This window comes from Streptomyces sp. NPDC000075 (assembly GCF_040301925.1).
Taxonomy (GTDB): Bacteria; Actinomycetota; Actinomycetes; order Streptomycetales; family Streptomycetaceae; genus Streptomyces; species Streptomyces polychromogenes.
On the sequence record NZ_JBEPFL010000018.1, the window covers coordinates 1 to 113,636 of the forward strand.

The following is a 113,636-nucleotide window of genomic DNA, read 5'->3' on the forward strand; positions in this document are numbered from 1 at the left end:
GGTGCGGCGCCCGGGCGCCGCACCACCCCTCCCCGCTCTCCCGCCGCACCCCTGGAGAAGACCGCCCATGCGATGCCGCGCGACCGTCCTCCGCACCCTCCTCCTCGGCCTGTGCGGACTGCTGCTGCTCCCCGCCCGCCTGTCCGCGGCCGCGGACAACGGCACCTGGGGGGTGTTCCCGACCCCGCCGGCCGGTGCGGCGATGACCGACCGGGCGTACTTCTTCCACCAGGGGCCGGCCGGAGCCGCCGTCACCGACAGCGTGACGATCCTGAACTCCTCCGGCCGGGAGCTGACCTTCCGGGTCTTCGCCACCGACGCGATGAACACACCCTCGGGCGGTGCCTTCGCCCTGCTGCCCGCCGAGACGAAGCCCCGGGACGTGGGGGCCTGGATCGCGCTGGGGCCGGAGGCCGCGGGCACCGTCACCGTCCCGCCCAAGGGCCGCAAGGACATCCCGTTCACCGTCCGCGTCCCCCAGGACGCCTCCCCCGGCGACCACGTGGGCGGGATCGTCGCGCAGAACACGGAGATCGAGGGGATCCAGCGGGAGGGCAAGGTCCAGGTCGGCGTGAAGCGCCAGGTGGGCGCCCGGCTGTACCTGAGGGTGCCGGGGCCGCTGACCCCGGCCGTGAGCGTGGAGGACGTACGGGTCAGCCGGGGCGCCCCGCTGCTGCCCTGGACCAAGGACGCCCACGCCACCATCACCTACACCCTGGTCAACCGGGGCAACGCGGTGCTCGAGCCGAAGGTGGCGGTGTCGGCGCGGGGCCTGTTCGGGCGCCGGGTGCTGGACCTGCCCGCCCGCGCCCCCCGGCAGGCGCTGCTGCCCGGCCAGCGGATCGTACTGACCGAACCGTGGCCGGATTCGCCCCAGTTGGACCGGGTGAACGTCAAGGTGACGGTGAGCGCCCCGGCCTATCCCGACGTCGGCTCCGAGGCGGGCACGGCCTTCCTCGCCGTCCCCTGGCCCGCGCTGGGCGCGCTCCTGCTGCTGGTGGGGGCGGGTGTCGCCGTCCTCGTGGCGCTGCGGCGCCGACGGGTGGCCCGGCACGAAGCGGAACCCGTACCGGACTTGGCGCGGGCCCGCTGACCGGCGAGGGTGTCCCCGGGGGGTGACGGCATTCGGCCATCACCGCGACGGGGAGGCATGACCGATGGAAGAACAGCGCCGCGAGCCGGAGCCCGCCCTCGCGGGGGTGGGCCTGCTGACCCGTGTCGAGCGCGCCCTGAGCAGCGGGACGGCCGCCTACCTGCCCGGGGACGGCTGGATACGGCTGACCCTCCCGATCGAGGACGGCGGCCCGGCGCCGCTGACGGTGGACGTCCTCGCGGACGCGGCGCGGCCCCCGCACGGGATCGCGTACCTGCTGCCCGGCGGCGGCCTGAACTTCACGGCCGCCTTCCACACGGAGCACCGGGGCTTCGCCCCCGGCGGCGGGAGCCTGGCCGGACACCTGCTCCACCGGGGCCTGCTGGTCGTCGGGGTCACCCCGCGCGAGGACGCCGCCACGGGCGCCGACGCCCTGCCCGCCGACCTGGGGCTCGCCGCCCACCGCCGGGACCTGGCCGGGGTGGTGGCCGCGCTGGACTCCGTCCTGGGCCTGCCCTACACGTACGCCGGCCACTCCGCCGGCGGCGCCCTGGCCCTCGACGCGGCCTCCCACGACCCCTCCGAGCGGCTGCGCCGGGTGCTCGTCCTGGACACCACCGGCCCGTACACCGGGGAGGCGGCGCTGCGGGCGGCCGAGCTGCGGGAGGTGTACGAGGAGCAGCTCGCGCGGGGTGTCCACGCCGCCGACCCGGGCCTCGCGGCGCTGGTGGCCCGCGCGGTGTCCGACCCCTCGGGCCCCTCCGCCGTGCCCTGGCCCCCGGACCCGGAGCGGCGCTTCACCCACGCCGGGCTGGCGCACTTCGCGCTGGTCCGCACCGCAGACCTGCCCGGCCCGGCGAACCGGATCTACCGCGAGGGGCATGCCGCGGGCGGCTACGCCTTCGGCGCGACCCCGGCGGAGGACCGTTTCTCCCTCACCCACACCACCCTGGAGACCTGGCACGCGGCGACCTCCGCGCTGGGCAGCGGGCTGGTGCCGACGGCCCTGATGCGCGATCTCGCGGCGGTCTGGGCGGGCGACGGGAAGACGTACCGGATCGGCTGGGAGCGGATCCGCGCGGAGGTGGTCTGGATCAACACCGAGCTGGGCCGGGGCGACGAACCGCACGGCGCGGAGCTGATCCGGGCGGCGGGCAACGACCGCGTCCGCTTCGGCGTCGTCCCCGGCTACGGCCACGGGGACGCCCTCTGGTCGGCGACGGCGGCGGCGGACGTCTGGTCCCGCCTCTGACCGCGCACGGCGGGAACCCCCGGCCGGTGAGGGTGGGCCGGGGGTTCCCGCCGCTCGGGGAAAGACGGCGTCAGTGGTTGCGGGGGAAGCCGAGGTCGACGCCCGCGTGGTCCTCGGACGGGTCGGGCCAGCGGGTGGTGACGACCTTGCCGCGCGTGTAGAAGTGGACGCCGTCGTTGCCGTAGATGTGGTGGTCGCCGAAGAGCGAGTCCTTCCAGCCGCCGAAGGAGTGGTAGCCCACCGGGACCGGGATCGGCACGTTGACGCCGACCATGCCGGCCTGGATCTCCAGCTGGAAGCGGCGGGCCGCGCCGCCGTCCCGGGTGAAGATGGCGGTGCCGTTGCCGAACGGCGAGGCGTTGATGAGGGCCACGCCCTCCTCGTAGGTCTCGGCGCGCAGCACGCACAGCACGGGGCCGAAGATCTCGTCGCGGTAGGCGTCGGAGTCGGTCTTGACGTGGTCCAGGAGGGACAGGCCGATCCAGTGGCCGTTCTCGTGGCCCTCGACCGTGTAGCCGGTGCCGTCGAGGACGACCTCCGCGCCCTGGTCGGCGGCGCCCTTGACGTACGAGGCGACCTTGTCGCGGTGGGCGGCGGTGATCAGCGGGCCCATCTCGGACGCCGGGTCGTTGCCGGGGCCGATCTTGATCTTCTCGGCGCGCTCGCGGATCTTCTCCACGAGGGCGTCGCCGATGGCGCCGACGGCCACGACCGCCGAGATGGCCATGCAGCGCTCGCCGGCCGAGCCGTAGGCGGCGGAGACGGCCGCGTCGGCGGCGGCGTCGAGGTCGGCGTCCGGCAGCACCAGCATGTGGTTCTTGGCGCCGCCCAGGGCCTGGACGCGCTTGCCGTTGGCGGAGGCGGTGGTGTGGATGTGGCGGGCGATCGGCGTGGAGCCGACGAAGGAGACGGCGGCGACGTCCGGGTGGGAGAGCAGGGCGTCGACGGCGACCTTGTCACCGTGGACGACGTTCAGCACGCCCGCCGGGAGACCGGCCTCGGTGGCCAGTTCGGCCAGCTTGTTGGCGGCCGACGGGTCCTTCTCGCTCGGCTTGAGGATGAAGGTGTTGCCGCAGGCGACGGCCAGCGGGAACATCCACATCGGCACCATCGCCGGGAAGTTGAACGGGGTGATGCCCGCGACCACGCCGAGCGGCTGGCGGATGGCGGCCACGTCCACGCGGTTCGACACGGACGTGGACAGCTCGCCCTTGAGCTGCGTGGTGATCCCGCAGGCCAGCTCGACGATCTCCAGGCCGCGCGCGACCTCGCCCAGCGCGTCCGAGTGCACCTTGCCGTGCTCGGCGGTGATCAGCTCGGCGATCGCGTCGCGGTTGGCGTCCAGCAGGGCGCGGTAGGCGAACAGCACCTTGGTGCGGGCGGCCAGCGAGGACTGGCCCCAGGACAGGAAGGCCTCCTTGGCGACCTGCACGGCGGCGTCGACCTCGGCGGCGGAGGCCAGGGCGACCTGCGTGGTGACCTCGCCGGTGGCCGGGTCGGTCACCGGGCCGTAGTTGCCCGACGCGCCCTCGACGGTCTTGCCACCGATCCAGTGGTTGACGGTCTTCATGCTTGCTCCTTCACAGATGGCGACGTCGCTGCGCGGCTTGCCGGTCGTACTCTTCGCGGGCCCGGGCCGCCGACGCACGGGTCGCGGTCTCGGCCACGGGAACATCCCACCACGCCTGTGCCGGGGGTGGGCCCGACACAGTGTCGGGTGTTCGGGTCTGTGCGTAGACACATGTGGGACGGTCGGACCCGCGCGCCTCGGCCAGGGCTTTTCGCAGGTCACCGATGGTGCGGGTGCGGATCACGGCCATGCCGAGGGAGGCGGCGTTGGCCGCGAGGTCCACCGGAAGGGGGTCCCCGGTGTATCCGCCGTCCGGCCCCCGGAACCGGTACGCCGTGCCGAAGCCCTCGCCGCCGACCGCGCCGGAGAGCCCGCCGATGGAGGCGTAGCCGTGGTTGTCGAGGACGACCACCTTGAGCGGGACGCCCTCCTGGACGGCGGTGACCAGCTCCGTCGGGTTCATCAGGTACGAGCCGTCGCCGACGAGCGCCCACACCGGCCGGCCGGGCGCCGCCAGGGCCACGCCGAGGGCGCCCGGGATCTCGTATCCCATGCAGGAGTACCCGTACTCGACGTGGTACTGGTCCGGGGAGCGGGTCCGCCAGAGGCGGTGCAGGTCGCCCGGGAGCGAGCCGGCGGCGTTGACGATCACGTCGGTGTCGTCGACGAGGGCGTCCAGGGCGCCGAGCACCTGGGCCTGGGTGGGGACGGCGTCCTCGTCGGAGGCGTGGAAGGCCTGGTCGACCAGGGCCTCCCAGTAGGCCTTCGCGCGCCGGTACGTCCGTTCGTACGCAGGGTCCACGCGGTGGCCCGCCAGCTCCTCGCGCAGGGCGTCCAGGCCCTCGCGGGCGTCCGCGACCAGCGGGAGGGCGGCCTGTTTGTGGGCGTCGTACGGGTCGAGGTTGAGGCCGAGGAACCGCACGCCCGGGTCCTGGAAGAGGGTCGAGGAGGCGGTGGTGAAGTCCGTCAGCCGGGTCCCGGCCGCGATGACCAGGTCGGCGGCGCGGGCCAGGTCGTCGGCGGTGGCGGTGCCGGTGTGCCCGACGGCGCCCACCTCGGCCGGGTGGTCGTGGCGCAGGGCGCCCTTGCCGGCCTGGGTGGCGGCGACGGGGATCCCGGTGGCCCCGGCGAAGGCCCTCAGCGCCTCCTCGGCCCCGCTGTGGCGGATGCCGCCGCCGACGATCATCAGGGGCCGGCGGGCCTCCCGTACGGCGTCGGCGGCGGCCCGCAGCCCGGCGGTGTCGGGGCGGGGGCGGCGCACGCGCCACACCCGCTCCGCGAAGAACTCCTCGGGCCAGTCGTACGCCTCGGCCTGCACGTCCTGCGGCAGCGCGAGGGTGACGGCGCCGGTCTGGACGGGGTCGGTGAGCACCCGCATCGCCTGGAGGGCCGCCGGAACCAGGGCCTCGGGCCGGGTGATCCGGTCGAAGTACCGGGAGACGGGCCGCAGGGTGTCGTTGACGGAGACGTCGCCCGCGTAGGGGACCTCCAGCTGCTGGAGCACCGGGTCGGCGGGCCGGGTCGCGAAGGTGTCGCCGGGCAGCAGGAGCACGGGGATCCGGTTGACGGTGGCGAGGGCGGCCCCGGTGACGAGGTTGGTGGCGCCGGGCCCGATGGAGGTGGTCACGGCGTGCGCCGACAGCCGCCCGCGCTGGCGGGCGTACCCGACGGCGGCGTGCACCATGGCCTGTTCGTTGCGTCCCTGGAGGAAGGGCATGGCCCCGGGACCGCTCTCCAGCAGGGCCTGCCCGATCCCGGCGACGTTGCCGTGCCCGAAGATCCCCCAAGTGGCGGCGATCAGCCGCTGCCGGCGGCCGTCGCGTTCGGTGTACTGGCGGCTCAGGAACCGTACGAGCGCCTGGGCGGTGGTCAGCCGGACGCTGTGCGGGGCGGTCACGGGGTCTCCTCCACGGGACGGGGGGCGGGGGGTGCGGGCCGGTTCAGCGGGAGCCTGGGATCGACTTCCTGCCCCGCCCACGTCCGGCGAATCCACGCGTGGTCGGGATGGTCGCGGATCAGCCACTCCCGCGTCGCGTCCGGGCCGGCCATCACGTTCAGGTAGTACATGTCGTGGCCGGGCGCCGCGATGGAGGGGCCGTGCCAGCCGTCGGGGATGAGGACGACGTCACCCGTGCGGACCTCGGCGAGCACGTCGGTCTTCCCGGCGGGCGAGGGCGTCACGCGCTGGTAGCCGACGCCGGGGATGCCGTCGTGCGGGGCGATCTCGTAGAAGTAGATCTCCTCCAGGCGTGATTCCTCGCCCGGGTGGTGCTCGTCGTGCTTGTGGGGCGGGTACGAGGACCAGTTCCCGCCGGGGGTGAGCACCTCGACGGCGATGAGCCGGTCGCAGTCGAAGGCGTCGGCGGCGGCGAAGTTGTGCACCTGGCGCGAGCACGGACCCGCGCCGCGGAGCTCGACGGGTACGGCGTCGGCGGGGCCGTAGCGCGGTGCGAGGCGGCGCTCGCACCGCGCCCCGACGAGCGCGAACCGGCCGCCTCCGGCGCTGGTCACGTGGGCGTGGGCGTCCCGGGGCAGGTACGCGAAGTCGCTCGGCCCGTCGAACACCGAGCCCCGTCCGCTCAGCCGGAACGTCCCCGCGGGCTCCGCGCAGCGGACCTCGCAGGCGCCGGTCAGCGGGAGGACGATCCACTCCGCCTCCCCGCACGCGTGCGCGAACCCCTCGCCCGGCGCCAGCTCCAGGACCACCAGCCGGGTGTACTCCATCCCCGTCTCAGACAGCACCGGCACCGCCCAGCACCTCCTCCACCTCGTGCGCGAACGGCATCGCCGTCGAACAGGCCAGCCGCGAGGCCACGATCGCCCCCGCCGCGTTCGCGTACCGCAGCACCCGCTCCAGTTCCCAGCCCGCCAGCAGCCCGTGGCACAGGGCCCCGCCGAACGCGTCGCCGGCGCCGAGCCCGTTGACCACCGTCACCGGCACCGGCGCCACCTCCACCGCCGTCCCGCCGCGGTGGACGGCCAGCACCCCCTCCGGGCCCCGTTTGACCACCGCCAGCTCCACCCCGGCCGCGAGCAGCGCCCGTGCGGCCGCGTACGGCTCGCTCTCGCCGGTGGCGACCTCGCACTCCTCGGTGTTGCCGACGGCCACCGTCGCCAGCGCGAGCGCCCGCGCGTACCAGGGCCGCGGCGGGCCGTCGTCCCACAGCGTCGGCCTCCAGTCGAGGTCGAAGACGGTGGTGCCGGACTTCGAGCGGGCCTCCAGCGCGGCCAGCGTCGCGGCTCGGCTCGGCTCGGCGCTGAGTCCCGTACCGGTCATCCAGAAGACGCGGGCCGCCCGCACCGCCTCCCGGTCGATCTCGTCCGGCTCGATCTCCAGGTCGGGGGCCTTCGGGAGCCGGTAGAAGTAGAGCGGAAAGCGGTCCGGCGGGAAGACCTCGCAGAAGGTGATGGGCGTCGGGTAGCGCGCCACCTCGCCCACCCACCGGGGGTCGACCCCGAACTCCCGCAGCTCGTCGCGCAGATACGCCCCGAAGGGGTCCGCGCCGGTGCGGCTGATCACGGCCGTGCGCCGCCCGAGCCGGGCGGCGGCCACGGCGACGTTCGCCGGGGAGCCGCCGAGGAACTTGCCGAAGGTGTCCGCCTCCGCGAGCGGTACCCCGGTCTTCAGCGGGTAGAGATCCACCCCGATCCGCCCCATCGTGATGAGGTCGTACGCGGTGCCGTCCCCGGCCCCGCTCCCTGCGCCCCCCGTGGTCACGCCGGGTGCTCCTGCCTCTCCCACTCGTCCTCCCTCTCCCCTCGGAACTCGCACCCTAAGGTGGCCGTCATGACCTCCTCCCCGCCCGCGTTGACCCGTATCCGCGTCGGTTCGGCTCCGGACTCCTGGGGTGTCTGGTTCCCGCGGGATCCGCTCCAGGTCCCCTGGGACCGGTTCCTCGACGAGGTGGCCGACGCCGGGTACGAGTGGATCGAGCTCGGTCCCTACGGCTACCTGCCCACCGACGCGGCCCGGCTCGCCGACGAGACCGCGAAGCGGGGCCTGCGGGTGTCCGCCGGCACCGTCTTCACCGGACTCCATCACGGACCCGCCGTCTGGGAGGAGACCTGGGCGCACGTGTCGCGGATCGCCGCGCTCACCCGGGACACGGGGGCGGAGCACCTGGTGGTCATCCCCTCGTTCTGGCGCGACGACAAGACGGGCGGAATGCTGGAGGACCCGGTCCTCACTCCCGCTCAGTGGCGTGAACTGACCACCCAGACCGAGCGCCTGGGCCGGGAGGTCCGGGAGCGGTACGGGCTGCGGATCGTGGTCCACCCGCACGCGGACACCCACGTCGACACCCCGGAGAACGTGGCCCGGTTCCTGGACGCCACCGACCCGGAGCTGGTGTCGCTGTGCCTGGACACCGGGCACTACGCGTACTGCGGCGGGGACAGCGTCGAGGCGATCGAGACGTTCGGCGAGCGGATCGGCTACCTGCACCTCAAGCAGGTGGACCCGCGGATCCTCGCCGAAGTGGTGGCGGACGGGATCCCGTTCGGGCCGGCCGTGGGGCGCGGGGTGATGTGCGAGCCGCCGTCGGGGGTGCCCGCGCTGGAGCCCGTACTGGCGGCGGCGCAGCGGCTCGGGGTGGAGCTGTTCGCGATCGTGGAGCAGGACATGTACCCGTGCCCGCCGGACCGTCCCCTGCCCATCGCCCGGCGCACCCGCGCCTACCTGCGCTCCTGTGGCGCCCGCTGATCCGGAGGAAGACACGCATGAACACGCTCGGCATCGCCGTCATCGGCACCGGGAAGATGGGCGCCGACCACGTCCGGCGGATCGGCGACACGGTCGGCGGGGCGCGGGTGGTGGCCGTCGCCGATCCGGACGGGGACCGGGTCAAGGCGGTCGCGGCGCGGCTGGAGGGCGCGGCCGCGTTCACGGATCCGGCGGCGGCGATAGCGGCTCCGGGGGTGGACGCCGTGCTGATCGCCTCGCCGGGGCCCGCCCACGAGGAAGCGATTCTGCACGCCCTGGAGCGGGAGTTGCCGGTGCTCTGCGAGAAGCCGCTGACCCCGGACCCGGAGGGGGCCCTGCGGGTGCTGGAGGCGGAGCGGCGGGTGGGTCGGCGGCTGGTGCAGGTGGGGTTCATGCGGCGGTTCGACGCCGAGTACGAGCGGCTCAAGGAGCTGCTGGACGGGGGCGGTATCGGCCGGCCCCTCTTCCTGCACTGCCGCCACCGCAACGCCTCCTCGCCGTCCTTCTTCACCAGCGACATGCTGATCAGCGATTCGGTGGTGCACGAGGTGGACGCGGCCCGCTGGCTGCTGGGCCAGGAGGTCACGGCCGTGACGGTGTTCTCGCCGGCGCCGTCCTCGGCCGCGCCCGAGGGGCTGCGCGACCCGCGCCTGGTGCTGCTGGAGACCTCGGGCGGGGCCCTCGTGGACGTGGAGATCTTCGTCAACTGCGGGTTCGGCTACCAGGTGCGGTGCGAGGCGGTCGGGGAGTCGGGCAGCGCCTCCATCGGGGACGGGCACGCGATGGTGGTCCAGTCGGGCGGCCGGTGGGGCGGGGAGATCACCCAGGACTTCACCACCCGGTTCGCCGACGCCTACGACCGCCAGGTGCGGCGCTGGGTGGCGGCGGCCGCACGGGGGCGGGTGGACGGCCCCGATGCCTGGGACGGGTACGCGGCCGCCGCCGTCTCGGAGGCGGGGCTGGCGGCGGCGCGCAGCGGCGTGCGGACCGAGGTGCGGCTGGTGGAGCGGCCGGAGCTCTACCGCTGAGCCACCGCCGGCGTCCCGGGTGCAACGCGTGACTCCTGTGCCGCGCGCGTCACGGGAGTCGCGCCCGTGTCACGCATGTCCGCATCACGCGGGTTTTCCGTCACAGGCGGTCCACAGCCGCTCCCCGGCCCTCACCCGACGTCGTTCTCCGGGCACAAAGCGAGTGATCGTCAGTGTCCGCGCGCCGGCTCCCCCGACGGCCTCCCGGCCGGCCCCGGGGCGTGGACGAGGAGGTGTCGTGGATGAGCGACCGGCAGCTGTGGTCGTACAAGGAGATCGCCGCCCACATCCGGGTCCAGCCGGACACGGTGCGCTCCTACCGCAAGCACGGACTGCTCCCGGCCCCCGACCACGTGGAGGGCGGCAAGCCCTACTGGTACGCGGACACCATCCGCACCTGGGTGGCCCGCCGCCCCGGCAACCGCGGACGGCGTGAGGAGTGACCCCGGCGGCGACCGGCGGCGCCGGGGCGGGTCCCGTACCCGCCCCCGCCGCCCCTCACCAGGATTCCGACGCCCCCGCGCGTTCGGCCGCCGCGCTCCCCCGCGCGGCGCCGGCCCGGCCGCGCAGCCGCAGCGCGAGCAGCGGGAAGACCAGCACCGACACCATCCCGGCCCCCACCAGCGCCGCCGCCTCCCCCGGCTCGACCTGGCCGTCCTGCACCCCGAGGGTGGTGATCGCCACCACCAGCGGCAGCGCGGTCGAGCCGAACAGCACCAGCGCCGAGCGGTCCCGTCCGCCCAGGTCGCGCGGGGCCAGCAGCCGGATCGGGAGCCCGCGCACCAGCAGGAACAGCAGCAGGAAGACGGGCAGCAGGAGCAGCGGCCGGCCGCCGTCGAGCAGGGCCTTCAGATCGAACTGGACCCCGGTGACCACGTAGAACAGCGGGACGAGGAAGCCGAAGCCCATCGCCTCCACCTTCGCGAGCACCTCCTCACCGCTCTCGGGCGAGGCCCCGTCGAGCACCAGCCGGGTGAGCAGCCCGGCGGCGAAGGCGCCGAGGAGGATGTCGAGCCCGAGCGCCTGGGCCAGCCCCAGCATCGCCACGAGCATCAGCGCGACCAGCCGTACCGCGAACTGGGCGCTGCTGTGCAGGGTCTTGGCGACGACCTTCGCGAACCAGGGCGGCCTGGGCCGCAGCGCCCAGAAGACCGCCGCCGCCGTGAGCACCGCGAAGGCGGCCAGCAGGGCCGCCGAGCGGCCGGGCGCCCGGCCGCTGAGCAGCAGGGCCATGGCGATGACCGGCCCGAACTCGCCGACCGAGCCCACGGCCATGGTCACGGTCCCGAAGCGGCTCCCGAGGTCGCCCGCGTCGCGCAGCATCGGCAGGATCGCGCCGAGGGCGGTGCTGGTGAGCGCGGTGCCGACGTAGACGCCCTTGCCGAAGCCGCCGCCGTGGGCGAGGAGGGTGCCGACGGCCAGCCCGAGCGCGAGCGAGGCCAGCCAGGCCGCCACGGCACGGTTGAGGGTGTCCCCCTTGACCTGGTCGAACCGGATCTCGTAGCCGGCCAGGAAGATCAGCATCGCCAGGCCCAGCTGGCTCAGCGTGTCGATCACCTCGCCGGTGTTCGCCCAGCCGAGTACGTCCGGGCCGATGAGGACGCCGAGCAGGATCTCGAAGATCACCAGCGGGACGGGGAGAAAGCGCGCCACACCGTAGGCCAGCAGCGGTGCGAGCACGGCGGCGGCCATGATGAGAATGAGCGTCACCGAATGCCCCATGTGCGCCATTTACATACGGTCGGCCGATCTTGTCCACCGGAGGAGCGGTAGACGGCCACCGGTGGCCGGCCGGATGACGAGTCAATACCCCCTAGGGGTATAGTCTCTGATAGAGAGAGACACCCCCTGATAGGAGAACGACATGACCGCCGTGACGGAAACCGTGTACAAGGTCACCGGAATGACCTGCGGGCACTGCGAGGGCGCCGTGACCGCCGAGCTGACCGCCCTGCCGGGCGTCACCTCCGTCAAGGCCGTCGCCTCCACCGGCGAGGTCACCGTGGTGTCCGCCACCCCGCTCGCCGAGGACGACGTCCGCGCCGCCGTGGACGAGGCCGGCTACGAGCTCGCCGGCCAGGTCTGAGCCCGCCCCCTTCCTTCCGCAGTACCCCGCCGGGCCGTACCCGCCAGCCCCCGACTGGACCGTGCGGCCCGGCCCTTCCCCCGGAGCGGGACATGAGCAGCAGCACAGTGCACGAGGGGCCCATAACCGAGGTCGAGCTGACCATCGGAGGAATGACCTGCGCCTCCTGCGCGGCCCGCATCGAGAAGAAGCTGAACCGGATGGACGGGGTCAGCGCCACGGTCAACTACGCCACCGAGAAGGCCCGCGTCTCCTACGGGGACGGCGTCGGGGTGGCCGACCTGATCGCCACCGTGGTCAGGACCGGATACACGGCCGAGGAGCCCCCGCCGCCGGAGCCCGCGCCCGGGCCCGCCGACGGACCGGACCCCCGCCCCGGGGCGGAGGCCGACCCCGCGCTCGCCGCGCTCCGGCAGCGGCTGCTGGTCTCCGCCGCCCTGGCCCTGCCCGTCGTCCTGCTCTCGATGGTGCCCACCCTCCAGTTCGACAACTGGCAGTGGCTCTGCCTGACCCTCGCGTCCCCGGTCGCGGTCTGGGGCGCCCTCCCCTTCCACCGGGCCGCCTGGACCAACGCCCGGCACGGCGCCGCGACCATGGACACCCTGGTCTCGGTGGGCACGCTGGCCGCCTACGTCTGGTCCCTGTGGGCCCTGTTCTTCGGTCATGCGGGCATGACCGGCATGCGGCACGGCTTCGACCTGACCGTCACCCGCGCCGACGGCTCCTCCGCCCTCTACCTGGAGGTCGCGGCGGGGGTCGTCACCTTCATCCTGCTCGGCCGCTACCTGGAGGCCCGCTCCAAGCGGACGGCGGGCGCGGCCCTGCGGGCCCTGCTGGAGCTGGGCGCCAAGGACGTGACCGTCCTGCGGGGCGGCCGGGAGGTCCGGATCCCCGTGGGCGCCCTCGCGGCGGGCGACCGGTTCGTCGTCCGGCCCGGGGAGAAGATCGCCACCGACGGCAGGGTCGTCGAGGGCTCCTCCGCCGTGGACGCCTCGATGCTGACCGGCGAGTCCGTCCCCGTCGAGGTCACGGTCGGCGACCCGGTCACCGGCGCCACGGTCAACGCCTCCGGCCGGCTCGTCGTGGAGGCCACCCGGATCGGGGCCGACACCCAGCTGGCCCGGATGGCCAAGATGGTCGAGGAGGCGCAGAACGGCAAGGCCGAGGTGCAGCGGCTCGCCGACCGGATCTCCGGCGTCTTCGTCCCCGTCGTCCTGCTGCTCGCGCTCGGCACCTGGGTCACCTGGCTGCTGATCACCGACGACGCCACCGCCGCCTTCACCGCCGCCGTGGCCGTCCTGATCATCGCCTGCCCCTGCGCGCTGGGCCTGGCCACCCCGACCGCCCTCATGGTCGGCACCGGGCGGGGCGCCCAGCTGGGCATCCTGATCAAGGGGCCGGAGGTACTGGAGTCCACCCGCGCGGTGGACACCGTCGTCCTGGACAAGACCGGGACGGTGACCACCGGCCGGATGGCCCTGTCCGGGGTGTACCCCGCCGACGGCGTCGACGAGAAGGAACTGCTGCGGCTCGCCGGGGCCCTGGAGCACGCCTCCGAGCACCCCATCGCCCGGGCCGTCGCCGCCGGGGCCGCCGAGGCGACGGCGGCGGAGGGCGGGCTGCCGGTCCCCGAGTCCTTCCAGGCACCGCAGTCCTTCGAGAACCTCGCGGGGCTGGGTGTGCGGGGCGTGGTCGAGGGCCGCTCCGTCCTCGTGGGGCGCGAACGGCTGCTGGCCGAGCGGGGGATCACCCTGCCGGACGGCCTCGCCGGGGTCCGGGAAGCGGCCGAGGCCGCCGGGAGCACGGCGGTGCTGGTCGCCTGGGACGGCGAGGCCCGCGGCCTGCTGACCGTGGCCGACGCCGTGAAACCCACCAGCGCCGAAGCCGTGGCCCGGCTGCGGGCCCTCGGCCTGACCCCGGTCCTGCTGACCGGCGACAACCGGGCGGTGGCCGAGACGGTGGCCCGCGAGGTGGGCATCGACGAGGTGATCGCCGAGGTGCTGCCGCAGGACAAGGCCGAGGTGGTCAAGCGGCTCCAGGCCCGGGGCCGTACGGTCGCCATGGTGGGCGACGGTGTCAACGACGCGGCCGCCCTGGCCCAGGCCGACCTGGGCCTGGCCATGGGCACCGGCACCGACGCCGCCATCGAGGCCGGCGACCTGACCCTCGTACGCGGAGACCTGCGGGCGGCGGCCGACGCCATCCGGCTCTCGCGCCGGACCCTGGCCACCATCAAGGGCAACCTGTTCTGGGCCTTCGGCTACAACGTGGCGGCGCTGCCGCTGGCGGCGGCGGGCCTGCTCAACCCGATGATCGCGGGGGCCGCGATGGCCTTCTCGTCGGTCTTCGTGGTGACCAACAGCCTGCGGCTGCGCTCGTTCCGGTAGGGACCCTCCCCGTGGCCTCCACAGATCCTTCACTGGAGACGCAGATCACAGTGATGCCAACGTAACCATCCGGGGTCGTCCCGGGTCTAATGGGGCGATGCCAGAAACATCTTGGGGGATGTTTCACGGAGGTCTTGGGGGACGTCCGCGGCATTCGCCGGCCGGGACGCGTGCCCTCGGGAAGCTTTGAGCGGCCCTCCCGACCCGAACGGGTCCCGGCACACACCGACACCCCGGCGCGGGTCCCGTGGGGGGAATCCGCCGCCGGGGAAAGGAAAGCGCCCCGACCGTCGACCCGTGGGGGGATCGACGGCGGGGCGCTTTTCGCGTCTCCGGGCCCTTGGGGCTCAGGTTCAGCGGGCCTCGACCGGGACGAAGTCGCGCAGGACCTCGCCGGTGTAGATCTGGCGCGGGCGGCCGATGCGGGAGCCGGGCTCCTTGATCATCTCGTGCCACTGGGCGATCCAGCCGGGCAGGCGGCCGAGCGCGAACAGCACGGTGAACATCTCGGTCGGGAAGCCCATGGCCCGGTAGATCAGACCGGTGTAGAAGTCCACGTTCGGGTAGAGGTTGCGCGAGACGAAGTACTCGTCGGCGAGCGCGTGCTCCTCCAGCTTGAGCGCGATGTCCAGCAGCTCGTCGCTCTTGCCGAGCGCCGAGAGGACGTCGTGCGCCGCCGCCTTGATGATCTTCGCCCGGGGGTCGAAGCTCTTGTAGACGCGGTGCCCGAAGCCCATCAGGCGGACGCCGTCCTCCTTGTTCTTCACCTTGCGGATGAAGGCGTCGACGTCGCCGCCGTCCTTCTTGATGCCCTCGAGCATCTCCAGGACGGACTGGTTGGCGCCACCGTGCAGCGGGCCCCACAGGGCCGAGATGCCGGCGGAGATCGAGGCGAACATGTTCGCCTGCGAGGAGCCGACGAGGCGCACGGTGGAGGTCGAGCAGTTCTGCTCGTGGTCCGCGTGCAGGATCAGCAGCTTGTCGAGCGCGGAGACCACGACCGGGTCGAGCTCGTACTCCTGGGCCGGCACGGAGAAGGTCATGCGCAGGAAGTTCTCGACGTAACCGAGGTCGTTACGCGGGTAGACCACCGGGTGGCCGACCGACTTCTTGTACGCGTAGGCCGCGATCGTCGGGAGCTTGGCCAGCAGGCGGATCGTCGAGAGGTTGCGCTGCTTCTCGTCGAACGGGTTGTGGCTGTCCTGGTAGAAGGTGGACAGCGCGCTGACGACCGACGACAGCATGGCCATCGGGTGGGCGTCGCGCGGGAAGCCGTCGTAGAACCGCTTGACGTCCTCGTGCAGCAGGGTGTGCTGGGTGATCTCGTTGCGGAACGACGCGAGCTGGTCGACGGTCGGCAGCTCACCGTTGATCAGGAGGTAGGCGACCTCGATGAAGGTCGAGCGCTCCGCCAGCTGCTCGATCGGGTAGCCGCGGTAGCGCAGGATGCCCTGCTCACCGTCGAGGTAGGTAATCGCGGACTTGTAGGCGGCGGTGTTGCCGTAGCCGCTGTCCAGAGTGACGAGCCCGGTCTGGGCCCTCAGCTTCGCGATGTCGAAGCCCTGGTCACCGACGGTGCTCTCGATCACCGGGTAGGTGTATTCGCCGTCCGCGTACCGGAGTACTACAGAGTTGTCGCTCACGTCATCCCTCACCGACGTAGTGCCTCTTCTTCGAGGTGCCCTGACTGCCTCTACCTTCCCCCATTTGGCGCAGGAGAGTGCACTCGGGGTCGGCCTTTGGTCTTTTTGACGGCACTGAGTGCCGTCAACCTGCACATCCTGCCCTGCCCGCGGGGCTTGTGGGAACCCAAATGATCGATCATCTAGGTGATGTTTCCCACCGGTATACGTCCGGCGAGCCTGGCGGCGACCGCCGTGAACCTCCTGCCTGCGGAAACCGTCCGCACGGCCTGGCCGAGGGCCTTGCGCGACCCGACGAGCACGACCAGTTTCTTCGCCCTGGTCACAGCGGTGTAGAGCAGGTTCCGCTGGAGCATCATCCAAGCGCCGGTCGTGACCGGGATCACGACCGCCGGATATTCACTCCCCTGGGAGCGATGGATGGTGACGGCGTAGGCGTGGGCCAGCTCGTCCAGCTCCGCGAACTCGTACCCCACCTCCTCGTCCTCCTCCGTACGGACCGTCAAGCGCTGCTCGTCCACGTCGATAGCGGTCACCACGCCGACGGTGCCGTTGAAGACGCCATTGGCGCCTTTCTCATAGTTGTTCCTGATCTGGGTGACTTTGTCACCTACTCTGAAGACCCTGCCGCCGAACCGCTTCTCGGGCAGGTCCGGCCTGGCAGGGGTGATGGCCTGCTGGAGGAGCCCGTTGAGGTGGCCCGCGCCGGCCGGTCCCCGGTGCATGGGCGCCAGCACCTGGACGTCGCGGCGCGGGTCGAGCCCGAATCTGGCGGGGATCCGGCGGGCCGCGACATCCACCGCGAGGACGCCGGCCGCCTCGGTGTCCTCCTCCGGGAAGAGGAAGAAGTCCGGCAGGCCGTCGGTGATCGGCGGCGCCCCGGTGTTGATGCGGTGGGCGTTGGTGACCACGCCCGACTGCTGGGCCTGCCGGAAGATCCGGGTGAGCCGGACGGCGGGCACCGGCCCGCCCTCGGCGAGCAGGTCGCGCAGCACCTCGCCCGCGCCGACCGAGGGCAGCTGGTCCACATCGCCGACCAGCAGCAGGTGCGCTCCCGGGGCCACGGCCTTGACCAGCTTGTTGGCGAGCAGCAGGTCCAGCATGGAGGCCTCGTCGACCACGACCAGGTCGGCGTCCAGCGGCCGGTCCCGGTCGTAGGCGGCGTCCCCGCCCGGTTTGAGCTCCAGCAGCCGGTGCACGGTGGAGGCCTCGGCGCCGGTGAGCTCGGACAGCCGCTTCGCCGCCCGGCCGGTGGGGGCGGCCAGCACCACCTTGGCCTTCTTGGCCCGGGCCAGCTCCACGATGGAGCGGACGGTGAAGGACTTCCCGCAGCCCGGCCCGCCGGTGAGGACGGCGACCCGGCGGGTCAGCGCCAGCCGGACCGCGTCCCGCTGCTCGGGGGCGAGCGCGGCCCCGGTGCGCGCCGCCAGCCAGCCGAGGGCCTTCTCCCAGTCCACGTCCCGGAAGCCGGGCATCCGGTCCTCCTCGGCGTTCAGCAGCCGGCGGACCTGGCCCACCAGCGACAGTTCGGCCCGGTGGAAGGGGACGAGGTAGACGGCGGTGAGGGGGTCGGGGCCGCCCTGGGGGTCGGGCACGGACTCCCGTACGACTCCCTCCGGATCGGCGGCGAGCTCGGCCAGGCAGTCGATGACCAGCCCGGTGTCCACCTGGAGCAGCTTGACCCCGTCGGCGATGAGCCGCTCCTGCGGGAGGAAGCAGTGCCCCTGGTCGGCGGACTGGGACAGGGCGTACTGGAGCCCGGCCTTGACCCGCTCGGGGCTGTCGTGCGGGATGCCGACGGCCTGGGCGATGCGGTCGGCGGTGAGGAAGCCGATGCCCCAGACGTCGGCGGCGAGCCGGTAGGGCTGGTTGCGCACCACCGAGATGGAGGCGTCCCCGTACTTCTTGTAGATGCGGACGGCGATGGAGGTGGAGACCCCGACGCCCTGGAGGAAGACCATGACCTCCTTGATGGCCTTCTGCTCCTCCCAGGCGGCGCCGATCAGCTTCGTCCGCTTGGGCCCCAGGCCCGGTACCTCGATCAGCCGCTTCGGCTCGTCCTCGATGACGTCGAGGGTGTCGAGGCCGAAGTGCTCCACGATCCGGTCGGCGATCCTCGGGCCGATGCCCTTGATCAGGCCGGAGCCCAGGTAGCGCCGGATGCCCTGGATGGTGGCGGGCAGGACCGTCGAGTAGTTCTCGACGCTGAACTGTCTGCCGTACTGCGGGTGGGAGCCCCAGCGGCCCTCCATCCGCAGGGACTCGCCGGGCTGCGCGCCGAGCAGCGAGCCGACGACGGTCAGCAGATCGCCGGACCCCCGGCCCGTGTCGACCCGGGCGACCGTGTAGCCGCTCTCCTCGTTGGCGTAGGTGATGCGCTCCAGCACCCCCTCGACCACCGCAAGTTGCACCGCCCCGTTGTTCGCCATGGCACGACGCTACCGTCCCCCGCCGACAGCCCGCCGGGCCTGTGGACAACCGCCCGCGGGGCGGGCTGTGGAGAAACGAAAGGGGGTCCGGCCTCACGGCCGGACCCCCTCACGGTTACCCCTCCCTCGCCGGACTTCCCGATCCCCCCGGATCCCCTCCCGGAAGTCCCGACGCACCATACGACCCGCGACCGGTCCGGAGGGTTGCATGCGGAATCACAGCTTTACCTTTCCATTACCGACGGTGGCCCGGAGGTCGCTCTGAGATGCCGATAAATCCGGGCACACGTAGCGTTCCAGGCATGAGCGAATCTTCCTTCCAGGACGACGTGATGCAGGAGCTCGGCGACGACAAGCTCCAGGAGATCGCCGGTCTGATCGGCACCGACGCCGACGGGGCCCGCGAGACCGTCGCGCACACGGTCGGCGCGATGACCGGCGGCCTCCAGGAGAAGGCCGAGGGCGGCGACGACGAGGTCCGCCAGGCCTTCGCCGAGGTGGCGCAGCCGCCCCTCCAGGGCGTGGCCACCCTCGGCGGCGGCCTCGGCGGGCTGCTCGGCGGCGGGATGATGGCCGGGGTGCTCGCCAAGGTGAGCACCCCGGTGGCCAACGCGGTGTCGAAGAAGACGGGCATCCCCGCCCCGACCGTCTCCCGGGTCATCGAGATGCTGATCCCGGTCGTGCTGGCCGTCCTCGCCAAGCGCGCCGCCGCGAACAAGGGCGCACCCGCTGCCGGGGCACCCACGGAGGGCGCCGGAGGCCTCGGCGACCTGCTGGGCTCGATCCTCGGCGGCGGCAAGAAGTAACGGCAGCCCGGCCCACGACAGGCCCTAGGGACGGGCCGCCCCCACCGCACCGGGACCGGCGGCCGCCCCCGCGGCGGCCGCCGCGCCCCGCCGGCCGCCCGCCGGGGCCAGCGAGGTCAGGCCCACCCCGCCCACCAGCAGCACCGCCGCCAGCCAGCGCGGCCCCGAGACCGGCTCCCCGAGCGCCAGCGCGGCCGAGGACATCCCGAACACCGGCACCAGCAGCGAGAACGGCGCCACGGCGGAGGCCGGGTAGCGGCGCAGCAGGTAGCCCCAGGCGCCGAAGCCGAACACCGTCGACACCCAGGCGACGTAGCCGATGACGGCCACCCCGGACCAGTCCAGGGCGCGCAGCGCGGCCAGGTCCCGTGCGGGGCCCTCCACCAGCAGCGACAGGGCGGACAGCGGGACCACCGGCACCGTGCACACCCACACCATGAAGTTCAGCGCGTCGGGCGGGGCGGCCTTGCGGGTGAGCACGTTGGACACGCCCCAGCAGGCGGCGGCCGCCACGACCAGGGTGAACCCGGTCGCCGGACCGGACAGGCCCGTCTCCACGGCCGCGACGGCGATCCCGGCGAGCGCCACGGCCATGCCCAGCAGCCGCACCGGCCCGGGCCGCTCCCGCAGCACGGCGGCGGCCAGCACGGCGGTGAACACCGCCTGGATCTGGAGCACCAGCGAGGACAGCCCGGCCGGCATCCCGGCGGCCATCCCCGTGAACAGCAGCCCGAACTTGGCGATGCCCAGGGCCACCCCCACCCCGACGATCCACTTCCAGGCGACCTTGGGCCGCCCCACGAAGAACACGGCGGGCAGTGCGGCGACGAGGAAGCGCAGCGCCGACAGCAGCAGCGGCGGGAAGTGGCCGAGCCCGATCTGGATGACGACGAAGTTGAACCCCCAGACGGCGGCGACGAGTACGGCGAGAGCGGTGTGTACGGGACGCATGCTCCGAGCATCGGCCGCCCGACCATGTAGCACCAGCGCGTATGTCTTCCGGGATGGATGAAGCAGCCCTTACGATTCCCGCCCCGCACCCCTACGATGGCCGGATGCTCGACCTGCCCCGGCTGCGCGCCCTGCACGCCGTCTCCGTCCACGGCTCGGTGGCCGCCGCGGCCGCCGCCCTCGGCTACACCCCCTCCGCCGTCTCGCAGCAGATCGGCAAGCTGGAGCGGGAGACCCGCACCACCCTGCTGGAGCGGCGCGGGCGCGGCGTCGCCCTCACCGAGGAGGCCCGCCACCTGGCCGAGACCGCCCGGGAGTTGCTGGCCATCGTGGAGCGGGCCGAGACCACCCTGGAGGAGCGGCGCGGGCTGCCCGGCGGACGGCTGACGGTGGCCGCCTTCGCCTCGGCGGCGCGCGGGCTGCTGCCGGGGGTCCTGGCCGACCTGGCCGCCCGCCATCCGGCGCTCGACGTACGCCTCACGGAGGTGGACCCCCACCTCTCGGTGGACCTGGTGGCCCGGGGCGTCACCGACCTCGCGGTGGCCCACGACTGGGACATCGCCCCGCTGCCCGCCCCCGAGGGCGTGGAGCAGGCGCTGATCGGGGACGACCGCTGCGACCTGGTGGTCCCGGCCGGACACCCCTTCACCGCCCGGCGCCTCGTCCGCCGGGCGGACCTCGGCGGCCAGCGCTGGGTGTGCCAGCCGCCGGGGCGGGTCTGCCACGACTGGCTGATGCGGACCCTGCGCACGGCCGGGTTCGAGCCGGACGTCGCGCACATGGCCGAGGAGAACCACACCATCATCGCCCTGGTCGCGGCCGGGCTCGGGATCGCGGTGGTGCCCCGGCTGGGCACCGGCCCGCTGCCGCCCGGCGCGGTGGCCGTCCCCCTGGATCCGGTCCCCGTACGCCGGTTGTACGCCCTGTGGCGGACGGGCGCGTCCCGCCGCCCGGCGATCACCGAGACCGTCCGCACCCTCCGGGAGCACTGGCCGGCCGTGGCGGGCCTGCTTCCGGGGGACGGGCCGAGTGTCCCGGGGACGCGGGGCGCGGAGCGGGAGTAGGGTCCCGGGGGTGCCGTACCACGCCTCCCGCCGGGCCCTGCTCGCCGCCGCGGCCATGGCCGCCGCCACGGCCGCCGGCGCCGCCGCCTCCGCCACGGGCTCCCACCGCACTCCCGACGACCCCCGCTCCCCCGGGGGCCCGCCGGCCCGCCGCCCGGACCGGGCCGGGCTGCGCGCTCTGGTGGCGTCGATGGAACTGCCCGAGCTGGTGGGGCAGCTGTTCGTGTCGCGGGCGTACGGGCATTCGGCGACCGACCCCGACCCGGCCGACGCGGAGCTGAACCTGGCCCAGTTCGGCGTGCGCACCGCCGCCGAACTGGTGGCCCGCTACCACCTGGGCGGGATCGTCTACTTCGCCTGGGCGCACAACACCCGCTCCCCGCGCCAGATCGCCGCCCTCTCCAACGGTCTCCAGCGGGCCGCTGCCGCCGCCGGCTCCGGGATCCCGCTGCTGCTCTCCGTCGACCAGGAGCACGGGGCCGTCGCCCGGATCGGCCGCCCCGCGACCCTGCTGCCCGGGGCGATGGCGCTCGGCGCGGGCGGCTCCGCCGCCGACGCCCGCCGGGCGGCCCGGGTGGCGGGGGCCGAACTGGCCGCCCTCGGCATCCGGCAGGACTACGCGCCGGTGGCCGACGTCAACGTGAACCCGGCCAACCCGGTGATCGGCGTGCGCTCCTTCGGCTCCGACCCGGACGCGGTGGCGGAGCTGGCGGCCGCCCAGGTGCACGGCTACCAGGGGGCGGGGGTGGCGGCGACGGCGAAGCACTTCCCGGGGCACGGGGACACCGAGACCGACAGCCACGTCGGGCTCCCGGTGATGCGGCACAGCCGCGCGCAGTGGGAGGAGCTGGACGAGCCGCCGTTCCGGGCGGCGGTCGAGGCGGGCGCGGACGTGGTGATGACGGCGCACATCGTCTTCCCCGCGCTCGATCCCTCGGGGGACCCGGCGACCCTCTCGCGGCCGATCGTGACGGGCATCCTGCGCGAACGCCTCGGCTTCCGGGGGGTGGTGGTGACCGACGCCCTCGACATGGCCGGGGTCCGCCAGAAGTACGGGGACGAGCGGGTGCCGGTACTGGCCCTCAAGGCGGGCTGCGACCAGTTGCTGAACGCGCCCGACCTGGGGCTGGCGTACCGCGCCGTGCTGGCGGCCGTCGGTTCGGGCGAGCTCACCCGGGAGCGGATCGAGGAGTCGGTGCTGCGGATCCTGGAGGTCAAGGCCCGCCGGGGCCTGTTCGAGGACCCGTACGCCGACGAGGAGCGGGTGGACGCGCTGGTGGGCACCGCGGAGCACCTGGCGGCGGCCGACGCGGTCGCGGCCGGGACGACCACCCTGCTGGCCAACCCGGCCGGGCTGCTGCCCCTGGACGCGTCGGCGGGGCCCCGGCTGCTGGTGACGGGGGCGGATCCGGCCTCCCCCACGGGTACGACGGGACCCCCGACGGCGGTCCTGGCGCGGGAGCTGACGGCCCTGGGCTGCCGGGCGCGGGCCCTGCCCCCGGAGCGGGCGGTGGCGGCCGCGCCGGGCAACGCGGCGGTGCTGGTGTGCACGTACAACGTCCCGGAGGGGGAGAGCCCGCAGCGCACGCTGGTGGCGGACCTGGTCGCGACGGGCGTCCCGGTGGTGCTGGTGGCGATCCGCAATCCGTACGACCCGGCCCGGCTGCCCCGGTGCGCGGCCGAGCTGGCCACGTACACCTGGACGGACGTGGAACTGCGGGCTGCGGCCCGGGTGCTGACGGGGGCGGAGCGGCCGTCCGGCCGTCTTCCGGTCCCGGTCCCGGGCCGCTACCCGCTGGGCCACGGGCTGGAGTACTGACGCACTCCGGCCCGTGGCCCGGCGGGGGTCGCCGGACGGTCCCTAGGGCCGCAGGGAGTCGTGGCGCAGGTCGGTCCGGTCGAGCTCCGGGTCCGGGGCGGCGAGCGGGGCGGCCTGCGGGGCGGTCTTCTGCGTGGCGAACACGTTCGCGGCGGGGGCCACTCCGGCCCACTGCAGGATCCGTGCGGTGGCCAGGGCCTTCTCGCCGTCCTGGAGCTTGGCGACGTTGGCCCCGTGGTTGGCGCCGGGCGCGATCATCACGTAGCTGTCCGTCGCCCCGTACCCGATGTGGAAGGGCTCGGCGCCCCACGGGTCGTTCTGCCCGTACACGAACAGCATCTGGTGGGCGTTGTTCTTCACCCAGTTGTCCACGTCCGCCATGACCCCCGGCTGGAAGGTCATGGGGATGTCGCGCGGGACGAAGTCGCGCGGCGGCTGGTAGCCGTAGCGGCTCAGGTCCTTCAGCCAGGGCTGCTTGATGTCGGGCGAGCCGAGCTGGGTGCCGGCCTGGTAGTAGTACGGCGTGAACGTCTCCAGGCCCTGGTCGGTGTAGGCCGAGAAGCCGGAGACGGTGTCGACGCTGTCCCAGATCTGCTGGTCGGTCGCGGTCCTGGCGTCCGGGATCGCGGCGCAGTCGGAGAGCAGGCTGTACTGCCAGAAGGCCCAGGTGTAGTCGAGGACGACGGCTTCGAAGGCCTTGTCCAGGCTGCCGACGGTGTTGAAGGTCCAGCCGCCCGCGGCGGCGGCCTCCTTGTACTTGGCCTCCAGCGGCTCGCGGCGGACGAGGGCCTCGCGCTGGACGGCGGCCAGCTTGTCGCGGCACTCCTTGGTGCCGACCTTGGACAGGAACCGGTCGTAGGCCGAGTCCTCCTTGTTGACGACGTCGTTGGGCGCGACGTAGGCGACGACGCCGTCCATGTCGCGGGGGTAGAAGCGCTCGAAGTACGTCGCCGTCATCCCGCCCTTGCTGCCGCCGGTGGCGAGCCAGTTCTTGGTGTAGATCTTCTTCAGGGCGGTGAAGATCCGGTGCTGGTCGCTGGCGGCCTGCCAGATGTCGAGCTTCGACCAGTCCGCCGGGTCGGGGCGGGACGGGTTGAAGAATCGATACTCCATGGACACCTGGTTGCCGTCGACTATGGTCGTCGGCTCGGCGCGGCGCGGGTTGGTGTTCACGTTGTAGCCGGAGGTGTAGAACACGGTCGGCCGGGACTCGTCCTTGTGCAGCAGGGTGATGCGCTGCTTGAAGGTGCCCTTCGACGGCTGCCGGTGGTCGATCGGCTGCTCGTAGTTCAGCACGAAGAACCGGTAGCCGGGGTAGGGCTTCTCCTCGATCAGGCTCATGCCCGGGATGGCGAGGATCCGGTCCTTGATGTCCGCGGTGGTGCCCTGCCCGGCGGTGGTCGGCGCGGCGGCGGCCGGCTCCGCGGCGGTGGCCGCCTGAGCCGTCAGACCGGTCGCACCGAGGGCGCCGATGAGCGCCGTGAGCGGCAGCAGCCGGCCAAGCGTCTTGCGCATGCACTCTCCCCATTCAGTCCACTGGTGGTCGCCGTGAACCTAGCGGGGCCAACAGGGCCGTGAACAGTACCGGTTGGGCCGCTGCGTCAGCACAGGATCCAGCCGGACTCCACGGATCCGGCCGCCACACTCCCCCTTACATACACACATCGGTTGATCGCACCGACGATGACGGGGCCCGCGTAACGGGTGAATTGCCCCGCATCGCCCACGGGGACCCCGCCGCGCGGCTGGACGCTCACCGACAGGTGGCGGCGCTCCCCCGGGCTCAGGGCCACGTTCACCGCGCAGACCTGGGTGCGGCTCTTGTACACGCGCACCTCGGCGCCCGGCAGCGGCAGCGTCCTGACCAGCTCGCCCGGACAGCCTCCGGTCGCGGCCGCCGCCCGGGGCGCCGCCGCGAACACCCCGCCCACGGCCAGCCAGAGCGCCGCCCCGAACACCCCGAGGGACACGCCCCGCCGCCGCGCCTTCCACCCCTGAGACACCCTGGCCCCCCGATCCGTCGTACGTGAGAGGTACTGACGTACTGACGTACGTACGACGCGCCGGACCCCCGGAAGGTTGCACTACTCTAGGCGACCGACCGCATGCTCAACGTAGCCATGAAAGGCGTCCTCCCATGACGACCGACCTGCTCGACCGGAAGCTGGAGCGCGCGTTCGCGCACCTGGACGCGGACGACAACGGCGTGATCGACGAGAAGGACATGATCGCGCTCGGCTCCCGGCTGCTGACGGCGCTGGCCGAGCCCGCCGACTCCCCCAAGGCGGCGGAGGTGTTCCGCGGGCTCACCGACTTCTGGGTGGACCTCTTCAACGAGCTGGGCGTGGGCCAGGACCAGAAGCTGACGCCCGGCCAGTACCGGGACGGGATGACCCGCCTCTACAAGGACGGCGGCCCGGCCTACGAGAAGTCCTTCCGGCCGATGATGAAGGCGATCCTCACGGTCGTCGACACCAACGGGGACGGGCACATCAGTCCCGAGGAGTTCCACAAGGCGCAGCTGGCCTTCGACACCAAGCTGGAGCCGGCCGACGCGGACGTCCTGTTCGAGCGGATCGACAAGAACCACGACGGGTACCTCTCGGTGGACGAGCTCCTCGACGCGGTACGCGAGTACTACACCGGTGACGACGAGGACGCCCCGGGCAACCTGCTCTTCGGCGAGCTCTGATACCCGGGGCGTACTCCTGAGGGGCTCCGCTACGCGGCCGCGGCCGGCTCGTCCTCGCCGATGAAGGTCCGCCACAGCACGGCGTAGCGGCCGCCCCTGGCGAGCAGCTCGGCGTGGCTGCCGTCCTCGACGACCCGGCCGCGCTCCATGACCACCACCCGGTCCGCGCGGGCGGCGGTGGTCAGCCGGTGGGCCACCACCAGGGTGGTGCGCTTGCCCGCGAGCCGGTCGGTGGCCAGGTTGACCTGCGCCTCGGTGGCCAGGTCCAGGGCGGCGGTGGCCTCGTCGAGGAGCAGGACGTCCGGGTCGACGAGCTCGGCGCGGGCCAGTGCGATCAGCTGGCGCTGGCCCGCGGAGAGGTTGCGGCCGCGCTCGGTGACGGTGTGGAGGTAGCCGCCGTCGAGGGTGGCGATCATGTCGTGCGCGCCGACCGCGCGGGCGGCCGCCTCCACCTCGGCGTCGGACGCCCCCGGCCGTCCGTAGGCGATGGCGTCGCGGACCGTCCCCGGGAAGAGGTACGACTCCTGGGGGACGACCCCCAGCCGGTGGCGGTACGCCGTCAGGTCCAGCTCCCGCAGGTCGGTGCCGTCGGCTGTGACCCGGCCCGAGGTCGGGTCGTAGAACCGGGCCACCATCTTGACCAGCGTGGACTTCCCGGCGCCGGTCTCGCCGACGAAGGCGACGGTCTGCCCGGCGGGTATCCGCAGGCTGATGCCGCCCAGCGCCTCGCCCTTCTCGCCGCGCTCCTCGGCGGTGGCGTACGCGAAGCGCACGTCCTCGAAGGCGATCTCGCCGCGCAGGGCGGGGACCTCGCGGGGAGCGGCCGGGGGCGGGGTGGTGGTGGGCTCGCGGAGCAGGTCCTGGATGCGGCCGAGGGAGACGGTGGCCTGCTGGTAGCCGTCGAAGACCTGGGAGAGCTGCTGGACCGGGGCGAAGAACAGGTCGATGTAGAGCAGGTACGCCACCAGTGCGCCGGTGGTGAGGGTGGCCGCCTCGACCCGGCCCGCGCCGACGATCAGCACGGCCGCCGCCGCGCCCGAGGACAGCAGCTGGACGAACGGGAAGTAGACCGATATCAGCCACTGGCCGCGCACCCGGGCCTGCCGGTAGGAGTCGCTGCGCTCGGCGAAGCGGTCGGCCCCGGAGTGCTGGCGGCGGAAGGCCTGCACCAGGCGCAGCCCGGCGACGGACTCCTGGAGGTCGGCGTTGACCAGGCCGACCCGGTCGCGGGCGAGCTCGTAGGCGGCGACCGACTTGCGGCGGAAGACGACCGTGGCCAGGACCAGGACGGGCAGGGTGGCGAAGACGATCAGGGCGAGTTCGACGTCGAGGACGAGCAGGGCGACCAGGATGCCGAAGAAGGTGAGGACGGAGACGACGGCCGTGACCAGCCCGGTCTGCAGGAAGCTGGACAGGGAGTCCACGTCGGTGGTCATCCGGGTCATGATCTTGCCGGTGAGCTCGCGCTCGTAGTAGTCCAGGCCGAGGCGCTGGAGCTGGGCGAAGATTTTGACGCGCAGGGCGTAGAGCACGCGCTCGCCGGTGCGGCCGGTCATCCGGGTCTCGGCGAACTGGGCGGCCCACTGGGCGAGCACGAGGGCCAGGGCGAGGCCGGCGGCGGCCCACACCGCTCCCAGGGCGGCCTTCTCGACGCCCTGGTCGATGCCGTGCCGGATCAGCACGGGCAGGAGCAGGCCGGCGCCCGCGTCGAGGGCGACGAGGCCGAGGCTGACGGCGAGCGGGGCCCAGAAGCCGTGCAGCAGGCGGCGCAGGCCGTAGCCGTCCTCGGGGGCGGCGGCCCGGTCCTCGTCGACCCGGGGCCGGTCGTCGACGGGCGGGAGGGCGGCGACCTGGGCGAGCAGTTCGGGGGTGGCGCCCGGCAGGCCGGGACCGGTGTCCCCCTCGTCCCGGCGCCGCCACAGTTCGGGGGTGACCCCGTCGGCCACCCGCCGCTTGGCGTTGACCGGCTCGGAGTCGATCTCGGCCTCCAGCTCGATGTCCCGTTCGAGGTCGCGCCGGAGGTCGCGTTCGAACTCGGTCATGGAGGGGGCTTCGGGGGTGCGCGGGGAGCCGGCGCCGAGGGCGTCGGGGTCGGTCAGCAGGCGGCGGTAGAGGGCGGAGCGGCGCTCCAGTTCCTCGTGCGTGCCGAGGTCGGCGAGCCGGCCGCCGTCGAGCACGGCGATCCGGTCGGCGAGGGCGAGGGTGGAGCGGCGGTGGGCGATCAGCAGGGTGGTGCGGCCGGCCATCACGGCGCGCAGCGCCTCGTGGATCTCGTGCTCGACGCGGGCGTCGACGGCGGAGGTGGCGTCGTCGAGGAGGAGGAGCCGGGGGTCGGTGAGGAGGGCGCGGGCGAGCGCGATGCGCTGGCGCTGGCCGCCGGAGAGGGTCAGGCCCTGTTCGCCGACCTTGGTGTCGTAGCCGGCGGGGAGGGCCAGGATGAACGATTCCGCCTGGGCCGCGCCCGCGGCCGCGCGTATCTCCTCGTCGGTGGCGTCCGGGCGGCCGTAGGCGATGTTGGCCCGGATGGTGTCGGAGAAGAGGAAGGAGTCCTCGGGGACCAGGCCGATGGCGGCGCGCAGGGAGTCGTAGGTCAGCTCGCGCACGTCGTGGCCGCCGACGCGGACGGTGCCGTGGTCGGCGTCGTAGAAGCGGGGCAGCAGCAGCGAGACGGTGGACTTGCCGGAGCCGGAGGCCCCGACGACGGCGACGGTCTCGCCCTCGGCGAGGGCGAGGGAGAAGCCGTCGAGGACGGGCCGCTCGGGGTCGTAGCCGAAGCGGACGTCCTCGAACTCGACGGTGGCGGGGGCGTCGGCGGGCAGCTCCCGCGTCCCCTCACGGATCACCGGTTCGGTGTCGATGAGCTCGAAGACCCGCTCCACGCCGGCCCGGGCCTGCTGGCCGACGGTCAGCACCATCGCGAGCATGCGGACGGGGCCGACCAGCTGGGCGAGGTAGGTGGAGAAGGCGACGAAGGTGCCGAGGGTGATGTGCCCCCGGGTGGCCAGCCAGCCGCCGAGGGCCAGCATGGCGACCTGGCCGAGCGCGGGGACGGCCTGGAGGGCGGGGGTGTAGCGGGAGTTCAGCCGGATGGCGCGCATCCGCCCGCCGAAGAGCCGGCGGCCGGCCGCGCGGAGCTTGTCGGTCTCCTGGCCCTCCTGGCCGAACCCCTTGACGACGCGGACGCCGGTGACGGCACCGTCGACGACGGTGGCGACGGCGGCGGCCTGGCCCTGGGCGTACCAGGTGGCGGGGAAGAGCTTCTTGCGGCTGCGCTTGGCGATGAACCAGAGGGCGGGGGCCATCAGCAGCGCGACGACGGTCAGCAGCGGCGACAGCCAGACCATGACGGCCAGGGATATCCCGAAGAGCAGGAAGTTGCCGATGGTCATGGGCAGCATGAAGAGCAGGCCCTGGATCAGCTGGAGGTCGCTGGTGGCCCGCCCGACGACCTGCCCGGTCGACAGCTCGTCCTGCCGCCGCCCGTCGAGGCGGGCGATGGTGGCGTACATGTCGGTGCGCAGGTCGTGCTGCACGTCGAGGGCGAGGCGGCCGCCGTAGTAGCGGCGGACGTAGGTGAAAACGTAGACGAGCAGGGCGGCGCCTATGAGCAGTCCCGCCCAGGGGCCCATCTCCCGGGTCCCGTCCCCGATGACGTCGTCGATGATGACGCGGGTGACGAGCGGGACGAGCGCCATGACGGCCATGCCGGCCAGTGAGGAGCCGAGCGCGAGCAGCACGTTGAGCCTGTACCGCCAGGTGTAGGCGGCCAGCCGCCTGCCCCAGCCCTGTTTCTCCCCTGCCGCCGTCACGTGGGTGCCTCCCCGTAGGTCCTGTCCTGCCGAGACCCCCAACGCTCCGACCGGCGGATTTCATCCCGCCGCAACATTTCGAACATGCGCGTACGGCGCCTCCGGCGCACGCCGGGAGCACCCGGACGGGCTACCCCAGGTGGGTCGGGGCGAACATCTTCAGGGTGGCCGGGAGGACCAGGACCGAGGGGCCCGGGGTGGCGAGGGACTCGGCGAGGTCGGCCCGGAGGGTGGCCGGGGTGGTCGTGGCCGCCGGGATGCCGAAGGAGGCGGCCAGGGCGGCGAAGTCGGGGCGGGTGAGTTCCGTGCCGGCCGTGCGGCCGTCGAAGGCGTCCGTCATGTACTCGCGCAGGATGCCGTAGCCGCCGTCGTCCACGATCAGCCAGGTGACGTCGAGGTCGTACTGCTTCGCGGTGGCCAGTTCGGCGACGGAGTACATCGCGCCGCCGTCGCCGGAGACGGCCAGGACCGGGGTGCCCGGCTCGGCGAGCGCGGCTCCCAGGGCGGCCGGGAAGGCGTAGCCGAGGCCGCCGGCGCCCTGGGCCGAGTGCATGGTGTTCGGGTGCTTGGCGTCGAAGGCGGACCAGGCCCAGTAGGCCAGGATCGTCATGTCCCAGAAGGACGGGGAGCGGGCCGGGAGGGCGGACCTGATCGAGGTCAGGAGCTCCTGTTCCAGGGTGAGGTCCTGGGCGGCCAGGCGGGCGGCGACATCGGAGAGGACCGCGCGGACCCGGGCGGGGGCGTCCTCGTCCTCGCGGGGCTCGACCGTCTCCAGGAGGGCCTGGAGGGCCAGGCGGGCGTCCGCGTGGATGCCGAGCGCCGGGTGGTTGGACTCCAGCTTGCCGAGGTCGGCCTCGATCTGGACGACCCTGCCCGTGGGGAAGAACGTGTGGTAGTTGGAGCTGAGTTCCCCCAGGCCCGAGCCCACGACGAGGAGGACGTCGGCGTCCTCCAGGAAGTCGGTCATGTGGCGGTCCTCCAGCCAGGACTGGAGGGAGAGCGGGTGGGTCCAGGGGAAGGCGCCCTTGCCGCCGAAGGTGGTGACCACGGGGGCGTTCAGCCGCTCGGCGAGCTGCCTGAGCTTGCCGGCGGCGTCCGCGCGGACGACGCCGCCGCCCGCGATGATCACGGGGCGGGCCGCCCGGGACAGCCAGTGCGCCGCCAGCGCGGTCAGCTCGGGGCGCGGGGCCAGCTCGTGCGGGCTCGCGTCCATGCCCGTGACCTGCGGGATCACCGTCTCCGCGCGGAGCACGTCCTCGGGGATCTCCACCCAGACGGGCCCGTGCGGGGCGGTGAGCGCCGACTCCCAGGCCTCGGCGACGACCGAGGGGATCTGGGAGGGGGTGCGGGCGATGTGTACGGACTTCACCACGTCGCGGAAGGACGCCGACTGCTCGCGCAGCTCGTGCAGGTGCCCGCGCCGTCCCCCGCCCAGGCCCGCGGAGGGGACCTGGGAGGAGATGGCGAGGACGGGGGCCGAGGCGGCCGCCGCCTCGGCGAGGGCCGGCAGGGACATGAGCGCCCCGGGGCCCGTGGACAGCAGGAGCGGGACCGCCTCGCCCGTGAGGCGGCCGTACGCGTCGGCGGCGAAGGCCGCGTTGTTCTCCGTACGCAGGCCGACCAGGCGCAGGTCGGAGCGGCCGACGGCGTCGAAGAGGGCCAGCGCGTGCTGCCCCGGCAGACCGAAGACGGTCGTCGCGCCGAGGCCGCGCAGCGTCTCCACGACCAGGTCCCCGCCCGTGCGGCCCGGCGGCGGCGCCAGGGCGGCCGCCGTCTGCGCCTCGGTGGGACGGAGAACCAGGTCGTGGTCGTGCGTCACGTGCTTGCGTGCCCTTCGTGCCGTCGCGCCGCCGTGCCCCGCCTCACCTCGCCGGGTGTTACTTCGCCTTCGAGGCGGCGATCTGGCGGCTCATGATCGTGGTGAGCTCGTACGCGGTGTGCGAGGCCGCGACCGAGGTGATCTCGGCGTGATCGTACGCCGGGGCGACCTCGACCACGTCGGCGGAAACGAGGTTGCAGGACGACAGACCGCGGATGATCTCCAGCAGCTCGCGGGAGGTCATGCCGCCCGCCTCCGGGGTGCCGGTGCCGGGCGCGTGGGCCGGGTCCAGGACGTCGATGTCGATGGAGATGTACAGCGGGCGGTCGCCGATGCGCTGGCGCAGCTGGTCGGCGATCTCGTCGGCGCCGCGGCGGTAGACGTCCGCCGAGGTCACGATGCCGAAGCCCATCTTGGCGTCGTCGTCGAGGTCCTGCTTGCCGTAGAGCGGGCCGCGGGTACCGACGTGGGAGAGGGCCTCGGTGTCGAGGATGCCCTCCTCGACGGCGCGGCGGAACGGCGTGCCGTGGGTGTACTCGGCGCCGAAGTAGGTGTCCCAGGTGTCCAGGTGGGCGTCGAAGTGCAGCAGGGCGACCGGGCCGTGCTTCTTGGCGACCGAGCGCAGCAGGGGCAGGGCGATGGTGTGGTCGCCGCCGAGGGTCATCAGACGGGAGCCGCCCGCGAGGAGCTCGTCGGCGGCGGCCTCGACCGTCTCGACGGCCTCGTTGATGTTGAAGGGGTTCACGGCGATGTCACCGGCGTCGGCGACCTGCGCGAGCGCGAACGGGGAGGCGTCCTGCGCCGGGTTGTACGGGCGCAGCAGGCGGGAGGCCTCGCGGATGGCGTTGCCGCCGAAACGGGCGCCGGGGCGGTAGGAGACACCGGAGTCGAAGGGCACACCGACGACGGCGACGTCGGCGGAGCCGACCTCGTCCAGGCGGGGCAGGCGGGCGAAGGTCGCCGGACCCGCGTAGCGCGGGATGCGGGAGGAGTCGACGGGGCCGCGCGGCGTCTGCTCGGTGCTCATGGGGGGTGCCCTTCTGGTGGTCCTGCTAGTGCGGTCCTTCGAGCGTAAGGGGGCGGGGAGGGGGCGCGAAGTGTACGTTTCATCCACCGACCCGTTTCGATGTGTACGGAGTATCCATGGCCGTCGAGGCCCCTCCCACCGCGCCGGTCGCCCTCGCGGCCCTGCTCGCCGACCGCGAACTGGGGCTGCGCCGGCTGGCGGGCCCCGCCGAGGCGGAGGTGCACGGGGTCCACGCCTCCGAGATGCCCGACCCGTCGCCGTACCTGCTGGGCGGGGAGCTGCTGCTGACGGCGGGGTCCGGGCTGACGGGGGCGACCGCCGGGGACCCCGGGGCGCCGGGCCGGGGGCCGGGGCAGGCGGCTTCGGATGCGGCTTCGGCTTCGGCTTCGGCGGCCCGTGCGTACGTGGCGCGGCTGGTGCGGGCCGGGGCGGCCGGGCTCGGGTTCGGTGTGACCCCGGTGCACGAGACGGTGCCGCCCGGCCTGGCGGAGGCCTGCGCGGAGTACGGGCTGCCGCTGGTGGAGGTCCCGCCGGGCACCCCGTTCACGGCGGTCGCCCGCGCGGTGTGGCGGCTGATGGCGGAGGCCCGCACCCGTGAGCTCCGCCGCGTCACCGAAGCCCAGCAGTCCCTGGCGTCGGCCGCCGCCCGCCCGGACCCGGTCCCGGCGGTCCTGTCCCGCCTGGCGACGGCCCTGGGCGGCTGGGCGGCCCTGTGGGGCCCGGGGGGCGGGACGGGCCCGGCGGCCGGTACCGGGCCGGGCGCCGGGGTGGGCGCTGCCGGGGGCGTCTCGGGTCCCGGGTTCCGCCCGGTCGGGGTCACCGCCGGGGTGCGGCCCGGGGAGGAGGTGCGGGTGGCGCTGGCCGCGCTGGCCCTGCGGGTGGCCCCCGGGAGCGCCGCGACCGCCACCGACGCCCTGGGCGGCACCCATCTGGCCGCCTACGCCGTCGGCGGCGGTCAGGTGCTGGCCCTGGCCACGCCCGGGCGGGCCCCCGGCGACCACACGATCGCCTCGGTCGCGGCCGTCCTGCTGACCCTGCTCACCGCGAGCCGCCCGGCCGGCGCGGAGGCGGCCGCGCTGACCCGCCTCCTGCTGGACGGCGACCCCTCCGCCGCCCTGCCCCCGGGCCCCTGGTACGCCGTCCGCGCCCGGGGCGGCGGCGACCCGCACGCCCTGGCGGCGGCACTGGGCACCGTACTGCTGGACCCGCGCGGGGACGGCGTACGCCTCCTCACCGACCGGGAACCCGCCCCGCAGCCGGGGTGGCGGCTCGGGGTCAGCGCCCCGGCCGCGCCGGCGGAGCTGCGCACGGCCGACGCCCAGGCCCGCCGGGCCCTGGCCCGCGCCGAGGCCTCCCGCACCCCTCTGGCCCGCCACGCGGACCCCGGCGTCACGGGCCTGGTCGGCGAGGCGGAGGCCCGCGCCCACGCCGAAGCCCTCCTCGCCCCCCTCTCCCCCGCCCTCCGCGAGACCCTGCGCGCCTGGCTCGCCCACCACGGCGGCTGGGACCGCACCGCGGCGGCCCTGGGCCTCCACCGGAACACGGTCCGCCAGCGGATCACCCGCTGCGCGGCCCTGCTGGACGACGCCGACCTGGACGACCCGGACACCCGCATGGAGCTGTGGTTCGCCCTGCGGTGGTGCGGCCCGGCCCCGGACGGGACGTCGGGGCCCCCCGCCTGACGCCCCTCACGCGGCCGGTCTCAGCGTGCACCGCCCGTCCTCGCAGGCCCGCTCCAGCCGCCCCCGGGAGAGGGTCTGCGCCAGGCCGACCGCCCAGCACATCGGGCAGCCGCGCAGCGCGAGCAGCCCGGCCGGCAGCAGGGCCAGGCTCACCGGCCAGGCGTACGGCAGGAGGACGACGGCCAGGGCGATCGAGCCGAATCCGAGCGCGCCGCGCACCAGGTGCCGGGGCAGGGAGGCGCTCGCGAAGTCGGAGCGGGAACTGGGGCTGGGGCGGGGGCGGGGGCTGGGGGCGGTCCTCGTCGCGGTCATCGTCCGTTCCTTCCGGGGGCCGGTTCGGGTGGGGTGAGCAGGGTGGCGCGGACCGCCGCGCGGGCCCGGTGGAGGCGGGACTTCATCGCCGCCGTGCTGAGGCCCAGGGCGTCGGCGACCATCGGGCCGCTGTGCCCCTGGACGTCCCGCATGATCAGCACCCGCCGCTGGTCGGGCGGCAGGGCCGCGACCGCCGCCGCCACCCTGCCCGCCTCCAGCCGGCGCAGCGCCTCCTCCTCGGCCGAGTCCACGGCGGTGTCGGGGGCCGTGGGCCGGTCCCGGTCGCGGACGACGGCCCGGGCGCGCCGCAGGCACTCGTTGCGGACGATGCGGAACATCCACGAGGCCAGGGCGCCGGAGGCGCGCAGCATGCCGATCTTGCGGTAGAGGATGATCAGGGCCTCCTGCGCCGCGTCCTCGGCGTCCTCCGGGGTCGCGCACAGCGAGCGGGCGAAGCGCCGTACGTTCGGGTGCGAGCCCGAGACCAGCGCCGTGATCGAGTCGAGGTCACCGCGCTGGGCTTCGGCGATCAGGCGCTCGCCGGGCCAGTCAGCCACGTGCGCGCCCGCGCTTCAGGACGAACACGCACGTGCAGAGCAGCACGGCGCCCGCGGCGATGGCGATTCCGATGATCATGGCGACCTCCAGGTCCCGTTCCGTACCCGCGTCCCTCGCGGTACGGGGATAAGAGGCGCGGGGCCCCGGAAAGGATTCAGCACCGGTCGGCCGCGTCTGGACAGGATGGACAACCCGCCGGTAACTTAGGTATGAGCAAGCGCTTAGACATAAGCGGCGGACCGCCGCGACGAAGGGAGCCGGCCGTGCGCCGTACGGTGTTCAACGAGGACCACGAGGCGTTCCGCGAGACCCTCCGCGCCTTCATCGAGGCCGAGGTCGTCCCCGTCTACGACGAGTGGTTCCAGGCCGGCCAGGCGCCGCGCGACTTCTACTACAAGCTCGGCGAGCTCGGCATCTTCGGCATCAACGTCCCCGAGGAGTTCGGCGGCGCGGGCCTGGACACGCACAAGTTCGAGGCCGTCCTCTACGAGGAGACCTCCCGCGCGGGCGTCAACTTCGGCGGTTCCGGCGTGCACGTGCTGCTCGCCCTGCCCTACATCAAGATGCTCGCCACCGACGAGCAGAAGAAGCGCTACCTCCCGAAGTTCGTCTCCGGCGAGGAGATGTGGGCCCTCGCGATGACCGAGCCGGGCACCGGTTCCGACGTCGCGGGCATGAAGACCACCGCCAAGCTCTCCGAGGACGGCACGCACTACGTCCTCAACGGCTCCAAGACCTTCATCACCGGTGGCGTCCACGCCGACCGCGTGATCGTCTGCGCCCGCACCTCCGCCCCGGGCGAGCAGGACCGCCGCTTCGGCATCTCCCTCTTCGCCGTGGACACCAAGTCCGAGGGCTACTCCATCGGCCGCAAGCTGGACAAGCTCGGCCTGCGCACCTCCGACACCGCCGAGCTGGCGTTCGTCGACGTGAAGGTGCCGGTCGAGGACCTGCTCGGCGAGGAGAACAAGGGCTTCTACTACCTCGGCGCCAACCTGCCGTCCGAGCGCTGGGGCATCGCCTTCGGCGCGTACGCGCAGGCCAAGGCCGCCGTCCGGTTCGCGCAGCAGTACGTGACCGACCGCACCGTCTTCGGCAAGCCGGTCGCGCACTTCCAGAACACCAAGTTCGAACTGGCCTCCTGCCAGGCCGAGGTGGACGCGGCCGAGGCCGTCGCCGACCGCGCCCTGGAGGCCCTGGACGCCGGGGAGCTGACGGCGGCCGAGGCCGCGTCCGCGAAGCTGTTCTGCACCGAGGTCGCGCACCGCGTCATCGACAAGTGCCTCCAGCTGCACGGCGGCTACGGCTACATGAACGAGTACCCGATCGCCCGCCTGTACGCCGACAACCGCGTCAACCGCATCTACGGCGGCACCAGCGAGGTCATGAAGTCGATCATCGCCAAGTCGATGGGCCTGTAAGTCCCGTTGAACGACGCGCTCTCCGGTCTCCTCGATCTGCTCGACCTGGAGCAGATCGAGGAGAACATCTTCCGCGGGACCAGCCGGCCGTCGCTGATCCCGCGCGTCTTCGGCGGACAGGTCGCGGCCCAGGCGCTGGTCGCGGCCGGCCGCACCGTGCCCGGGGACCGTACGGCGCACTCGTTGCACTCGTACTTCCTGCGCACGGGTGACCCGGGCGCGCCCATCGTCTACACCGTCGACCGGATCCGCGACGGGCGCTCCTTCACCACGCGCCGGGTCGTCGCCGTGCAGCACGGACAGCCGGTCTTCCACCTGTCGGCGTCCTTCCAGGTGTACGAGGAGGGGCTCGACCACCAGATCCCGATGCCCGGCGCACCCGACCCGGAGACCCTGCCGACGGCCGCCGAGGCGCTGCCCGCCTACCGGGACCTGTTCCGGGACCCGGGCACGGTGGAGCGGCTGCTGGAGGCGCGCGGCGCGGTGGACCTGCGGTACGCGACGACGCCGCCGTGGGGGTCGATCGGCGAGCCGGTGGAGCCGCGCTCGCAGGTGTGGTTCCGTACGGCCGGCAAGCTGGACAGCGCCGACCCGCTGCTGCACACGTGCCTGGCGACGTACGTCTCCGACATGACCCTGCTGGACTCGGTGCTGCTCGCGCACGGGCGCGGCGGCTGGGCGGTCGGCGACGTGGTGGGGGCCTCGCTGGACCACGCGATGTGGTTCCACCGGCCGCTGCGGGCGGACGAGTGGCTCCTGTACGACCAGGACTCGCCGACCTCGCACGGCGGGCGGGGCCTGGGCCAGGCCCGGATCTGGACCCGGGACGGCCGGCTGGCCGTCACCGTGATCCAGGAGGGCGTGGTCCGCGTACCGCGCGCCTGAACCGCCGCTTCCCGAAGGCCCCCCGGACCGCGTCCGGGGGGTCTTCGGCGTTGCCTACTCCTTCGGGCGGGCCTTGAGCTTCGCCCAGACCGCCTCCAGCGCGGCGATGTCCCCGTCGTCCAGCAGGTCGTCGAAGACCTCGGCCAGGGCCTCGCGGCGGGTGGCGTCGGCCTCGGCGTAGAGGCGGCGGCCGGCCTCGGTGAGGGCGATGCGCACCGAGCGGGCGTCGGTCGGGGAGGGTATCCGCTCGATCAGCCCGCGGGCCTGGAGCGAGTCGGCGACGCGCGAGACCTGGCTGCGGCTGAGCAGGGTTCTGGCACCCAGCTCCGAGGGGGCGACCGGCTCCTGCTGCACGCTCAGCCACAGCATCACCTCGAACCACGACAACGGCAGGTCGTGGCGGCGTGTGAGGGCCTGGTCGACCCGGGCCGTCAGGGTGGTCCCGGCCCAGACCAGGCCGTAGAAGGCGTGGTCACGGGGGGTGAGACCGTCCAGGTTGAGGTTCGTGTGCGCCATGGGGGAAGGATACCGGGTTGCGTGCACACGCACACATCATTAATGTGTGTGTGCACGCACAAACCTAGGGAGCCTCCCATGAGTACCACCCCCGCCAAGACCGTCCTCATCACCGGCACCTCCTCCGGCATCGGACTCGCCGCCGCGGTGGCGGCGGCCCGGGCCGGCTGGCACACCGTCGCCACCATGCGCGACACCACCCGCTCCGACGCCCTGGTCAAGGCCGCCGCCGAGGCGGGCGTCGAAGGCCTCGTCCAGGTCAAGCGGCTGGACGTGACCGACGCGGACTCCGTCGCCGCCTGCGTGGCCGAGGTCGTCGCCGAACACGGCCGCCTCGACGCCGTCGTGAACAACGCGGGCGCCGGCTTCGTCGGCACCGTCGAGCAGCACGGCATGGAGCAGGTGCGCTCCGTGATGGAGGTCAACTTCTTCGGCGTCGTAGAGCTCACCCGGGCCGCCCTCCCCCACCTGCGCGCCTCGGGCGGCCGGGTCATCACCGTGACGAGCGTCGGCGGCGTGGTCGGCCAGCCCTTCAACGAGTCCTACTGCGCGGCCAAGTTCGCCGTCGAGGGCTTCATGGAGTCCCTCGCACCGGTCGCCGCGGCCGCGGGCGTCCAGGTCTGCGTCGTCGAACCGGGCGCCGTCTCCAGCGAGTTCGTCAACAACGTCGGGCTCGACATCCCGGCCCTGCTCGCCCAGGCCGGCCCGTACGCCCCCCAGCTCCAGGGCTACATCGACCACGCCATGCGGTCCTTCGGCAGCGACACCGCGCAGACCCCGGAGCAGGCGGCGGCCCCGGTGGTCGGGGCGCTGACCGCCGAGAGGATGCCGTTCCGGATCCAGACCTCCGACTGGGCGCGCACCTTCGTGGGCATGAAGCTCGCCGACCTGGACGGCTCGGCCGTCCAGACGGAGATGAGCTCCTGGCTCGGCTAGGGCTACCGCAGGCCCGCCGCGGTGAGGAGGTAGGCGACCATCGGGTCGTAGAAGCGCGGGTCGCGGACGTGGTCGTCGAGGGGGACCGCCACCTGGAGGGTGCCCTCCGCCTCCGCCAGGAAGAGCGCCGGGTCGTTGCAGTCGGCGTAGCCCACCGCGTCCAGCCCCCGCTGCGCCGCGCACCCCGCCCAGCCGTGGTCGGCGACGACCAGGTCCGGCTGGGGGCGGCCGTCGTTGGCGAGGGCGTCGAGGATGGCGGCCATCGGGTTCGGCGAGTGGGTGTGCCACAGCGTCGCGCCCCGCTCCAGGACCGCCACGTCGGCGAACTGCCACACCGAGCCCTCGTCGGCGACGAGGCCCGCCGGAATGCGGACGATCTCGCAGCCCGCCGCGCGCAGCGCGTCCGCCGTGGCCCGGTGGACGTCCAGGAGCCCGCCCGGGTGCCCGGTGGCGAACAGTACGCTCTGCCGGTCCAGGGCGGCCTTACGCAGGCGGGCCGCCATCCGGTCGAGTCCCGCGACCGTCAGCTCCGGGTCGATGGTGTCCTGTCCGGCGCGGTGCGCCGGGTCGTCGACGACGCCGACGCGCTCCGCCATCACCGCCAGGACGTCCTGCTCGTCCGCCCAGCGGTCGCCCAGCTCCAGGCCGAGCCAGTAGTGCCGGTCGCCGTTGGCGAGCTTGCGGTAGTGGGAGAGGTTGTTCTCGCGCGGGGTCGCGACCTGTCCGGCGATGCGGGTGCGCACCAGGTGGTCGACGAGCTGCGCCCGGCTGGGGGCGGCAGGGGTCTGTATGGGCTCTGTCGGCTTCGGCATGCGGCCCATTCTGCCGCCGCCCGGCCGGATCCGTACGCTCCGCCAAGCCGCCCTCAAGCCCTGGCCCCGGCCTTCGTCCCGGCCCTCACCCCGGCTTTCGTCCCGGCTTCCGTCCCGGCCCTTCCCCCGTTTCACCCCGACAGCGCCCCGAAGGCCCCGTGCGCGAGCCCGCGCAGCAGCGACTCCGTCGCCTCGCGGCTCAGCGCGCCCAGGTGCGGGGTGGAGTTCAGCAGGCCGAACACCGCGTGCACGGCGACCCGCACCTCGGCCTCCCCGACGACCGGGTGCAGTTCCCGTACGACGGCCACCCACAGCTCGACGTACTGGCGCTGGAGCTGCCGTACGAGCTTGCGGTCCTCGTCCCGCAGCCGGTCGAGCTCCCGGTCGTGCAGGGTGATCAGCGCCCGGTCGTCCAGCGCGAAGTCGATGTGGCCCTCGACCAGGGAGGCCAGCAGCGCCCGCGGGTCGCCCGCGGCCTCCTCGACGCGGCGCCGGCCCCCGGTCAGCAGGCGCTCGCTGATCCCGACGAGCAGTTCGGCGAGCATCGCGTCCTTGCCGGCGAAGTGCCGGTAGAGGCCCGGTCCGCTGATGCCGACCGCGGCCCCTATCTCGTCCACGCCCACGCCGTGGAAGCCGCGCTCCGCGAAAAGACGAGCGGCCTCTCGGAGGATCTGCTCGCGGCGGGTCGGGGTGGCAGCTCTGGTGCTCATGGGAATCCATTCTAGACAGGGCGGTTAGCGCTCGTTAACCTGTGACCCATACGCGTTAACGGTCATTAACACAGCAGGTACCGAGCAAGGGAGCTCGACCGATGCAGCAGGCACCAGTGCTGACGAGCGCCGCGGACCCGGCGTCCGAGGCCTGGCGGACCAATGAGGCCGCCCACCGCGAGCTCGCCGAGGGCCTGCGCGCCCGGCTGGACGCGGCCCGCCTCGGCGGCGGGGAGAAGGCCCGCGCCCGGCACACCGCGCGCGGCAAGCTCCTGCCCCGCGACCGCGTCGACACCCTCCTCGACCCCGGTTCGCCCTTCCTGGAGCTGGCCCCGCTGGCCGCCGAGGGGATGTACGGCGGCGCGGCCCCGGCCGCCGGCGTGATCGCGGGCATCGGCCGGGTCAGCGGCCGCGAGTGCGTGATCGTCGCCAACGACGCCACCGTCAAGGGCGGCACGTACTACCCGATGACGGTCAAGAAGCACCTGCGGGCGCAGGAGGTGGCGCTGGAGAACCGGCTCCCCTGCCTGTACCTGGTCGACTCCGGCGGCGCCTTCCTGCCCATGCAGGACGAGGTCTTCCCCGACCGGGAGCACTTCGGCCGGATCTTCTACAACCAGGCCCGCATGTCCGGCGCCGGCATCCCGCAGATCGCGGCCGTCCTCGGCTCCTGCACGGCGGGCGGGGCGTACGTCCCGGCGATGAGCGACGAGGCCGTCATCGTGCGCGGCCAGGGCACGATCTTCCTCGGCGGCCCGCCGCTGGTGAAGGCCGCCACCGGTGAGGTGGTCACGGCCGAGGAGCTCGGCGGCGGCGAGGTGCACTCGCGCACCTCCGGCGTGACCGACCACCTCGCGGAGGACGACGCGCACGCGCTGCGGATCGTACGGAACATCGTGGCGACCCTGCCCGAGCGCGGGGCCCTGCCCTGGTCGGTCGAGCCGGCCGAGGAGCCGAAGGTGGACCCGTACGGGCTCTACGGCGCGGTCCCCGTCGACTCCCGCACCCCCTACGACGCCCGCGAGGTCATCGCCCGGGTCGTGGACGGCTCCCGCTTCCAGGAGTTCAAGGCGGAGTTCGGGCAGACCCTGGTCACCGGCTTCGCCCGGATCCACGGCCACCCGGTCGGCATCATCGCCAACAACGGCATCCTCTTCTCCGAGTCCGCGCAGAAGGGCGCCCACTTCATCGAGCTGTGCGACCAGCGCGGCATCCCGCTCCTCTTCCTCCAGAACATCTCCGGCTTCATGGTCGGACGGGACTACGAGGCGGGCGGCATCGCCAAGCACGGCGCGAAGATGGTCACCGCCGTGGCCTGCGCCCGGGTCCCGAAGCTGACGGTCGTGGTCGGCGGCTCGTACGGCGCGGGCAACTACTCGATGTGCGGCCGGGCGTACTCGCCGCGCTTCCTGTGGATGTGGCCCAACGCCAAGATCTCCGTCATGGGCGGCGAGCAGGCCGCCTCCGTCCTGGCCACGGTCAAGCGCGACCAGATCGAGGGCGCGGGCCAGGAGTGGCCCGCCGAGGACGAGGAGGCCTTCAAGGCCCCGGTCCGCGCGCAGTACGAGGAACAGGGCAACGCCTACTACGCCACCGCGCGCCTGTGGGACGACGGGGTCATCGACCCCCTGGAGACCCGGCAGGTGCTGGGGCTGGCCCTGACCGCGTGCGCGAACGCCCCGCTCGGCGAGCGCGGCTACGGCATCTTCCGCATGTGACCCGTGACTTGTGACCTGTGACTTGGCTTGTGACGTGAGGACCTCACAGATGTTCAGCACTGTTCTGGTGGCGAACCGGGGCGAGATCGCCGTACGGGTCATCCGCACCCTGCGGGAGCTCGGGATCCGGTCCGTGGCCGTCTTCAGCGACGCCGACGCGGACGCCCGCCACGTACGGGAGGCCGACACGGCCGTCCGGATCGGCCCGGCGGCGGCCGCCGAGAGCTACCTGTCGGTCGAGAAGCTGCTCGACGCCGCCCGGCGCACGGGGGCCGAGGCGGTCCACCCCGGCTACGGCTTCCTCGCGGAGAACGCGGCCTTCGCGCAGGCCTGCGCGGAGGCGGGGCTGGCCTTCATCGGGCCGCCCGCCTCGGCGATCTCCCTGATGGGCGACAAGATCCGGGCCAAGGAGACCGTGAAGGCCGCCGGGGTGCCGGTGGTGCCCGGGTCCTCCGGGAGCGGGCTGTCGGACGCCGAACTGGTCGAGGCCGCCGAGAAGATCGGCATGCCGGTACTGCTGAAGCCCTCGGCGGGCGGCGGCGGCAAGGGCATGCGGCTGGTCCGGGACGCGGGCCTGCTCACGGAGGAGATCGCGGCGGCCCGCCGCGAGGCACGCTCCTCCTTCGGTGACGACACCCTGCTGGTGGAGCGCTGGGTGGACCGGCCGCGGCACATCGAGATCCAGGTGCTGGCCGACGCCCACGGCAACGTGGTGCACCTCGGCGAGCGCGAGTGCTCGCTCCAGCGCCGCCACCAGAAGGTCATCGAGGAGGCCCCGTCGGTCCTGCTGACGCCGGAGATCCGGGCCGCGATGGGCGCGGCGGCGGTGGAGGCGGCGCGCTCCTGCGGGTACGTCGGCGCGGGCACGGTGGAGTTCATCGTGCCGGGCGGGGACCCGTCCTCGTACTACTTCATGGAGATGAACACCCGTCTCCAGGTGGAGCACCCCGTCACGGAGCTGGTCACCGGGCTCGACCTGGTGGAGCAGCAGCTGCGGGTGGCGGCCGGGGCGGAGCTGGGCTTCGGGCAGGACGACGTCCGGCTCACCGGGCACGCGATCGAGGCCCGGGTCTGCGCGGAGGACCCGGCGCGCGGGTTCCTGCCGTCCGGCGGCACGGTGCTGGCCCTGTCCGAGCCCTCGGGTGGTGCGGTGCGGACGGACTCCGGGCTGGTGGCCGGGGTGGACACGGGGTCCACGTACGACCCGATGCTGTCGAAGGTGATCGTCCACGGCCCGGACCGGGCGACGGCCCTGCGGATGCTGCGGGGGGCCCTCGCGGACACGGTGATCCTGGGCGTCCAGACGAACGCCGGCTTCCTGCGGAGGCTGCTGGCCCACCCGGACGTGGTGTCCGGCAACCTGGACACGGGGCTGGTGGAGCGGGACCTGTCCGGCCTGCTGCCCGAGGGCGTCCCGCCGGAGGTCTACGCGGCGGCCGCGCTGCTGGCCCAGGCGTCCCCGGCGGGGCCGGACCGTACCGGCGCGTGGGCGGACCCCTTCTCCGCCGCCGACGGCTGGCGCCTGGGCGGCACCCCCGCCTGGACGGTCCACCACTTCCGCCTCCCGGGCCAGGACCCGGTCACGGTCCGCACCCGGACGCGGGGCACGCAGCAGGAGATCCTCCTGGACGAGGCGAACGCGGCCTCACCGGCCCGCGGCCGGATCATCAGCCTCGCCCACGACACCGTGACCCTCGAACTGGACGGCGTCACGCACCGGTTCAGCCACGCCACCTCCCCGGAGGGGACCTGGCTCGGGCGTGACGCCGACTCCTGGCACGTCCAGCACCACGACCCCGTCACCGCAGCCCTCAGTGGCAGCGGAAGGGCGGGGGCCGACACCCTCGCCGCCCCCATGCCCGGCACCGTCACCGTCGTCAAGGTGGCCGTCGGGGACACGGTGACGGCCGGGCAGAGCCTGCTGGTCGTCGAGGCGATGAAGATGGAGCACGTCATCTCCGCCCCGCACGCCGGCACCGTCACCGAGCTCGACGTCACCCCGGGCACCACCGTGGCCATGGACCAGGTCCTGGCCGTGGTCACCCCGGACGAGACCGAGGAGGAGACCGCGTGAACGGGCTGCCCATGACCGTCCCGGCACCCGCCGGGCTCCCGCCCCGGGTGCGGATCCACGAGGTCGGCGCCCGGGACGGGCTCCAGAACGAGAAGACGGCCGTCCCGACCGAGGTGAAGGCCGAGTTCGTCCACCGCCTGGCCGCCGCCGGCCTGACCACGATCGAGGCCACCAGCTTCGTCCACCCCAAGTGGGTGCCCCAGCTGGCGGACGCCGAGCAGCTCTTCCCGCTGCTCTCCGACGTCCCGGCGGACCTCCCCGTCCTGGTGCCCAACGAGCGCGGCCTCGACCGCGCGCTCGCCCTCGGCGCCACCCGCATCGCGGTGTTCGGCTCGGCCACCGAGACCTTCGCCGCGCGCAACCTGAACCGTACGGTCGCCGAGTCCCTGGCCATGTTCGAGCCCGTCGTGGCCCGCGCCAAGGAGGCGGGGGCGCACGTGCGCGGGTATCTGTCGATGTGCTTCGGCGACCCCTGGGAGGGCGCGGTCCCCGTCCACCAGGTGGTCCGCGTCGCCAAGGACCTGCTGGACCTGGGCTGTGACGAGCTGAGCCTCGGCGACACGATCGGCGTCGCCACCCCCGGCCACGTCCAGGCGCTGCTCGGCGAGCTGAACGCGGCCGGGGTGGGCACCGACCGGATCGGCGTGCACTTCCACGACACCTACGGCCAGGCCCTGTCCAACACCCTCGCCGCGCTCCAGCACGGCGTGACCACGGTCGACGCCTCCGCCGGCGGCCTCGGCGGCTGCCCGTACGCGAAGAGCGCCACCGGCAACCTGGCCACCGAGGACCTGGTGTGGATGCTCGACGGCCTCGGCATCGAGACCGGGGTCGACCTGGCCGCCCTCACCGCCACGAGCGTGTGGATGGCCGAACGGCTGGGCCGTCCCAGCCCCTCCCGTACCGTCCGCGCCCTCTCCCACAAGGAGTAACGAAGCCATGCCCCTCGACCACCGGCTCACCCCCGAGCACGAGGAACTCCGCCGTACCGTCGAGGCGTTCGCGCACGACGTGGTGGCGCCCAAGATCGGCGACCTGTACGAGCGCCACGAGTTCCCGTACGAGATCGTCCGCGAGATGGGCCGCATGGGCCTGTTCGGCCTGCCCTTCCCGGAGGAGTACGGCGGCATGGGCGGCGACTACCTCGCGCTCGGCATCGCCCTGGAGGAGCTGGCCCGCGTCGACTCCTCGGTGGCCATCACCCTAGAGGCGGGCGTCTCGCTGGGCGCCATGCCCCTCTACCTCTTCGGCACCGAGGAGCAGAAGCGGGAGTGGCTGCCGAAGCTGTGCGCGGGCGAGGTGCTCGGCGCGTTCGGCCTGACCGAGCCCGGCGCCGGCAGCGACGCGGGCGGCACCCGTACGACGGCCGTCCGGGACGGCGACGAGTGGGTGATCAACGGCTCCAAGTGCTTCATCACCAACTCCGGTACGGACATCACCGGTCTGGTCACGGTCACCGCGGTCACCGGCCGCAAGGCGGACGGCCGCCCGGAGATCTCCTCGATCATCGTCCCGTCCGGCACCCCCGGTTTCACGGTGGCGGCGCCCTACTCCAAGGTCGGCTGGAACTCCTCGGACACCCGTGAGCTGTCCTTCGACGAGGTCCGGGTGCCCGTCGCCAACCTGGTGGGCCAGGAGGGCCGCGGCTACGCCCAGTTCCTGCGGATCCTCGACGAGGGCCGCATCGCCATCGCGGCGCTGGCCACCGGTCTGGCGCAGGGCTGTGTGGACGAGTCGGTGAAGTACGCCAAGGAGCGGCAGGCCTTCGGCAAGGCCATCGGCGACAACCAGGCCATCCAGTTCAAGCTCGCCGACATGGAGACGCGCGCCCACATGGCCCGGCTGGGCTGGCGCGACGCGGCCTCGCGGCTGGTGGCGGGCGAGCCCTTCAAGAAGGAGGCGGCGATCGCGAAGCTGTACTCCTCCACCGTCGCCGTCGACAACGCCCGCGACGCCACGCAGATCCACGGCGGCTACGGGTTCATGAACGAGTACCCGGTGGCCCGCATGTGGCGGGATTCGAAGATCCTGGAGATCGGCGAGGGCACCAGCGAGGTCCAGCGCATGCTCATCGCCCGCGAACTGGGCTTCGCCGGCTGATCCCGGCCCCGTCCCGCACCGTCCCGACGAACGGCCCGCGCCCCCCGGCGCGGGCCGTTCGCGCGTCGTGCGCCCGTGCGCCCCGGGTGAAGTTAGGGCCCCCTTACCGCTTTCGGCCAAGGTTAGGCTAACCTTCCCCCCGAACGCCCTACCCTCGTAGCGCACGTACGAAAGCGGACACCGACATGCCCAAGCCCAGCCCCACCTTCCTCTCCCGCCGCGGTCTCATCGCGGCCGGCGGCGCCCTCGGCCTCGTCGCGGCGCTCACCGCGTGCGGCGGCGGCGACAAGGCGAAGGACGGTGCGGCCGACAAGGGCGCGAGTGCCGCGTCGGGCGCCTGGAGCTTCAAGGACGACCTGGGCAAGGAGGCCACCGCCAAGTCCACGCCGAAGAACGTCGTGGCCTACACCGGCACCGCCGCCGCCCTGTACGACTACGGCGTGCAGGTCAAGGGCGTCTTCGGCCCGACCAAGCTGGCGGACGGCAAGCCCGACCCGATGGCCGGCACGATGGACATCTCCAAGGTCGAGATCCTCGGCAACGTCTACGACGAGTTCAACGTCGAGAAGTACGCGGCCCTGCGGCCCGACCTGCTCGCCACCAACACCTGGGACGGCTTGTACTGGTACGTCCCCGAGGCCTCCAAGGACAAGATCCTCAAGCTGGCCCCGGCCGCCGCCATCGGCGTCGGCGACAAGGTCTCCATGGACAAGGCCCTGGAGCGCACCGCCGACCTCGCCAAGTCCCTCGGCGCCGACCTCAACACCAAGAAGAGCGCCGACGCGAAGGCCCGTTTCGACGCCGCCTCCGCCAAGGTCCGCGAGGCCGTCAAGGCCAACCCGGGCGTCAAGGTGCTCGTCGGCTCCGGCTCCGACCAGATGTTCTACGTCTCCACCCCGAAGACCTCCGCCGACCTGAAGTACTTCGAGTCCCTCGGCGTCGAGTTCGTCAGCCCGGAGCAGGACAAGCTGGACCCGCAGGGCTTCTTCGAGAGCCTCAGCTGGGAGAACGCCGGCAAGTACAAGGCCGACGTCATCCTCCTCGACAACCGCACCCAGGCCCTCCAGCCCGAGGCCCTGAAGGCCAAGCCGACCTGGAACGAGCTCCCGGCGGTCAAGGCGGGCCAGGTCGCCCCGCGCGTGACCGAGCCGATCTACTCGTACGAGAAGTGCGCGCAGATCCTCGAGGACCTCGCGAAGACCATCCAGAACGCCAAGAAGCTCGGCTGACCCGGTAACCCAGGGGGGACCTCCGCATGACCGCCACCGCTTCCGACGCCGCTTCCGCCACCGCTTCCGGCGCCACCACCGACGCGGCCCCGGCCGCCGCGCACTTCCGCTTCTTCACCCTCGAAGTCCTGCGCACCCGCCGCCTCGGCCACTCGTTCCTGCGCGTGACCTTCGGCGGCGAGTCCCTCGCGGACTTCCGCTCGGGCGGCTACGACCAGAGCCTCTCGCTCTTCCTCCCCGTCGGGGACCGGGAGCACACCGAGCTCCCGGCCACGGACGAGGACACCTGGTTCGGGGCCTGGCGGGCGATGCCGGACGAGGAGCGCCCGGTGATGCGTTCGTACACGGTGCGCGAGCAGCGGCGTACGGCGGAGGGGGCGGTCGAGGTGGACGTCGACTTCGTCCTCCACGGCGACTCCTCCCCGGCCTCCCGCTGGGCGGGCCGGGCGGTCACCGGCCGGCGGATCATGGCGATCGGCCCGGCCGTGGCGGAGAACAAGTCGGTCCGCTTCCAGCGGCCGGAGGGCTCCGGCCCGGTGCTGATGTACGCGGACGAGACCGCCCTGCCGGCGGCCGCCGCGATCCTGGACCGGCTGCCCGCCGGAACCCGGGTGAAGGCCTGGTTCGAGGTCCCGCACGCGGACGACCGCCTCGGCCTGCACACCCTGGCCGACACCGACATCACCTGGATCGTGCGCGAGCGGGGCACGGACGGGCCGGCGCGCGCCGAGAGAGTGCTGTCCGAGCTGCGCGCCGCCGGACTCCCCGCCGGCGGGGCCCCGTACGCCTGGCTCGCGGGCGAGGCCGGGACGGTCAGGGCGGTACGCCGCCACCTGGTGCAGGAACGTTCCGTCGACCGCCGCGCGGTGCGGTTCACCGGCTACTGGAGGCTCGGCGCGAGCGAGGAGCAGCTGCTCGCCGAGGCGTACGCGGGCCAGGCCCCGAGCGAGGACCCGGCGTCCGACCTGTAGTCAACTCCCGCTGCTCACAAGGCATTTGAGGAAGGGCCCCGGCACCAGCCGGGGCCCTTCCTTATTTGTGATCTAACTTAGGTTAGGCTAACCTAAATCTCGCACCCACCCCCCGCCCCCTGCCCGGAGGAAAGTTGATGCGCTCGCATCTGCTGAACGAGACGACCGCGGACCTGTACCGGCGCACCGTCACCGAGGGCGTCGACCGCGTCGCCGCCAAACTCGCGACGACGCGGCGCCCCCACACCGGCATCTCCGTGGACGAACTCACCCCGGTCATCGACGGCATCGACCTCGACCGCCCCCTGGGCGACGCCTCCGCCGCCCTGGACGAGCTGGAGGACGTGTACCTGCGCGACGCCGTCTACTTCCACCACCCGCGCTACCTGGGCCACCTCAACTGCCCGGTCGTCATCCCCGCGGTGGTCGGCGAAGCCGTCCTGTCGGCCGTCAACTCCTCCCTCGACACCTGGGACCAGTCCATCGGCGGCACGCTCATCGAGCGCCGCCTCATCGAATGGACCGCCCGCCGCATCGGCCTCGGCGAGGGCGCGGACGGCGTCTTCACCTCCGGCGGCAGCCAGTCGAACTTCCACGCCCTGCTCCTCGCCCGCGACGAGGCCTGCCGGATCGTCATGAAGCGCGCCCTGGACGCGGGCACCGAGCTCACCAAGGCCGAACTCCTCCCCAAACTGCGCATCTTCACCTCCGAGGCCAGCCACTTCAGCGTGCAGAAGTCGGCCGCCATGCTCGGCCTGGGCTACGAGGCGGTCATCGCGGTCCCCGTCGACCGGGCCCGCCGGATGGACACCTCCGTACTCGCCCTGGAACTGGAGGAGTGCGCCGCCGAGGGCCTCTTCCCCATGGCCGTCGTCGCCACCGCCGGCACCACCGACTTCGGGTCCATCGACCCGCTCCCCGAGATCGCCCGCCTGGCCTCCGAGCACTCCGCCTGGATGCACGTGGACGCCGCCTACGGCTGCGGACTGCTGGTCTCCCCCACCCGCCGGCACCTCCTCGACGGCATCGAGCACGCCGACTCGGTCACCGTGGACTACCACAAGTCCTTCTTCCAGCCCGTGAGTTCCAGCGCCGTACTGGTCCGTGACCGCGACACCCTCAAGCACGCCACGTACCACGCGGACTACCTCAACCCGCGCCGGATGGCCGAGGAGCGGATCCCCAACCAGGTCGACAAGTCCATCCAGACCACCCGCCGCTTCGACGCCCTCAAGCTCTGGATGACCCTGCGCGTCATGGGCGCCGACGGCGTCGGCTCGCTCTTCGACGAGGTCGTCGGCCTCGCCGCCGCCGGCTGGGAGATCCTCGACGCCGACCCCCGCTTCGAGGTGGTCGTCAAGCCGCAGCTCTCCACCCTGGTCTTCCGCTACGTCCCCGCCACCGACGGCGACGGCCCGCGCCCCGACCTCCTCGACGAGGCCCAGCTGCACGCCCGCAAGGCGCTGTTCGCCTCCGGCGAGGCCGTCGTCGCCGGGACCAAGGTCGACGGGAAGCAGTACCTGAAGTTCACCCTCCTCAACCCGCAGACCACGACGGCCGACATCACGGCCGTCCTCGACCTCGTCGCCGCACACGCCGAGCAGTTCCTGGGAGAGTCCCTTGCCGTCCACCACTGAGCCCTACGACTTCATCGGCATCGGCCTGGGCCCCTTCAACCTGGGACTGGCCTGCCTCACCGCGCCGATCGACGAGCTGGACGGCCTGTTCATCGAGTCGAAGCCGCACTTCGAGTGGCACGCCGGGATGTTCCTCGACGGCGCGCACCTCCAGACGCCGTTCATGTCGGACCTGGTCACCCTCGCGGACCCGACCTCGCCCTTCTCCTTCCTGAACTACCTGAAGGACAGGGACCGGCTGTACTCCTTCTACATCCGCGAGAACTTCTACCCGCTGCGCGCCGAGTACAACGACTACTGCCGCTGGGCCGCCGACCGGCTCGACAACGTCCGGTACTCCACCTCCGTCACCGAGGTCACCTACGACGAGGCCGCCGGCGTGTACGAGGTGCGCACGGACCGCGGCGAAACGTTCCGGGCCCGCCGCCTGGTCCTCGGCACCGGCACCCCGCCGCACGTCCCCGCGTCCTGCGAGAACCTCGGCGGCGACTTCCTCCACAACTCCTCGTACATGGAGCACAAGGAGGCCCTCCAGAAGAAGAAGTCGATCACCCTGATCGGCTCGGGCCAGAGCGCCGCCGAGATCTACTACGACCTCCTCGCCGAGATCGACGTCCACGGCTACCGGCTCAACTGGGTCACGCGCTCCCCGCGCTTCTTCCCGCTGGAGTACACCAAGCTCACCCTGGAGATGACCTCCCCGGAGTACGTGGACTACTTCCACGCCCTCCCCGAGGAGACCCGCTACCGGCTGGAGACCCGGCAGAAGAACCTCTTCAAGGGCATCGACGGCGACCTCATCAACGCCATCTTCGACCTGCTCTACCAGAAGAAGATCACCATGCCGGGCCCGGTGCCCACGACCCTGCTCACCAACACCTCCCTGAACAGCACGGCCTACGACACCACCACGGGCACGTACACCCTGGGGCTGCGCCAGGAGGAGCAGGAGCGCGACTTCTCCCTCACCACCGAGGGCCTGGTCCTCGCCACGGGCTACAAGTACCGCGTCCCCGAGTTCCTGGCCCCGGTCCGCGACCGCCTGAACTTCGACGGCCACGGCCGCCTCGACGCCGGCCGCAACTACGCCGTCGACGTCACCGGCCGCGGGGTCTACCTCCAGAACGGCACCACCCACAACCACTCCCTCACCTCGCCCGACCTGGGCATGGCCGCGTACCGCAACGCGTACATCGTCGGAGAGCTCCTCGGCCGCGAGTACTACAAGGTCGAGAAGTCCATCGCGTTCCAGCAGTTCGCGGCCCCGGAAGGCAGCCACGCATGAGCACCACCGAGACCCTCTTCACCCGCACCGATCCCGCCCTCGGCGCCTTCTCGATCCGGCCCCTGGACCCGTTCTCGGACGCGGAGCTGCTGCACGCCTGGGTCACCCACCCGAAGGCCGCGTTCTGGATGATGCAGGACGCCACCCTCCCGGACGTGGAGCGCGAGTACGTGCGCATCACCGCGCACGAGCACCACCAGGCCTTCCTCGGCTTCCACGAGGACCGCCCGGCCTTCCTGATGGAGAGCTACGACCCCGCGCACCTGGAGCTCGTCGGCCTGTACGACGCGCAGCCGGGGGACGTGGGCATGCACTTCCTGGTCGCCCCGACCGACACCCCCGTCTCCGGCTTCACCCGCGCCGTCATCACCACGGTCATGGCGGCCCTCTTCGCCGACCCGGCCACCGCGCGCGTCGTCGTCGAGCCGGACGTGCGCAACACGGCCGTCCACGCCCTCAACGAGGCGGTCGGCTTCATCCCCGAAGGCCCCGTCACCAAGCCGGAGAAGGAAGCCCTCCTCAGCTTCTGCACCCGCGCCCGGTTCGAGGCGGCCACCGCCCTCACCACCGGGGTCTCGATATGAACCTCTCCGCCGACATCGCCCACCTCAGCCCCGAGCTGTGGGCCCGCGCCAACCGCGCGCTGGTCCGCAAGGCCCTCGCGGAGTTCTCCCACGAGCGCCTGCTGACCCCCGAGCCCCTCGGCGAGGACCACTACCGCGTGCTCTCCGACGACGGCACGGTCGAGTACCGCTTCCGCGCGGTCCGCCACGCCCTGGACCACTGGTCCGTGGACGAGGAGTCCGTCACCCGCCGGGTCGGCGGCGCGGAGGCGGAACTCGACGCCCTGGACTTCCACATAGAACTGCGGGAGACCCTGGGCCTGAACGCGGAGGTGCTCCCGGTCTACCTGGAGGAGATCTCCTCCACCCTGGCCGGCACGGGCTACAAGTACACCAAGCCCCAGACCCCCTCCGCGGTCCTCGCGAAGTCCTCCTTCCAGGACATCGAGACGGGCATGACCGAGGGCCACCCCTGCTTCGTGGCCAACAACGGCCGCCTGGGCTTCGGCGTCCACGAGTACCGCGCCTACGCCCCGGAGACCGCGAACCCGGTCCACCTGGTGTGGGCCGCCGCCCACAAGGACGTCTCCACCTTCACGGCGGGCGCGGGCCTGGACCACGACACGTTCATGCGCGAGGAACTGGGCGAGGCGGCGGTCGCCGGCTTCTCGGCGAAGCTGACGGCCCTCGGCCTGGACCCGTCGGACTACCACTTCCTGCCCGTCCACCCCTGGCAGTGGTGGAACAAGACGACGGTCACCTTCGCCGCCGAGATCGCCAACCGCCGCCTGGTCCTGCTCGGCGAGGGCGAGGACGCCTACCTCGCCCAGCAGTCGATCCGGACCTTCTTCAACACCACCACCCCCACGAAGCACTACGTGAAGACGGCCATCTCGGTCCTCAACATGGGCTTCATGCGCGGGCTGTCGGCCGCCTACATGGAGGCCACCCCGGCGATCAACGACTGGCTGCACCAGCTGATCGAGGGGGACGAGGTCCTGCGGTCGGTCGACTTCTCGATCATCCGCGAGCGCGCCGCCATCGGCTACCACCACCGCCAGTACGAGCGCGCGACGGACCGCTACTCCCCGTACCGCAAGATGCTGGCCGCGCTGTGGCGCGAGTCCCCGGTGGGCTCCCTCGGGGAGGGCGAGCGGCTGGCCACGATGGCCTCGCTGCTCCACGTGGACGCGGAGGGCAAGTCCTTCGTCGGCGCCCTGATCGCCGAGTCGGGCCTCACTCCGGCGCAGTGGCTGAAGCCCTACCTCCGCGCGTACCTGCTGCCCCTGCTGCACTGCTTCTACCAGTACGACCTCGCCTACATGCCGCACGGCGAGAACACGATCCTGGTGATCAAGGACGGGGTGGTCCAGCGGGCGGTCTTCAAGGACATCGCCGAGGAGATCGTGGTCATGGACCCGGACGCGGTGCTCCCGCCGGCGGTGGAGCGCATCCGGGCCGACATCCCGGAGGACATGAAGCTCCTGTCGGTCTTCACGGACGTCTTCGACTGCTTCTTCCGCTTCCTGAACTCGATCCTGGTCACGGAGGGCATCTGCGACGAGGACACGTTCTGGCGGGCGGTGGCCGACTGCGCCCACGACTACCAGGCCTCCGTCCCCGCCCTGGAGGACCGTTTCGCCCGCTACGACCTCTTCACCGCCGAGTTCCAGTTGTCCTGCCTCAACCGCCTCCAGCTGCGCGACAACAAGCAGATGGTCGACCTGGCCGACCCGGCGGCGGCCCTCCAGCTGGTCGGCACCCTCCAGAACCCCGTCGCGCCCTTCGCCCGGCGCTGACGGCCCCCGCCGGGGCGGGCGTGACGTCGATACGGTCCCTCGACGCCACGCCCGTCCCGGCCTCGACGCGGGTTCGGCGCGTATGGTGCTTGCGCCCCTTCAGCGGCCGGTGTTTGGCTCTCCCCGAAACGATCAACGCGACTCACGGGGGAACCGCATGACCGCACGCCGCACGCTGGCCGCCCTGACCATAGGCGGCGCAGCCGCCCTCACCGCCGCCTTCACCACGGCCGCCCACCAGGAAGCCCCGGTGCCGGCCGCCTTCGCGGCTCCCGCCTTCCGGACCACCCCGACCACGGCCCCGGACTACACCCCCTCACCGGCCCGGCCGCCGTACACCCCGTCCCCGGCCTACACCCCCTCACCCACCCGGCCGCCGTACACGCCGTCCCCGGCCTACACCCCGTCACCCACCCGGCCGCCGTACACGCCGACGCCGACGGGCACCCCGGCCTACACCCCGGTACCGACGGGCACCCCGGCCTACACGCCCAAGCCGACGGACACCCCGGCCTACACCCCGACGCCGACGGGCACCCCGGTCTATCCCTCGGTGCCGCCCTCCTACACCCCGGCCCCGACCTCGTCCCCGGACTACACCCCGGTCCCGACCGGTACCCCCACAACGGTTCCGCCGTACACCCCGGTCCCCACCGGGGCGCCGTCCTACCCCTCGGCGCCGGCCGCCTGGAACTGAGGCCCGGCCTTCCGCGCCCCGGCCGGCGCAGCGGCAGCCGGCCGGGGCTCACCGTGCGCCGCTCCGGCCCCGGACCTACGCTGAGTTCCTGCCCGGGTTCCCGGACGGGAGGAGCGGCGCGGTGAAACCTTCCCACCTCCGGCTGCGCCGGGCCTGCGCGGCCGCCGCCGCCACCGGCGCACTCCTCGCACCGGCGCTCGCCGCTCCCGCGTACGCGGTGCCCGGCATCCCGCTCCCGCCCCCGTCCCCACCCCCCTCGGCCTCGGCGTCCACCGCCGCCCCCGTCTTCCGGCAGCTCACGCCGGACGTGGTGGCGCGGCTCGACGCCGCCGTGCGGCGGGTGATGCGCGAGGCGGACGTGCCCGGGGTGACGGTGGGGCTGTGGGCCCCCGGCCGGGGCAGCTACGTCAAGAGCTTCGGCACCGCCGACAAGGCGACGGGCGCGCCCATGACCCGCCCGCTGCACGTGCGCATCGGCAGCGAGACCAAGACGTTCACCGTCACCGCCCTCCTGCGGCAGGTCGACCGGGGCAGGGCCGGCCTGGACGACCCCATCGGCACGTACGTCACGGGCGTCCCGAACGGCGACCGGATCACCCTGCGGCAACTGGCGGGCATGCGCAGCGGGCTGTTCAACTACAGCGAGGACCCGGACTTCGACAAGGCGTTCCTGGCCGACCCGAACCGGTCCTTCTCCCCCCGCCAACTGCTGGACTACTCCTTCAGGCACGGGCCGCAGTTCGAGCCGGGCGCCCGCTTCGCCTACTCCAACACCAACCTGGTCCTGCTCGGCCTGGTCGTCGAGAAGCTCACCGGCCGCCCGCTCCACGAGGTCATCACCCGTGACGTCCTGGGGCCGGCGGGCCTGCGCTCCACGGTCTTCCCCACGACCGCCGCGCTCCCCGACCCGTACGCCCGCGGCTACAGCGACCAGACGGCCTCGGGCCGGACCGAGGACGCGACCGGCTGGAACCCCTCCTGGGCCTGGGCGGCCGGCGCGATGGTCTCGGACCTCGACGACCTGCGCAGCTGGGCCCGCACCCTGGCCACCGGCACCCTGCTGAAGCCCGCGACCCAGGCGGAGCGGCTGAAGACCACCCCGATGGACGTGCCCGGCGCCGGCTACGGACTCGGCATCTTCGACGTCCAGGGCTGGATCGGCCACAACGGCTCGATCCCCGGCTACGAGGTCCTGCCGGTCCACCTCCCGCAGGCCGGGGCGACGATGGTCATCGTCCTCAACACCGACTCCCGCCACGACGGCCAGGAGCCGAGCACCCTCTTCGGCCAGGCGGTCACGGAGATCGTCACCCCGGAGCACGTCTACCCGAGCCACCGGCAGCTCGCGCCGCGCACGGGCTGATCCGGACGGCTACGGCCACGGCACCTCCGGGTCGCGGTAGTAGATGACGTCCTGGGCGTCCAGGCGGGGGCCCTGGGCGGCGAGGCGGTCGCGGTGGGCGGGCCAGGAGAGGGCGCCGGCCGGGGACCAGGCCAGTTCCGCGAGGCTGAGGAGGCGCGGGAAGGCCATCAGCTCCCAGTCGGAGCGGGTGGCGACGGTCTCCGTCCAGAGCGGGGCCTCCACGCCCAGGACCGCGGATTCGGGGACGTCCGGGAGGTAGGAGCCCGGATCCCAGGAGTAGGCGCGGCGGGTGGGGACGTAACCGGCCCAGGCCAGGCCGGGCTTGGTGCGCTCGTCGTACTTCATGTCCAGGTAGGCGTGGTCCGCCGGGGAGAGGACCAGGCGGTGGCCCGACTTCGCGGCGGCGGCCACCGCCGCCTTCTCCGTGGCCGGGGTCCGGTCATGGCCCCAGTACTGGAGGACCGCTCCGGGCGCCGGGCGGGCGGCGGCCAGCTGGTGCCAGGCCATCACCGTCTTGCCGTGCCGGGCCACCACCGCCTGGGCGCGGTCCATGAAGCGCGCGTAGTCGGCCGCCGGGGTGGAGTGGGCCTCGTCGCCGCCGATGTGGAGGTAGGGGCCGGGGGTGAGGGCGGCGAGTTCGCCGAGGACGTCGTCGACGAACTCGTAGGTGCGCTCCTTGCCCACGCACAGGGAGCTGAAGCCGACCTTGACGCCGGTGTAGCGCGCGGGCGCCTTGCCGTCGCAGGTCAGCTCGCCGTAGGCGGCCTGGGCGGCGTTGACGTGGCCGGGCATGTCGATCTCGGGGACGAGGGTGACGTAGCGGTCCGCCGCGTAGGCGACCAGGTCGCGGTACTCCTCCTTGGACCAGGAGCCGCCCGGCCCGCCGCCGACCTCGCTCCCGCCGCCGTACTCGGCGAGCCGGGGCCAGGAGTCGACGGCGATCCGCCAGCCCTGGTCGTCGGTGAGGTGCACGTGCAGGGTGTTGATCTTGTACTGGGCGAGCTGGTCGACGTACCGCTTCACCTGCTCCACCGGGAAGTGGTGGCGGGCGACGTCGACCATCGCGCCGCGGTAGGCGAAGCGGGGGGTGTCCGTCACCGTTCCGCCCGGGACGGTCCCCGCCCCCCGCACCGGCAGCAGCTGGCGCAGCGTCTGGGCCGCGTGGAAGAGGCCGGCCGGGGTGCGGGCGGTGAGGGTGACGCCGGAGGGGGTGGCCCGGAGCCGGTAGCCCTCCTCGCCCAGCTCCCCGGCCCCGCCGTCGAGCCGCAGCCGCACCCCGTCGCCGCCCTCGCCGCCGGTTCCGTCCGGCCCGTCCGGCCCGTCCGCCACCGGCAACGGCAGCCCGGTCGGCCCGCGCAGCTGCTCCGCGAGGAGCTCGCCGATCCGCCGGACCTCCTCGGGCGAGCCGGGGCCGCCGGCGCGGATGACGGTGCCCGCCCCGAAGGCGTACCCGGGGCCCTCGGCCCGTACGGAGGCCGGCGCGGGCAGGAGCCGCTCGTACGGGGTGAGGGCGGCGGCGGCCGGCTTGGCGTCGTCGCCGTGCGCCGCGGTGCAGGAGACGGCGGCGGTCAGGAGCAGGAGGGAGCACAGGGTGCCGAGCGTGCGGCGCGGTACTCGCGGGACTCTCATGTGCCCAGATATAGGCCAAACGGTCTCCACCCGGGCCCCACATACCGGTGCGAGAATCCCCGGATGGCGGAAATCATCCAGAAGGACGGTACGTGGACCTTCGACGGGGACGCGGTGCGGATCGTGCCGGGCCGCGACAAGGGGGTGGGGCTGCTGCGGCAGCAGCTCGGTGAGGTGGTCGTGCCGCTGCGCGCCATCGGGGGGATCAGCTACGAGCCGGGCCGCAAGTCCGGGCGGCTGCGGCTGCGCCTGCGCGACGGCGCGGACCCGCTGCTCCAGGTGACGGGCGGGCGGCTGCCGGAGTCCTCGGACCCCTACCGGCTGACCGTGGAGGCGGACCGGGCCGGGGTGGCGGAGTACTTCGTGGACGAGGTGCGCAATGCGCTGCTGCTGGACGGCGTGGACCCCGGTCCCTCGGACGCGTACCTGCTGCCGGGCCCGCCGGTGCCGATCACGGTCGGCGCGGGCGACGGGACGGCCGCCTTCGACGGCGACCGGGTGGTGCTGGAGTGGAACTGGACCACCGAGGACGCGAAGTCCTCGGGCGGCCCGCGCGAGTTCCGGGTCGCGGACCTGCGGGCGGTGGAGTGGGCCCCGTCGAAGGGCCTGGAGAACGGCTGGCTGCGCTTCACCCTGACGGGTGCCCCGCCGGCCCCCGCGCCCAAGTACGACCCCTGCGCGGTGGAGCTCTTCGGCTTCAAGAAGGACCCGCTGATGGCACTGGTCGCGGCGGCGGTGGCGGTGCGGATGCCCCACCCGGCGGCCCCGGACCCGTCGGCGGGTGCTCCCGCCGCCCTCCCCCTGGCGGACGCGGCCCCGGCCCTGGCGGGCGAGCCGGCCGACCACGACACCCTGCTGCGCCGCCTGCGCGAGCTGGGGGAGCTGCACCGGAGCGGGGTCCTGACGCCGGAGGAGTTCTCCGCGGCGAAGGCCGCCATTTTGGGCGGTTTCTAACCAAACAAGACCGGAATCACCTATTCCCTGGTCCAGACCAGCGCGATCCTGCCCGATTCCGGGCAGGATCTTTGCGTTTCTGCCCCCGGGCCGTCAATATCTACTGGTGCTCGACCGCCGACCGTCCCATGACGACCTCGTCGACCACCTGGTACGCACCACCGCGCTGCAGCGCGGCGAGGCCGCCCGGGTGGTGCTCGACGTGCTCGCGTACTTCGACGAGACGACCGAGGAGTTCGTCCGTCGCCGCCACCGGGAGCTGCAGTCCGGCGGAGCGGTCAACGCGGAGATCTTCGAGCGGATCGCGGCGGAACTGCCGCACCGCGCCGTGGCGCCCCCGGAGCTCTCGCTCCGGCAGCTGCGCCGCATCGTCTACGGCTGAGGCGCCGCATCGTCTCCGGGCACGGACACCGAACTTCAGGAGGGGCAACACCGTATGTGCGGAATCGTCGGTTACATCGGCAAGCGTGACGTGGCACCACTGCTGCTGGAAGGCCTCCAGCGGCTCGAATACCGCGGCTACGACTCGGCGGGCATCGTCGTCAACAGCCCGAAGTCGGCGGCCCTGAAGGTCGTCAAGGCCAAGGGCCGGGTCCGTGACCTGGAGTCCCGCGTCCCCAAGCGCTTCGCCGGCACCACCGGCATCGCCCACACCCGCTGGGCCACCCACGGCGCGCCGAGCGACCTCAACTCGCACCCGCACCTGGACGCCGAGAACAAGGTCGCGGTCGTCCACAACGGCATCGTCGACAACGCCGCCGAGCTCCGCGCCAAGCTGGAGGCCGACGGTGTGGTCTTCGTCTCCGAGACCGACACCGAGGTGCTCGTCCACCTGATCGCCCGCTCCCAGGCCGTCACCCTGGAGGAGAAGGTCCGCGAGGCGCTCAAGGTCGTCGAGGGCACCTACGGCATCGCCGTCATGCACGCCGACTTCGCCGACCGCATCGTCGTCGCCCGCAACGGCTCCCCGGTCGTCCTCGGCATCGGCGAGAAGGAGATGTTCGTCGCCTCGGACGTCGCCGCGCTCGTCGCCCACACCCGCCAGGTCGTCACCCTCGACGACGGCGAGATGGCCACCCTCAAGGCCGACGACTTCCGCACCTACACCACGAGCGGTACGACGACCACCGCCACGCCCGAGACCGTGGAGTGGGAGGCCGCCTCCTACGACATGGGCGGCCACGACACCTACATGCACAAGGAGATCTCCGAGCAGCCCGACGCGGTCGACCGCGTGCTGCGCGGCCGGATCGACGACCGCTTCTCCACCGTCCACCTGGGCGGCCTGAACCTGGACCCGCGCGAGGCGCGCGGCATCCGCCGGGTCAAGATCCTCGGCTGCGGCACCTCGTACCACGCGGGCATGATCGGCGCCGGCCTCATCGAGAGCCTCGCCCGCATCCCCGCCGACGCCGAGCCGGCCTCCGAGTTCCGCTACCGCAACCCGGTCGTGGACCCCGACACCCTCTACATCGCCGTCTCCCAGTCCGGTGAGACCTACGACGTGCTCGCGGCGGTGCAGGAGCTCAAGCGCAAGGGCGCGCGCGTCCTCGGCGTGGTCAACGTGGTCGGATCCGCCATCGCCCGCGAGGCCGACGGCGGCGTGTACGTGCACGCCGGCCCCGAGGTCTGCGTCGTGTCCACCAAGTGCTTCACGAACACCGTCACCGCCTTCGCCCTGCTCGCCCTGCACCTGGGCCGCATCCGCGACCTGTCCGTCGCCGACGGCAAGCGGATCATCGAGGGCCTGCGCAAGCTCCCCGGCCAGATCCAGGAGATCCTGGAGGGCGAGGAGGACATCAAGAAGCTGGCGGCCGAGTACGCCGAGGCCAAGTCGATGATGTTCATCGGCCGGGTGCGCGGCTACCCGGTGGCCCTGGAGGCCTCCCTCAAGCTGAAGGAGATCTCCTACATCCACGCCGAGGCCTACCCGGCCTCCGAGCTCAAGCACGGCCCGCTCGCGCTCATCGAGCCGGCGATGCCGACGGTCGCGATCGTCCCGGACGACGACCTGCTGGAGAAGAACCGCGCGGCGCTGGAGGAGATCAAGGCCCGCAGCGGCCGGATCCTGGCGGTCGCCCACCGGATGCAGGAGAAGGCCGACCACACGATCCTCGTCCCCAAGAACGAGGACGAGCTGGACCCGATCCTGATGGGCATCCCGCTCCAGCTGCTGGCGTACCACACCGCCCTGGCCCTGGGCCGGGACATCGACAAGCCGCGCAACCTGGCGAAGTCGGTCACGGTCGAGTAGCAGCCGCACCCCGGCACACGACAGGGGCGCCACCGGTGATCCGGTGGCGCCCCTGCCCGTCGTGCCCGCGGTGCGGGCGGGGTTCAGCCCGCCGCGACCGCACCCCTTCCGGAGACCTTGCCGAAGGCCGTCGGCCAGTGCGCCAGCGCGGCGGTGGCCCCGTACCAGGCCAGCAGCCCGGAGACGGCGGCGACCCAGCCGCCCGCCTTGGCCAGGCCCGCGCTGTCCGCGAAGGCGCCTATGGCCAGCAGGACGAGGGAGAGGGTGAGGAGCCCGTAGACGCCCTGCCCGAACAGGCCGCCGGCGGCGGCGAGGGCGAGGGTCAGCGCGAGCATCGCGAAGAGGACCAGAAACGTTCCGGCTGCCTCGTCGGACACCGAGGCGCCCGCACCCTTGGCCCAGGTGAACCAGAAGACGCCCAGGCCCGCGAAGGCGGTGCCGTTGAATCCGTCGCCGCCCCGGTACTCGAGGAGGCCGAGGAGGAAGAGGGCCGCGCCGCCGACGTACATCGCGAGCGACACGGAGTTGGCGGCGGTGACACCGGAGAGGACGCCGGTGTGGCCGATACCGAACGCGAGAAGGGTGAGACCCAGGGCGATGTTCCCCAGGGTCGAAGTCGAGGCCGTGCTTCCCGCAGAGACACCATTGTCCACGGCGGGCTCCCTTCGATCTGCAGTTGTTTGCTGCGTCCCAGCAGCACTTATCTACCCTTTACGCGGGTTCACAACCGCACAACCGGAATACAGGCGGTCACGGAATGACAACGACCGGTCGCTGTGCGCGCTTGGCCAGCCGGCCCGCGACCGAGCCGAAGATCCGCCCGACGATGCCGTGGGTGGAGCCCACCACGATCGCGTCCGCCGAGTACTCCCGGCCGACCTCCTCCAGCTCGTGGCAGATGTCGCCGCCGCGCTCGACCAGGATCCACGGCACCTCGGACAGGTAGTCCGCGCAGGCCAGTTCCAGGCCCAGCACCTCGGTGCGGTGGTCGGGGACGTCCACGAACACCGGCGGCTCGCAGCCGGCCCACACCGTGGTGGGGAGGCGGTTCGCCACGTGCACGATGATCAGGCCGGAACCGGAGCGCCGGGCCATGCCGATCGCGTACGCGAGGGCGCGCTCGCTGGACGTGGAGCCGTCGAAGCCCACGACGACTCCGTGCCGGAAGGCCGGGTCGCAGGGCATGCGTGTCTGTTCCACCGCGCGCAGGTCGCTCGATACGGAATCGGCGAGGTGATGTTTGCGCTTGCGGTCCGCGGGTTCGAAGAATTCGTGACCGGCCATGGATGTCTCGGCGAAAAGTCCTCGGGGGAAGCGACAGGGGCGGTTTCGGCGACTCGGGCTTTCTGACGATGACGAGGGCGTTCTGGCGACGCTGCGTGACGGAGCTCTGTCCAGGAAGCATCTTTCCAAGCCCTTACCCACCAGGGTACGGCGACACTCCCGTCCTGCACAGGGCATGCCGCCCTTGGAGAGCGTCCAAGGGAGCATGCCGGAGCCGAGCCCCCTTGGCAATGGCCGCTGTCCCCTACAGCCAGTGACCGAAGACCCCCGCGCCACCCGTGCGCGCAGTGACCGGGACCTGCGCGCGGACGTTGGACAGGAGTCCGACCGTCCAGGAAGAGCCCGCAGGGAGTACGCCGTGCCCGGCCATCCGGTTCACCCCGTCCAGCCCGTCCAGCCCGCTCCGCCGACGCGGTCCGCCCCCTCCGGGCGCCCCGCTCCGCTCCCCCCGCCGGCCCGCCCCCGGCTTCACCCGTCCGTGCGGTCCGCCGCCGGGCGGCCCGCTGACGACCCTGCGGGTGACGTGGTGCGCTGGGCCGCCTTCAGCTGCCTGCTCGTACCCGTGGTCCTGGTGGTCTACGGGACCTCGTACGGCGGGGCCGCCGTGGCGACCCTGGGGCTGGCGGCCGTCACGGCCGCCTGCCGGGTGCTGCTGCGGCACTCGGAGAAGACCGCGCGGGCCGCCGTACGGGTCGCGGCGGAGGAGCCGCTCGCGCACGGGCACCGCGGCCGGCACTCCCGCAGCGGGTCCGGCGCGCACCGCGGCTGCCACGGCTCCCCGGGCGCGTCCCCTCACGACTGACCGATTCGCACGTACACACCCGGTTGTTTTCAGCCAACTTCCGGACTGGGTGCTTCCCTTGCCGGAATGTCCCCCCAACCCCCCTACCACCAGCGACGACAGAGCGAAGGGGGCGAAAACACCCCATGGGTACTGGCCACGACCGGATCGCAAGGTTCCCCTGCGGGTAGCGGAGTGGAACGCTTCCTGATCGAATGCTTTTCGCCAAGTTGCCAAGTCGACATAGCGGTGCGTGCTGAACTTGTCACGCCGACACCACGGGACGCAGTAGATTCGATCATGTATTTACGGCGGGGGATCCACGTGCAAGGCCGAGGGGAAACGTGCAGGTGCGACCAGACCAAGGAGTCGCGACACCCAAGGGGGGCTTAGCGCCATGAGCCAGGATTCCACCGCAGTCATCGCCGACGCGGGCAGGAAGCTCGCGGGGCGTCGCCGCAGAGAGATCGTCGCCGTGCTGCTGTTCAGCGGCGGTCCGATCTTCGAGAGTTCCATTCCGCTGTCCGTGTTCGGCATCGACCGCCAGGACGCCGGAGTACCGCGCTACCGACTGCTCGTGTGTGCCGGGGAGGACGGTCCGCTGCGGACCACCGGCGGACTCGAACTGACGGCGCCGTACGGACTGGAGGCCATCGCCCGCGCGGGCACGGTCGTCGTCCCGGCCTGGCGCTCCATCACCTCCCCGCCGCCGCCGGAGGCGCTCGACGCCCTGCGGCTGGCACACGAGGAGGGTGCCCGGATCGTCGGCCTGTGCACGGGGGCGTTCGTGCTCGCCGCCGCCGGGCTGCTGGACGGCCGGCCCGCCACGACGCACTGGATGTACGCGCCGACGCTGGCCAAGCGCTACCCGTCCGTCCACGTCGACCCGCGCGAGCTGTTCGTCGACGACGGCGACGTGCTGACGTCCGCGGGCACCGCGGCCGGAATCGACCTGTGCCTCCACATCGTGCGCACGGACCACGGCAGCGAGGCGGCCGGGGCACTGGCCCGCCGGCTCGTCGTCCCGCCGCGCCGCACCGGCGGCCAGGAGCGCTACCTCGACCGGTCGCTGCCCGAGGAGATCGGCGCCGACCCGCTCGCCGAGGTCGTCGCCTGGGCCCTGGAACACCTCCACGAGCAGTTCGACGTGGAGACGCTGGCCGCCCGCGCCTACATGAGCCGGCGCACCTTCGACCGGCGGTTCCGCTCGCTCACCGGCAGCGCTCCGCTCCAGTGGCTGATCACCCAGCGGGTGCTCCAGGCCCAGCGGCTGCTGGAGACCTCCGACTACTCGGTCGACGAGGTCGCCGGACGCTGCGGCTTCCGCTCGCCGGTCGCCCTGCGCGGCCACTTCCGCCGGCAGCTGGGCTCCTCCCCGGCCGCCTACCGCTCCGCCTACCGGGCGCGCCGGCCGCAGGCCGACGTGTCCCCCGTCTCGGAGATCTCGGGGACCCCGCTGCCGCACCAGCGCACCCCGCAGCCCCAGCGGGCCGCGGCGGCTCTGGCCGCCTCCGGTCCGAGCGTGACGGAGCTGTACGCCCCGGGCCGGGTACTGCGCGAGCACGCGTAGCACCCCCCGTCCGGAACCGTCCGGAAGACACATGACGAAGGCCCCCCGCATCGGCCGGACACCACCGCGGGGGGCCTTCGGCATAAGGTGGGGCGCATGAACGATCGCATGGTGTGGATCGACTGCGAGATGACCGGGCTCTCGCTGACGGACGACGCACTTATCGAGGTGGCCGCACTGGTCACCGACTCGGAGCTGAACGTGCTCGGCGAAGGCGTGGACATCGTGATCCGCCCGCCGGACGCGGCCCTGGAGAACATGCCGGACGTGGTGCGCGAGATGCACACCGCCTCCGGCCTGCTCGACGAGCTGGCCGGCGGCACGACCCTGGCCGACGCGGAGGCGCAGGTCCTGGCGTACGTGCGTGAGCACGTCAAGGAGCCGCGGAAGGCGCCGCTGTGCGGGAACTCCGTCGGCACCGACCGCGGCTTCCTGGCGCGCGACATGCCGGCGCTGGAGGGCCATCTGCACTACCGGATCGTGGACGTGTCCTCGGTCAAGGAGCTGGCGCGCCGCTGGTACCCGCGGGCGTACTTCAACAGCCCGCCGAAGAACGGCAACCACCGGGCGCTCGCGGACATCAAGGAGTCCATCGCCGAGCTGCGCTACTACCGCGAGGCGGTCTTCGTCCCGCAGCCCGGGCCCGACTCGGACACGGCCAAGGCCATCGCCGCCAAGCACGTGGTCGCCGGCGAGTAGGACCGCCGGGGACACCGCGGGAGGGGGTGCGGGGAAAGGGGGGAGCGAGCACCCTCCCGGACCCTGTACCCTTTTCTTCGGCCGGTCGTTCCACGACCGGACATGGTGGGTGTAGCTCAGTTGGTAGAGCACCTGGTTGTGGTCCAGGTGGCCGCGGGTTCGAGTCCCGTCACTCACCCTGTGGGAAGGCCCCGGTTCGCGCGAGCGAGCCGGGGCCTTCCGCGTGTTCCGGGGCGCGGGGCCGGGGGCTAGGCCAGGGTGCGGACCTCGGAGAGGATCTCCGTCAGCTCCTCCCCGGTCGTGACCGGGGAGATCTCCACCTCGGCGTGGAAGCGGCTGAACAGGTCCCAGGTCAGCAGGGGCACCTGGGCGCTGTCCTGGAGGTCGAAGACGATCCAGCAGGAGCGCACGCCCTCGTGGAGACCGAAATAGGCCGCCTCCGGCCGGACCCGCTCCATGAACTTCCGCAGGGCCTGGACCAGCGCCCCGGTCTTGATGCCCTCGTTGGCGGCGGCCGTGTCCAGATGGGCCCTGAGCATGACTCTCACGTGTGGCTCCCTCCGTCACACCCACCCTCCGCACGGGCCCGGGGCGCGGCAACATCTGCGCCCCCGTCCGGGCGGGGTCCGTCCGGACGGGGGCACGGGAGTCAGGAGGAGGGGCGGGCCGTCTGGATGTGGAAGTTGAAGTCCGCGTGGCCCAGGGCGTTCATCAGGCGCAGCCACACCGGCAGGAGCATCTCCGTGCCGCGTGCGGTCTCGATCCCGCCGAGGTCGATGATCGACCGGTCGGGCCAGCCGAAGGAGCTCAGCAGGCCGTGGACGGCCTTCTTGGCGTCGGAGTCGTCGCCGGAGAGGAAAACGGAGTGCTCGCCGGGGACCCGGGCGGGGTCGACCATGATCTGGCAGTTCATGGTGTTGAGGGTCTTGACCACCCGCAGCTGCGGGAAGGTGCGCTGGATCAGCTCGCCGAGGCTGTCGTCGTCGACCGGGTCCAGGCGGGGCGGGAAGCCGTGGGAGAAGTCCAGCGGGTTGGCGATGTCGATCAGGACCTTGCCGTCGAGGTGGGCGGCGTCGGCCTCGGTGAGCGCCTCGACGCTGACCCGTCCGCCGGTGGCGTTGACCAGCGTCTCGCCGTGCCGGGCGGCTTCGGGGAAGGCGGCGAGGCCGATCGACGGGTGGGCCTCCTGCCATTCGGCGTACTCGGCCCGGTCGAGGGTGGAGCGCGGGTCGCGGGTGCCGATGACCACCTCGTGGCCCAGGGAGGCGAGGCGGGCGGCCACCGTACGGCCGACGATGCCGGTGCCGAGAACTGCGTAACGCATGCGTACGTCCAATCGGGAAGGGTGTGACACGAGCCGTGCGCGGATGCGGCCGGGCGGGACGACCGGTGCACACCGGCCCCCAACTGGCTGGGACCGTACGGTATTCCACGCGCGCGGCACCCGCGCGCCCTCACCCCGCCGGGTCGGTCCGCTCGCCTCGGCGCCTGCCGCGCGTCCGGCGGGCGCGGCGGCCGCCCGGGCCACGGCGCCGGGCCCGGTCGTCCAGTGCCAGCCACACCCGCACCTCGGTCCCCCCGAGCACCGAGCGCCCCAGTCGTACGTCGCCGCCCGTGGACTCCGCGACCCGGCGCACGATGTCCAGGCCGAGCCCCGTGGAGCCGTCGCGGGCTCCGTCGTTGCCCCGGCGCAGGGCCGCGTCCGGGTCGGTGATGCCGGGGCCGGCGTCCGAGACGAGGACGATGACGGCGTCCCCGGCGTCGTGCACGTCGACGGCGAAGGGGGTGGCCTCCGGGGTGTGCCGGAAGACGTTGCCGAGCAGGGCGTCCAGGGCGGCCGCGAGCTCGGGCCGCGCCACCGGGACCCGTACCGTGCGGTCCACGCCCGCGAGCCGCACCTCGCGGCCCTCGTCCTCCGCGAGCGCGGACCAGAAGGCCATCCGGTCCCGGATCACCTCGGAGGCGTCACAGCCCGCCGTGGCCGCCGCGGCGGCGGGCGGGCGCTGTTCGCGGGCGGTGCGGATGATCGTGTCGACCTCCCGCTCCAGCTGCTCCACGGCCGCCCGGGTGTGCTCGGCGGCGGGGCCGTCGCCGAGGGAGGCGGCGTTGAGCCGCAGCACCGTCAGCGGGGTGCGGAGCCGGTGCGAGAGGTCGGCGGCGAGCTCCCGCTCGTTGGCGAGGAGCTCGACGACCTGGTCGGCCATCGAGTTGAACGCGACGGCCGCCGAGCGGAGCTCCTTCGGCCCGTCCTCGGGCACCCGGGCCCCGAGCCGGCCCTCCCCCAGCTGGTGCGCGGCGTCCGCGAGCCGTTCGGCCGGGCGGACGAGGCGGGCGCCGAGCCGGTCGGCGACCGCCACCGAGCCGACGACCAGGGCGAGGCCGACGCCGGCGAGGATCAGCCAGGCGGTGGCGACCCCGTTGCTGACCTCGCTCTCCGGCACGTAGATCTCGATGACGGCGATGTCCCCGGAGCCGAGGGCGATGGGCTGGAGCAGCGCGGAGCCCCCGCCGGCGGCCCCGGCGGTGGTGGCGCGCCCCATGGAACGGGTCTCCTCGACCGCGTGCGCGCCCGCCCAGCCCTCGCCGATGTCCACGGGGGCGGCGCCGCCGATGGCCGGGACGTGGACGGCCATCCGCCGGGCGGCGCCCATCTCGGTGGACTCGACGGCCTTGCGCAGCTGCACCGGGTCGGTGGTGATCGACAGGGTCGGCCCCATGGTGGCGGCCTGCCGCTCGGCGTTGGAGAAGGCCCGGTCACTGGCCATCTCCTGCACCACCAGCCCCAGGGGCACCGCGAAGGCCACGACCACCATGGTGGTGACGGCGAGGCAGACCTTGACCAGCGCCCATCTCACAGCGGCGGCTCCAGTTTCACGCCGACGCCCCTGAGCGTGTGCAGGTACCGGGGCCGGGCGGCGGTTTCGCCGAGTTTGCGGCGGAGCCAGGACAGGTGCACGTCGATGGTCTGGTCGTCCCCGTAGGACTGCTGCCAGACCTCGGCGAGCAGTTCGCGCCGGGCGACGACCACCCCGGGCCGCCCGGCGAGGAAGGCCAGCAGGTCGAACTCCCGGCGGGTGAGGTCGAGTACGGCCCCGTCCAGCTCGGCCTGGCGGCGCAGCGGGTCGATGGCGAGCCCGCCCACCCGCAGCACGCGCGGGGGCGGTTCGGCCGCGGCGGCCTGGGAGCGGCGCAGGACGGCGGCCATCCGGGCGGAGAGGTGCTCGACGGAGAACGGCTTGGTGAGGTAGTCGTCGGCGCCGTCGTTGAGCAGCCGGACGATCTCGGCCTCGTCGTCGCGGGCGGTGGCGATGATGACCGGCACGTCGGTGATGCCGCGCAGCATCTTCAGGGCCTCGGAGCCGTCGAGGTCGGGCAGCCCCAGGTCGAGGATGACCACGTCGAACCGGTGGTGGGCGACCTCGCGCAGGGCCTCCAGGGCCGTACCGACGCTCCGTACCGTGTGGGAGGCCTCGGTCAGGTGCCGGATCAGGGCGGAACGTACGAACTGGTCGTCCTCGACCACGAGCACACTAGCCATGGGCGCACGGTAGTCCATTCGGGCGACCCCGGGAGGGGCCGGGACTGCTCTGTGACGTGTGGTGCAGTATGTGCCCTGATGCGACGAGGACTTGTACATGCCATGGCCTGGGTGGTGGCGACCGCGGCCGCCGTGACCCTGTCGTGGTGGGGTGTGCGCACCGTCATGTCCGGGACGGCCTACGATCCCCCGCTGGCGGTCCCGCTGGCCACCCGGCCGCTGTCCTCCTCCACGCGCGGCACGGAGCCGCCGCCGTCGCCCGGCCCGTCCGCGTCGCCCTCGCCCTCGTCCCCGGCCCCGCCGTCGCCGTCCGCTCCGGGGGCCTCGTCGGCGCCGGCCTCCCCCTCCGCGCCCGCCCGCTCGAAGTCCGCGCCGCCGCCCGGGCAGCAGCGGCCGGTCCAGGAGGGCGGCGCGCAGGGCGGGTCCGGGAACGTGAAGGGGTACTCGGTCTCGGGCGGGCGGGTGGTCTTCGACCTCGGGACCTCCTCGGCGGCCCTCGTCTCGGCGACCCCGGAGGCGGGGTGGCGGGTGCAGGTGTGGAAGCAGGACTTCTGGATCCGGGTCACCTTCACCAGGGACGGCCGCGAGGTGTCGGTGTTCTGCACCTGGCACGACCACCCGCCGACGGTGGAGACCGTCGACCCGTAGCGGCGGCTCCTAGCGGAACACCGAGGCCGGCGGCCGGGGCGAGGCCGTCGCCGAGGCGTCGGACACGGGGGCCGCGCCGCCCGTGAAGCCGGCGAGGGCCCGGCCGTGCTCCACCCGGCCGGGGTGGGGGTCGCTCGCCACGCGCCGGGTGAACTCCGCCACCGGCAGCTCCCGGTCGGAGGCCACGAGCACCGCGTTGCCGAAACGTTTCCCCCGCCAGACGACGGGATCCGCCGCCAGCGCCAGCCGCTCGAACCGGGCGGCGGCGGTGGCCACCTGGCCCCGCAGGTGCGTCAGCGGCGGCCCGTCCGCGAGGTTGGCCACGTACCACCCGCCGGGCGACAGGGCCCGGCGTACGTCGTCCAGGAACTCGGTGCTGGTCAGGTGCGCCGGGGTGCGCGCCCCGCTGAAGACGTCCGCGATGACCAGGTCCGCCCAGCCGTCCGGCACCTTCGCCAGCCCCGCCCGCGCGTCCACCGCCCGGACCCGGACCCGCGCCTGCGGGTCCAGCGGCAGGTGTTCCCGTACGAAGGCCACCAGGGCCCCGTCGATCTCCACGACCTGCTGCGCGGAGCGGGGGCGGGCGGCGGCCGTGTAGCGGGCCAGGGTGAAGGCGCCGCCGCCCAGGTGCACCACGTTCAGGGGCTGCCGGGCGGGTGCGACGAGGTCGATCAGGTGGCCGATGCGGCGCTGGTACGCGAAGTCGAGGCGGCCGGGGTCGTCCAGGTCCACGTGGGACTGCGGGGCCCCGTCGATCAGCAGGGTCCAGGCGCGGGCCCGCTCGCGGTCCGGGGACAGCTCGGCCAGACCTCCGCCCACCTGCCCGGCGACCGGCTCGGCGGCGCCCCGCCGGCCCCCGTCCCGGTTCCTGCCCTTGTCCCTGCCTATGCCCTTGCCTGCCACGCCCCCATTATCGCTGGCCAGGGCATCACCGACAGTTGTCGGCCGCCTCGATGAGCCGGGCCGCCTCGCCGAGCGCCGCCCGCAGCACCTCCGGATCGGTGACCGGCCCCACCGCCTCGGGCGGCAGCAGCCACCCCGTACCGCCCGCCGTGGGCGCGGCCGCGAGGTCCCCGAAGCGCATCCCGCGCCCGTTGGTCTGCGTACAGGCACTGCCGGGCAGGTCCCAGGCGTCGGCGGTGCCCGGCGGGACCAGGAAGCCGAGGGTGTCGCCCGAACCGTCGTGCAGGACGGGCCCGACCGCGGGCACGGCCGCTCCGGCGCCACGGCGGATGATGTCCACGGCCTCCAGCCCCTGCCGGACGGAGACGGTCACCAGGTCCGGGGCCGAGCCCATGACCGGCGCCTGAACGGTGAGCGGGGTCGCGCCGGCCTCGGGCGCGGTGTTCGTACCAATGCTGTCCATGCCGGCCTCCACCAAGGGAACCCCTCCTCGATCCGTATCCGCATGGGTTCAACGCGGCGAAGCGTCAACAGGTGCGGCGGCAAGACGCCGCAAAGGATGGCAGTTCATGGCGGATCGCGGGTGAGATATCCGTTTTGTAGCCAAACACCGCGTGGAGCCCCTCTCACCGGCGGTACGTTCATGCGCGCCGGAGCGCTCGACTCCGGGGCGAGCATGTCCAGAGAGGCAGCGTCCATGGCGGCGTCACCCCACTCACCCAACTCCAGCTTCCGGCGGCTGCGCGGAGCCCACTCCCCCGCCGAGTTCGCGGCCATGGTGCGCCGGGCCGCACGGGAGATCGGCGAAACGGTTTCCTGCGACGCCCGCTACATCGGCCGCGTCGAATCGGGCGAGATCCGCTGCCCCAACTACGCCTACGAGCGCGTCTTCCTCCACATGTTCCCCGGCCGCACCCTGGCCGACCTGGGCTTCTCCCCCCGCGAGGCGGTCCGCGGGCGGTCCGCCCAGCGCGCCCTGCCCACCGCGCCCGTCTTCACCCACCTCATCCCCCGTTCCAAGGAGAGCGACGTGCTGCGGCGCGCCTTCATGGCGGGCGGCTCCGCGACCGTGGCGGCCGCGACGCTCAGCCTCACCCTGCTCGGCGACAGCCGCCGGCTCCCCTCCCGCGCCGGCGAGGCCGAGGCCGACGCCGTCGAGGACGCCGTCCGCCAGATCCGGCTGCTGGACGACCGGCACGGCGCCGACACCCTCTACCGGCGGGCCGCCCAGCCCCTGCGGACCGCCTACGCCCTGCTCGACGCGGGAGCCACCCGGCAGTCCACCGAGGACCGGCTGCACGCCGGGGCCGGGGAGCTGGCCGTCTCCGTGGGCTGGCTGGCCCACGACTCGGGCCGCTTCGAGGACGCCCGCTCGCACTACGCCGAGGCCCTGGCCACCGCCCGGGTGGCGGGGGACGCGGGCCTGGAGGCGCACGCCTTCAGCAACATGGCCTTCCTCGCCCGGGACTGCGGGCGCCCCCGCGAATCGGTGCGGGCCGCCCAGGCGGGCCTGCGCGCGGCCCGCTCGCTGGGCTCGCCCCGGCTGCTGTCCCTGCTGGCCCTGCGGGAGGCGGGCGGCTGGTCGGGGCTCGGCGACCGGCGGGCCTGCGAGGAGGCGCTGACCCGGGCGCACGCCGAGTTCGCGCGGGGGGCCCGCGCCGCCGACCCGGAATGGATGTCCTTCTTCGGCGAGGCCGAACTGGAGTCCCTGGAGTCCCGCTGCTGGGCGGCGCTCGGCGAGCACGCCCGCGCCGCCCGGCACGCCCGCCGGGCGGCCGACCTCCAGGACCCGCACTTCGCGCGGAACGTCGCCCTCTACACCGCCGAGCTCGCCGACGACCTGGCCCGCGCCGGGGCGCCCGACGAGGCCGCCTGGGCCGGCGGGCGGGTGCTGGACCTGCTGACGGAGGTCCGGTCGACCCGGATCCGCTCCATGCTGGCGGGCACCGCCCGCGCCCTGGTCCCGCACCAGCGCTCCCCGCGCGTGGGCGCGTTCCTGACCCGCCACGCCCAGGCGTAGACCTCCGGGCGGGTCCGGGTGGGCCCCTACCCCTCCAGGTGCCCGGTGTCGTTCCAGCGTTCCAGGGCCGGCGCCCCGTACGCCCAGCCGAGCACCGACAGGGAGGTCGGCTCCAGGCGGATCCGGGCTCCGAAGGAGGCCTCGAAGCCCAGCCAGCGGGCGGCGAGGGTGCGCAGGATGTGCCCGTGCGCGAAGACCAGGACGTCCCGCTCGGCCGACCGGGCCCAGGCGACCACCTCGTCCGCACGGGCGGCCACGTCGGCGACGGACTCGCCGCCGGGCACCCCGTCGCGCCAGATCAGCCAGCCCGGCCGGACCGCCTGGATCTCGGCCGGGGTCATCCCCTCGTAGTCGCCGTAGTCCCACTCCATGAGGGTGTCCCAGGGTTCCGCCCGCACCCCGAACCCGGCCAGGTCACAGCTCTCGCTCGCCCGGACCAGGGGGCTGGTGCGCACCTCCATGCCGCGCAGCGAGGCCCAGGGCTCACCGGCGAGCCGCTCACCCAGCCGCTTCGCCCCCTGCCTGCCCTCCTCCAGCAGGGGCACGTCCGTGCGTCCGGTGTGCTTGCCGAGCAGGGACCATGCCGTCTGGCCGTGGCGGGCCAGCAGGATGCGGGGGGCCATCTGTGTTTCTCCCGGTCCGTGGTGGTTCGCCCTGGGACGCGCGAATCCGTCGTCCGTCCATCATCCACGAGCCGCCGGCGCGGCCCGCGCCGCGCCCGTGCACGCTTCGGCGGCGTAAACCGGTCCGTTTCGGCCGTACTCCCCCGATTGTCAGTGGCGGATGGGACACTTCCGCCCGTGAGCTCCTACCCGCCCAGCGGCCCGCCCCAGACGACGACACTGCGCAGGCGGCTCGCCGATCTGCGCGGCCCCGCCGTGCCGCCCCGCCCCCTCGACGCCCGGGCGCTCGCCGCGCTCGCCGCCAACCCGGGCTGCGGCAGACGGGCCGTCCTCGACGGCGCCGGGGTGGACAAGACCGCCCTGGCCGCGGCCCTCGGCGCACCGGCGGCTTTCGGACAGTCCCAGTTCGCGATCGTCCGCGGGAACTCCTTCGAGGCCAAGGTCAAGGGCGACGGCGGAGCCGAGCTGCTGCGCCTGGTGCACGCCCGCCTCGGCGCCGGTGCCGAGGCGCCCGGCGCGGACGCCCGCGTGCCCGACCTGACCGCCGCCGGACCGCAGGGGCGGGCCGCCCGTACCGCGCTGGCCCTGCGCGAGGCCACCGCCGCGCGGACCTGGACCCTGCTGGACCATCCGATGCTGGCCCTGGAGGTGGCGGGCACCCCCGCCTACCTGGAGCCGGACGCCGTCGTGGTGCACCCCGACGGCCGCTGGACCGTCGTCGAGATCAAGTCCTTCCCGATGATCGACGGGGCCGCCGACGCCGCGAAGGTCGGCGCCGCCGCCCGGCAGGCCGCCGTGTACGTACTGGCCCTGGAGCAGACCGCGGCGAAGCTGCCGGGGGCCGAGGTCGGCCACCGGGTCCTGCTGGTCTGCCCCAAGGACTTCTCCAACCAGCCCACCGCCGAAGCCGTCGACGTCCGCCGCGAGCACCAGGTCACCCGCCGCCAGCTGGAGCGGCTCACCCGGATCGAGGACCTGGCCGCGGGCCTGCCCGAGGGCCTCTGCTTCGACCCCAGCCGCAGCGCCGAGGAGCTGACCGAGGCCGTCTCCGCCGTCTCCGCCTCCTACGTCCCCGAGTGCCTGGCCGCCTGCGAGCTGGCCTTCCACTGCCGCGAGCGGTCCCGCGCCGCCGGGGACCCCGCCCTGCTGGGCCGGTCCGTACGCGGTGAGCTGGGCGGCCTCGCCGGAGTCGAGGAGGCCCTGGCGGCCGCCTCCGGCGCGGGCCCCGAGGGCGACCCCACCGCCGACGCGCTGCACCGGGCGGCCCGGCTGCGCGCCGAGGCCCTGGAACTGGCTGCCGCCCGACCCCCGTACCAGGCCCCGGAGACCCCCGAATGCCCCTGCTGAGCACCCTCGCCCGGCTGGAGGCGGTCCGCGCGGGCCACGCCCGGCCGCTGGCGACCGTCCGCCACCGCCACCTGAGCGCCGAGCCGCTGGTCCTCGTACCGCTGACCACGGCGGGCGAGGCCGGCGCCCCGCTCGGGGCGATGCTGGGCACGGACCCGAACGAGCCGCGGATCCTCGTCATACCGCAGCCCCGCGACCGGGACCTGCGCTGGGAGTTCCTGGGCGAGCTGGCGCGGCTGCTGATGCCGTACATCGAGTCCTACGAGGACGCCGTCGAGCCCGCCGAGCGGACCGAGACCGACCCGGAGACCGGCAGGAAGACCAAGGTCGAGGCCGAACTGTGCGTGGACGCGCCGCAGATCATCGTGCCGAGCCGGGCCGGCATCGAGTACGTACGGCTGCTGGGCCGGTCGATGCGGTTCCGCCGGACCGCCGAGGAGGACCCGGAGAACCCCTACCCGGCGCCCTCTCGGGTTCCGCTGCTGGGCCGCTGGTTCACCCATCTCGCCGAGCGCTCCCGGGTGCCCGGCTCCTCCATGCTGCTGTCCGCCACCGACCTGCTCTCCCGGCACTGGGCGACCGGCCAGAGCAGCCTGGAGGACCAGCACCTGGGCTCCCTGCTCGGCTGGATCGCCCCGCCCGAGGGGCACTCGGGCGCCGAGTGGGCCCTGCGGGTGGAGCTCGGCCGCGACGGGGACGGCCAGCTGCTGTTCCCGCCGGCCGGTCCGGCCACCGACCCGGCCTTCGACAACAAGCTGCTGGCACCGGCGATCGCGAGGTTCGACGCGGCCCGGGCGGGCGGAGAGCCCCGCGACGGGGACGCCGCCCGGCTCGCCGAGCGGGCGATCCGCCGGCTGGTCCTGAGCCAGATGGAGAACACCTGGTGGCAGACGTGGGAGGCGATCGGCCTGCTGCGCACCCTGCCGCCCGGCGAGCGGACCGAGGAGCGCTGGACGCGCGACCGCTGGTCCTTCACCGGCCACCGCGACCGGGTCCGGGCGGGTGAGCCGCCGCAGCCGCGCCGCGACGACGCGGTGACGGCGGCCCAGAAGCTGGCCACGCGGGAGACCGAACAGGTGCGGCTCGACGCGCAGGAGGCGCTGGACGACCCCCTCGTCATGGCGGGCCGGAGGTTCGCGGGCGAGGCGTTCGCCGGTGAGGTCACCGAGGTGACGATGGAGTGGACGGAGGGCAAGCGGCCCCGGCCGCGCCCCCTGCTGACGGTGGCCACCGAGGACCTGCCGCAGCTCGCGGAGGAGGGCGGCGGCAAGGTGTTCCGCTCACTGGACGGCCGCCAGCAGTCCTTCGAGTTCGTCGGGCGCGCGGAGGACGGACGGCTGCTGCTGCGGGTCCTCGACAAGATGGGCGCGGGCCGGGAGCCGGTGGCGGGCTCGGTGCCGGAGAAGGGCGACCGGGTCTGCTGGACCCTGTTCGAGCACGACGCGCGCGGCGGCCCGAAGCTGCCCGACCCGGAGAACACCCCGTGGACCCACGGCGGCCCGCCGGGATCCGCGACCGCCCCCGCCCTGGACGCCGTGACCGACGAGGACCTCCTGTGACCACCGCCTTCGACCCGGGCGCGGCCGCCGACCGGGCGACCGCCGCCATCCTCCACGACACCCTGCACGGCACCGAGCGGGGCGTGGTCGTCGACTCCCCGCCCGGGGCCGGGAAGTCGACGCTCGTGGTGCGCGCGGCCCGGGAGCTGGCCGCCGCCGGGCGCCGGCTGATGGTGGTCGCGCAGACCAACGCGCAGGTGGACGACCTGGTGCTGCGGCTGGCCGCCAAGGACCCGGAGCTGAAGGTCGGCCGGCTGCACAGCAGCGACGCCGACGCCTACGACCCGGCGCTGCGGGAGCTGCCGTCGGTCACCCTCTCGGCCAAGCCGGCCGACCTGGCCGAACTGCCCGTCACCCTCTCGACGGCGGCGAAGTGGGCGTACGTGAAGGCGGAGCCCTGGGAGCACGCGATCGTCGACGAGGCGTACCAGATGCGCTCCGACGCGCTGCTGGCCGTGGCGGGGCTGTTCGAGCGGGCGCTGTTCGTGGGCGACCCGGGGCAGCTGGACCCGTTCAGCGTGGTGGGCGCGGAGCAGTGGGCCGGGCTGTCCTACGACCCCTCCGCGTCAGCGGTGAGCACCCTCCTCGCGCACAACCCCCAGCTGCCGCAGCACCGGCTGCCGGTGTCCTGGCGGCTGCCGGCGTCGGCCGCGCCGCTGGTCTCGCGCGCCTTCTACCCGTACTCGCGGTTCCGCAGCGGGACGGGTCCGGGCGAGCGGCGGCTCTCGTACGGGGTGGCCTCCGACGGGTCGGGGCCGGACCGGGTGCTGGACGAGGCGGCGGAATCGGGCTGGGGGCTGCTGGAGCTTCCCGCCCGGCACACCCCGCGCACGGACCCGGAGGCGGTGCGGGCGGTGGCCCTGGTGGTCCGGCGCGCGCTGGACCGCGGGGCGGTGACCTCGGACGAGCAGTCCCCGTCGCCCGTGCCCCTGACGCCGTCCCGCATCGCGGTGGGCACGGCCCACCGCGACCAGGCGGCGGCGGTCCGCGCGGCCCTGGCGTCCCTGGGCGTCGGCGGCGTCACGGTGGACACCGCGAACCGCCTCCAGGGCCGCGAGTACGACGTCACGGTGGTCCTCCACCCCCTGTCGGGCCGCCCCGACGCCACGGCCTTCCACCTGGAGACGGGCCGCCTGTGCGTCCTGGCGTCCCGCCACCGGCACGCCTGCGTGGTGGTGGCCCGGGCGGGCATAGCGGACCTCCTGGACGCCCACCCGTCGACGGAACCGGTCCAGCTGGGGGCCCAGATCAAGTTCCCGGACGGCTGGGAGGCCAACCACTCGGTCCTGTCCCACCTGTCCGAACACCGGGTCACCTGGCGGCCGTAGGGGCTACTTGCGGGTGGCGCCGAAGTGGCGGCGGAGGGTTTCGCCGACCTCGGCGAAGGTGCGCAGCTGATCCGGGGTCAGGACGTCGATCAGGTGGCGGCGTACGGATTCCACGTGGGGCGGGGCGGCCGCGGTGACGGCCGCCTCCCCGGCGGGGGTGAGCACCACCTCCGCCCCCCGGCCGTCGGCGGCGACCTCCTCGCGGCGGACCAGGCCGCGCTGTTCCATACGGGTGAGCTGGTGGGACAGCCGGCTGCGGGACCAGCTCATCAGGGCGGCGAGCGCGGTGATGCGCATGCGGTGCCCGTCGGTGGAACCGAGCACCGACAGCACGTCGTAGTCGGCCTCGGACAGCGCGCTGTCCTGCTGGAGGTCACGCGCGATCTCCGCGTTGACCAGGGGGAACATCCGGCGCCAGGCGTACCAGGCGTCCTGTTCGGATTCGGTGAGCCAGCGGGGGTGGGCGGGCTCGGGCACTTCCGTCATGGGGGCAGCCTAGCCAATTTGGTGACACATCACCTACCTAGTTGACACATCACGCACCACCGGCTTTCCCGCGTGACACATCAACAACAAGACTCGGCCCCGCACACCACACCAGCACCCCGAGGGAGTTCACCCCATGACCCGCCTGCACGTCATCTCCGCCGCCAACCGCCCCACCTCCTCGGGCCGCCCCCTCGCCCGGTGGGTGGCGGACCTCGCCCGCGAGCACGGCGCCTTCGAGGTCACCCCCGTCGACCTGGCGGAGATCGCGCTCCCCTTCCTGGACGAGCCGGACTTCCCCGCCAACGGCGGCTACGCCCACCAGCACACCCGCGACTGGAGCGCGATCGTCGACTCCGCCGACGCGTTCGTGTTCGTCCTGCCGATGTACAACGGCGGCTTCACCGCCCCGTTCAAGAACGCCGTCGACTTCCTCTACGCCGAGTGGCAGGGCAAGCCGGTCGGCCTGGTCAGCTACAGCGCGGGCGGTTCGGGCGGCGCCCCGGCCGCCGAGATGCTGCTGCCGGTGCTCAGGCAGGTCGGCCTGGTCCCCGCCGCCCGCTCCGTGGCGGTCCCCGGCATCGGCGGCCTGATCGGCGCCGCCGGCTTCGAGGCCCCGGAGGGCCTGGCGGCCGAGGTCTCGGGCGTCCTCGACGACATCGCGGCCCTGGTGAAGGAGCCTGCGGCGGCGTGACCCCCGGCACTCTTGCGCGGCACGCGACAATGGAGGGTGGCCCCGGAGGAATTCGTACGCGCAGGAGGACACGCATGGCAGAGCCCGAGCGGACCGAGCGGAGGCAGCGGCCCGCGCCGCTGCTCTTCGAGCCCTCGGAGGCCGTCGCGGACCCGGAGCACTTCTTCGACCTGGAGTCGATCGAGGACCCCCGGGAGCTGCTGGCGCGCGCGACCGAGCTGACGCTCGCCTTCCGGGCCGCGCAGAACCGGGCCGAGGAGTTCCAGGCCCTGGCGGCGGCCCAACTGGCCGACCCCCGCCGCTTCGACCGCCTCTCCGCCTCCGCGATCGCCGAGGCGGCCGAGTGGACCGAGGACTACGCCCGCCGCATGATCGAGTTCGGCGAGGACCTCCAGCGCGGCACTCCCGCGGAGTCCTGAGCCGGGCCCGGACCGCGGGGGCACGGGAGGGGACCGCAGGGGCGGCGGCCGCCCACCCCCGGCATATGCGGCGCGCAAGATACCGCAGTCAGTGCCCCCGTGTCCCCGTTTTCGGTAACTCGTGGCAACGGCCACACTACGCGCGGTAGACATTGGCATATGACGATCCTGACGACGGCCGCCACCCGCCCCGCCCTCGACGGCATCGAGGCGCGCACCGCGCCCGCCACCCAGGTCACCCCCCAGGGCGCCGCCTGGCTGGCCTCGGCCTCCGCGCACCCGGGGAGCACCCTGGCCGCCTGGGAGGGCCGGCCCGACGCCCATGCCGTGCTGCCCTGCGGGACCGCCTTCGACGTCGTCAACGTCCCGCTCGTCCTCGGGCGGCGCATGCTCGATCTGCTGTGGGAGCGCGGTCCCGGCTCCGGGCCCGCCGCCGTGCACCGGGGGCGGATGCTGCTCTTCGCCTCCCCCGGTACCGCCCAGCGGCTCCCCGCGCTGCTCGCGTGGGAGGAGTGGGGGCCCGCCGCCCCGGCCCCCCTGTGCCACGGCCACGGCGACGCCGTCACCGTGCCGCCGCTGCGGCCGGGCCCGGGCCCCTCCCGGTGGCTGGTCGCGCCGGACACCCGGCGGCCCTGGCTGCCCGGCCCGGACTGCCTCCTGTGGGCGTTCCTGCACGCCGCGCGGGGTCCGGCCCCGGTATCGATTTTTGGTTCGGCGGATTCGGATGCTAGTGTCTACGACGTCAGCAAGCGCCGCTAGCTCAGTTGGTTAGAGCAGCTGACTCTTAATCAGCGGGTCCGGGGTTCGAGTCCCTGGCGGCGCACAGACGGGAGAAGGCCCCCACTCATCGAGTGGGGGCCTTCTTCGTGTTCCGGACCGGCACCGGGGCCGGCACCGGCGCCGGCCCCGGCGGCCTCAGGTCGTGATCTTCACCGTGTACGCCCCCGACGGCGTCCGGTCCGCGACCTCGATCGTGATCCGCTCCCCCGGCACGGTGAAGGTCTCCCCGACCTCCAGGGGGGCATCGGCCAGCGGCGGGTACACCGAGCGGTCCCAGCAGGCCTCCGTGCGCGGGTGGCCGTCCAGGACCTCGATGGGGCCGCCGCCCGAGGCCGCCTCGTTGCGGACCCGGTAGACCAGGACCCCTTCCGTGCAGGTGTCCCCGTCGTTGCCGGAGGAGCCCCGCGCCTCGACCGCGATGGCGCTGCCGGGGCCCGTGCGGATCACGGCGAGCCGGGTTCCGCCCGTACCGCCGGGCCTGAGGGGCTGCGAGAGCGGCTGGAGGGTGTGCAGGGAGGTCCCGGAGCGCACGCAGTCGACCTGGGTGGCGTCCAGCCAGCCGAGCTTCCACTTCTGCCAGCCGAAGAGGTCGGGGGCCATGCCGAACTGGCTGCCCATGACGTCCCAGTCGCCGACGTAGGTGTCCCAGTCGCCCTTGCCGTCCGAGGGCCGGTGGTAGAGGTCGGGCAGGTCGAAGACGTGCCCGGTCTCGTGGGCGAGCACGTTGCGGTCCGGGGGGTGGCGCTCGAAGACGGTGACGATCCGCCGCAGGTCGGTGCCGTCGGCCCGCAGGGGGCGGTCGAAGTTGACGACCTTGGTGGCGTCGGAGTCCACGCCCGGGGCGTTCGGGTCGGCGACGAAGTACACGATGTCGTACTGACTGAAGTCCACCGACGGATCGGCGGCGGCCACCGCCTCCCGCAGGTAGGCGGCCCGGGCGTCCGGGGCCCAGTCGCGCTGTATCCCGTACGCGGTCGAGGGCCTGGGCATCCGGACCCACCGCTCCTGCGGGTGCGGGACCAGCCGGAAGCGGCCGTAGGAGGCCCGCTCGAAGAAGTCGCTCGTCGCCGGGAAGTAGTCGGCGGCCAGCTCCTTCGGCGTGACGGTGGTCTGGTGGTCGGGGAAGGAGAGGAAGACCATCACCGCGTGGAGCGTGCGCACCGGCTTGGGGTAGGCCCGGTTCCAGGTGTCCAGGCCGAGGGAGTGGTGCGCGGCGGTACGGGTCAGCGCGCAGGGCCCGCCGGAGACGGGGCCGGCGGCCACTGCGGGTCCCGCGACGAGCGACATGGCGGCCAGCGCCGTCATCGAGGTGAGGATGGCCGCCGTACTTCGCAAGCGGGAGCGGTCCACTCCCCCGGGTGTCAGCTGTCGCGGCACATCGACCTCCGGTGATGGATTCGTCCCGTTCCATCCACCTTGAGGTGATTGTCTTATTTATGCATGGTTCCCCTGCCCCACACGAGTGAGCACTACGGCAAGCCGGTGACGTCCGGCATTGACGGCCCTCCCTACGGAACGTCACGAACGATCACCTGGGATCGGATTCGGACTCACTGCGCTCACGGCCGTGCGGAATCAGTCACCGGTCGACGGCCGACACGGCGTCAGCTTCGGTCCGGCGGGACGTCAGCACGGCGACGGCCCGTGCCCCACACGGCGACGCCGCTGGATAGGGCCTCCGTCAGCCTCTATGATCGGCACACTTTCCTGCACCGACACTCACGAACACCGCGGGAGCCAACGGTGAGCGGAAGCTCAGAGGGAACCGGTTCGGCCGCCGACGGCATCCGCTCGGCCCTTACGGAACGTCACCAAGCAGTGCCTGCCGTGCCGGGCATGTCGGCGCCGCCGCCACCGCGGCTCACGGCCCGGACCGCCGACACCGACGCCGAGACCGATGCCGATGCCAGCGCCGACGCCGACGCCGACGGCAGGACCGGGACCCGGACCGGCGTCGGCCCCGGCGCCGACCTCAGGGCGGCCGGGGTGATCGGCGGCGCCGCGGGCCGGCCCGGCGACTACCGCGCCGCCTTCGACGCGGCCCACCTGCCCATGGCCCTCGTCGGCCGCGGCGGGGACGTCATCGCCGCCAACCGCGCCCTCGCCGCCCTCCTGGGCGGCGAGCCGCACGAGCTCACCGGGCAGAGCGCCGCCGAGCTGGTGGACCTCGCGGCCGAGGCCCGCACCTGGCAGGCCTACCAGGAGGTGCTGCGCGGCCGGCAGGCCCGGCTGCGCTGCACGCGCCGCCTCAAGCACCCCGACGGCCATTCGCTGTGGACCGAGATCACCCTGGGCCCCGTGCCCGGCACCCCGGACGTCCTGCTCTCGGTCGCCGACATCAGCGACCGGCGCGACCTCCAGGCCCGGCTGCGCCACCTCCAGATGCACGACCCGGTGACCCGGCTGCCCAACCGGGCGCTGTTCTTCGAGCGGCTCTCGGCCGCCCTGGAGGCCTCCGCGTACGGCAGTGGCGGAACGGGCCGGATCGGCCTGTGCTACCTGGACCTCGACGGGTTCAAGGCGGTCAACGACACCCTGGGCCACCGGGTCGGCGACCGGCTGCTGACCGCCGTCGCGGCCCGGCTGACGCAATGCGCCGACCAGTCGGGGTACGGGCGCTCGGGCGGGCACCTCGTCGCCCGGCTCGGCGGCGACGAGTTCGCGCTGCTGGTCGAGGACTCCACCGGCACCGAGCAGCTCGCGGACCTGGCCCGCAGCGTGCTGGCCGCCGTCCAGGAGCCCTTCGACCTGGCCGGGCAGCGGCTGTCGGTGTCCGCGTCGATCGGCGTGGTCGAGCGGGACGCGGCGGGGACCTCGGCGACGGGGCTGATGCAGGCGGCGGACACGACCCTGTACTGGGCGAAGGCCGACGGCAAGGCCCGCTGGACCCTCTTCGACCCCGAGCGCAACGCGCACCGGATGACGAGGCAGGCGCTCTCCAGTTCGCTGCGCCCGGCGGTGGACCGGGGCGAGTTCGAGCTGGAGTACCAGCCGCTGGTGGATCTGGAGAGCGGGGTGGTGCGCGGGGTGGAGGCCCTGGTGCGCTGGAACCACCCGCAGTTCGGCACGCTGACGCCGAATCGGTTCATCGGCATCGCCGAAGAGGACGGCTCGATCGTGCAGTTGGGCCAGTGGGTGCTGCGGACGGCCTGCCGGCAGGCGCGGCGCTGGCAGATCGAGCAGCCCAGCGACTCGCCGGTGTTCGTGTCGGTGAACGTGGCGGTCCGTCAGGTGTGGGACTCGGACCTGGTGGGCGACGTCGCGGAGATCCTCGCCGAGACGGGGCTGGCGCCCCAGCTGCTCCAGCTGGAGCTGACCGAGTCCGCGGTCATGGGATCCGCGGGGCGGCCCCTGCAGGCCCTCCAGGCACTCAGCGACATGGGCGTGCGGATCGCCATCGACGACTTCGGCACCGGCTACTCGAACCTGGCCTACCTGTCGCGGCTGCCGGTGTCGGTGCTGAAGCTGGACGGGTCCTTCGTGCGCGGCTTCCGCTACGAGGAGGGCACGCACCCGAACCCGGCGGACGAGACCATCGTGGAGGCGCTGGTGCAGCTCGCGCACCGGCTGGGGCTGACGGTGACCGCCGAGTGCGTGGAGACCGCCGGGCAGGCCGCCCGGCTGCGGCGGGTGGGCTGCGACACCGGGCAGGGCTGGCTGTACTCGCGCGCGGTGGCCCCGGAGCGGATCGCCGAGATGATCAGCGCCCGCCCGGACGTCCAGCACGGCTGACGGCCCCCGGCGGGCGCACGGCCGCCCCCGGCCCGTGGTCGGGCGCGGGGGCGGCCGGCGCTCGGCGCCGGGTGGGGGGATCAGCAGGCGCCGAGGTCCTTCCAGACGCCCCATTCACCGGTGGTGCCGGGCACCTCGTTCTGGGTCCACCACTGGGCCTTCCACTTGTGGCCGTTGTACGAGACCTCGCTGCCGCCGGTGTAGACCTGGCCCGCGACGTACGCCGGGGTGCTGCCGCAGCCCGTGGTCGGGGGCGTGGTGGGCGGCGTGGTCGGGGGCGTCGTGGGCGGGGTGGTGGGCGGGGTGGTGGGCGTCGTCGGCGGGGTGGTGGGGGGCGTGGTGGCGCCGCCGAGGGCGTCGTTGATCTGGTTCAGCAGGGTGGTCTTGTCGTCCAGGCCGAGCAGGGAGTACATCATCGCGCCGGCCAGGCCGCGGCTCTTGCCGTAGTCGACCCGGGCCTGGATGGACTTCTGGTTGAGGCCGGTGAAGAACTCGCCGTCCTTGTAGAAGTAGGAGGCCTTGGCCTGGTCGTCCCAGAAGGTGGTCGCCGGGTTGTCGACGATGCCGCCGAGCTCCTTGTAGTTGGCGATGCCGGCCTGCTGGGAGGTCGGACGGGCGCCGGAGGGGCCGGTGGCGGTCTGGGCGAGGCCGTTGGTGGTGCCGGCGGGGACGCCCTTCCAGCCGCGGTAGTAGAACTCGTAGCCCAGGGTCAGCTTGCCGGCGGGGAAGCCGCCCGCGATGCCGTAGGCCGGGTTGCCGTCGAGCCAGGAGTCGATGGCGTTCTTGATGCCGTACTTCTGGGTGCCGGGGGCGATCGGGTCGGTCGGGTCGGCGGCCGAGTTCAGCAGCGGGGACTGGTGGTACGTCGGCCCGTCGCCGTCCCAGGCGCCGTGCATGTCGTACGTCATGATGTTCGCGTAGTCGAGGTACGAGCCGATCTTGTCGGTCTCGATGTACTTGATCTTGTCCTGGCCGGCCGGGAGGGCCGCGGTCAGCAGGTACTTCTTGCCGCCGTTGGCCTGGCCGTAGGCGTCGAGCTGGTCGCGGAACTCCTTGAGCAGCAGGGTGAAGTTCTGCTTGTCCTCGGGGGCGTAGTGGTTGCCGAGGTGGCCGCCGGAGGAGCCGGGGTACTCCCAGTCGATGTCGATGCCGTCGAAGATCCCGGCCGCCGTGCCCGGGCCGCCGTAGCCGTCGGCCTTGGGGACGTTGCCCTTGATGTACTGGTCGATGCAGGAGGAGACGAACTTCTTGCGGGAGGCGTCGGTCTTCGCCGCGTCGCTGAAGTACTTCGAGTACGTCCAGCCGCCGATCGATATGTTGATCTTCAGGTTGGGGTACTTCGCCTTCAGCTGCTTGAACTGGTTGAAGACGCCCACGATCGGCTGGTCCCACTTGTCGGCGACCCCGCTGACGCTGTCGGCCGCGCTGAAGGACTTGCTGTAGTCGGCGTACGAGTCGCCCGCCCCGTCACCGGCGTTGGGGTTGTTGTCGTCGCCCGCCGCCTTGTTCGCCTCGAAGCAGGTGAGGTCGGTGGGGTGGATGTTGCCGAAGGAGTAGTTGATGACGTCGAGCTTGCCCGCGATGCCCCGGGTGTCCAGGTGCTTGGGGTAGAACGCGTTGCCGTACACGCTCCACTGGTCGTAGTAGGCGATCCGCACGCCGCCCGCGGCGGGGCCCGCGGCGGCGTCGGCGGCCTGGGCGGTGCCGATCCCGGCGAAGGCGGCCAGCGCTCCGGCGGCCAGCGCGGCCGTGGCGGCGGCCGCGACGAGGGGTTTACGGATGTGCATGAACTGCCTCCGGGGGGTGGGAGGGGAGGGCATCAGCTTCGGGTGAGAGAAGTGATAGCGATCACGGCACACCCCAGTCAATGGTTTGGACCAAAGAAGGACTAGACCACTGGGTCGGTAAACGCCCTCGTCAGAGGCGTGAAAGGACAGCGAAAACCGCCCGCCACCCCTGGTGACGAGCGGTTTAAGACTGCCTTAGGTCATGCTCCGGCAAGGTTTCGGCAACAAACCAGCCAAACCCCGTTCTTCATCGTCCGGCGGGAGTCGAGCCCGCGACTAGGGGGTCGTGGGCATGCTGTACGCATCTGCGACGAGCTCGTACGAGCGCAGCCGGGCGGCCCCGCCGTGCCCGTTGGCGGTCAGCATCAGCTCGTCCGCGCCCGTCCGCGCCACCAGTGCGTCCAGCCCCGCCCGCACCTCGTCGGGCGTCCCGTGGACGATGGTGGCGAGCCAGCCGTCGACGAACTCCCGCTCCAGCGGCGAGAAGGCGTACGCGGCCGCCTCCTCGGGCGTCGGGACCAGCCCGGGCCGGCCGCTGCGCAGCCGGAGCATCGACAGCGCGCCGGTGAGCACCTGTGCGCGGGCCCGCGCACCCGTGTCGGCGGCGAACGCCGAGACCCCGATGAGCGCGTACGGGGCGTCCAGCACCGCCGAGGGGCGGAAGCTCTCGCGGTAGAGGTCGAGGGCCGGCAGGGTGCCGGCCGCGGAGAAGTGGTGGGCGTACGCGAACGGCAGCCCGAGCTCCCCCGCGAGGCGGGCGCTGAAGCCGGAGGAGCCCAGGAGCCAGACCGGCGGCCGGGCGGCGGACCCCTGCACCGGGCCGGGCACGGCGTGCACGCGGGCGTACGGGTGCCCGTCGGGGAAGTCGTCGTCCAGGAAACGGGTCAGCTCCGCGAGCCGCCGGGGGAACTCCTCCGCCGCCTCGTCCAGCCGCCCGGGGCCGCGCAGCGCGGCGGCCGTACGGGGGTCGGTGCCCGGCGCCCGGCCGAGCCCGAGGTCGACGCGGCCGGGGGCGAGGGCCTCCAGGGTGCCGAACTGCTCGGCCACCGCCAGCGGCGCGTGGTTGGGCAGCATGACCCCGCCCGAGCCGAGGCGGATGCGGGAGGTGTGCGCGGCGAGGTGGGCCAGGATCACCGCCGGGGAGGAGCTGGCGACCCCCGGCATGGAGTGGTGCTCGGCGACCCAGTGGCGGTGGTAGCCGCGGGACTCGGCGAGCCGTGATATCTCCACGCTGGTGCGCAGGGACTCGCGGGCGGAGCCGCCCGCGCCGACGGTGACCAGGTCCAGGACCGACAGCGGCACCGGCGCCCCGCCCCGGGCGGTTCCGCGCACGGGGTCGGCTCCGGGCGCGTGCGCTCCGGCCGGGTGCGCCCCGTTCGCGCCGGGTCCCGGCGCGCCGGGTCCCGTACCCTCGGGGCCCGTGACCTCGCTGTCGCTCATCGTCGTCGCTCCCGTTCCGTCCGGCTCGGGCGCCCCAGGCGGCGCCCGTACGGAGAAGGGGAACGGCGACCGCCCGCCGGGCATTCCCGGCAGACCGGGACAGGTCCATGACCTTGGCATATGCCAGATGGATAGACCCAGGCGAAGGGGCTTGATCAAGCCATCAATCTCCTCAACACACGCTCCACGTGGGCCTCTTGATGGCTATCGTGGTAGAGCAAGCGGTAACAACCTGGTAGGGGGAAACCGTGGCGCTGAAGCCCGAGCCGACCGCGCCGTTCCACTCGGTGCAGTACGCCCTGCGCGTACTCGAAACGATCTCGCGGCACACCGGTGGTGTGACCGACGTGCAGATCGCGCGTGAGACCGGCCTGCCCGCGGTCCATCTCGCCCCGATGCTGCTCATGCTGCGCCGGGAGGGGTACGTTCTCCAGGTCTCCGACGGCGCGTACGCCATAGGGGACTCCCTCGTCCTGCTCGGCTCCGGCAGCGACCGGCAGCAGGCCCTCCAGGAGAAGCTCCAGGACACCCTGGACCGGCTGCGCGACTCGGTCGGCGCGGCCGTCTACATCAGCCGTTACGTGGACGGCGAGGTCCGCATCACCCAGTTCGCGGACAGCCCGCGCACGCCGAAGGTCCACGAGTGGGTCGACTTCCGCTCGGCGGCGCACGCCAGCGCGGTCGGCAAGTGCCTGCTCACCCAGCTCGACCAGAACGGGCGCCGCGACCACCTGTCCCGGCACAAGATCGCGCGGCTGACGTCGAAGACGATCGTGAACGAGCGGATCCTCTTCTCGAAGCTGGACAGCCAGCCGGCCACCGTGCCCGTGCTGGACCTCCAGGAGTACGCCGTGGGCACGGTCTGCGCGGCGGTCCCGATCACGGCGGGTGCGGCGGTGGGCTGTCTGGCGCTGTCCATGCCCGTCGAGCACGCGCACCGGCTGCGGGCCGCCGCCGACGCGCTGAACCGGAAGGCCGCGCCGCTGCTGCTGTCGCTCACGCTCTGAGCCGGGGCTTGAGGGGCGGGGTGCTTGAGGGGGTGCGGGTGGGGCCGGGGGGCCTGCCGCCCGGGCCCGGAAAGCACTTCGGGCGGTTCCCGGTGAACCGGAAACCGCCCGAAGATCAGGTGCGCCGCCAGGGACTCGAACCCCGGACCCGCTGATTAAGAGTCAGCTGCTCTAACCAACTGAGCTAGCGGCGCTTGCTGACAGAGAAAATACTACCTGGTCCCGAGGGGTGCTCCAAACCAGATCCGCCGGTCACCAGGAGAGGGCGGCGATCTCGGTCCCGTCGGGGGTGCGGACGCGGACCTCGCCGGTGTCCCCGTAGACCTCGTGGCGCCAGTCCGAGAAGACCTGCGCGAGCCGGCGGGCGTCCTCACCGAGGCCCTTGCCGACGGAGCCGGTGGTGAAGACGATCCGGGCCTGCCCGGTCCCCCCGTCCTTGCGGACCCGGACCTCCCGGACGCCCCCGGAGGGCATGAGCCGGTCCGCGTCGGTGCGGTGGCGGGCGTAGTAGGCGTTGAACTCGCGGGTCATGTCGTACCAGCCGTCCACGACCGCGCAGGGGCGCGCGGGGCCGCCGCCGTCGGTGGGCGGCCCGGGGGTGCCGGTGTCCTGGTCGGTGGGCGGCTGGGGGATGCCCGGGTCCTCGTCCGTCGGGGGCTGAGGGGCGCCGGTGTCCTCGTCCGTGGGCGGCTGGGAGGTGCCCGGGTCCTCATCCGTGGGGAGGTCGGGGGCGGCCGGCGCGCAGGACGGGGAGGGCGGCGGGGGCGGGGCCGCCCGGCCCGCGAGGTGCGTGCCGCAGGCCGCCAGGGCGAGGCTCAGGAGCAGGGCCGCGGCGGCCGCCCAGGCCTTCGCGGCCGACGGCGTGGCGGGCGGTGTGACGGACGGTGCGGCGGACGGTGTGGTCGTCATGGGAACCCCCCTCCGAAAGGAAGAGGCTTCCACGCCCCTCCCGGTTCCGCTCAGCCCTCCAGCAGCTCGCGGCGGCCCCGCTCCCCGTACGCCGAGAGCAGCGCCTCCACGGCCGGTCCGTCGAGCGGGCGGTAGGCGCCGGCGACGCGGTGCCAGACGGGTTCGGAGCACAGGAAGCCGGTCCGGCGCAGGGCGGCCCGGTGGACCTTGTTGGTCGCCGTGACGGGCATGGCGTCGAGGATCCGGACGTAGCGCGGGGCCATCTTCGTCCCGAGGTCCGGCTGGGCGGCGAGGAAGGCGGCGAAGGCCTCCGGGTCGAAGGCCGCGCCCTCCCGCAGGGCGACGGCGGCCATCACCTGGTCCCCCGCCGCCTCGTCCGGGACGGCGTACACGGCGACGGCGGCCGCGGCCTCCCAGCGGGCGAGGATGTTCTCGATCACCGCGGCGGCCAGGTTCTCGCTGTCGACGCGCAGCCGGTCGTCGGTGCGGCCGGCGAAGTAGAGGTAGCCGTCCGGATCGCGGAAGAACAGGTCGCCGGTCCAGTACCAGCCTTCACGGGTGCGGGCGGCCTCCGCCCCGGGGTTGCGCCAGTAGCCCTCGAAGTGGCTGCGGCCCCGGTTGACCAGCTCGCCTATGGCCTCCTCACCGTTGCGCAGGCGGCCCCGCGCGTCGAGGACGGCCGGGGGGCATTCGCGGCCCGTCTCCGGGTCGACGACGGCCAGGTCGTCGCCCGGGCCCGGCCGGCCGAGGGCGCCCGGCGGGGTGCCGGGGGTGTGCTGGATCGAGGCGCCGCCCTCGGTGGCCCCGTACCCCTCGACCAGCCGGACCCCGAACCGCTCCGTGAACCGGGCCGCGTCCACGGCCCCGGCCTCGGTGCCGAAGCCGAGGCGCAGGGGGTGTGCGCGGTCGTCGGGGCGGGGTGCGGTGGCGAGGAGGTACTGGACGGCCCGGCCGACGTAGGTGAAGTAGGTGGCCCCGTAGGCTCGTACGTCGTCCAGGAACGCGGAGGCGGAGAAGCGGCGGCGCAGGGCGACGGGGGCGCCGGCGGCGAGGGCGGGGAGCCAGCAGGCCATGACGGCGTTGCCGTGGAAGAGCGGCATGCAGACGTAGTGGACGTCCTCGGGGGTGACGCGGAAGTGGCGGGCCAGGGAGTGGCCGGCGGCGGCGAGGCGGCCCTGGCTGCAGACGGCGGCCTTGGGGGCGCCGGTGGAGCCGGAGGTGAAGTAGAGGAGCAGCCGGCTGTCCGGGCGCGGGCCGCCGGGGCCCACCCGGGCCTCGCCGGGCTTGGCGGCGGCGTAGGGGGCGAGGAGGGCCTCGTACTCCTCGGTGCCGGTCACGAGGATCCGTACGCCGGGCAGGTCGAGGCCGCGCAGGAGCGGGAGGTGGGCGGGCTCGGTGACGAGGAGGCGGCAGTCGGTGTGGAGGATGTCGCGGGCCAGCTCGGGGCCGCGCCGGGTGGGGTTGATCCCGGCGACGGCCGCCCCGGCGAGGGCCGCCGCGCCGAGCCAGAAGGGGAACTCGGGGGTGTTGTCGAGCAGCACCCCCACGTGCGGCTCCGCTCCGGGCGGCAGGAGGTCGGCGAGGAGCGCGGCGCGGGCGGCGGCCTCCTGGGCGGTGCGGTGCCGGGTGAGGACGGTGGCCGGCGCCCGGGTGGCCCCGGGGCCGGCTTCCGCGCCGTACTTCAGCCCGGGGCGGTGGTCGCCCCACTGGCGTGCGATGAGTTCCGCGACGGTCTCGGGGCCGGGATCGGTTTCGGTCGTCGTCCGCATGCCGCCGGAGGGTAACTGACGTTGCGTCAGAACTGAACGTCGGAGCAGGCGTAGAAGGCCATCGGGGTGTCGTTGACGGTCCAGACGGCGAGGATCATGTGCCGGCCGGTCTTGCCCGCGGGCATGGCGCCGCGGTGGATGGTGGTCATGTCCGGGCGGCCGCCGTTGTAGGGGACGACGAGGAAGGGCTGAGGGTCGAGGGAGGCCCGGGTGAGGGGCTTGGTGGGGTCCCAGCCGTTCTTGGTGACGTAGTACTTGAAGTCGGTGGTGGAGTGGTTCGCGGTGAACTGCCAGCGGAAGTCGAAGCTCTGGCCGGAGTTCACCTTGGTCGCGGGCCAGGTGCCGCCGCGCGGGTCGTCGAGCTGGGCGAACTCGCTGTGGCCACCGGAACAGATCTGGCCGTCGGCGGGGCCGGCCGCCGGGAAGCCCTTGTAGCCCTCGACGCTCTGGGGCTCCCACTGGATGGGGCCGCAGTCGGGGACGGTCTTGTTGGCGCAGAGCTTCTGGCGGCTGATGGGGGTGTCGGTGTAGCCGTGGCCGCTCGCGGCGGGGGCGGTGAGCAGGGTCGCGCCGGCGAGGAGGGCGGCACCGAGCGCGGTGGCGCCGGCGGCGCGTCCGGGTATGCGGAAGGGACGCATGATGCTCCTTGGGTGTGGGGGGAGTGCCTGGCGGGGCGTGCGCACACGTGGGGACGGGCGCTGGGGATGGCGGGAGTTCCGCCGGCGGGGGGCGGTAGGTCTAGACCAAGTCCCACAGTATTGACGGGAGTTGGCCCTGTCCATCCCCATGCGAAAACGGGTGGTCCGGTCGTTACCGGCCACCCGTTTCGGCTGGAGAGCGTCAGGTGCGGCTGTTACTGGTCGGACCTGCCGGTGTAGAAGGCGACGGTGAGGTCCTTCACGAGGGCCTTGCGCTCGTAGTCGTCGAGATCGACGATCCCGCGCGAGGTCAGCCGGTGGACGGTGTCGTCCACGGCGTCGACGACGGCGGTCAGGACGGTGTCCCGGTGCTTGGCGTCGATCGCCGCGATCCGGCGCCGGCGCATCGCCTCGGCGACCTCCGGGGCGTACTCGATCCGGGTCGGCTGGGCGGAGAACACCTCGATCCCGACCGCCTCGGTCTCGGCGGCCAGGGTCCGGGTCAGCGCCTCGCCGACGGCCTCGGCGTCGCGCAGGGTGGGGGCGTCGTCGTGAAACGCGTCGGCCGGGAGCCGGGACAGGACGCGGGCCGTGGCCGACTCGACCTGCTCGGCGAGGTAGTCGATGTGGTCCTCGACGGCGAGGGTGGCGCGGGCGGTGTCCCGGACCTGCCAGACGACCTGGACGACGACCTGGAGGGCGAGGCCGCCGGAGTCGACGGCGGGCATCGGCTCGCTGCGCCAGTGCCGCAGCCGCACGTCCACGCGGCGCCGCAGCAGGAGGGGGCTGATCCAGGTCAGGCCGGTACGGCGGACGGTGCCGCGGTAGCGGCCGAAGAGGGTGAGCACCCAGGCGTGGCCCGCCTTGGCGCGGCCGAGGCCGCCGAGGGAGAGGAGGGTGACGATGCCGAGGAAGGCCAGCGGGGGCCAGTGGGTGACGCGGAGCCCCTGGTAGGGGCGGGGGGGCATGCCGAAGGCGGCGACGAGGGCGGCGGGGACCACCCCGGCCCGCCACAGCACGGCCGCGCAGCCGGTGAGGGCGAGCAGGCCGACGACGACGGCGATCCAGCCGGGCAGTACGGGCCCCCGGTGCTCCCGGAGCCGCTCGTCCCCGCGGGGCACCCGGCGCGCCGCCGGGGCCGCCGTGCGCTCGGCGGGGCGGCGGGGCGGCTCGGCGGGGGCCTGGGGCCGGGCCGCGAACGGCAGGTGGACCGGGACCTCCGTCACGGCCGCCCCCCGCACGGGCCCGCGCCGGGCGAGCCGGCCCGCCTCTGCGCGCGTCCCCTCCCTGCCGTCGATCCCCCGGGCGACGGCCTGCGCGACGATCTCGGCCACCCCGGGCCCGGGCACCCCGGACCCACCCCGCGCGGCGGGCACGTCCCCCCTCACGGCGGCGACCGCCGGTGACCCGGAGCGCTCGGCGCCATCGGCCTGCGGGTCGGCCGATGCGGCCGGGGGCTGCGCGTCGGGGCGGGGGGCCGTCGGGCGGGACGCGGCGAGGGCGGCCGGGGGCTGCGCGTCGGCCGGGGCGGCCGCGGGCTGCGCGTTGGGGCGGGGGGCCGTCGGCTGGGACTCGTCGCGGGCGGCCGGGGGCTGCGACTCCGCGCGGGAATCCGCGGTCCGGAACCCGGCATCGGCGGGCGGCCGCGAGGCGGGGTGGGGCGGTTCCGCGCCGGCGGCATGGTGCTGCGGGGCGGGGACGGCCGGGTGCGAGGGCTCCGCGTGCTGCTGCGCACGGGTGCGGGCTGCGAGGGGACGCGGCTCGGTGCGGGGAGCCGGGGCGGCCGGCTGCTCCGGCTCGGGTACGGAACTTCGTGCCGGGCCGGCCGACGGCTCGGGGGCGACGACCCCGCGCAGGGAAAGCGTGTCGCCCGGCAGGTGCGCCACCGCCGGGGCCGGGGCGGTAACGGCCTTACGGCCAGGGCCCGTCATCTCCGGTGCCGGGACCGCCACAGGCGCAGGGGCCGCCTCCGGTGCAGGAGCTGCCGCGTGGGCCGCGACCGTCGCCTCCGGCACGGGGCCGGCCGCCCGGGCGGCCGTGGGCGGCACGTCCGGGACCGGAACGGCCGCACGGGCAGGGGCCACAACCTCCGGTACAGGAGCTGCCACGCGGGCAGGGGCCATCGCCTCCGGCTCCGGAGCTGCCACGCGGGCATGGGCCGCAACCGCCAGGTCCGGAACAGCTGCACTGGCCCGAGCCGTCAACTCCGGCGCCGGCGCCACCACATGCGCGAACGCCGACGTCTCCGACGCCGGAACCACCGCGCGGGCCGCGACCGTCGCCTCCGGCACAGGGGCAGCCGTACGAGCCGGGGCCGACGCCTCCGGAGCCGGAGCGACCGCACGGGCCGGGGCCGTCACCCCCGGGTCGGGAACAGCCGCTCGGGCCCCGCCCGGCACCTCTGGCACGGAAGCCGCCGAACCGGCCGGGGCCGCCACCCCCGGGACCGGAGCGGCCACACGCGCCGGAGCCGTGACCCCCGGGTCCGGACGGGCCGCACGGCCAGGGGCCGACGCCTCCGGGGCGGGAGCCGTCGAAGCGGCCGGGGCCGGCCCCGGCAGGGGGACCTCCGCATGGGCCGGAGCCGGGACCCCCGGGCCCGGAACAGCCGCGCGGCCAGGGGCTGGTGCCTCCGCTGCGGGAGCCGCCGTAGCCGCTGAGGTCGAACCCGGCAGGGGAGCCGCCGTACGAGCCGGGGTCGGTGCCTGCGGGAGCCGAGGGGTCGTGCGGGCTGGGGGCGTCAGATCCTGGGGCGGAGCGGCCGTGTGCGCCTCCGGGGCGGGAGCGGGCCGGGTCCCGGCCGGGGGCTCCATGGGCCTCGTCCGGGCCGTCGGGTCCGCCCCGGCGGGGTGTTCCGGTCCGGACCCGGGCGGAACCTCCGCGCGGGTGGCGCCCGTCGGGCGGGGTGCCGTGGCCGGGCCTGCGGCGTCCCCGACGCGGACCACGCGCGTCGGGTCCGGGGCCCAGGCCGACGCGGCGGCCACGGGCTCCGGCCGGTGTGCGGCGGAGGGCGGGAAGGGGTGGAACGTGCCCGTCGTGGACGTGGTGCGGTTGGGGTGCATCGTTGCCTCCGTCATGCGAACAGCCGGCGCCAGGTTTCCGGGCCCGGGTAGCCGTCGGCCATGGCGCCGCGCCAGCCCTGCGCGCGCTGGAAGGCCTCGACGTTGCGGCGGTCGGCCTCCGTCCAGGTCAGGCCCGGGCCGGAGGAGTAGTACGTGCCGAAACCCCTCTTCACCAGCTGCCGCCCCATCGCGGCGATCGCCGGGTGGGTCCGGCCCGGGTGGAAGACGCTCGCGCCGGGGTAGGCGGGGACACCGGCGGGGCCCGGCCGCGGGACCGGGCGCGGGCCGGGACGGGGGGCCGGCGGGGGCGTCGTACGGCCCGTCGGCACGATGTCGTTGCCCTGCCGCTGGACGAGCAGCCGCCAGGTGTCCGGGCCGGGGATGCCGTCCGCGTCGGCCCCCGTCCAGCCCTGCGCCAGCTGGAACGCCTCCGTGGCCTGCCGGTCGGCCTCGCTCCACTTCGTGCTCGGCCCCTTCGGGTAGAACCGCAGGGCGCCCCGGTCGATCAGCATCCGGCCCAGCTCGGCGACGTACTTGTTGTCGGCGCCGGGCCCGAACCTGGACGCGCCGGGGAAGGTGGCCGAGGGCTCCTTCGCGGGCGGCACCGAGTCGCCGGGGACGGCCCCGCCGGCCACCCCGTTGAACCGGTACGGGACGTACTTGGCGCCGTTCTCCCAGTACCCGTACGGCGTGGCCAGCCGCCGCGTGAGCGGCGGGGTCTGCTCGTAGGCGATGTAGTGCGTGTGCGTCTCGTCGACCCAACCGCCGAAGAGGACGACGTGCGAGCCCTTGTTGGGGTCCGCCGGGTTGTGGAACAGCAGCATGTCGCCGGGCAGCAGCTCGTCCTTGGTGATCTTCGTGGCGAAGGTGTCGAGGCTGCCGGTCCACTCGTTGGTGCCGAGGTTCCAGGCCATGGAGACGTAGCCCGAGCAGTCCTGCCGGTACCCGTCCGTCCAGTACTCGGACATGCTGTACGGGACCTGGGCCTCCAGCCACAGCTTCGCCCGGTTGATGATCGTCGCGCGGTCGATGCGCCGCACCAGGGAGGGCGCGCCCGGCCGGCCCGGCCCGGACGACGGGGGGCGCGGCCGGCCGTGCAGCGGGGCCCGGCCGCCCTGCGGGCTGCCGGGGGTGTCCCGAGCCGCCGGCCCGGGCCCGGCCGGACGCGGGCCGGCCGGCCGGGGGGCGGCCTCCCCCCGGGCCGGACCCGCCTCGTGCGCCGGACCCGCCTCGTGCGCCGGCCCCGCCTCATGCACCAGACCCGCCCCGGGGGCGGGGGCCTGCCCGTGCGCGGGACCCGCCTCGCGGGCGGGAGCCGCCCCGTGCACCGGGGTCGCGCCCCGCGCCGGACCCGTCCCGGGCGCGGAGGGCGACTCGTGCCCCGGGCCCGGGGTGAGGGGATCCGACGGGCGGGGTGGGGCCGGGGTCGGGTGGGATGCCGCCTGGGCGGCCGCCGAGCCGGTGCCGCCCAGGACCACTCCGGCCGCCGTGGCCAGTACCAGCGCCCGGCGGGCCCCGCGTACGGCCGGCAGCCCGGCGTCCCGCAGCGCTATGGCCCGCCCCCGGGCCAGCGCCCGGCGCCGCTGGGCGCACCCGGGGCACGCGCAGTCCCCGGCGGGCTCGAACTCCTCGAAGACAGGCGTCGGCATCGGCGTCTGCGCGTGCACCGGAGGCTGCGTCGTCATGCGTTCCGTCCACTCCCCTGACCGGGCCCGACCGGGCCCGGTCGCTCCTGCTCGTCGTCGGTCCGGGCCCCCTCCACACCCGACGGAGCGTCAGATGCGGTTCGGCCCAGACATATCGTGCACGACAAACCCCTCAAACATGGGTTAATCGGACAACGCGGGCGCGGCTGGTCATGAGCACCCCTGGAGGTGGGGTAGAGTTTTCCCTGTCAGCAAGCGCCGCTAGCTCAGTTGGTTAGAGCAGCTGACTCTTAATCAGCGGGTCCGGGGTTCGAGTCCCTGGCGGCGCACAGACAAGGGAAACCCCCCGCAGCGAAAGCTGCGGGGGGTTTCCTCGTTTCTCAGAGGGCGCCCCGGCGACGGCTGCTACGCCGCCGCCCCCGGCCGCGTCCCCGCGCCCGTCAGGTACGCCGAGACCACCACGTTCGCCGAGTACTGACCGGCCGCCTTGTCGTAGGTCCCGCCGCAGGTCACCAGCCTCAGCTCGGCGCGGCCCTCGACCCGGGGCCCGAACGCCTTGTGCGGGTCGAAGCCCGCGCGCTCGTAGACCCGTACGTCCTCGACGGTGAACTCGGCGACCGTCCCGTCCGCCCGCGCCACCCGGATCTTCTCCCCCGGCTTGACCGAGCCCAGTCCGAAGAACACGGCCGGCTTGGACTTCGTGTCCACGTGCCCCACCATCAGCGCGGCCCCCGCCGCCCCGGGCGCGGGACCCGCGCCCCACCAGCCCACCGTGCCGGGGAGCTCGTACGGCGGCGGCTCGACCGCCCCCTGCCGGTCCAGGCCCCGGGCGATCACCGGCGCCTGCACCCCCATGGACGGTACGTCGACCCGCGCGGGCATCGCCGCCGTCAGGGGGGCCCGCGCGGCCGGCAGGCCCGGGCCGGACCGGCCGCCCGCCTGGCCGGACGGCGGCCCGGCCGGCACCCCGGTGATCTCCTTGCCCCACAGCCACAGGCCGAGCACCAGCACCGACCAGGCGGTGAAGGACACCAGCCGGCCTCCGGCCGAGGTCCCGGACCCGCTCATCCGCCGTTGCGGCGGCGGCGCAGGGTCATCGCGCGGCCGGCGACCACCAGCGTGGCCGCGGCGGCCAGCACCGCGCCGACGACGGTCTGCGGCAGGCCGGGGCCGTCGCCGTGGTGGCTCTTCTTCGCTGCGGCGGCCAGCCGGGTGGTCTCGGCGACCTGGGCGGCCATCGCCCCGCCGCCGGCATGGACGGGCCAGACGGGCGAGTGGTGGGGGTCGGGGCGGTGGTCGCGGTGGCGGATCTCCAGGGAGCCGCGCAGACCGTCGTCCCGGCCCTCGCACTTGACCCGGACCTCGTGCCAGCCCGGGTCGGCGTGGTGGCGGATCTCGGCCTCACCGAAGAGGGTGCGGGGGTCCTCGTGACCCTTGCGCAGCCGGACCTCCGAGTCGAAGACGGGGGAACGGGCCACCGCCCAGTCACCCTCGCAGGCGCGGACGCGGATCTTGACCCGCCCGCCCGGTTCGGCCGGGTTCGGCTCGACGGAGACACCGCCGCGGTCCCCTTCGTATCCGAGGGCGGCGGGGGCGGTCACGGCGGTGCAGGCCGCCAGGGTCACGGCCACCGTCGCGGCACGGAGAGCGAGCAGAGAACTTCGCATGGTGAACCTCCTCCCTAGGAGATTCACGCGCGGCGCGCCGCTCCGCATCCGGAGCGGCGCTCTCTTGGCCCGTACGTGTCAGCCATAGGCGCCAACGGCTACACGAGGTCGACGAGGTCCGCGATGGAGTCGACCGTGTGGGTCGGGCGGTAGGGGAACTGCTCGGTGTCCTCGACCGTGGTCAGCCCGGTCAGCACGAGGAAGGTCTCCATGCCCGCCTCCAGGCCGGCCAGCACGTCGGTGTCCATCCGGTCGCCGATCATCGCGCTGGTCTCGGAGTGGGCGCCGATGGCGTTGAGGCCCGTACGCATCATCAGTGGGTTGGGCTTGCCCGCGAAGTACGGCTTCTTGCCGGTCGCCTTGGTGATCAGAGCGGCGACCGCGCCCGTGGCGGGGAGCGGGCCCTCGGTGGAGGGGCCGGTCTCGTCGGGGTTGGTGCAGATGAACCGGGCGCCGGCGTTGATCAGGCGGACGGCCTTGGTCATGGCCTCGAAGCTGTAGGTGCGCGTCTCGCCCAGGACGACGTAGTCGGGCTCGTGGTCGGTGAGGACGTAGCCGATGTCGTGCAGGGCGGTGGTGAGGCCGGCCTCGCCGATGACGTACGCCGTGCCGCCGGGGCGCTGGTCGTCGAGGAACTTCGCGGTGGCCAGGGCCGAGGTCCAGATGTTGTCCACGGGCACGTCCAGGCCCATGCGGCTGAGCCGGGCCTGGAGGTCGCGCGGGGTGTAGATGGAGTTGTTGGTCAGGACCAGGAAGGGCTTGCCGGACTCGCGCAGCCGCTTGATGAAGGCATCGGCGCCGGGGATGGGGGTGCCCTCGTGGATGAGGACCCCGTCCATGTCGGTGAGCCAGGATTCGATCGGCTTGCGCTCTGCCACGGATTTCTCTCCGCTCTGGTCGCCTCTGACCTGTGGGTCTGTGGTCTGTACCACCACCCTAGCGGGCGCGGGCCGCGGACGCCGGGGGCGTCCACGGCCCGGACGGCCTAACGGGGCCCCTAGCGGAGGTGGACGTCGTCGACGGTCCAGAACCAGTTGTTGGACCCGCTGTAGCGGAAGCGGACCTGGACGTCGGTGGCACCCGCCGGGATCCGCAGCGGGAGGGACTCGGCCTTGGCGACGGCGTCGGCGGTGTACGTCTTCACCACGACCGGGGCCGCGCCGTCGTAGGAGACGAGGACCTGGGCGGTCTGGCCCGCCTCGTGGCGGTAGTGCGTCCGGAAGTCCAGGGTGCGCGTGGTGCCGCCGGTGACCGCCCACGCGGGGGTGACGAGGGTGGAGTCGAAGGTGCCGGTGTGGGTCTTGTCGTCCCACTCGTCGGAGTCGGCGACGGCGAACACGTCACGGGAGCGGACGTTCAGCTCGCGCCACTGGTCGCGCTGGGCCTGGCTCCAGAACTCGTCGGTGGCGAAGGCCCATCCGGCCCATTCGGTGACACCGCCCGTGCCCATCTTCGAGTTGTCCACGGACCAGCCTGCGGGCGGGGTGTGCGTGAAGCCCTTCATCCCGGCGGGGATGCCGGTCTCGTCCACGCGGGCCTGGAGGGCGGGGCGCAGGGTGTCGAAGGGGTCGTCGTCCGGGGAGTCGAGGGGGACGCCGTCCAGTCCGGTGGCCGGGACGCCGACCTGGGCGAGGGCGGTGGCGGCGACGTCGACGAGTTTGACGTCGTCGCGGACCGAACCGGCGGGGATGCCGGCGCCCTTGGCGATGACGAACGTGCCGCGCTCCTGGAGGGTGGAGCCGCCGTGGCCGCCGGCGTCGGTGTGGCCGTGGTCGGTGGTGACCAGGATCTTCCAGTTCTCCTGGGCGTATGCGGGGCGGGCCTTGACGGCGGTGAGGAGCCGGCCGACGAGGGTGTCGACGCGGCCGATGGCGTCGAGGTACTGCCGGCTGGCGGCGCCGTAGGAGTGCCCGGCCCCGTCGACCTGGCCGAAGTAGACGAAGGAGGCGTCGGGGTTGCCGTCGCGCAGTTCGGCCGAGGCGGCCGTGGCGATCTTCGGGTCCTCGGACCCGTAGCCGTCGCGGTCGCCCTTGAGGGAGAGGCGCTTGTCGACCTTGGCGGAGAAGACCGGGCCGCCCGCGTCGGTGGAGGTGAGGGGCTCCCAGTCGGCGGCCGCGTAGGTGTTGAGGGCCGGGTTGGCGTTCTCGGCGCGGGTGAGGAAGTCGGGGTGGGCGGCGTAGTTCTTGCCGGTGAAGGTGTTGTCCTTCACGCCGTGCTCGTCGGGCCAGACGCCGGTGGCGACGGTGGACCAGCCGGGGCCGGAGGAGGTGGCGGCCATGGGGCTCGCGTAGAGGGTGCTGCGGGCGGTCAGGCCCTCGGCCATCAGGCCTTTGAGGTTCGGGGCGTCGGCGGCCTCGACGCGGTCGAGGACCACGCCGTCGAGGCCGATGACGAGGACCTTGCCGGCGGAGCCGGTGGCGGTCCGGGGGGCGGCCGCGGCGGCCTTGGCGGCCGCTTCCGCGGTGGCCTTGGGGTCGCCGGGGGTGGCGGAGGCCGGGGTGGTGAGGCCGAGGGTGGTGGCGAGCAGGGCCGTGGCGGTGGCGGTCACGGCGAGGGTGCGTCCGCGCAGGACAGGGGACACGTACTCCTCCAGGAGCAAGTGGGTGTGTGTGGTGTGTGCGCGTGCGGGTGCGGCGGGTCGAGGCTCAGCTGCCGGTCGCGGACTTCCACGCGTCGACGTAGGCCGTGAGGTTCTTGTCGATGTCGGCCCAGTCCGGCTCGAAGACCTCGACGCCGCCCATCAGCTTGGTGAGTTCGATGGCGTTGGCATCGGTGGGCTTGACGTCCGTGCGGGCGGGGAAGCCGCCGCCGACCTCGCTGACCAGCTTCTGGGCGTCCTCGCTGAGCAGGTAGTCGAGGAGCTTCCTGCCGTTGTCGGCGTGCGGGGCCTTGGCGACCAGGCCTGCCGCGTACGGCAGGGCGAAGGTGGTGGGCTTGCCGCCGTCCTTGGCGGGGAACCAGATGCCGAGGTTCGGCATGGACTTGGACTGGGCGAAGTTCATCTGGACGTCGCCGTTGGCGACGAGCAGCTCGCCCTTGTCGGTCTTGGGCGCGAGCTTGCTGGTGGAGGAGGACGGGCCGACGTTGTTGGCCTGGAGCTTCCCCAGGAAGTCCATCGCCTGGTCCTTGCCGCCGAAGTCGTGCACGGCCTTGACGAGGACGGCCGTGCCGTCGCCCGCGACGCCGGGGGTGGAGTACTGGAGCTTGCCCTTGTACTTGGCGTCGAGGAGCTCCTCCCAGGTCCTGGGGGCGGAGGGCAGCTCCTTCTTGTTGTAGACGAAGCCGAAGTAGTTGTTGACGACGGAGGTCCAGGTGGAGTCGGCGGCCTTGTCGGCACCGTTGACCTTGTCGGAGCCCTGCGGGGCGTAGGCCTGGAGCAGGCCCTTGCCGTCGGCCTGCTGGATGAAGGGCGGCAGGGTGATCAGCACGTCGGCCTGGGTGTTGGTCTTCTCGCGGACGGCGCGCTGGACCATCTCGCCGGAGCCGCCCTCCACGTACTTGACCTCGATGCCGGTCTTCTTGGTGAAGTCGGCGAAGACCCTGTCGTACCAGCCGTCGCCCTTGTCGCTCTTGAGGCCGTCGGCGCTGTAGACGGTGACGGTCTTCGCGCCGCCGCCCTGGGAGCCGGAGCCGTCGGCCGCGGTGGGGGAGGAGCCGCCGCAGGCGGTGAGGGTGGTGGCGAGGGCGAGACCGGCGGTGAGGGCGGTGGCGGCGCGGAGCGGGAGCGCTCTGGACATGGGGATTCCTTACGGGGACGGGGGTGTGCGGGCTGGGGGCGGCGCGGGGTTCAGCGGTAGGAGGCGCGGGTGCGGATGCGCGAGACGGCCAGGAGGACGAGCAGGGTGGTGGCCATCAGCACCACGGCGACGGCGGATCCGCCGAAGAGCGAACCGCGGTCGGTGGCGGTGAAGATCCGGGCCGGGAGGGGCGTCCAGTCCGGCGGGTAGAGCATCATCGTGGCGCTCAGCTCGCCCATGGACAGGGCGAAGCAGAGTCCGGCGGCCGCCGTGAGGGACGGCAGCAGGAGGGGCAGCCTGACCCGCCACAGCACGTACGCGGGACGGGCGCCCAGGGAGGCGGCGGCCTGCTCGTACGCGGGGTCGAGCCGCACCATGGCGGCCGAGACCGACTGGTAGGCGAACGCCGTGACGAGAACGGTGTGCGCCAGGACCACGATCGTGCTGGTGCCGTTGAGCAGCACCGGCGGCTTGCTGAACGCGACGAGGACGGCGAGGCCGACGACCACGGAGGGCACGGCGACGGGCAGCATGAACAGCGCGTCCAGCAGCCGCTTTCCGCGCCGGCCGAGAGCGCCGGCGGCCAGGGCGGCCCAGGTGCCGGCGGTGAGCGCGACCAGGCTGGCGGCCAGGGCGGTGACCAGGGAGGTCGTCAGGGCCTGGAGGGATTCCCCCTGGACGGCGGAGGCATAGTTCGCGGTGGTCGGTCCGGAGGGGAGGGCGCCGGACCAGTGGGTGGCGAAGGAGGCGGCCACGACCACGAGGAGGGGCAGGGCGAAGAGGGGGACGAAGAGGATCCCGAACAGGGTCCAGGCGGCCCAGCGGCCGCCCCGGCTATGCACCAGCACGCTTGCCCACCACCCGGTAGAGGCCGAACAGACCGATGGACAGGGCGATGTTGACGACGGCGACCACGCAGGCGGCCGGGTAGTCGGATTCGAGGATCGCCTTGCCGTAGACGAGCATCGGCAGGGTCGTGACGCCCTTGGCCCCGGTGAACAGGACGATCCCGAACTCGTTGAGGCACATGACGAGGACGAGGCTGCCGCCCGCCGCGAGGGCGGGGAGGGCCTCGGGGAGGATCACCTGCCGGATGATCCGGGCGGGGCGGGCACCGAGGCCGGCCGCCACCTCCAGCTGGGCGGTGTCCAGTTGGGAGAAGGCGGCGAGCAGGGGGCGCATCACGAAGGGGGTGAAGTAGGTGATCTCGGCGAGGAGGACGCCCCAGGGCGTGGTGAGGAAGCGGAACGGGCCCTCCGTGCCGCCGAGGAGGTCCGTCCAGAGGCCGTTGGCCATGCCGACGGTGCCGTAGATGAAGAGGAGGGCGAGGGTGATGAGGAAGGAGGGGAAGGAGAGGAAGACGTCGATGAACTTGGCGACGGCCTTGGCCCCGGGGAAGGGGACGAAGGCGATGACGAGGGCCAGGGTGAAGCCGAGGAGCAGGCAGCCGGCGGTGGCGGCGAGGGCCAGCCAGACGGTGGTGCCGAGGGCCTCGCGGAAGGCGTGCGAGGCGAAGACGGCGGAGTAGGCGTCGAAGGCGCCGCCGCCGTCGGGGGTGAGGGACTGCTGGACGACGAGGGCCAGGGGGTAGAGGAACACCAGCCCGAGCAGGGCGACGGGCGGCAGCGCCCAGACGGCCCGGGGCGGGGCGGCCGGGTGCGGGGCGGCCGGGGGCCGGGGAGCCGGCTGGCGGGCGGCCGGGTGCGGGGCGGCGGGGTGCGGGGCGGCGGGGTGCCGGGGGGCCGGGTGCGGGGCGGCCGGGGGCCGGGGGGCCGGGGGCCGGGCGGTCTCAGCCATCGGTGACCCCCGCCGCCAGGAGCACCGCGTCGCGGGGCTCGAAGTGGAGGGTGACCTCGTCGCCCAGGGCCGGGGTCTCGCGCAGCTCGGGGAGGTCCGCCTTGACCCGGTGGCCGTCGACGTCCACGTACAGCCGGTGCGTCGAGCCGCGCCACTGCACCTCGGTGATGGTGCCGCGCAGGGCGTTGGGGCCCTCGCCGAGCCCCAGCAGGTGCGGGCGTACGCACAGGGTGGCGGTGGAGCCGGGGGCCGCGGGGCCCCGGTCCAGGGCCAGCGGGCGGCCCGCGAAGACCGCTCCGGCGTCGGCGACCGTCACCGGGAGCAGGTTGGCGTTGCCGACGAAGGACGCGGTGAACTCCGTACGCGGTGCCCGGTACAGCTGCCGGGGGGTGCCGCAGTCCTGGAGGCGGGCCCGGTCCATGACGGCGATCCGGTCGGCGAGGGTGAGGGCCTCCACCTGGTCGTGGGTGACGTACAGGATGGAGACGTCGGGGAGTTCGCGGTGCAGCCGGGCCAGTTCGGCCAGCATCCCGGAGCGCAGTTGCGCGTCCAGGGCGGAGAGGGGCTCGTCCAGCAGGAGGACGCCGGGGCGGATGGCGAGGGCGCGGGCGATGGCCACCCGCTGCTGCTGTCCGCCGGAGAGCTCGCGCGGGTAGCGCCGGGCGTACGCGGCCATCCCCGTCATCTCCAGGGCCTCGGTGACCCGGGCCGGTATCTCGGCCTTGGGGGTCTTCCGGGCGCGCAGGCCGAAGGCGACGTTGTCCTCGACCCGCATGTGCGGGAAGAGGGCGTACTGCTGGACGACCATGCCGATGCCCCGCTTGTGCGGGGGCAGGGCGGTGACGTCCCGGCCGCCGATCAGCACCCGCCCGCGGACGGGGCGGACGAAGCCGGCGACGGCGCGCAGGGCGGTGGTCTTGCCGGAGCCGGAGGGGCCGAGCAGGGCCATGACCTCGCCCGGTTCGACGGTGAGGTCGAGGGAGTCCAGGACGGTGGTGCCGTGGTAGGCGACCGAGACGGAGTCGAAGCGGATGCCGCTCACGACGACCCCGGCTCGGCGAGCAGGGCGGGCAGTTCGGCAACGGAGCCGAGGACGTGCGTGGCTCCGTGGCGGGTGAACGCGTCGCGCTCGTGGGCGCCGGTGAGGACCCCGGCGACGACGCCCGCCCCGGCGCGCCGGCCGCTGAGCGCGTCGTACGCGGTGTCCCCGGCGACGACGGTCTCGCGCACGTCGTCCACGGCGCCGGTGCGCAGGAACGCGGCCAGGACCATGTCGGGGTACGGGCGGCCGCGGCCGCCGGCGTCGGCGGGGCAGAGGGTGAGGTCGGCCAGGTCCCGCCAGCCGAGGGCGTCGAGGATGGCGTCCTGGGTGACGCGGGCGAAGCCGGTGGTCAGAGCGACGGTGTGGCCGTCGGCGCGGAGCCGCTCGATGGTCGCGCGGGCTCCGGGGACCTCGGTGACGAGGCCGCCGTCGACGAGTTCGGCGTAGGCCTGCTCGAAGGCGGTGTTGGCGAGCCGGGCGCGTTCCTCCGTACCGAAGAGGTGGCGGAAGACGGAGATCTTCGACTCGCCCATGGTGTCGCGGACGTACTGGAGCTTCGCGGCGTGGTCGGCGGTGCCGGGCTCGACGCCGAGGCGGTCGGCGGCGCTTTCGAAGGCGCGCTCGACGAGGCCTCCGTCGGCGACGGTGGTGCCGGCCATGTCGAGGACGATCAGCCTGCGGTGCGTGTCCGTGTCCGTGTTCGTGTCCGTGTTCCCGTTGGTCATGCGGCTCACCAGCCCAGTTCGTTCGCGGTGGTTTCGGCGATGGCGGGCGAGCAGGTCATGCCGCGGCCGCCCGGTCCGGTGACGAGCCAGACGCCTTCGCCGACCTGCTGGCGGTGGACGACGCGGCCGGTGTCGGTGCACTGCGCGTACACGCCGGCCCAGCGGTGCCTGATCTTCGGCAGCGGGCGGCCCAGGAAGGACTCGACGACGTGGGTGAGGTGCTCGTAGGGGTCTTCGAGGGTGTCGAACGCGAAGGGGTGCTCGTACTCGTGGGTGTCGCCGATGGTCAGGCCGCCGTCCCGGCGCTGGACCATCAGCAGCTGCATCCGGTGCGCGGCGGCGACGGGCGTCTGGGCCTGCTCGGCGTTGAGGACGTCGAGCGCGTCGCTGCGGTAGGCGGGGTAGTAGCGGAAGCTGTCGGCGTCGGCGACGGAGGTGGTGAGCGGCTCGCCGAGGGGGGCGGTCTGCATCATCTGGAGCCGGACGCGGCGCACGGGCAGGTCGGGGACGAGTTCACGGACCAGGCCGGAGAGCCAGGCTCCGGTGGCGAGGACGACGGCGTCGCCGCGGTGGACGTCGCCGTGGTCGTCGCGGACGGCGGCGGGGCCGGCCAGGTCGCGGACCTCACGCCCGGGCAGGAAGGTGTAGCGGCCCGAGGCGGCCAGGGCTTCGCGGAGGTGGAGCTGGGCGGTGCGCGGTTCGACGGCCGCGTCCCGCTCGCACCACAGGGCGGCCTCGAAGGCGCCGCGCAGGGCCGGGTTGATCGCCCGCGCCTCGGCGGCGGTGACCAGTGCGTAGCCGCGCGCGGCGGCGTCGGGGCGGGCGACGGCCGCCTCGGCGACCGCGTACTCGCGGGCGTTGCGCAGGGGGGTGAGGGAGCCGATGGCGCGGAAGCCCAGGCCGGGCACCTCCGCGCCGATCCGCTCCCAGAGCTCGCGGGCCCGCAGGGCGGTGTCGAGCTCCTCGCCCCCGGCCCGGCCGCTGACCCAGATCTGGCCGAAATTGCGCAGCGAGGCGCCGCGGGCCTCGGCCTCGCGCTCGATCTGGACGACCTCGTGGCCGCGTTGGACTGCTTGCCAGGCGTGCATGGTGCCGACCACGCCGCCTCCGACGACTATGACTCTCACGCCGTTCACGGTCGGGCCGGTCCGTGACCCCGGAGGATCGGGTGGGCGACGGGCCGGTGAACAGCCCTCGACGCTTGGACTAGACCCGTTATCGTTCCGTGACTTGAATTGGTCCGGCTATGGGGTTGATGTTCCGTTTCGGTGGACTATTCGGTGCGGCTATTCGGGCCGCAGCCGGGTCGTGAAGCTGAACCGGTCGCCGCGGTAGAGCGAACGCACCCGCTCCAGCGGCCGGCCGTCCTGGTCCCTGGAGAAGCGGTGGATGAGGAGCATCGGGAGCGCGGGCGGGGTGCCGATGAGGAGGGCCTCGCGGGGGGTGGCGAGGACGGTCTCCAGCTTCTCGTCGGCGTCCCCGAAGGAGATGCCGAGGCTGTCGCGGAGGTATCCGTAGAAGGAGGAGTCCGGCTGGAAATCGACGTCGAGGCGGGGGGCGCGGGCGACCCGGACGTACGTGCTCTCCAGCCCGACGCGCTCGTCGTCGGCGAGCAGGACGCGCTCCAGGTGCCAGACGGGCTCCCCCGCCTCGGCGCCGATGCCGCGCGCGAGTTCGGGCGGGCAGGGGAACCGTTCCAGTCCGATGAGGTGACGGCCGGGCCGGCGGCCCTGGCGGCGCACGCCCTCGGTGTAGCTGGCGAGGGAGAGGGGCTGCTCCAGCTTGGGTCCGGCGACGACGGTGCCCCGGCCGGCACGGCGGAGCCGGCCCTCCAGCAGCAGCTCCCGCAGCGCCTGCCGCACGGTCTCGCGGGCCACCTCGTACCGCTCGGCGAGATCCCGCTCGGTGGGCAGCGCCCCGCCTTCGCCGAGCTCGTCGAGGAGATCGGCGATACGGGCCTTGACGGCGTAGTACTTGGGGATCCGCCCGTGCTCGGGGATCCCGGAACGGACGGGCGAGCCGGGGCGGTGGGGGGCGGGGTACGGGGTCTGTTCTTCCACGGTCGGACTGTACGTGCGCGAGGTGTACGGACGGGGCCGGGCCGACGGGGCCTCCGCGAAGGCTGCTGCGGGTGGGGCCGGGCCGGGCGGCCAGGGTCGGACGGTGGGCGGCCGGGGCCGGGCGGTGGGGGCGGGGCGGGGCCGGGCGGGACCCGGGGGCGGCTTACGGGCGCGGGCGGCGGGGGCCTGGAGCGGCCTACGGGCGCGGGCGGTGGGGGCCGGTGGCCCGGCGGAGGCGGCGGGCGCCCAGCAGCAGGCCACCGCCGGCGGCCAGGGCGGCCGCGGCGCCGGCGCCGTAGGCCCACTCCCGGGGCCCGGTGTGCGCGAGCGACCCCGCCGTCACGGAGTCCTCGGGGTCCTCCGGGCCCTCCACGGAGAAGCGGTACCCGCCGGCCTCGCCGACCCACTCCCCGTCGTCCCCTTTGCGCTGCACGACCGCGGCGTCCGCGACGACCTCGCCGAGGGGGGCGTCGGGGGCGAAGGAGAGCTGGACCTTGACGGTGGCGGAACCGCCGGCCGGTACGGAGAAGCCGGGGAAGGCGTCCTTGCCGTCGAACACCGCGACGATCTCGTCGCGGTCGCTGCGCTCCAGGCTGACGGGGTAACGGCCGCCGGGCGCCTCGAAGTCCATGCGGAGGTGGGCGGGCCGCAGGGCGCGGGCGGGGTCGGTGAACACGATGACGGGGTGGATGGCGGTGCAGGTGGCGCCGGTGGTGTTGGTCAGGTCCAGCAGCCAGCTCTGGGGGCCGCCGCCGGCCCGGTAGACCACCGGTCCGCCACGGATCCGGGCCCCGATCGGGAAGGCACCGCTCTTGCCGTCCCCACAGCTGGCACGGGCCCGGGAGGGCAGGGCGGGTGCCGGCATCGCGGGGGCGGGCGCGGGGTGGGGCGGGCCGCCCGAGCCGGCGTCCGCGGTGGCGGAGGGTGCGGCGAGGGAGAGGAGGAGGGCGGTGAGGGCAAGGGCGTTGCGCAGTCGCATGGAAGACCTCGCTGCTCGCCGGACGGAGTGATGATCGGACGAGGCGACAATCACCCCGCCCCCGCCCGCACCTTCCCACGCCCCCCACGCCCACCCCCACCCCCACGCCCGACACCTCCCGCTTTACCCCCGGATGGCCCCGGGGACCACCCCCGGCCGCCACCCACCGGACGGTCCGGACGGGCCGACCGGTCCGCACGGCCGACCGTTCCGCCCAGGCCGCACGGGGCGCGCGGGGCGCCCAGGCCGCACGGGCCGACCGTCCCGCACGGGACGCACGGGACGCACAGGCCACACGGGCCGCCCACGGCCGGACGGGCCGCATGGGCCGCATGGGCCGCACGGGCCGCACGGGCCGCACGGGCCGCACGGGCCGCACGGGCCGGACTGGCCGCACAGGCCGGACTGGCCACACACGCCGGACTGGCCGCACACGCCGGACTGGCCACCCGGGCCACCCGGGCCTGGGCCGGACAGGCCGCACAGGCCACCCGGCCGACCGGGCTCTGCCCAGGCCACCCGGGCCGGACGGGCCGCGCGGGCCGACCGGGCCGCACGGGCCACCTGGGCCGACCGGGCCACCCGGGCCACCCGGGCAGCCTGCGGCCGGACGGGCTGCACAGGCCGCTCGGACCGCACGGCCCGCCGCCAGGTCACCCGCCCCCGAACACCGGCGCCAGCACCAGCTCCGCCGCCCCCTCCGCCACCCCGGCCGGCGCCAGCCCGACCACCGGCGGGTCGGCCGTCAGGGCCCGGGCCGCCAGCACCTCCCGCACCCCCCGCACGAACACCTCCGGCGCCCCCGCCACCACCCGGCCCCCCAGCAGCACCCGGTCGACGTCCAGGAGCGCGACCAGGTTCGCCGCCCCCTCCCCCAGCACCCGCGCCGCCCGCGCCAGGTCTCCCCGGGCCACCGCCTCCAGGCAGAGCACCTCCAGGCACCCCCGGCCCCCGCAGCGGCAGCGCGGCCCGTCCAGCAGCAGCACCTGATGCCCGAACTCCCCCGCGCCCGACCGCGGACCCCGGTACACCGCACCGTCCAGCCACAGCCCCGCCCCGAGCCCGGTACCGACGTGCAGGTACACGGCAGAACCCGCCCCCGGCCCGTCCAACCCCGGCCCGCCACCACGCGGGCCGCCCGACTCACCAGCCGGGCCGCCCGGGCCACCAGAGCCACCCGGACCGCCCAGCACACCCGACCCACCAGGGCCACCCGGACCGCCCGGCCCGCCCGACCCACCGGGGCCACCGGCCACACCCGACCCACCCCGACCGCCCGGACCACCCGACCCACCAGGGCCCCCCGGGGCACCCGGCCCACCCGGGCCACCCCGACCGCCCAGCACACCCGACCCACCAGGGCCACCCAAGCTACCCAGGCCACCCAGGCCACCCGCCCAGGACCCACCCGCACCACTCAACCCGCCCGCCGCCGCACCGGCGTTGGTGTCCTTGTCCACCACCACCGCCACCCCCAGCCGCCCCGCCAGCACCTCGCGCAGCGGGAACCCCTCCCACTGCGGGAAACCCGTCACCCGCCCCAGCACCCCGCCGCGCCAGTCCAGCGGCCCCGGCGCGGCCACGCCCACCCCGAGCAGCCGCCGCGACCCCTCCGCCCCGTCCGAAACGCGCGCCACCGCCCGTACGACCGCGTCCACGACCACGTCCGGCCCCGCCCCGAAGTCCAGCGGACCCGACCACTCCGCGACCACGCCGCCCACCAGGTCGACCCGTACGGCCCTCAGCTCGTCGCGGTCCAGGTGCACCCCCACCGCGTGCCGCGCGCCCGGCACCAGCCGCAGCCGGGTGCGCGGCTTGCCGCCGGTCGACGCGTCGCGGCCGGCCTCCGCCACCAGGCCCTCCGCCGCGAGCCGGGCGGTGATCTTGCTGACGGCCTGCGGGGTGAGCCCCGTACGGGCGGCGAGCCCGGCACGCCCCAGCCCCACCGGCCCCGCCGCGCGCAGCAGGTCCAGCAGCAGGGCCTCGTTGTGCCCGCGCACCACCGGCAGGTTCACCCCGCCGCCGCCTCGGCCACCGTCCGCGTTTTGCCTGTTCACCCAGCCATTGTCCACCCTCCTTGCACTTACGCAACGCTGTTGCCAAAGTGGACCCATGAACGCCTCCCCCACCCCCACCTCCCCCACCTCCGCCTCCGCTCCCCTGCGCGTAGCGCTCGTCGGCTACGGACTCGCCGGCTCCGTCTTCCACGCCCCGCTCGTCTCCGCTACCGAGGGCCTCGCCCTCGACACCGTCGTCACCTCCGACCCCGGCCGGCAGGCACAGGCCCGCGAGGCGTACCCCGGCGTCCGCGTCATCGCCTCCGCCGACGACCTGTGGGAGCGCACGGGCGCCGACGACGAGTCCCCCGTCGACCTCGTCGTCATCGCCTCCCCCAACAAGACCCACGTCCCGCTCGCCACCGCCGCCCTCACCGCCGGCATCCCCGTCGTCGTGGACAAGCCCCTGGCCGCCACCGCCGCCGAGGCCCGCGACCTCGCCGCGCTCGCCGAGCGGACCGGCACCTTCCTCTCCGTCTTCCAGAACCGCCGCTGGGACAACGACTTCCTCACCGTCCGCCGTCTCCTCGCCGACGGCGAACTCGGCGAGATCCAGCGTTTCGAGTCCCGCTACGAGCGCTGGCGCCCCCAGCTCAAGGGCGGCTGGCGCGAGTCCGGCGCACCGGAGGAGATCGGCGGCCTGCTGTACGACCTCGGCAGCCACGTCGTCGACCAGGCGCTGGTGCTGTTCGGCCCGGCGGTACGGGTCTACGCGGAGACCGACGTACGCCGCCCGGGTGCCGAGGCCGACGACGACACGTTCATCGCGATCACGCACGCGAACGGCATCCGCTCGCACCTCTACGTCAGCGCCACCGCCGCCCAGCTCGGACCGCGCTTCCGCGTCCTCGGCTCGCGGGCCGGCTACGTCAAGTACGGCCTGGACCCCCAGGAGGCCGCCCTGCGCGAGGGCCTGCGGCCGGGCGGTGCGGACGGTCCGGCGTGGGGCGAGGAGCCGGAGCACCTGTGGGGGCGGCTCGGCTCCGGCGAGTCCCCGCTGACCGGCGGCGGGGACCCCGTCCCGACGGTCCCGGGCGACTACCCGGCGTACTACGCGGCGGTCGCGGAGGCACTGCGCACGGGCGGACCGGCCCCGGTCACGGCGGACGAGGCGGCGCACTGCCTGGCGGTACTGGAGGCGGCGCGCGCTTCGTCCCGTGAGGGGTCGGTCGTCGCCGTCTGATCCGTCCTGCACCGGGGACCCCCGGGCGGCGATCGAGATGCTCCCGGCCGACGCCGCGCGAACGAGAAGGGGCGGGCCGCCCCGGGCAGCCCGCCCCTCCCCCTCGCCGTACGGCGCTGCGGCACTACGTCACTTACGCGCCCTTGAACTCCTGACGCTGACGGCCGAGCCCCTCGATCTCCAGCTCCACGACGTCACCGGCCCGCAGGTACGGCTTGGGCTCCGGCTGGCCCATGGCCACGCCCGCCGGGGTACCCGTGACGATCACGTCGCCCGGGTACAGCGTCATGAACTGGCTCAGGTACCGCACGACCTCGCCCACCGGGAAGATCTGGTCCGCGGTGTTGCCGTCCTGCTTCAGCTCACCGTTGACCCACAGCTTGACGTCCAGGACCTGCGGGTCCGGGATCTCGTCGGCGGTGACCAGCCAGGGGCCGAGCGGGGTGAACGTCTCGCAGTTCTTGCCCTTGTCCCAGGTGCCGCCGCGCTCGATCTGGAACTCGCGCTCCGAGACGTCGTTGACCAGCGTGTAGCCGCCGACGTGCGCGAGGCCCTCCTCGGCGGAGGCCAGGTAGCGGGCGGTGCTGCCGATGACGACGCCGAGCTCGGCCTCCCAGTCGGTCTTCACGCTGCCGCGCGGGATGAGCACGGTGTCGTCCGGGCCGACCACGGTGTCCGCGGCCTTCAGGAACAGGATCGGCTCGGCCGGCGGCTCGGCGCCGACCTCGGCCGCATGCCCGAAGTAGTTCAGGCCGATGCCCACGACCTTGCCGATCCGGCCGACCGCGGAGCCGATGCGCAGGCCCTCCGCGTCGAGCACCGGAAGCTCGCCGCCCGCGGCGGCGTCCCGTACGCGGGACAGCACGGAGTCGTCGGCCAGCAGGGCCCCGTCCACATCCGTGATCAGGCCGGACAGGTCCCGCAGGGTCCCGTCCTGGTCGAGCAGCGCGGGGCGCTCCGACCCGACGGGTCCGACACGCAGCAGCTTCATGGGCATTCTCCCGTGGTCGTGGGTGGTCGACCCGCGGGCATGCCCGAGGGCCGGCCGATGGGTTGCGGCCATCGGAGGATTGGCTGATCCTCCAAGATGCCCGACCAATCCGCAAGACCCTGTTCACAGACTGGAACGCCCCCCTCCACCCCCGCCCGCAGGCCGCCCCCACCACAGCCCGCCGACACCCCGGACCGCCACCCACCCCGCAGACCACCCCCGCCCCGAGCGCAGCCCCACCACAGACCCGCCCCCCGCCCCCGACCACCAGCCGGGCAGGCCACTCAGGCCCCCCCAGACCGCCCCCGGCCAGCGCGCCGCACACCGGCCGGGCAGCTGCTCAGCCCGCCCCCGACGCCGACCCCGTCCGTCGGCAGGGCAGCCGGGCAGCCCACCGCCCAGCCCACCGCCCGGGCCGCCCCGGCCGCCGCGCCGAACACCGGACCTAGCCCACGGCTCAGCCCACCGCTCAGCCCACCGCTCAAGCCGCCGCTCAGGCCGCCGCCCCCGCCGTCGCGCCGACCGCCGTCCGGGGCGACCGGCGCTGGAGCCAGGCCCGCTCGGCGACCGACCAGGCCGTGGTGGTCAGCAGGTACAGCCCCGCCGCCAGCGGCACGACGGCGGCGGTGATCAGCGTTCCGAACGACAGCAGGGGCAGTACGCCGCCCAGCCGGCGCATCGCCGCCAGCTGCTCCGCGCTCGGCGCGGCCGGAGCCCCGCCCGCCCCCTTCACCCGGGGCATGACCGGCGCCACGGCAGGCGCGGCCGCGGCGGCCCGCCGCCCCCGCACCGCACTCCACGCCGCCACCACCGCGATAGCGGCGAACAGCCCGAGGAACACGAGCCCCTGCGCCCCGAACAGACCACCCTGCTCCAGCGCTTCGGCCCACCGGCCCCCGAGGGGCGCCGCGAACAGCCGGTGGTCCAGGAGTTCGTCCCCCGAGGAGAACGACCGGTACATCAGGAAGAACACCGGCAGCTGCAACAGCACCGGCAGGCACCCCGCGACGGGCGTCGACGCACGGAACGCGGCACGCCCCAGCGGGAACAGCGCGAGCCGTACGAGCAGGGTGAACAGCACGATCGCGGCAGCGGTCGCGGACTCGGCCAGTACCGGCTCCAGGAGCCGGCCCAGCTCGGCAACGAGATGAGTGAAAACGGACACGCGGGCCCTCCGAGGGGTCTCGTCAAACGTCGAAAGAAGTGCATTTCGGCGTGACGACCCGCGCGGGGCGGCAACAGCGTTCAGTCGGTGCGGAAGCAGAAGGCAATGGCGGAAGACACTGCGCGCCCCTACGCGGCCGTCAGGACCAGACGGCCGGGCGCCCTGGGCCGCGACCGGCCCGAAGCGTCGGGATCGCGCTGCGGCAGGAACGCCGTGCGCTGCTCGCGATCACGGATCGCGGTACGTATTCGGTGCGGCGGCACGGGCCGCACGAGGCACGCCGCCAGCAGCGCGGCGCCCACGGCGACCGCCGCGGCCAGCACGACCACCCCGGCCGCCAGCCCGGTCTCCCCGGACAGCAGCCCGAGGACCCCGCCGAGCAGCAGGAGCCCGACGAGCATCCGGGCCGCGCGGGAGCCCTCGTGGAACAGGAAGGAGGACACACTGAACCGCCGAACCTCACGACGACCCACGCGAACCACCCCCCGCCTCACCAGAACTGACGATCGAAACCGATACGTACCCACACCCTAACGGGTCGCACTGACAACGTTCCTGAGGGTCCCCCAGACCACCAGCCGGTACGTAGAGGTGTACTCGGGCGTGCACGTCGTCAGCGTGATGTAGGACCCGGCGCTCTCGTACCCGTACCCGGGCCTGACCGAGCTCCGCGGCACCGGCGCGATCACCCCCACGTCCCCCGGGCTCGTCTCCGCCAGCACCTTCCCCACCACGTACGTGTACCGCCTCCCCCGCAGGTCGACGGACACCTCGTCCCCCTCCCGCAGCCGGTTCAGGTAGCGGAACGGCTCCCCGTGCGTGTTCCGGTGCCCGGCCAGCGCGAAGTTCCCCTCCGCCCCCGGCTGGGCCGTCCCCGGGTAGTGCCCCACGTACCCCTTGTCCAGCACGGCCCGCCGGCCGACCCCCTCCGCGACGGGCACGGAGAGCCCGAGCCGGGGAATCCGCAACACGCCGTACGCCTCGTCCCGCGCGGGCGCGGAACCGGAACCGGAACCCGCCGGCGCAGGCCCGGCCCCCTTCCCCCCACCACCCCCCACACCGGGCGACGACACCCCCGCACTCCCCTCCCCAGAACCACCGGAGCCCCCCTCGACCACCCCCGCCCCCTCATCCACACCACCCCCCGAACCCCCCACCCTTCCTCCCCCGCCTCCCCCTCCCTCCCAAGCCCTCTCCAAAGCCCTGACCTGCTCCTGCGCACCGGCCACGGCCTGCCGATTGGTCCACCACACCTGGTGCACCACCAGCAACGCCACCACCA

Annotated in this window: 98 protein-coding genes and 4 tRNA genes (1 of these 102 running past the window's edge); 47 read left to right on the forward strand and 55 right to left on the reverse strand. The window is 73.7% G+C overall.

Features of this window, described 5'->3' with window-relative positions; all coding sequences use genetic code 11:
- Window positions 1-67 precede the first annotated feature (67 nt).
- Entirely contained in the window at window positions 68-1,093 is a 1,026-nt protein-coding gene (locus tag ABT403_RS21200) for a WxL protein peptidoglycan domain-containing protein (RefSeq protein WP_344156397.1), read from the forward strand.
- 64 nt (window positions 1,094-1,157) lie between these two features.
- Window positions 1,158-2,345 carry a hypothetical protein gene (locus tag ABT403_RS21205; RefSeq protein WP_344156400.1) on the forward strand — a complete coding sequence of 396 codons (1,188 nt, stop codon included), beginning with the start codon at window positions 1,158-1,160 and terminating at the stop codon, window positions 2,343-2,345.
- A 70-nt stretch (window positions 2,346-2,415) separates the two neighbouring features.
- Here ABT403_RS21205 and ABT403_RS21210 read toward each other — a convergent pair whose 3' ends face one another.
- Genes ABT403_RS21210 through iolC form a run of 4 tightly spaced genes read right to left on the reverse strand, consistent with a single transcriptional unit; the run spans window position 2,416 to window position 7,633 of the window.
- A complete protein-coding gene (locus ABT403_RS21210) occupies window positions 2,416-3,915 on the reverse strand; it encodes a CoA-acylating methylmalonate-semialdehyde dehydrogenase (RefSeq protein WP_344156403.1) in 1,500 nt (499 codons plus the stop codon).
- Between the two features lie 10 nt (window positions 3,916-3,925).
- On the reverse strand, window positions 3,926-5,812 hold the full coding sequence (iolD, locus tag ABT403_RS21215; RefSeq protein ID WP_344156406.1) for a 3D-(3,5/4)-trihydroxycyclohexane-1,2-dione acylhydrolase (decyclizing): 1,887 nt from the start codon (window positions 5,810-5,812) through the stop codon (window positions 3,926-3,928).
- Entirely contained in the window at window positions 5,809-6,639 is an 831-nt protein-coding gene (gene iolB, locus ABT403_RS21220) for a 5-deoxy-glucuronate isomerase (protein WP_344156833.1), read from the reverse strand. The genes iolD and iolB overlap by 4 nt, the downstream gene beginning before the upstream one ends.
- Window positions 6,640-6,646: 7 nt before the next feature.
- Window positions 6,647-7,633, reverse strand: coding sequence for a 5-dehydro-2-deoxygluconokinase (iolC, locus tag ABT403_RS21225; protein WP_344156409.1), 987 nt, complete (start codon window positions 7,631-7,633; stop codon window positions 6,647-6,649).
- A 69-nt stretch (window positions 7,634-7,702) separates the two neighbouring features.
- On the opposite strand from iolC, the gene ABT403_RS21230 reads away from it, so the two are divergent.
- The 3 genes from ABT403_RS21230 to ABT403_RS21240 all read left to right on the forward strand — a co-directional run bounded on the left by ABT403_RS21230 (window position 7,703) and on the right by ABT403_RS21240 (window position 10,088).
- Window positions 7,703-8,617: a sugar phosphate isomerase/epimerase family protein gene (locus ABT403_RS21230; RefSeq protein WP_344156412.1), complete on the forward strand. Its 915-nt coding sequence runs from the start codon at window positions 7,703-7,705 to the stop codon at window positions 8,615-8,617.
- A 17-nt stretch (window positions 8,618-8,634) separates the two neighbouring features.
- On the forward strand, window positions 8,635-9,645 hold the full coding sequence (locus ABT403_RS21235; protein ID WP_344156414.1) for a Gfo/Idh/MocA family protein: 1,011 nt from the start codon (window positions 8,635-8,637) through the stop codon (window positions 9,643-9,645).
- A gap of 242 nt (window positions 9,646-9,887) precedes the next feature.
- Window positions 9,888-10,088, forward strand: coding sequence for a helix-turn-helix transcriptional regulator (locus ABT403_RS21240; RefSeq protein ID WP_344156417.1), 201 nt, complete (start codon window positions 9,888-9,890; stop codon window positions 10,086-10,088).
- Window positions 10,089-10,143: 55 nt separating this feature from the next.
- On the opposite strand, the gene ABT403_RS21245 is transcribed toward ABT403_RS21240, so the two are convergent.
- On the reverse strand, window positions 10,144-11,367 hold the full coding sequence (locus ABT403_RS21245; protein WP_344156836.1) for a cation:proton antiporter: 1,224 nt from the start codon (window positions 11,365-11,367) through the stop codon (window positions 10,144-10,146).
- Between the two features lie 142 nt (window positions 11,368-11,509).
- Here ABT403_RS21245 and ABT403_RS21250 point away from each other — a divergent pair, with 142 nt between their 5' ends.
- Entirely contained in the window at window positions 11,510-11,731 is a 222-nt protein-coding gene (locus ABT403_RS21250; RefSeq protein WP_344156420.1) for a heavy-metal-associated domain-containing protein, read from the forward strand.
- Between the two features lie 92 nt (window positions 11,732-11,823).
- Window positions 11,824-14,118 carry a heavy metal translocating P-type ATPase gene (locus ABT403_RS21255; protein ID WP_344156423.1) on the forward strand — a complete coding sequence of 765 codons (2,295 nt, stop codon included), beginning with the start codon at window positions 11,824-11,826 and terminating at the stop codon, window positions 14,116-14,118.
- Window positions 14,119-14,471: 353 nt separating this feature from the next.
- Here the strand turns inward: ABT403_RS21255 and ABT403_RS21260 are convergent, their stop codons facing one another.
- A complete protein-coding gene (locus tag ABT403_RS21260) occupies window positions 14,472-15,761 on the reverse strand; it encodes a citrate synthase (RefSeq protein WP_344156426.1) in 1,290 nt (429 codons plus the stop codon).
- 182 nt (window positions 15,762-15,943) lie between these two features.
- Window positions 15,944-18,190: an SF1B family DNA helicase RecD2 gene (gene recD2, locus ABT403_RS21265; RefSeq protein ID WP_344156429.1), complete on the reverse strand. Its 2,247-nt coding sequence runs from the start codon at window positions 18,188-18,190 to the stop codon at window positions 15,944-15,946.
- Between the two features lie 302 nt (window positions 18,191-18,492).
- Between recD2 and ABT403_RS21270 the strand changes: the two genes are divergently transcribed.
- Window positions 18,493-18,996 carry a DUF937 domain-containing protein gene (locus ABT403_RS21270; RefSeq protein WP_344156432.1) on the forward strand — a complete coding sequence of 168 codons (504 nt, stop codon included), beginning with the start codon at window positions 18,493-18,495 and terminating at the stop codon, window positions 18,994-18,996.
- 24 nt (window positions 18,997-19,020) lie between these two features.
- Here ABT403_RS21270 and ABT403_RS21275 read toward each other — a convergent pair whose 3' ends face one another.
- The gene (locus ABT403_RS21275) at window positions 19,021-19,947 is read right to left on the reverse strand and encodes an EamA family transporter (protein WP_344156435.1); all 927 of its coding nucleotides are present in this window, start codon (window positions 19,945-19,947) and stop codon (window positions 19,021-19,023) included.
- Between the two features lie 104 nt (window positions 19,948-20,051).
- On the opposite strand from ABT403_RS21275, the gene ABT403_RS21280 reads away from it, so the two are divergent.
- The gene (locus tag ABT403_RS21280) at window positions 20,052-21,011 is read left to right on the forward strand and encodes a LysR family transcriptional regulator (protein ID WP_344156438.1); all 960 of its coding nucleotides are present in this window, start codon (window positions 20,052-20,054) and stop codon (window positions 21,009-21,011) included.
- A 55-nt stretch (window positions 21,012-21,066) separates the two neighbouring features.
- A complete protein-coding gene (locus tag ABT403_RS21285; RefSeq protein ID WP_344156839.1) occupies window positions 21,067-22,830 on the forward strand; it encodes a glycoside hydrolase family 3 protein in 1,764 nt (587 codons plus the stop codon).
- A gap of 42 nt (window positions 22,831-22,872) precedes the next feature.
- Here ABT403_RS21285 and ABT403_RS21290 read toward each other — a convergent pair whose 3' ends face one another.
- Entirely contained in the window at window positions 22,873-24,345 is a 1,473-nt protein-coding gene (locus tag ABT403_RS21290) for a S28 family serine protease (RefSeq protein ID WP_344156441.1), read from the reverse strand.
- Between the two features lie 86 nt (window positions 24,346-24,431).
- Window positions 24,432-24,800, reverse strand: coding sequence for a hypothetical protein (locus ABT403_RS21295; protein ID WP_344156444.1), 369 nt, complete (start codon window positions 24,798-24,800; stop codon window positions 24,432-24,434).
- A 167-nt stretch (window positions 24,801-24,967) separates the two neighbouring features.
- Between ABT403_RS21295 and ABT403_RS21300 the strand changes: the two genes are divergently transcribed.
- Window positions 24,968-25,522 carry an EF-hand domain-containing protein gene (locus ABT403_RS21300; protein WP_344156447.1) on the forward strand — a complete coding sequence of 185 codons (555 nt, stop codon included), beginning with the start codon at window positions 24,968-24,970 and terminating at the stop codon, window positions 25,520-25,522.
- Between the two features lie 29 nt (window positions 25,523-25,551).
- Here the strand turns inward: ABT403_RS21300 and ABT403_RS21305 are convergent, their stop codons facing one another.
- The 3 genes from ABT403_RS21305 to speB all read right to left on the reverse strand — a co-directional run bounded on the left by ABT403_RS21305 (window position 25,552) and on the right by speB (window position 32,177).
- A complete protein-coding gene (locus ABT403_RS21305; RefSeq protein ID WP_344156450.1) occupies window positions 25,552-29,331 on the reverse strand; it encodes an ABC transporter ATP-binding protein in 3,780 nt (1,259 codons plus the stop codon).
- Window positions 29,332-29,461: 130 nt separating this feature from the next.
- Window positions 29,462-31,150, reverse strand: a complete 1,689-nt coding sequence (locus ABT403_RS21310; RefSeq protein WP_344156453.1) for a thiamine pyrophosphate-binding protein — start codon at window positions 31,148-31,150, stop codon at window positions 29,462-29,464.
- 58 nt (window positions 31,151-31,208) lie between these two features.
- A complete protein-coding gene (gene speB, locus ABT403_RS21315; RefSeq protein WP_344156456.1) occupies window positions 31,209-32,177 on the reverse strand; it encodes an agmatinase in 969 nt (322 codons plus the stop codon).
- A 116-nt stretch (window positions 32,178-32,293) separates the two neighbouring features.
- Here speB and ABT403_RS21320 point away from each other — a divergent pair, with 116 nt between their 5' ends.
- Window positions 32,294-33,859, forward strand: coding sequence for a PucR family transcriptional regulator ligand-binding domain-containing protein (locus ABT403_RS21320; RefSeq protein WP_344156458.1), 1,566 nt, complete (start codon window positions 32,294-32,296; stop codon window positions 33,857-33,859).
- A gap of 6 nt (window positions 33,860-33,865) precedes the next feature.
- On the opposite strand, the gene ABT403_RS21325 is transcribed toward ABT403_RS21320, so the two are convergent.
- Both ABT403_RS21325 and ABT403_RS21330 read right to left on the reverse strand, forming a co-directional pair.
- Window positions 33,866-34,171 carry a hypothetical protein gene (locus tag ABT403_RS21325; RefSeq protein WP_344156460.1) on the reverse strand — a complete coding sequence of 102 codons (306 nt, stop codon included), beginning with the start codon at window positions 34,169-34,171 and terminating at the stop codon, window positions 33,866-33,868.
- Entirely contained in the window at window positions 34,168-34,728 is a 561-nt protein-coding gene (locus ABT403_RS21330) for an RNA polymerase sigma factor (RefSeq protein ID WP_344156463.1), read from the reverse strand. Before ABT403_RS21330 ends, ABT403_RS21325 begins: the two co-directional genes overlap by 4 nt.
- A 264-nt stretch (window positions 34,729-34,992) precedes the next feature.
- On the opposite strand from ABT403_RS21330, the gene ABT403_RS21335 reads away from it, so the two are divergent.
- Together ABT403_RS21335 and ABT403_RS21340 are read left to right on the forward strand one after the other, a co-directional pair.
- Entirely contained in the window at window positions 34,993-36,150 is a 1,158-nt protein-coding gene (locus tag ABT403_RS21335; RefSeq protein WP_344156466.1) for an acyl-CoA dehydrogenase family protein, read from the forward strand.
- A 6-nt stretch (window positions 36,151-36,156) separates the two neighbouring features.
- Window positions 36,157-37,035, forward strand: a complete 879-nt coding sequence (locus ABT403_RS21340) for an acyl-CoA thioesterase (protein WP_344156469.1) — start codon at window positions 36,157-36,159, stop codon at window positions 37,033-37,035.
- A gap of 54 nt (window positions 37,036-37,089) precedes the next feature.
- Here ABT403_RS21340 and ABT403_RS21345 read toward each other — a convergent pair whose 3' ends face one another.
- The gene (locus ABT403_RS21345) at window positions 37,090-37,551 is read right to left on the reverse strand and encodes a MarR family winged helix-turn-helix transcriptional regulator (RefSeq protein ID WP_344156472.1); all 462 of its coding nucleotides are present in this window, start codon (window positions 37,549-37,551) and stop codon (window positions 37,090-37,092) included.
- Window positions 37,552-37,629: 78 nt separating this feature from the next.
- Between ABT403_RS21345 and ABT403_RS21350 the strand changes: the two genes are divergently transcribed.
- On the forward strand, window positions 37,630-38,487 hold the full coding sequence (locus ABT403_RS21350) for an SDR family NAD(P)-dependent oxidoreductase (protein WP_344156475.1): 858 nt from the start codon (window positions 37,630-37,632) through the stop codon (window positions 38,485-38,487).
- Between the two features lie 2 nt (window positions 38,488-38,489).
- Here ABT403_RS21350 and ABT403_RS21355 read toward each other — a convergent pair whose 3' ends face one another.
- Together ABT403_RS21355 and ABT403_RS21360 are read right to left on the reverse strand one after the other, a co-directional pair.
- Complete coding sequence (locus ABT403_RS21355) at window positions 38,490-39,308, reverse strand: phosphatase (protein ID WP_344156478.1); 819 nt, start codon at window positions 39,306-39,308, stop codon at window positions 38,490-38,492.
- Between the two features lie 122 nt (window positions 39,309-39,430).
- Window positions 39,431-40,009: an SACE_7040 family transcriptional regulator gene (locus tag ABT403_RS21360; protein ID WP_344156481.1), complete on the reverse strand. Its 579-nt coding sequence runs from the start codon at window positions 40,007-40,009 to the stop codon at window positions 39,431-39,433.
- 101 nt (window positions 40,010-40,110) lie between these two features.
- Here ABT403_RS21360 and ABT403_RS21365 point away from each other — a divergent pair, with 101 nt between their 5' ends.
- From ABT403_RS21365 to ABT403_RS21420, 12 genes are all read left to right on the forward strand, one after another.
- Window positions 40,111-41,727 carry a carboxyl transferase domain-containing protein gene (locus ABT403_RS21365; protein ID WP_344156484.1) on the forward strand — a complete coding sequence of 539 codons (1,617 nt, stop codon included), beginning with the start codon at window positions 40,111-40,113 and terminating at the stop codon, window positions 41,725-41,727.
- Window positions 41,728-41,776: 49 nt separating this feature from the next.
- The gene (locus tag ABT403_RS21370; protein ID WP_344156487.1) at window positions 41,777-43,801 is read left to right on the forward strand and encodes an acetyl/propionyl/methylcrotonyl-CoA carboxylase subunit alpha; all 2,025 of its coding nucleotides are present in this window, start codon (window positions 41,777-41,779) and stop codon (window positions 43,799-43,801) included.
- Window positions 43,802-43,812: 11 nt separating this feature from the next.
- A complete protein-coding gene (locus ABT403_RS21375) occupies window positions 43,813-44,733 on the forward strand; it encodes a hydroxymethylglutaryl-CoA lyase (protein ID WP_344156842.1) in 921 nt (306 codons plus the stop codon).
- 7 nt (window positions 44,734-44,740) lie between these two features.
- Window positions 44,741-45,901, forward strand: coding sequence for an acyl-CoA dehydrogenase family protein (locus tag ABT403_RS21380; RefSeq protein ID WP_344156490.1), 1,161 nt, complete (start codon window positions 44,741-44,743; stop codon window positions 45,899-45,901).
- Between the two features lie 185 nt (window positions 45,902-46,086).
- A complete protein-coding gene (locus ABT403_RS21385) occupies window positions 46,087-47,130 on the forward strand; it encodes an ABC transporter substrate-binding protein (RefSeq protein WP_344156493.1) in 1,044 nt (347 codons plus the stop codon).
- Window positions 47,131-47,156: 26 nt separating this feature from the next.
- Window positions 47,157-48,101, forward strand: a complete 945-nt coding sequence (locus tag ABT403_RS21390; protein ID WP_344156496.1) for a siderophore-interacting protein — start codon at window positions 47,157-47,159, stop codon at window positions 48,099-48,101.
- Between the two features lie 137 nt (window positions 48,102-48,238).
- Window positions 48,239-49,738 carry a pyridoxal phosphate-dependent decarboxylase family protein gene (locus ABT403_RS21395; protein WP_344156499.1) on the forward strand — a complete coding sequence of 500 codons (1,500 nt, stop codon included), beginning with the start codon at window positions 48,239-48,241 and terminating at the stop codon, window positions 49,736-49,738.
- Window positions 49,722-51,023: a lysine N(6)-hydroxylase/L-ornithine N(5)-oxygenase family protein gene (locus tag ABT403_RS21400; RefSeq protein WP_344156502.1), complete on the forward strand. Its 1,302-nt coding sequence runs from the start codon at window positions 49,722-49,724 to the stop codon at window positions 51,021-51,023. Before ABT403_RS21395 ends, ABT403_RS21400 begins: the two co-directional genes overlap by 17 nt.
- On the forward strand, window positions 51,020-51,607 hold the full coding sequence (locus ABT403_RS21405; RefSeq protein ID WP_344156505.1) for a GNAT family N-acetyltransferase: 588 nt from the start codon (window positions 51,020-51,022) through the stop codon (window positions 51,605-51,607). The genes ABT403_RS21400 and ABT403_RS21405 overlap by 4 nt, the downstream gene beginning before the upstream one ends.
- Window positions 51,604-53,385, forward strand: a complete 1,782-nt coding sequence (locus tag ABT403_RS21410) for an IucA/IucC family protein (protein ID WP_344156508.1) — start codon at window positions 51,604-51,606, stop codon at window positions 53,383-53,385. The genes ABT403_RS21405 and ABT403_RS21410 overlap by 4 nt, the downstream gene beginning before the upstream one ends.
- 157 nt (window positions 53,386-53,542) lie before the next feature.
- Entirely contained in the window at window positions 53,543-54,082 is a 540-nt protein-coding gene (locus ABT403_RS21415) for a hypothetical protein (RefSeq protein ID WP_344156511.1), read from the forward strand.
- 121 nt (window positions 54,083-54,203) lie between these two features.
- Window positions 54,204-55,445, forward strand: a complete 1,242-nt coding sequence (locus ABT403_RS21420; RefSeq protein WP_344156514.1) for a serine hydrolase domain-containing protein — start codon at window positions 54,204-54,206, stop codon at window positions 55,443-55,445.
- 9 nt (window positions 55,446-55,454) lie between these two features.
- On the opposite strand, the gene ABT403_RS21425 is transcribed toward ABT403_RS21420, so the two are convergent.
- A complete protein-coding gene (locus ABT403_RS21425) occupies window positions 55,455-57,074 on the reverse strand; it encodes a beta-N-acetylhexosaminidase (protein WP_344156517.1) in 1,620 nt (539 codons plus the stop codon).
- Window positions 57,075-57,137: 63 nt separating this feature from the next.
- Here ABT403_RS21425 and ABT403_RS21430 point away from each other — a divergent pair, with 63 nt between their 5' ends.
- From ABT403_RS21430 to glmS, 3 genes are all read left to right on the forward strand, one after another.
- On the forward strand, window positions 57,138-58,028 hold the full coding sequence (locus ABT403_RS21430) for a DUF4429 domain-containing protein (protein ID WP_344156520.1): 891 nt from the start codon (window positions 57,138-57,140) through the stop codon (window positions 58,026-58,028).
- Window positions 58,029-58,134: 106 nt separating this feature from the next.
- Window positions 58,135-58,410, forward strand: a complete 276-nt coding sequence (locus ABT403_RS21435; protein ID WP_344156523.1) for a hypothetical protein — start codon at window positions 58,135-58,137, stop codon at window positions 58,408-58,410.
- 54 nt (window positions 58,411-58,464) lie between these two features.
- A complete protein-coding gene (gene glmS, locus ABT403_RS21440) occupies window positions 58,465-60,282 on the forward strand; it encodes a glutamine--fructose-6-phosphate transaminase (isomerizing) (protein WP_344156526.1) in 1,818 nt (605 codons plus the stop codon).
- A gap of 83 nt (window positions 60,283-60,365) precedes the next feature.
- On the opposite strand, the gene ABT403_RS21445 is transcribed toward glmS, so the two are convergent.
- Both ABT403_RS21445 and ABT403_RS21450 read right to left on the reverse strand, forming a co-directional pair.
- Window positions 60,366-60,935, reverse strand: a complete 570-nt coding sequence (locus tag ABT403_RS21445) for a GPR1/FUN34/YaaH family transporter (RefSeq protein ID WP_344156528.1) — start codon at window positions 60,933-60,935, stop codon at window positions 60,366-60,368.
- 97 nt (window positions 60,936-61,032) lie between these two features.
- Window positions 61,033-61,566 (reverse strand): universal stress protein, encoded by a 534-nt coding sequence (locus ABT403_RS21450; protein WP_344156531.1) that lies wholly within the window; start codon window positions 61,564-61,566, stop codon window positions 61,033-61,035.
- A 478-nt stretch (window positions 61,567-62,044) separates the two neighbouring features.
- Between ABT403_RS21450 and ABT403_RS21455 the strand changes: the two genes are divergently transcribed.
- The 4 genes from ABT403_RS21455 to ABT403_RS21470 all read left to right on the forward strand — a co-directional run bounded on the left by ABT403_RS21455 (window position 62,045) and on the right by ABT403_RS21470 (window position 64,794).
- On the forward strand, window positions 62,045-62,368 hold the full coding sequence (locus ABT403_RS21455) for a hypothetical protein (protein ID WP_344156535.1): 324 nt from the start codon (window positions 62,045-62,047) through the stop codon (window positions 62,366-62,368).
- Window positions 62,369-62,744: 376 nt separating this feature from the next.
- On the forward strand, window positions 62,745-63,917 hold the full coding sequence (locus tag ABT403_RS21460) for a helix-turn-helix domain-containing protein (protein WP_344156537.1): 1,173 nt from the start codon (window positions 62,745-62,747) through the stop codon (window positions 63,915-63,917).
- A 96-nt stretch (window positions 63,918-64,013) separates the two neighbouring features.
- Window positions 64,014-64,616 carry an oligoribonuclease gene (orn, locus tag ABT403_RS21465; RefSeq protein WP_344156540.1) on the forward strand — a complete coding sequence of 201 codons (603 nt, stop codon included), beginning with the start codon at window positions 64,014-64,016 and terminating at the stop codon, window positions 64,614-64,616.
- A 105-nt stretch (window positions 64,617-64,721) separates the two neighbouring features.
- Window positions 64,722-64,794 (forward strand) — tRNA-His (locus ABT403_RS21470).
- A 70-nt stretch (window positions 64,795-64,864) separates the two neighbouring features.
- Here the strand turns inward: ABT403_RS21470 and ABT403_RS21475 are convergent.
- From ABT403_RS21475 to ABT403_RS21490, 4 genes are all read right to left on the reverse strand, one after another.
- The gene (locus ABT403_RS21475; protein WP_344156845.1) at window positions 64,865-65,155 is read right to left on the reverse strand and encodes a hypothetical protein; all 291 of its coding nucleotides are present in this window, start codon (window positions 65,153-65,155) and stop codon (window positions 64,865-64,867) included.
- 110 nt (window positions 65,156-65,265) lie between these two features.
- The gene (locus tag ABT403_RS21480) at window positions 65,266-65,940 is read right to left on the reverse strand and encodes an NADPH-dependent F420 reductase (protein WP_344156544.1); all 675 of its coding nucleotides are present in this window, start codon (window positions 65,938-65,940) and stop codon (window positions 65,266-65,268) included.
- A gap of 130 nt (window positions 65,941-66,070) precedes the next feature.
- Window positions 66,071-67,471: a sensor histidine kinase gene (locus ABT403_RS21485; RefSeq protein ID WP_344156546.1), complete on the reverse strand. Its 1,401-nt coding sequence runs from the start codon at window positions 67,469-67,471 to the stop codon at window positions 66,071-66,073.
- Window positions 67,468-68,154, reverse strand: a complete 687-nt coding sequence (locus ABT403_RS21490) for a response regulator transcription factor (protein ID WP_185117278.1) — start codon at window positions 68,152-68,154, stop codon at window positions 67,468-67,470. The genes ABT403_RS21485 and ABT403_RS21490 overlap by 4 nt, the downstream gene beginning before the upstream one ends.
- 78 nt (window positions 68,155-68,232) lie before the next feature.
- On the opposite strand from ABT403_RS21490, the gene ABT403_RS21495 reads away from it, so the two are divergent.
- Window positions 68,233-68,802 (forward strand): hypothetical protein, encoded by a 570-nt coding sequence (locus ABT403_RS21495; protein ID WP_344156550.1) that lies wholly within the window; start codon window positions 68,233-68,235, stop codon window positions 68,800-68,802.
- A gap of 9 nt (window positions 68,803-68,811) precedes the next feature.
- On the opposite strand, the gene ABT403_RS21500 is transcribed toward ABT403_RS21495, so the two are convergent.
- Both ABT403_RS21500 and ABT403_RS21505 read right to left on the reverse strand, forming a co-directional pair.
- Window positions 68,812-69,705 (reverse strand): spermidine synthase, encoded by an 894-nt coding sequence (locus ABT403_RS21500; protein ID WP_425580155.1) that lies wholly within the window; start codon window positions 69,703-69,705, stop codon window positions 68,812-68,814.
- 25 nt (window positions 69,706-69,730) lie between these two features.
- Window positions 69,731-70,168 (reverse strand): hypothetical protein, encoded by a 438-nt coding sequence (locus ABT403_RS21505; protein ID WP_344156552.1) that lies wholly within the window; start codon window positions 70,166-70,168, stop codon window positions 69,731-69,733.
- 234 nt (window positions 70,169-70,402) lie between these two features.
- Here ABT403_RS21505 and ABT403_RS21510 point away from each other — a divergent pair, with 234 nt between their 5' ends.
- Entirely contained in the window at window positions 70,403-71,725 is a 1,323-nt protein-coding gene (locus ABT403_RS21510; RefSeq protein WP_344156555.1) for an NsdA family TPR-like regulatory protein, read from the forward strand.
- A 26-nt stretch (window positions 71,726-71,751) separates the two neighbouring features.
- Here the strand turns inward: ABT403_RS21510 and ABT403_RS21515 are convergent, their stop codons facing one another.
- The gene (locus ABT403_RS21515) at window positions 71,752-72,348 is read right to left on the reverse strand and encodes a histidine phosphatase family protein (protein ID WP_344156558.1); all 597 of its coding nucleotides are present in this window, start codon (window positions 72,346-72,348) and stop codon (window positions 71,752-71,754) included.
- A 177-nt stretch (window positions 72,349-72,525) separates the two neighbouring features.
- Here ABT403_RS21515 and ABT403_RS21520 point away from each other — a divergent pair, with 177 nt between their 5' ends.
- From ABT403_RS21520 to ABT403_RS21530, 3 genes are read left to right on the forward strand one after another with little or no spacing between them, the layout of a single operon-like run.
- Window positions 72,526-73,695, forward strand: a complete 1,170-nt coding sequence (locus tag ABT403_RS21520) for a hypothetical protein (protein WP_344156560.1) — start codon at window positions 72,526-72,528, stop codon at window positions 73,693-73,695.
- Window positions 73,683-75,254, forward strand: coding sequence for a hypothetical protein (locus tag ABT403_RS21525; protein ID WP_344156562.1), 1,572 nt, complete (start codon window positions 73,683-73,685; stop codon window positions 75,252-75,254). Before ABT403_RS21520 ends, ABT403_RS21525 begins: the two co-directional genes overlap by 13 nt.
- On the forward strand, window positions 75,251-76,582 hold the full coding sequence (locus ABT403_RS21530; RefSeq protein WP_344156564.1) for an AAA domain-containing protein: 1,332 nt from the start codon (window positions 75,251-75,253) through the stop codon (window positions 76,580-76,582). Before ABT403_RS21525 ends, ABT403_RS21530 begins: the two co-directional genes overlap by 4 nt.
- 3 nt (window positions 76,583-76,585) lie before the next feature.
- On the opposite strand, the gene ABT403_RS21535 is transcribed toward ABT403_RS21530, so the two are convergent.
- Window positions 76,586-77,068 carry a MarR family winged helix-turn-helix transcriptional regulator gene (locus tag ABT403_RS21535; RefSeq protein WP_344156567.1) on the reverse strand — a complete coding sequence of 161 codons (483 nt, stop codon included), beginning with the start codon at window positions 77,066-77,068 and terminating at the stop codon, window positions 76,586-76,588.
- A 136-nt stretch (window positions 77,069-77,204) separates the two neighbouring features.
- Between ABT403_RS21535 and ABT403_RS21540 the strand changes: the two genes are divergently transcribed.
- The 4 genes from ABT403_RS21540 to ABT403_RS21555 all read left to right on the forward strand — a co-directional run bounded on the left by ABT403_RS21540 (window position 77,205) and on the right by ABT403_RS21555 (window position 79,004).
- On the forward strand, window positions 77,205-77,762 hold the full coding sequence (locus tag ABT403_RS21540) for an NADPH-dependent FMN reductase (protein ID WP_344156570.1): 558 nt from the start codon (window positions 77,205-77,207) through the stop codon (window positions 77,760-77,762).
- 74 nt (window positions 77,763-77,836) lie between these two features.
- The gene (locus ABT403_RS21545) at window positions 77,837-78,181 is read left to right on the forward strand and encodes a DUF8844 domain-containing protein (protein ID WP_344156573.1); all 345 of its coding nucleotides are present in this window, start codon (window positions 77,837-77,839) and stop codon (window positions 78,179-78,181) included.
- A gap of 159 nt (window positions 78,182-78,340) precedes the next feature.
- Window positions 78,341-78,940, forward strand: coding sequence for a bifunctional DNA primase/polymerase (locus ABT403_RS21550; RefSeq protein ID WP_344156575.1), 600 nt, complete (start codon window positions 78,341-78,343; stop codon window positions 78,938-78,940).
- Window positions 78,931-79,004 (forward strand) — tRNA-Lys (locus ABT403_RS21555). The genes ABT403_RS21550 and ABT403_RS21555 overlap by 10 nt, the downstream gene beginning before the upstream one ends.
- Before the next feature lie 92 nt (window positions 79,005-79,096).
- Here ABT403_RS21555 and ABT403_RS21560 read toward each other — a convergent pair.
- Window positions 79,097-80,338 carry a M6 family metalloprotease domain-containing protein gene (locus ABT403_RS21560; protein ID WP_344156578.1) on the reverse strand — a complete coding sequence of 414 codons (1,242 nt, stop codon included), beginning with the start codon at window positions 80,336-80,338 and terminating at the stop codon, window positions 79,097-79,099.
- A gap of 459 nt (window positions 80,339-80,797) precedes the next feature.
- Here ABT403_RS21560 and ABT403_RS21565 point away from each other — a divergent pair, with 459 nt between their 5' ends.
- Window positions 80,798-82,693, forward strand: a complete 1,896-nt coding sequence (locus ABT403_RS21565; RefSeq protein ID WP_344156581.1) for a putative bifunctional diguanylate cyclase/phosphodiesterase — start codon at window positions 80,798-80,800, stop codon at window positions 82,691-82,693.
- 80 nt (window positions 82,694-82,773) lie between these two features.
- Here ABT403_RS21565 and ABT403_RS21570 read toward each other — a convergent pair whose 3' ends face one another.
- On the reverse strand, window positions 82,774-84,480 hold the full coding sequence (locus tag ABT403_RS21570) for a glycosyl hydrolase family 18 protein (protein ID WP_344156584.1): 1,707 nt from the start codon (window positions 84,478-84,480) through the stop codon (window positions 82,774-82,776).
- A gap of 276 nt (window positions 84,481-84,756) precedes the next feature.
- Window positions 84,757-85,920 carry an LLM class flavin-dependent oxidoreductase gene (locus tag ABT403_RS21575; RefSeq protein ID WP_344156587.1) on the reverse strand — a complete coding sequence of 388 codons (1,164 nt, stop codon included), beginning with the start codon at window positions 85,918-85,920 and terminating at the stop codon, window positions 84,757-84,759.
- Between the two features lie 248 nt (window positions 85,921-86,168).
- On the opposite strand from ABT403_RS21575, the gene ABT403_RS21580 reads away from it, so the two are divergent.
- The gene (locus ABT403_RS21580; RefSeq protein WP_344156590.1) at window positions 86,169-86,927 is read left to right on the forward strand and encodes an IclR family transcriptional regulator; all 759 of its coding nucleotides are present in this window, start codon (window positions 86,169-86,171) and stop codon (window positions 86,925-86,927) included.
- Window positions 86,928-87,047: 120 nt separating this feature from the next.
- On the opposite strand, the gene ABT403_RS21585 is transcribed toward ABT403_RS21580, so the two are convergent.
- From ABT403_RS21585 to ABT403_RS21610, 6 genes are all read right to left on the reverse strand, one after another.
- Window positions 87,048-87,121: transfer RNA gene (locus ABT403_RS21585), tRNA-Lys, on the reverse strand.
- 58 nt (window positions 87,122-87,179) lie between these two features.
- Entirely contained in the window at window positions 87,180-87,836 is a 657-nt protein-coding gene (locus ABT403_RS21590) for a hypothetical protein (RefSeq protein ID WP_344156593.1), read from the reverse strand.
- A 50-nt stretch (window positions 87,837-87,886) separates the two neighbouring features.
- Window positions 87,887-89,605 (reverse strand): AMP-binding protein, encoded by a 1,719-nt coding sequence (locus tag ABT403_RS21595; protein WP_344156596.1) that lies wholly within the window; start codon window positions 89,603-89,605, stop codon window positions 87,887-87,889.
- Window positions 89,606-89,631: 26 nt separating this feature from the next.
- Window positions 89,632-90,243: a lytic polysaccharide monooxygenase auxiliary activity family 9 protein gene (locus ABT403_RS21600; protein ID WP_344156599.1), complete on the reverse strand. Its 612-nt coding sequence runs from the start codon at window positions 90,241-90,243 to the stop codon at window positions 89,632-89,634.
- Window positions 90,244-90,458: 215 nt separating this feature from the next.
- Entirely contained in the window at window positions 90,459-92,129 is a 1,671-nt protein-coding gene (locus ABT403_RS21605; protein ID WP_344156602.1) for an SPFH domain-containing protein, read from the reverse strand.
- Window positions 92,130-93,316: 1,187 nt separating this feature from the next.
- Window positions 93,317-94,990 (reverse strand): peptidoglycan-binding protein, encoded by a 1,674-nt coding sequence (locus ABT403_RS21610; protein ID WP_344156605.1) that lies wholly within the window; start codon window positions 94,988-94,990, stop codon window positions 93,317-93,319.
- 216 nt (window positions 94,991-95,206) lie between these two features.
- Between ABT403_RS21610 and ABT403_RS21615 the strand changes: the two genes are divergently transcribed.
- Window positions 95,207-95,280 (forward strand) — tRNA-Lys (locus tag ABT403_RS21615).
- 76 nt (window positions 95,281-95,356) lie between these two features.
- Here the strand turns inward: ABT403_RS21615 and ABT403_RS21620 are convergent.
- The 13 genes from ABT403_RS21620 to ABT403_RS21680 all read right to left on the reverse strand — a co-directional run bounded on the left by ABT403_RS21620 (window position 95,357) and on the right by ABT403_RS21680 (window position 109,015).
- On the reverse strand, window positions 95,357-96,019 hold the full coding sequence (locus ABT403_RS21620) for a class F sortase (protein WP_344156608.1): 663 nt from the start codon (window positions 96,017-96,019) through the stop codon (window positions 95,357-95,359).
- Window positions 96,016-96,618 (reverse strand): hypothetical protein, encoded by a 603-nt coding sequence (locus ABT403_RS21625; protein ID WP_344156611.1) that lies wholly within the window; start codon window positions 96,616-96,618, stop codon window positions 96,016-96,018. The genes ABT403_RS21620 and ABT403_RS21625 overlap by 4 nt, the downstream gene beginning before the upstream one ends.
- Before the next feature lie 98 nt (window positions 96,619-96,716).
- A complete protein-coding gene (locus tag ABT403_RS21630; RefSeq protein ID WP_344156614.1) occupies window positions 96,717-97,496 on the reverse strand; it encodes an HAD-IIA family hydrolase in 780 nt (259 codons plus the stop codon).
- A 119-nt stretch (window positions 97,497-97,615) separates the two neighbouring features.
- Complete coding sequence (locus ABT403_RS21635; protein ID WP_344156617.1) at window positions 97,616-99,199, reverse strand: alkaline phosphatase family protein; 1,584 nt, start codon at window positions 99,197-99,199, stop codon at window positions 97,616-97,618.
- 64 nt (window positions 99,200-99,263) lie between these two features.
- On the reverse strand, window positions 99,264-100,355 hold the full coding sequence (locus ABT403_RS21640; RefSeq protein WP_344156620.1) for a 2-aminoethylphosphonate ABC transporter substrate-binding protein: 1,092 nt from the start codon (window positions 100,353-100,355) through the stop codon (window positions 99,264-99,266).
- 50 nt (window positions 100,356-100,405) lie between these two features.
- Window positions 100,406-101,203 (reverse strand): ABC transporter permease, encoded by a 798-nt coding sequence (locus ABT403_RS21645; RefSeq protein WP_344156622.1) that lies wholly within the window; start codon window positions 101,201-101,203, stop codon window positions 100,406-100,408.
- Window positions 101,190-102,152 carry a 2-aminoethylphosphonate ABC transporter permease subunit gene (locus ABT403_RS21650; protein WP_344156625.1) on the reverse strand — a complete coding sequence of 321 codons (963 nt, stop codon included), beginning with the start codon at window positions 102,150-102,152 and terminating at the stop codon, window positions 101,190-101,192. Before ABT403_RS21650 ends, ABT403_RS21645 begins: the two co-directional genes overlap by 14 nt.
- The gene (locus ABT403_RS21655; protein WP_344156628.1) at window positions 102,145-103,194 is read right to left on the reverse strand and encodes an ABC transporter ATP-binding protein; all 1,050 of its coding nucleotides are present in this window, start codon (window positions 103,192-103,194) and stop codon (window positions 102,145-102,147) included. Before ABT403_RS21655 ends, ABT403_RS21650 begins: the two co-directional genes overlap by 8 nt.
- Entirely contained in the window at window positions 103,191-103,919 is a 729-nt protein-coding gene (locus tag ABT403_RS21660) for a phosphonatase-like hydrolase (RefSeq protein WP_344156631.1), read from the reverse strand. Before ABT403_RS21660 ends, ABT403_RS21655 begins: the two co-directional genes overlap by 4 nt.
- Before the next feature lie 5 nt (window positions 103,920-103,924).
- Complete coding sequence (locus tag ABT403_RS21665; protein WP_344156634.1) at window positions 103,925-105,046, reverse strand: TIGR03364 family FAD-dependent oxidoreductase; 1,122 nt, start codon at window positions 105,044-105,046, stop codon at window positions 103,925-103,927.
- 159 nt (window positions 105,047-105,205) lie between these two features.
- Window positions 105,206-105,979, reverse strand: coding sequence for a GntR family transcriptional regulator (locus ABT403_RS21670; RefSeq protein WP_344156637.1), 774 nt, complete (start codon window positions 105,977-105,979; stop codon window positions 105,206-105,208).
- 196 nt (window positions 105,980-106,175) lie between these two features.
- Window positions 106,176-106,958 (reverse strand): hypothetical protein, encoded by a 783-nt coding sequence (locus tag ABT403_RS21675; RefSeq protein WP_344156640.1) that lies wholly within the window; start codon window positions 106,956-106,958, stop codon window positions 106,176-106,178.
- A 653-nt stretch (window positions 106,959-107,611) separates the two neighbouring features.
- Entirely contained in the window at window positions 107,612-109,015 is a 1,404-nt protein-coding gene (locus tag ABT403_RS21680) for an ROK family transcriptional regulator (protein ID WP_344156643.1), read from the reverse strand.
- A 55-nt stretch (window positions 109,016-109,070) separates the two neighbouring features.
- On the opposite strand from ABT403_RS21680, the gene ABT403_RS21685 reads away from it, so the two are divergent.
- Window positions 109,071-110,198: a Gfo/Idh/MocA family oxidoreductase gene (locus tag ABT403_RS21685; protein WP_344156646.1), complete on the forward strand. Its 1,128-nt coding sequence runs from the start codon at window positions 109,071-109,073 to the stop codon at window positions 110,196-110,198.
- A gap of 133 nt (window positions 110,199-110,331) precedes the next feature.
- Here the strand turns inward: ABT403_RS21685 and ABT403_RS21690 are convergent, their stop codons facing one another.
- The 4 genes from ABT403_RS21690 to ABT403_RS21705 all read right to left on the reverse strand — a co-directional run.
- Window positions 110,332-111,189 (reverse strand): fumarylacetoacetate hydrolase family protein, encoded by an 858-nt coding sequence (locus tag ABT403_RS21690; RefSeq protein WP_344156649.1) that lies wholly within the window; start codon window positions 111,187-111,189, stop codon window positions 110,332-110,334.
- A gap of 493 nt (window positions 111,190-111,682) precedes the next feature.
- A complete protein-coding gene (locus ABT403_RS21695; RefSeq protein ID WP_344156652.1) occupies window positions 111,683-112,354 on the reverse strand; it encodes a YidC/Oxa1 family membrane protein insertase in 672 nt (223 codons plus the stop codon).
- 128 nt (window positions 112,355-112,482) lie between these two features.
- Window positions 112,483-112,755: a DUF6412 domain-containing protein gene (locus tag ABT403_RS21700; protein WP_425580163.1), complete on the reverse strand. Its 273-nt coding sequence runs from the start codon at window positions 112,753-112,755 to the stop codon at window positions 112,483-112,485.
- Window positions 112,756-112,884: 129 nt separating this feature from the next.
- Window positions 112,885-113,636 carry the 3' portion of a class E sortase gene (locus ABT403_RS21705; protein WP_344156658.1) on the reverse strand. Its footprint extends 118 nt past the window's final position, so only the last 752 of its 870 coding nucleotides appear in the window; its start codon lies beyond the right edge, outside the window — the gene reads right to left on this strand; the stop codon is at window positions 112,885-112,887.

Bases quoted from the DNA above. Each gene is read 5' to 3' on its own strand.
- ABT403_RS21395 (WP_344156499.1), top strand. From the start codon at position 48,239: ATGCGCTCGCATCTGCTGAACGAGACGACCGCGGACCTGTACCGGCGC.
- ABT403_RS21460 (WP_344156537.1), top strand. From the start codon at position 62,745: ATGAGCCAGGATTCCACCGCAGTCATCGCCGACGCGGGCAGGAAGCTC.
- ABT403_RS21505 (WP_344156552.1), bottom strand. From the start codon at position 70,168: ATGGACAGCATTGGTACGAACACCGCGCCCGAGGCCGGCGCGACCCCG.
- ABT403_RS21690 (WP_344156649.1), bottom strand. From the start codon at position 111,189: ATGAAGCTGCTGCGTGTCGGACCCGTCGGGTCGGAGCGCCCCGCGCTG.
- ABT403_RS21360 (WP_344156481.1), bottom strand. From the start codon at position 40,009: ATGAGCACCAGAGCTGCCACCCCGACCCGCCGCGAGCAGATCCTCCGA.
- ABT403_RS21540 (WP_344156570.1), top strand. From the start codon at position 77,205: ATGACCCGCCTGCACGTCATCTCCGCCGCCAACCGCCCCACCTCCTCG.
- ABT403_RS21450 (WP_344156531.1), bottom strand. From the start codon at position 61,566: ATGGCCGGTCACGAATTCTTCGAACCCGCGGACCGCAAGCGCAAACAT.
- ABT403_RS21595 (WP_344156596.1), bottom strand. From the start codon at position 89,605: ATGCGGACGACGACCGAAACCGATCCCGGCCCCGAGACCGTCGCGGAA.
- ABT403_RS21270 (WP_344156432.1), top strand. From the start codon at position 18,493: ATGAGCGAATCTTCCTTCCAGGACGACGTGATGCAGGAGCTCGGCGAC.
- ABT403_RS21480 (WP_344156544.1), bottom strand. From the start codon at position 65,940: ATGCGTTACGCAGTTCTCGGCACCGGCATCGTCGGCCGTACGGTGGCC.
- ABT403_RS21550 (WP_344156575.1), top strand. From the start codon at position 78,341: ATGACGATCCTGACGACGGCCGCCACCCGCCCCGCCCTCGACGGCATC.
- ABT403_RS21425 (WP_344156517.1), bottom strand. From the start codon at position 57,074: ATGAGAGTCCCGCGAGTACCGCGCCGCACGCTCGGCACCCTGTGCTCC.
- ABT403_RS21495 (WP_344156550.1), top strand. From the start codon at position 68,233: ATGCGACGAGGACTTGTACATGCCATGGCCTGGGTGGTGGCGACCGCG.
- ABT403_RS21535 (WP_344156567.1), bottom strand. From the start codon at position 77,068: ATGACGGAAGTGCCCGAGCCCGCCCACCCCCGCTGGCTCACCGAATCC.
- ABT403_RS21620 (WP_344156608.1), bottom strand. From the start codon at position 96,019: ATGAGCGGGTCCGGGACCTCGGCCGGAGGCCGGCTGGTGTCCTTCACC.
- ABT403_RS21370 (WP_344156487.1), top strand. From the start codon at position 41,777: ATGTTCAGCACTGTTCTGGTGGCGAACCGGGGCGAGATCGCCGTACGG.
- ABT403_RS21600 (WP_344156599.1), bottom strand. From the start codon at position 90,243: ATGCGTCCCTTCCGCATACCCGGACGCGCCGCCGGCGCCACCGCGCTC.
- ABT403_RS21285 (WP_344156839.1), top strand. From the start codon at position 21,067: ATGGCCGCCGCCACGGCCGCCGGCGCCGCCGCCTCCGCCACGGGCTCC.
- ABT403_RS21565 (WP_344156581.1), top strand. From the start codon at position 80,798: ATGTCGGCGCCGCCGCCACCGCGGCTCACGGCCCGGACCGCCGACACC.
- ABT403_RS21245 (WP_344156836.1), bottom strand. From the start codon at position 11,367: ATGGGGCATTCGGTGACGCTCATTCTCATCATGGCCGCCGCCGTGCTC.
- ABT403_RS21350 (WP_344156475.1), top strand. From the start codon at position 37,630: ATGAGTACCACCCCCGCCAAGACCGTCCTCATCACCGGCACCTCCTCC.
- ABT403_RS21700 (WP_425580163.1), bottom strand. From the start codon at position 112,755: ATGCTCGTCGGGCTCCTGCTGCTCGGCGGGGTCCTCGGGCTGCTGTCC.
- speB (WP_344156456.1), bottom strand. From the start codon at position 32,177: ATGAGCACCGAGCAGACGCCGCGCGGCCCCGTCGACTCCTCCCGCATC.
- ABT403_RS21275 (WP_344156435.1), bottom strand. From the start codon at position 19,947: ATGCGTCCCGTACACACCGCTCTCGCCGTACTCGTCGCCGCCGTCTGG.
- ABT403_RS21280 (WP_344156438.1), top strand. From the start codon at position 20,052: ATGCTCGACCTGCCCCGGCTGCGCGCCCTGCACGCCGTCTCCGTCCAC.
- iolB (WP_344156833.1), bottom strand. From the start codon at position 6,639: ATGGAGTACACCCGGCTGGTGGTCCTGGAGCTGGCGCCGGGCGAGGGG.
- ABT403_RS21380 (WP_344156490.1), top strand. From the start codon at position 44,741: ATGCCCCTCGACCACCGGCTCACCCCCGAGCACGAGGAACTCCGCCGT.
- ABT403_RS21235 (WP_344156414.1), top strand. From the start codon at position 8,635: ATGAACACGCTCGGCATCGCCGTCATCGGCACCGGGAAGATGGGCGCC.
- glmS (WP_344156526.1), top strand. From the start codon at position 58,465: ATGTGCGGAATCGTCGGTTACATCGGCAAGCGTGACGTGGCACCACTG.
- ABT403_RS21200 (WP_344156397.1), top strand. From the start codon at position 68: ATGCGATGCCGCGCGACCGTCCTCCGCACCCTCCTCCTCGGCCTGTGC.
- ABT403_RS21250 (WP_344156420.1), top strand. From the start codon at position 11,510: ATGACCGCCGTGACGGAAACCGTGTACAAGGTCACCGGAATGACCTGC.
- ABT403_RS21430 (WP_344156520.1), top strand. From the start codon at position 57,138: ATGGCGGAAATCATCCAGAAGGACGGTACGTGGACCTTCGACGGGGAC.
- recD2 (WP_344156429.1), bottom strand. From the start codon at position 18,190: ATGGCGAACAACGGGGCGGTGCAACTTGCGGTGGTCGAGGGGGTGCTG.
- ABT403_RS21490 (WP_185117278.1), bottom strand. From the start codon at position 68,154: ATGGCTAGTGTGCTCGTGGTCGAGGACGACCAGTTCGTACGTTCCGCC.
- ABT403_RS21325 (WP_344156460.1), bottom strand. From the start codon at position 34,171: ATGACCGCGACGAGGACCGCCCCCAGCCCCCGCCCCCGCCCCAGCCCC.
- ABT403_RS21205 (WP_344156400.1), top strand. From the start codon at position 1,158: ATGGAAGAACAGCGCCGCGAGCCGGAGCCCGCCCTCGCGGGGGTGGGC.
- ABT403_RS21525 (WP_344156562.1), top strand. From the start codon at position 73,683: ATGCCCCTGCTGAGCACCCTCGCCCGGCTGGAGGCGGTCCGCGCGGGC.
- ABT403_RS21385 (WP_344156493.1), top strand. From the start codon at position 46,087: ATGCCCAAGCCCAGCCCCACCTTCCTCTCCCGCCGCGGTCTCATCGCG.
- ABT403_RS21515 (WP_344156558.1), bottom strand. From the start codon at position 72,348: ATGGCCCCCCGCATCCTGCTGGCCCGCCACGGCCAGACGGCATGGTCC.
- ABT403_RS21475 (WP_344156845.1), bottom strand. From the start codon at position 65,155: ATGCTCAGGGCCCATCTGGACACGGCCGCCGCCAACGAGGGCATCAAG.
- ABT403_RS21230 (WP_344156412.1), top strand. From the start codon at position 7,703: ATGACCTCCTCCCCGCCCGCGTTGACCCGTATCCGCGTCGGTTCGGCT.
- ABT403_RS21410 (WP_344156508.1), top strand. From the start codon at position 51,604: ATGAACCTCTCCGCCGACATCGCCCACCTCAGCCCCGAGCTGTGGGCC.
- ABT403_RS21320 (WP_344156458.1), top strand. From the start codon at position 32,294: ATGGCCGTCGAGGCCCCTCCCACCGCGCCGGTCGCCCTCGCGGCCCTG.
- orn (WP_344156540.1), top strand. From the start codon at position 64,014: ATGAACGATCGCATGGTGTGGATCGACTGCGAGATGACCGGGCTCTCG.
- ABT403_RS21240 (WP_344156417.1), top strand. From the start codon at position 9,888: ATGAGCGACCGGCAGCTGTGGTCGTACAAGGAGATCGCCGCCCACATC.
- ABT403_RS21640 (WP_344156620.1), bottom strand. From the start codon at position 100,355: ATGTCCAGAGCGCTCCCGCTCCGCGCCGCCACCGCCCTCACCGCCGGT.
- ABT403_RS21660 (WP_344156631.1), bottom strand. From the start codon at position 103,919: ATGACCAACGGGAACACGGACACGAACACGGACACGGACACGCACCGC.
- ABT403_RS21685 (WP_344156646.1), top strand. From the start codon at position 109,071: ATGAACGCCTCCCCCACCCCCACCTCCCCCACCTCCGCCTCCGCTCCC.
- ABT403_RS21255 (WP_344156423.1), top strand. From the start codon at position 11,824: ATGAGCAGCAGCACAGTGCACGAGGGGCCCATAACCGAGGTCGAGCTG.
- ABT403_RS21210 (WP_344156403.1), bottom strand. From the start codon at position 3,915: ATGAAGACCGTCAACCACTGGATCGGTGGCAAGACCGTCGAGGGCGCG.
- ABT403_RS21375 (WP_344156842.1), top strand. From the start codon at position 43,813: ATGACCGTCCCGGCACCCGCCGGGCTCCCGCCCCGGGTGCGGATCCAC.
- ABT403_RS21345 (WP_344156472.1), bottom strand. From the start codon at position 37,551: ATGGCGCACACGAACCTCAACCTGGACGGTCTCACCCCCCGTGACCAC.
- ABT403_RS21570 (WP_344156584.1), bottom strand. From the start codon at position 84,480: ATGCACATCCGTAAACCCCTCGTCGCGGCCGCCGCCACGGCCGCGCTG.
- ABT403_RS21510 (WP_344156555.1), top strand. From the start codon at position 70,403: ATGGCGGCGTCACCCCACTCACCCAACTCCAGCTTCCGGCGGCTGCGC.
- ABT403_RS21625 (WP_344156611.1), bottom strand. From the start codon at position 96,618: ATGCGAAGTTCTCTGCTCGCTCTCCGTGCCGCGACGGTGGCCGTGACC.
- ABT403_RS21545 (WP_344156573.1), top strand. From the start codon at position 77,837: ATGGCAGAGCCCGAGCGGACCGAGCGGAGGCAGCGGCCCGCGCCGCTG.
- ABT403_RS21365 (WP_344156484.1), top strand. From the start codon at position 40,111: ATGCAGCAGGCACCAGTGCTGACGAGCGCCGCGGACCCGGCGTCCGAG.
- ABT403_RS21390 (WP_344156496.1), top strand. From the start codon at position 47,157: ATGACCGCCACCGCTTCCGACGCCGCTTCCGCCACCGCTTCCGGCGCC.
- ABT403_RS21415 (WP_344156511.1), top strand. From the start codon at position 53,543: ATGACCGCACGCCGCACGCTGGCCGCCCTGACCATAGGCGGCGCAGCC.
- ABT403_RS21405 (WP_344156505.1), top strand. From the start codon at position 51,020: ATGAGCACCACCGAGACCCTCTTCACCCGCACCGATCCCGCCCTCGGC.
- ABT403_RS21650 (WP_344156625.1), bottom strand. From the start codon at position 102,152: ATGGCTGAGACCGCCCGGCCCCCGGCCCCCCGGCCCCCGGCCGCCCCG.
- ABT403_RS21675 (WP_344156640.1), bottom strand. From the start codon at position 106,958: ATGCGACTGCGCAACGCCCTTGCCCTCACCGCCCTCCTCCTCTCCCTC.
- ABT403_RS21610 (WP_344156605.1), bottom strand. From the start codon at position 94,990: ATGACGACGCAGCCTCCGGTGCACGCGCAGACGCCGATGCCGACGCCT.
- ABT403_RS21575 (WP_344156587.1), bottom strand. From the start codon at position 85,920: ATGAGCGACAGCGAGGTCACGGGCCCCGAGGGTACGGGACCCGGCGCG.
- ABT403_RS21300 (WP_344156447.1), top strand. From the start codon at position 24,968: ATGACGACCGACCTGCTCGACCGGAAGCTGGAGCGCGCGTTCGCGCAC.
- ABT403_RS21590 (WP_344156593.1), bottom strand. From the start codon at position 87,836: ATGACGACCACACCGTCCGCCGCACCGTCCGTCACACCGCCCGCCACG.
- ABT403_RS21355 (WP_344156478.1), bottom strand. From the start codon at position 39,308: ATGGGCCGCATGCCGAAGCCGACAGAGCCCATACAGACCCCTGCCGCC.
- ABT403_RS21290 (WP_344156441.1), bottom strand. From the start codon at position 24,345: ATGCGCAAGACGCTTGGCCGGCTGCTGCCGCTCACGGCGCTCATCGGC.